A 113818-nucleotide genomic window follows, 5' to 3' on the forward strand; every position below is an offset into this window, starting at 1 on the left:
CTCGCATAGCACCGCGCACTCGCGATCATCGGTCCGTGGCGTCAGCCGCGTGTGCGCCACCGGCCGTCCCTGTCCGTCGCGTCCGCTCTGGTGGACGGTGATTTCCCTGTCGTCGTGTCCGGACATCCCGGGCTACTCCCTGTTCAACACTTTGATGACGACCTCTTCCAGCGACAACCCCTGCTGCAGTGGCAGGCGGCCATCGCCGTCGGTCGTCACCCGCATGCGCGCGCCGTCGCCGCGGGTGATCTCCACCGGCATGTTGCGCAGCGGCTCGCCGGTCCGGCGGTGCCGCAGCACGTGGCGCTGGTTGAAGTCGGTCTCGGGCCAGGTGTTCATTTCCCGGCTGAGCTGGGCCGGGCCGTCGAACCGGTAATTGGAGGCGTGCACGCGGATCTCACCCGGGCAGGCCCAGGTCATGCCACCGCCTTCGATCACAAGGCTAGCGCCGCCGGCGGTCTTGAGTACGACGCGCTTGCCGGCCGCCAGCTCGACCGCGGCCGTGGCCGAGACCAGCCTGAGCTGGTCGCGCGCGCGCAGCCGCAGCTGGCCCTGGCGGGCCTGCGCTTCCACCGGGCCCTTGCCGGCGATCAGGCGCAGACCGTCTCCCTTCGTGGCACCCGCGAGCAGGCCGATGGCCTGGCCGGTGTGCACGCGCAGGTCGCCGCTGATGGCCCAGCTGGTGTCGCCGCCGCTGGCCAGGGTCAGGGTTTCGCCGGCCAGCCACTGCAGGCTCTGTCCGGCCACCAGGCCCAGGCCGGCCTTTGCGGCAAAGCCGACGAGGGCGTCGCCGCTGTGCGGCAGGTGGCCGTCTGCCACCGCAGGGCTGCGCTGCGCGGCCGCCTCGCGGGCCGCCTCGTAGCCGTCGCCGGGAACCTGGGCCTGCATGCTGGCCAGCAGCCCCTTGACCGGTGGCGTGTCGGCCAACAGCTTCGAGCGCTGGTCGCTGCCGGTGCCGCGGTGGCTGGAATAGCCAACCGTGTGGTGCGTGGATGCCGCCTCGTCGAAGGTCTGCACCAGCTGCACGGCCTGCTTCAGCAGGGCCGTGGCGGGCGTGGGCTCTCCGGCCGGGTCGGCGGCGTCGATCGCATACGTGCTTACCCACAGCCCCGAGCGAGCGCGGAGCGCGCCATAGGCGTCGGTGCGCAGCTCCCAGCCCTGGCCACGGAAGCTGCCGCGGAAGTTGTCGGCCTGGTGCAGCAGGTGGCCGGCGTTGAACTGGCTGGCGGCGTGCGTGGTGGCGAACTGGATGCGCAGCTGGCCATCGCTGTCGTCGAATACCAGCTGGTTGCTGCCGGTGCCGCCGAATTCCCTGGATTTGACGCCGCCCAGCGCGGCGGCGTTGCGGTGCGCATCGTCACCGGCGCCCGCGCCGTGCCAAGGCGGGGCATGACCGCCGGCAAGGTTGCCCTGCGCACTGGGCACATGGTCCGAGGCCCGGGCGTAGACATCGCCGGGCGCCGGCGCGGCCTCGCCGCCGGGCGTGGGCGCGATGCCGCCTTCGCCCTGGCCATCGTAGACGCCGCCCAGGACCAGCGGACGGTCGACATCGTTGTCGATGAACACCACCACCACTTCGGTCCCGATCCTGGGCAGCCACTGCATGCCCACGCCACCGGGGCCGGCCTGGCGCTGCGCCACGCGGACCCAGGCCGTGGTCGGGACGTCGCCCTGCCAGCGCAGCCGCAGCCGCACCCGGCCAAGCCGGTCGCAGTAGAGCTCTTTGGCATCGCGGGGGCTGGTTTCGCCGTCGGGCCCGACCACGACCGCGGTCTGCGGGCCGTTCACGGTGGGGCGGGGATTCCAGCGCGCACCGGTGCCGTCGGCGAGCACCGGGCGCCACGGCAGCGAGCGCGGCAGGCCGTGGAAGCTGCAGGCATAGCCCACCGCGTCGGCGCGACGGGTGCGTTGCCGGCGGAGCAGGGGATCGTCGGACTGCTCCAGGAACGCGCACAGTCCGGGCGGCAGCAGGATCTCGTCGTCGAGCGCGTCGACCGGCTCCACCAGGTCGCCCGCAAGCCCGGCCTCGAGCGCGTCGACCAGCGCGTCGGGCAGGTTGTTCACGCCCTCGTGCCGCACCGCCGCCAGCAGCACTTCCGGTGGTCCTGCGTGGACGCCATCGTCCGGCGCATCCGTGAGCCGGAACCAGTTGCCGGAGCGGAAGCTGCGCACGCTGCCCAGGCCCAGCCAGGCCTGCTGCTGCGCCTCATGGGCCTCACCGGCCAGCGCCAGATAGCGGCGGGCCTGGGCTTCGTCGGCGAACGCATGCGGACCAGTGGGGTCGTAGAGCTCCAGCCTGACGGACTCGATCGCGTTGTCCAGCGGCGTCTGCACGCCCAGCGCCCGGTGGGACTTGTAGTCCTGGCTCAGCCACACCAGTCCGGTCGAACCCAGCGTGTACTGGGCACCGAACCCCTGCACCGCGTCGCTGGCTTCGGTGGCCGCGTCGCGATGGAAGCGGATGCCGTTGCCGGCCGCGGAACTCCGCTCCTCCGACGCCTGGCTTGAATCGGCGAACAGCACCACGTCGTGGCCTGCCGGCGCCTCCGGATTGTCTTCGATGTAGAAGCCCAGGCCTTCCTCGGCGAGCAGGCGGGTGACGAACTCCCAGTCGGACTCGCGGTACTGCGCGCAGTTGCTGCGCACGCGCGCGTCGGCCATGAAGGGACCGACCTCGCCGGTCACGCGCCAGGCGGCGAGCGGGGCGTGGCGCGCGAAGACCGCCTCCACGATCTGCAGCGCCGTCATGTCCTGGTAGAGCCGGCTTTGCCGGGACTGGGCCAGCAGGTGGATCCATGGCACCAGGCGCAGGCGGTAGCGCGCAAGGCCACCATCGGCACCGATGCATTCGGCCTCGGTGACCAGGCCGGTGCGGGTGTGCCAGTCGCCATCGGCCAGACGTGTCTTCAGGGTCACCGGCTGGCCCAGCATCTCCGCCAGCGGCAGCGAGGCATCGGTGGACAGGCAATCAAGGGTGTAACGGAAGCCGGCACCCAGCGCGTCCCAGCCGGACCAGCGCTCCACGAGCAGGCTGGAGAACGTGTTCCCGGCCGAGTCCAGCGCATACAGGCGGGTTTTGTCGTGGAACTGCGCGAGCGCGGCGTGCAGCGCGCCGGGCAGGACATCCATGGTCATGCTGCTCTCCTGGAGCCGTGCGGATCGTCCGGGTCGACCCTGCAGGCCGCTTCGATGTGCGCCGGCCAGCGCGGGATCGTGCAGCTGCGCATGGCAAGCCAGCGGGCGGAGGCCTGGAGGACGGTGAAGGGGGCGAACACGATCGCCGCCAGCGGCGCCATGGTGATTTCATCCGCGGCGATGCGCATGAAGCCTTCCCACCAGGTTTCCTTGCGCTGATCCACGGCGGCGTACATCTTCACGAGTGCGACCAGATCCTGCGGACCGTCCTCCATGTAGCGGCGCAGGAATTCCCAGTGCCGGCGCAGGATGTCCTGGTCGTTGACGTCACAGAACGCAAAGGTGTCCCTGACCGTGGTGCCGTCGCTTTCCAGCACGTGCCCCTGGATTTCCCACAGGTCGGGGCCAGGGCGGCTGTTTTCCCGCGCCAGGGTGAAGAACACCTCGTCCCACGGCACCGAGAGGATGCTCTTGTCCTGCCGGAACGCGTGCACCATCCGCTGCCTGCGGTCCAGGCGGATGGGGTAGTGGGTCAGGCGGAAGGCATCAAGGGTGAGCATCCAGACAACACAGGCTGCGGCGGGCAGGATGATGAGGCAGAGGAAGGCGGTTCCCAGGGTGGCATCCAGGCGGTTCCCTCCGCTGGCCAGTCCATCCACCGTTTCACCCGTGACGGTGTAGGCGAGTGGAGCCATGATGCACGTGACAAGCAGTGCGATCAGGGAAAGCCATCCCCTGTTCATGAAGTACTTGTCCAGGACGTCCATGCAGGCCGAGTCGAGTCTGATCACAGAGGACTGGTCGATCGGATCGACATGCAGCCGTTGCGCCTGCCGCAACTGCAGCGCACGTTCATCGGTCGTCAGTGGACGATTCGTCTTGTATTTCCATACCAGCCCGGCGTGGAACATCAGCGTCGATCCTCCAGGAGGATCCGGGGCACCACCTGATCGTGGGCATCGCGTGCCCATGCATCGTCCGGGTCGACCCTGCAGGCCGCTTCGATGTGCGCCGGCCAGCGCGGGATCGTGCAGCTGCGCATGGCAAGCCAGCGGGCGGAGGCCTGGAGGAGGGTGAAGGGGGCGAACACGATCGCCGCCAGCGGCGCCATGGTGATTTCATCCGCGGCGATGCGCATGAAGCCTTCCCACCAGGTTTCCTTGCGCTGGTCCACGGCGGCGTACATCTTCACGCGTGCGACCAGATCCTGCGGACCGTCCTCCATGTAGCGGCGCAGGAATTCCCAGTGCCGGCGCAGGATGTCCTGGTCGCTCACGCTGGAGAACGCAAAGGTTTCCCGGACCGTGCTGCCGTCGTCGTCCAGCACGTGCCCCTGGATTTCCCACATGCCGGCGCCGGGGCGGCTGTTTTCCCGGGCCAGGGTGAAGAACACCTCGTCCCACGGCACCGAGAGGATGCTCTTGTCCTGCCGGAACGCGTGCACCATCCGCTGCCTGCGGTCCAGGCGGATGGGGTAGTGGGTCAGGCGGAACATCTCGTACTTCAGCAGGAAGAGGCCGGCGGCGATCGGGAGCGAGAGCACGACCACCGCCGCGGCCAGCTCCAGGTACACCGCCCCGCGACCGCCATCGAACGCGTCGCCCGTGCTGGATAGGATCGCGTAGGCCATCGCGCCCATCAGGCCAAGGCCGATCGCGATGGCCAGCAAGCCGACCAGGCTCAGCCAGCCCTTGCTGAAGAAATATTTGTCCACCGATTCAAGGAAGGTCGAGTTCATCCGGACAAGGGCCGCTTCGTCGGCGGGCTCGACATCCAGCCGCGTCCGCTGCTCGAGGCGGAGCGCGTGCTCGTCCTCGCTCAGGGCGCGGTCGACTTTGTATTTCCAGACCAGTCCAGCATGGAACATCGGGCACTTATCCTTCGTAAGCCGCTTCAAGCGCGCGCATTTCCAGATCGAGGTTGCCGTAGCGCCGATCCACGAGCTTGCCCCACTGGAAGCAGCGCTCCAGCCAGTCCTGGAACTTGTTGTCCTTGAACAGTTCGATCAGCGTCGTGACCGCAAACAGCAGCGCAAGCAGGATGGCGCCGATGAGGATGCCGATCGGGCCGCCCAGGGCGAAGGCGATCATGACGCCGACCCCCAGCAGGGCCGAGCCGAGGTATGCCCAGGCCATCCCGACATTGCCTTCCTGGCGCTCGCGGTACGCGCGGATGCCGTCGAACACGGACATGGCCACCCCGGCGACGATCGACGCACGCGTGCCCAGCGTGACCAGCAGGCGGCCAGCCTGCGGGAGCCGTGCGTGCCTGACCGAATCGGCGAAGCGGTTCCCGATGTACTTCCCGGTCACCTCCGAGGTCGTCCCGACCGCCCCCAGGACGCCGGCGGAAAAACGTCCGATCGCCTCGTCGCTCTGGTGTGGCATCGATGTCGCCACGTCCTTCCAGAGGCTGGTCAGGCACCAGGTCTGCAGCAGGCCGCCCACCGTGCCCAGGCGCACGTCGCGGGTGATCGTGCTCTTCCAGTTCGCGATCTGGTTGGCCTCGACCTGGGTCGGGGTGCGGAGCGCGCGCGCCAGCTGGTCCGCGCGTTCGCGGCTGGCGAGACTGGTGGGCACGCTGCGTGCCTGGTCGACGTCGATCAGCAGCAGCCAGGTCTTGCGGTCGGTGCCGTCCATCGCCACGCCGTGGACTTCCAGCCGCCTCAGCTCCGCGGCCACTGCGCGCTGCATCTGGTTTTCGCCGATGTCGACACCGTGCAGGCGGATCATCTGCCGGATCAGCGACGCCCGGAACACTTTCCTGCCGCCGACTTCGGTCACCGGGATCACCGCCTTGCCCGACACCAGGCCGAGCGCGACGCCGACCGCGCGGGCCTGTCGGCTGTCCAGCATGCTGTCGAGCGCCTTCATCATCGGGCCCATGAGCTGTTCGACCAGCTTCGCCACTGCCGGGCTGCTGCCGTCGGCCATGGCCTTGAGCGATTCTTCGTACAGCGCGATCACGTCCGACCAGGGGAAGGCGCGCGGATCGAGTCCCGCGTCGAGCTGCTTCTGCACGGCGTCGATGATCACCGTCTGGTTGAACAGCAGCGCCCGCAGGAGCAGGTTGCGCTTGTCCTTGCAGTCGTTCTTGCGCAGCCACTCCAGGTAGGTGTTGAAGCAGGCCTGCTTGTCCTGGGTGCCAGACAGGCACAGCAGCACCGCTACGGTGTAGGCCATTCCCTGCTCGGGGTCGTCGGGGTCATACTGCAGCCCGAAGCAGTTCGCCATCGCCTCGCTCTTCATCCAGGCCGCGTGCGCGAGGGCCAGGGGCGCGATCCTGCTGGCATCGAACTCCTTCAGCGCCGCGTCGAACGTGGCCTGCCAGCGCGCGCGCGCGGGTTCGTCGTATTTGTCTGTGTACTTCGTCCACTCCCGGCCGAAGTGGCGATCGAGCTCGGCCGGCGTCACCGTGCGCAGGGCTTCCACGCGCTGCATGGCGCGCTCGCTCTGGTTCGTCCCGAAGGCCCAGTCGATCGCCCGGTAGGTGAGCCAGGACTCCTTGCCCATCTGTTCATTGCTCAGCTGTTCCGCCGCGGCCAGTTCGCGCAGTTCGAACTGGTTTCTCGACGCGGCCTTGATCTGCAGGATCGCGGTCGAGACCGCCAGCGGGCGCTTCACCGAAGACCGCGCCAGATGCGCGTCGTAGCGGCTCTTCATCAAGAGCGCCAGGTCGCGCGCCACCGCGGTGGGGTCGGGCAGCGCCAGCACCGCGCCCTGCACCTTGCCGCTGTCCGGCTTGCCCCTGTTCAAGCCGCGCAGCAGGCGCTCGGACGAAAATGCCAGCCCCGGTGCGCGCCAGCCGCTCTGCAGCGGCGGGACCGAACTCCAGCCCATGTGCCGGCGCGATTGCAGCGCGCTTTTTGCGTCCTGGTCGAACAGCCCGAACTCGGCCAGGTGCCGCGCCGCCTCGCCGACCTTCATCGCGCCGGGTTGGCGTTGGCTGGCCAGCCAGGCCTTCACGTCGAAGGGCACCATGCCCTTGCGGCGCACGCCGGCATCGTTCTTGTGGGCATCGCGCACCGCGCGGGTCCACTCGACTTCCGAATAGGCGATCCAGATCGGTCGGGTGGCCCGGGTCGCGTCCGGAATCGTGATGCAGGTCGCGTTGCCCAGGTGCGAGGTGAGCGTGCAGGGCTTCACGTCAACATCCACCGGCGGCTTGGGGCTGTCCAGGTGCAGGTTGAACAGCAGGGCGTTGTCATCGACCTGGTAGCCCTCCAGCGTGTTCCGGTTCTCGTCGAACACGTACACGTAGCCGGCGCGCAGCAGGCGCAGCGCATAGCGTGCGGCGCCGCCCAGGGGAATGGTCTTGACCGGGTCGGAGGCGGACGCGACCTGCTGCGGCAGCGCCGGCAGGGGCGCGTCTTCCGGCAGGATCGCGTAGCGGGCCAGGAACAGCGGGAACCCGATGCGGAAATGCGGACACTGTTCGTCGCAGGTCGGCTCGGCCTGCATTTCCTGTTCGGGCGTGGGCGCGGTCTCGTCAAGGCTCATGCAAGGGGCCTCCGGCTCCCAAGGTCATTTCGGTGCGGATCTGCTGGAAGCCGGCGCCCGCCAGGTCGCCGACGGCCACGGTGTAGGGCAGGTCGGCGTCGGTGGGCAGCGACTGCAGCCGCTGTTGCAGCAACGGATGCGTGTAGAAGCGGGGATGCACGGTCACGCCGTGCTCGAGGAACAGGGCCAGGTCGCGCAGGCGGCCCAGCCCCAGGCCGCGGCCGTGCTCGAGCAGCCGGTACAGTTCGCGCGCCCGCTGCTGGCGGGACGCGATGCCGTCGGGATCCAGCAGGGCCAGGGTTTCGTTGACCGTCTGCAGGTCTTCCAGCCGCGCGGCCTGCCCGGCTTCAAGCAGCACCGGAATGCGGGTCCGGGCGTCACCGGCCGGTGCCTGGAAACCGAGCCATTCGCCATCCAGGTACACGGTCCACTCCGTGACTGGACCGAACAGGCACAGGCGTTGTTCCGGCGTCATCAACCACGCGTACTGCACGAACAGGCGCGGGTCGAACTGGCGCAGGTACAGCGCGTCGCCGCTGTCCTGGATGCGGGCGAGCAGGGTGGCGCGCAGGTGTCCGGCGACACGCTCGAGCGGCGCCGGCGACTTCAGCATGTTCGCGAACAGCAGCGGCTGCCGCGCCCGCGCCTGGCCTTCCATCAGTTCCAGGCACTGCAGCAGCAGCGGCTCCGCCAGATCAGACAGGCACACCAGGCCTGGCATCAGCCTTGCGCTGTCGCGCAGCGCGGGCGGCACCAGTGGATGGATTTCAAGCCCTGCGGGAAGGTCTGCGGCGGCATGCTGCGCACGGTCCACCAGCGCGAAGTCATGGGCGCGCAGAAGTCCGTGGCCGATCATCCAGTGGCCCCGCCCAGCCTGACCACGCCGCCGCGCTGGGTGGCGGCACTGGTCCGCGCCGGGCACAGCGGGCCGGTGTCCACCAGGTCCGGAACGTCCGCGGTGACCGCCATCGGCCCGACCAGCGCCTTGCGGCTGGCCTTGAACTCCACCTGGCCGGGTGCACCCAGCTCGATGTTGCCGCCCTCGATCCGGATGTATGCGCCGGCCGCGGTCGCCAGCAGGCGCTGGGAGGGCGCCGACACCAGCACGTCCGCATCGGTGCTGGTGATCCGCACCTCGTCGCGTGCCTGCAGCGTGGCGATGTTGGCCTGGGCGCGCAGCTGCACGCTGCCGGACGCGGCATGCAGCGCGATGCCCAGCTCCTGGTTGGGCCGGTCGCCCTCGGCCTTGCCCAGGGTGAACAGCTGGACGCTGCGCGATGCCGCCACCGACAGCGTGTCCACGGCGGCCCAGTTCAGGTCGTGGTCCGCGGCGTGCACGGTCTGCTCCGCGCTGGCCGCGACCAGGTCGGCGGGCGTCAATGCCGCGATCCCGGCCGGACTGCTTACCACCTGCAGCGGCTTGCTCCAGGCCGGCGCGCTGCCTTCGCCGCCGCCAAAGCCGATTTCACCGGCGGCTGCGGATGTGCTTGCCGCCAGCGCCTGCCCGGCGTCGGACAGCGCCAGGCGTGCCGGCGAGCGGTCCGGGTCCGGGTCGCCCGGAAGCTCCGCCTGCAGCGCCTTGACCGTGTGCGACAGCGAATCCACGAGTTGCCCGCTGCGCTGCAGCTGCGACTCGACCAGCGGCGCGCTGAGCTGCTGCCCGCCGTCCTCCGACGTGATCAGCAGGCCCTGGCCCGCGCGGATGGCGGCCGCGGCCCGGGTGCGGAGCTCGATGCCGAAGCCGCGGTCGTTTTCGCGCAGGTTGTCGCGCTGGCGTTTCTGGTGCCCCAGGGTGAGGGCGGTCTCGGCCTGGGTGGTGGACAACTCCACGCGCGCCTGGCCGGGCGTGGCATCGAACAGCATCTGGCTGTAGCCGCCGGTGCCCTGCTGGCTGCTGGCCAGCGCCTGGGTCTTGAAGCCGCTGAACACCGCGGCGTGCCCGTTGCCATCGAACCACGCCGGTGCGTTGCCGGTGGCCCCGGCCGGACCGCCGGCCACCTGGTTGTGCGCGGCATCCGGGTTGCCGCGGCCGTCATAGGCCGCGCCGACCACCACCAGGCGGTCCGCCTGGCCCTCCAGGCAGGCCAGGTAGACCAGCTGGCCGACGCGCGGCACCCAGACCGCGCCGAAGTTGTCACCGGCCAGTGCCGTCACCACCCGCACCCAGGCGGTCGCGGCGCCGTTGCCGGGCGCGTTGTCGGCGCCGCTCCAGTGCTCCAGGCCACTGCTGGCCTGGCTGCCGCGCCGCGATACCAGCTGCACACGTACACGATGGTCGCGGTCGGTATCGACCGGGCCACCGTCGCCCACCACGATGCCTTCCAGCAGACCGCTGGCCTGCGGCCGCGGGTACAGGCGCTGGCCGTGGCCATCGGTGGTGCGCGGCCGCCAGGGCAGCTCGGCGGGGAAAGCGTCGAATGCGCCCTGGAACACGATGTCCGGCGACACGTCCAGGCCGGACATCCGCGGCAGTGACTCGCCCGGCCCGTCCCCGGGCAGCGCCGAGAGCACCGCCGGCAGGGCCGGAGTGGTGTACGCACTGGCATCGTTGCCTGCCCCGGTCCCGAGGATGTCGGCGTGCAGGTTGTTGCGGGCCTGGAAGTGGAGCTGGCGGCAGATCCAGGCCTGGTCGGCGCCCACCGCATGATGACCGCCCACTGCAAAGCGCTGGCCCACCGCCAGCCGGCGCGCGGATCCCACGCCGGCCATGGTGCGCGTGTCGCGGCGCTGGCTGTCCAGGTGCTGGCGGGCGCGGCGCTCGCCTTCGGCCTGCGTGTGCCAGGCGTAGGGTCCGGGAGTGTCGTGGTCGGCCAGCGCCACGGGTGCCTCGTCGCGGGCCGATGCCGGGCGGTCGCTGCGGCTGCGGTAGTCCCAGCTGCCGCGGCTCACCTGCGATGGCCGCAGCCGCGTGCGCAGGCGCAGCTGCTGCAGCGTGTCCAGCGGCTCGGTGGCATCGCGGCGATGGAAGGCGTAGCGCTCGGGCGCCTGCGGCCCGAAGGCCTCGTTGTGGTCGGCCAGCACCAGCGTGTGTTCGCCCAGGGTGTCGCTGTCCGCATCGCCGGCGTGCTCGTAGAACCAGAACACGCCTTCATCGGCCCAGAGCCGGCGCAGCGCATCCAGCGGCGATTCCTCGTACATCGTCCACTGGTCGTAGCGCAGGTAGGCCCCGGTATCCAGCAGGTCCAGCCGCACATCCGGCGCCAGTTCCGGATACCAGGACAGCACCTGGCGGGTGATCTGCTGCCAGTCCATGTCGCGGAACACCCAGGTGTCGCGACTGTGCCTGAGCAGCGCCAGGCCAGGCTCCAGGCACAGCCGGTAACGCGCCAGCCCGCCGTTGGCGCCGATGCGCTCGATGGCGGTGATCCGGCCGTGGAAGGGGCGGCAGGCGCCCAGGTCGGTCAGCAGTTCCAGAAGCGCCGGGGCTCCGACCAGCGCCTGCAGGTCGAGATGTGCGTCCACGGACAGTGCCGTGATCTGCAGCCGGTAGCCCGCGTCCAGCGCTTCCCAGCCCTGCACGGCTTCCGCGACCAGGGTGCCGGACGGCAGGGGAGCGGCATGCAGGCGCAGCGTACGGAGTTCCTGTCCCGGGTTCGCCAACCGGGCAAATGGCGACAACGCGGGTACATCCATGTACAGAAGACTCCCTCGGGGGCGGGACAGCACTGCAACCGCCCGAGGTTAGCAAACCTGAATGGCGGCAAGTGCAAACTGCGTCCCGTTCCGGAGATGAGCATGCGCGCCCGCTGCACCGCCGCCGGGGCTTGCCCCGTCCCCGTGGCTCGTCCATACTTTTGCGGGTTCACCCGATACGGCGTGTCGCCAAGCGCCGGTCGAGTGCCAGACCAGGCCCCGGCAACGGGGTCTTGTCGTATCACCCCGTTGGCCTCATGGCAGAGTGGTCATGCAGCGGACTGCAAATCCGCGTACGCCGGTTCGATTCCGACTGAGGCCTCCAGACAAAAGCCGCCCCCCGGGCGGCTTTTTGTTTGTAGGGCCCCTGCCTTTGTGGGAGCAGCTATAGCTGCGATTGCTGTCCGGCAGGGCCCGGCCCCTGTTCGCGGCTATAGCCGCTCTTACAAAAGAGTCTTCCCACGGGGATCACGGATCGGGGGGGTAAAATTCGGCCCCCGCCGCGACGCACACGGATTTGCACGCGTGTATGACCTGCACTGCCACCTGCTGCCCGCCATCGACGACGGTGCCACCGATCTCGCCATGTCGCTTGAAATGGCGCGCATGGCCGTGGCCGACGGCATCACACTGACCGCTTGCACCCCGCACATCTATCCCGGCCTGTACGAGAACACCGGCCCCGGCATCCGCGCCGCGATCACCGCGCTGCAGGTCGAGCTCGACCGCGAAGGCATCGCCCTCAGGCTGGTGGAGGGGGCCGACGTGCACCTTGACCACAACCTGGTCGCCGGCATCCGCAGCGGCCACATTCCGACCATCGCCGGCTCCCGCTACCTGCTGTTCGAACCGCCGCACCACGTCGCCCCCCCGCGGCTGGAAGAGACGCTGTTCGATCTCATGGCCGCCGGCTATGTGCCCGTGATCACCCATCCCGAGCGCCTGACCTGGGTCGAACAGCACTACGACACCTTCGTGCGCCTGGCGCATCGCGGCGCATGGATCCAGGTCACCGCCGGCGCCCTGACCGGCCGCCATGGCCGCCGCGCCAGGCACTGGGGCGACAGATTCGTGGGCGAGGGCCACTGCCACATCCTGGCCACCGATGCCCACCATCCCACGCGCCGGCCGCCCTTCCTGGCCGAAGCGCGCGAGGCGGCGGCGGCCCTGGTGGGGGCGGAAGAGGCTGATCACATGGTGAATACGCGGCCTGCAGGCATCGTGGCCAATGCGGCACCGGATACACTGCCACCCCTGAAAGCGCCGCCGCCCGCCGCCCCGCGCCGGGGCCTGCTGGCCCGGTTCTTGCGTCAAGCCTGATCCGCCCCGATCCGCCCCGATCCGCCCGATTCCCCGAGGTCCCCCCATGAAAAAAGCCAGCCGACTCCTGATCGCGGCCGTATTCGCTTTGCTGCTTGGCGCCTGCGCCTCGGGCGGGAAGAGCAACGTCGCCCACGGCATTGACCTGCCACCGCCTGACACCACCAGCGCATCGGGTGCCTACGAAGGCGCGACCGATTACCGCGTGGGTTCGCAGGACCTGCTTGAAATCAGCGTGTTCGGCGTTTCCGAACTCGCGCACCAGGCTCGCGTGAACTCCAACGGCATGATCAACGTGCCGCTGATCGGCGGCGTCATGGCCGGCGGCAAAACCGTGCCCGAGCTCGAGAAGGAACTCGCCGCCAAGTACGCCGATGGCTACCTGCAGAACCCGCAGGTCACCATCTTCATCAAGGAATACACCAGCCAGCGGGTCACCCTGGAAGGCGCGCTGAAGAAGCCCGGCATCTATCCGCTGACCGGCAAGACCTCGCTGCTGCAGGCGGTGGCCATGGCCGGCGGCACCGACGAGTTCGCCGACCTCGAGGGCGTGATCCTGTTCCGCCACGTCAACGGCGAGCGCATGGCCGCGGCCTATGACCTCAGTCTGGTCCGCCGCGGCGAACTCGACGATCCGCAGGTTTACGGCGATGACGTGATCGTGATCGAGCGCTCCGGCAGCAAGTCGGCCTTCCGCGAGTTCATCAGGACGGTGCCCGCACTGGGCCTGTTCCTCGCCCTGTAAGCCACGCTCAAGCCTGCGCTCCAAGCCCACGTTACGGACAACCGAGACCCATGCCAGACGACAATCTTCCGATCCGCCCGGAGGGCGACAGGGACCAGCTGCCGGCGCATCGCGCGGATGCGAACCTGCCCGCCACCACTGGTTCGCGCGCGCTTGCCATCGAGATGTTCGACGACAGGCGCGGCGGTGACGAAGACGAGATCGACCTGCTCGCGTACTGGCGCATCCTGGTCAAGCGCAAGTGGCTGGTGCTGGGCGTGCTCGGCACCGTGGTGGCGCTGGCGCTGATCGCCACGCTGATGATGCCGCCGGTGTACCGCGCCACCGCGGTGCTGCAGATCGACCGCGAGTCGGTCCAGATCCTGCAGATGGAAGGCGCGGGCAACGCCGAGGCGTCGGCGCCGGACTTCCTCACTACCCAGTACGAACTGCTGAAGAGCCGCGCCCTGGCCGAGCGCGTGGCCAACGAACTCAATATCGACGGCAGCACCGTCGAACGCCTGGACTCCACCGGCTGGTGGCAGCGTGCCACCGGTGCGCTGCGTCCGCAGCAGCAGGCGCAGCCCGGTGATGTCAGCGTCGATGTCGCGGCTGAGGGCGAGGGCGACACGGCCGACCAGCTCCTGGACCTGCGCCAGGCGGTCGGCATCGTCCGCAGCGGCCTGACGATCGAGCCGATCCGCAACTCGCGCCTGGTGCGCGTGCACTTCGATTCCACGCTGCCGGCGTTCTCGGCGCGCGTGGTGAACGCCGTGGCCGACGGCTTCATCGCCCACGCCATCGAGCGCAAGTTCGACGCCTCGTCGTACGCCAGCAAGTACATCGAAGAACAGCTGGCCCTGGCCAAGGGACGCCTGGAGGAATCCGAGCGCACGCTGGTGGCCTTCGCCACCAGGGAAAACATCGTCACCAGCGGCGAGGGCAGCCAGAGCCTGGAAAGCCAGAACCTTGGCGCGCTCAACACCGCGCTTGCCTCGGCCCAGGACGATCGCATCCGCGCACAGGCCGCGTGGAGCCAGGTGTCGGGCGGTGGCCAGCTGCCGGCCGGCGCCATCGGCAACTCCATCCTCAACACCCTGCAGCAGCAGCGCGCCACGCTCAATGCGCAGTACCAGCAGCAGCTCAAGACCTTCAAGCCCGAGTACCCGAGCATGCAGGCGCTGAAGGGCCAGATCGACGAGGTCGACCGCCAGATCTCGCAGGAGCGCGCATCCGTGCGCGCCAGCATCAAGGCCGAGTACGACGCTGCGCAGACGCGCGAGAACATGCTTGTCGCCCAGCTCGACACCTTGCGCGAGCGCACCCTGGACGTCGACAACCGCTCGATCGACTACAACATCCTGCGCCGCGAGGCCGACACCAACCGCCAGCTCTATGACAGCCTGCTGCAGCGCTACAAGGAAGTGGGCGTGGCCGCCGGTGCCGGCGTCGGCACCAACAACATCTCCATCGTCGACCGCGCCATCGCGCCCACCGGCCGCTTCAAGCCCAACCTGCCGCTCAACCTCGCCATCGGCCTGATGCTGGGCCTGATGCTGGGCGTGCTGATCGCGTTCGTGCTCGAGTTCCTGGACGACACCCTCAAGGCCCCCGAGGACATCGAGCAGCATCTGCGCCTGGCCGTGCTCGGCATCATTCCGCACCTGAAAAAGCAGAGCGTGGTCGATGCCATGGCTGATCCGCGCTCGGCCTTTGCCGAGGCCTACCGCTCGGTGCGTACCGCGCTGCAGTTCTCCACCGACCAGGGCGTGCCCAAGGTGCTGCTGGTCACCAGCCCCAGTGCGTCAGAGGGCAAGTCCACCACCGCGCAGACCCTGGCGCGCAACTTCGCCCAGCTGGGCAAGCGCGTGCTGCTGGTCGAAGCGGACCTGCGCAACCCCTCGCTGCACCGCTCGCTGGGCGTGCGTTCCGATACCGGCCTGTCCAGCCTGCTGTCCGGCGCCGCCAGCGCCAGCCAGGTGATCATGGATACCGACGACGAACGCCTGAAGGTGATCCTGGCCGGCCCGCTGCCGCCCAATCCCGCCGAGCTGCTGTCCGGCAGCCGCCTGCTGTCGATGCTGACCGTGGCCGCGGAAAAATACGACCAGGTGATCATCGACGGCCCGCCGGTGCTTGGTATCGCCGATGCGCCCATCCTGTCCAACGTCGCCGGCGGCACGCTGCTGGTGGTGCAGGCCGGCCAGACGCGCATCAAGACCGCGCAGGCCGCGCTCAAGCGCCTGGCCGCCGCGCGCGCGCGCGTGATCGGCGGACTCATGACCCACTACGACGCCAAGGTCGCCGGCTACGGCTACGATTACGCCTCTTATTACTCCTACGGTACCCAGCCGAAGCTGGCCGGGAAGTAGCGATGGGGCGGGGGCCCGCAAGGGGATGATGGCAAACGCGGGCGAAGCACTTGAACTGGCCATGGGCCTGCTGCGCGCACCTGCGCGTCGCAGCGCCCTCCGCGCCCGGCCCCTGCCGCAGGGCATGGACACGTTGCTGGCGATCGCCTCGGGTTCCGCCGAGGTTTTGCACCGCGCCGCGCAGCACACCGGCTACGACGAATCCGAATTGCTGGAGGCCAGCCGCTTCTTCGTTCAACAGGTGCTGCTGGCCGAAGACGCCGACGCCTACCGCGTACTCGGTGCCGACCGCGACGCCGAGCGTGCCACCCTGCGCGACCACCATCGCCACCTGCTGCGCTGGCTGCACCCCGACCGCAGCACCGCCGGCAGCCAGTGGGACTCCGCCCTCGCGACCCGCGTCAACCAGGCCTGGAACCACCTCCGTACCACCACCGCCCGCACCCGATACGACGCCACCCTTGCCTCGCGCGCCCCTGCAGGAGCAGCTACAGCTGCGACCTCCACCACCCCGCGCCGCGCGCCCCCTGTGGGAGCGGCTACAGCCGCGGTCCCCCCAAGCCCGCCATATTCCACCCCCTCCACGGGAGTGGCTACAGCCGCGATTCCCCCCAACCCCCGCATCTCCCTCGCACCCATCCTCGTCGGACTGCTCGGCCTCGCCTGCATCGTCCTCGCCTGGCTCGCCTTCACCCGCCAGGACAACTTCGACGACGTGCAAAGCAGCGCCACCGCGCCCGCCAGCAGCCCCGCCGCGCCCGTCCGCACCGCCGCCGCGCCCGAACCGACAAGTCCAACCGTGACTCAAGCCCTGGCCATGGTCCAACTGCCGACCCCGCCAGTTGCCCCGCCAGGTGCCCCACCTGCAAGCCCACCCGCAGCTGCACCCGCACCTGCACCTTCACCCGCACCTGCACCTGCACCTGCACCTGCACCTGCACCTGCACCTGTAGGAGCAGCTATAGCTGCGACCCAGCCCCCGCCATTCGCCCCACCTGCAACCCAAGCTGCCACCCCACCTGCAGAAGCAGCCATAGCTGCGACCTTGCCCTCGCCAGCTGCCCCACCTGTGGGAGCAGCCATGGCTGCGATTCCGACCCCCATCACGCCCGCCGCGCCGGCTGCGGCTGAAGTCGCACCCCCGTCGGGTGGGCTGGCAATCGCAGCTGAAGCTGCTCCTGCAAGGGCGGGTGCGGGGGTTGCGGCTGCGGATCCGTTGCGGCTTTTCGGGGAGGCGGAGACGGCGGTTCGGGGGGTTACGGATTACCTGGCCGGGGGCGGCGCGGAACCGGCCTGGCTTGACCTGCCCACGGGGCTGGAGGGTGCGGGTATCCGCACGCAGCTGCAGGCGCGCCATGCGCAGGGCGCGCGCACGCGGATGCTGGTCGATGCGCCCAACTGGACCCTGGATGCCATGGCCGCTTCCATGCTCGGCGCCTATCGCCTGGATGCCCGCCGCGGGACGGTGGAAACCGGGGTGCTTCGCGTTGAGCTGATCCGCATGGGCGAGGCCTGGCGCGTCGTCGGCCTGCAACTGGAGCCCGCCCAGTGAACACCGCCCGCTGGATCGCCTTCGCGGCACTGCTGGCGGCGCTGCTTGCCGCCGGCGCCAGCCTGCTCAGCACGCATGGCGAACAGGCCCGGCTTGAAGCCGACCTCGCCGCCGCCGAAGCCGCCCTTCACGAAGACGACGCCCCCCGCGCCGCCGCCATCGCCCGCAGCGTGCTCGCGCGCGAACCCGCACTCGGCCGCGCCTTCGGCGTACTCGCCCGCGCCCAGGACGGGCAGGGCGATGCCGCCGCCCACCACGCCCGCTACCAGGCCGCCGCACGCCGCGCCCCGCGCGATCCCCAGGTGCGCGGCTGGCTTGCCACCCAGGCCCTGCAGTCCGGCAATTACGCCGCCGCCGCGGACCACCTGGACGCACTGCTCACCGTGGCCCCCGCGCAGCGCAGCGACCTGCTCAAGCTCATCGCCGAACTCGCCCAGGACCCGGAATTCGCCGATGCCCTGGCGACCCATCTGGTCAAGCGACCCCAGTGGCGCAACGCGATCCTGCGCGCCGCCACCGCCAGCCGCCTGCCCACCGCCGCCGACAACCTGCACGGCGCCCTGCGTGCCCAGGGCGGCCTCAGCGCCGATGAAACCACGCGCTGGATCGACGGCATGCTTCGCGATGGCCGTTGGGGCAGCGCCTACGCACGCTGGGTCAGCGGCCTTGCCGACGCCCCCGCGCTTCTGCCGGTGCCCTGGAACGGCAGCTTCGGGCGCCCGCTGTCGTCGGCCGGCTTCGACTGGCGCGTTCGCCGCACGCCCGGCGTGCTGTTCCAGCGCATCGAACTCGACAAAAGCGTGCCGGGCGTCGGCACACCCGGCAGCACGGCCCACGCCGCCCGCCTGCGCTTCCTCGGCCGCCCAGTAGCGCGCACCGGCCTGGAAATCCCGCTGCTGCTCGCCCCCGGCCAGCATGTGTTGCGGCTCCGCGCCCGCACCAGGGACCTGCGCTCGGACCAGGGCCTGGAGTGGACCCTGACCTGCAGCGACGGCCGCACACGCATCGCCAGCGGCGCCCGTATCCGCGAATCCCGCGACTGGGCCGCGCTGGAACTGCCCTTCACCGTGCCCGAAGGCGAGGGCTGTGAAGGCCAGTGGCTGCGGCTGGTGAACCCCGCACCGCGCGGCGTGGCGCAAACCCTGCGCGGCGAGCTGGACCTGTCCGGCGTGGCCATCGTCCAACCCTGAGCCACCCTTGCCTGATCCTCGCGCCAGCCATCACTGAGGATGCGTTGGCACGCGAAGTGCAACATAATTCAGGGTTCCGTCGCCGACCGTCCGGTCGCGGGATGAACAACCAGCGGAAGGACCCCGAATGCGCCACATCGTCGCCGTTTTGAGCTTCACCACGCTTGCCCTGGCCGCCTTTGCGGCGCCTGCGCAGGATGCGCCTGAAACCGCCGTGCCGGCGGCCGATCCCGGCATCCTGCTGGGCGTGGAAAGCGGCTCGGTGCTTGTCAGCAGCGGCGGCGAGTTCACCCAGGCCGCCAGCGGCCAGGTGCTTGCCCCCGGCCAGCGCGTGCTGGTGTCAGAGGGTGGCAGCGCCAGCCTCGGCTATGCCAACGGCTGCAAGAAGACCATGAGTACCCCCGGGGTCTACACCGTGGCCGCCGACTGCGTTGCCGACAGCAGCCGGGGCGTGGACGGCCGTGTGATCGCGGGCATTGTCGGCGGCGTGGCGGTGATCGCGGCCGCCGCTGGCGGTGGCGGCGGCGGGGGCTCTCCGCCAGTCAGCCGCTGAATGCGCGCAAGCTTCACATGAACGTCGCATCTTGCTGATATTACGGACAAAATTCACAAAATCGTCACGTAAAAAGGGTTGCGCCAGCGCCCCCATGTCCGTAGTCTCTATTGCGGCGCAACATGCGCCACCCCATACGAGACACCGGAAGGACTCCATGAAAATCCATCGCCTCCTGATTGCCGCTGCGCTGGCCACGCTGTTCGCCGCACCCGCGCTCGCTCAGAGTGAGTCCGCAACGCTACGCATCGACAGCGGCAGCGCTATGGTCAGCACCGGTGGTGAGTTCACCAGCGCCGCCTCCGGCACCCAGCTTGCCCCGGGCAGCCGCGTGATGCTGACCGAAGGCAGCAGCGCCACCCTGGTCTATCCCAACGGCTGCACCCAGGCGCTCGGCGCCGCCGGCGTGCACGGCGTGCCCGCCACCTGCGTTGCCGCCGCCAGCAGCCCGGCTGCCGGCACCGCCGCCGGTTCCACCGCTGCAGGCGTGGACATGGGCGCCGTGGGCATCATCAGCGGCGCTGCCGTGCTTGGTGCCGCCGCCCTTGAAAGCATGGACGAGCAGGCCTACGTTGCGCCGCCGCCGGTCAGCCGCTGACCCGTCCGGTTTTGACATAGGGTGCACTGCGGGACGGGTTTAACCCGTCCCGTTTTCGTTTCCGGGGGCGGATCACCATGCACGGCGCAACTGCCGACGCACACCATCACCAGCATCAAGACAGGGCCGCACGCGCGGGGCTGGCCGCCGTGTGCGCGCTGTTGGTGCTGTGCGTGCTGTCCGGCGGCAGCTCGCAGGAGTCAGGCACCGGCAGCTTTGTTGCCCAACTGCTGGCGCTGCCGCTGCTGGCTTGGGCCGGCTGGCTGCTGCTGAAGCGCCCCGCCGGCGCCATCCATTTCACCTGGCTGGCCTTCGCCGCGGCGCTTGCCGCCATCCCGCTGCTGCAGGCCGTGCTGCCCGCGGCCGTGGCTGGCGGCGAGGGCAGGGCGGCGCTGGGGCAGGACCTCGCGCTGTTCGGCGTCGATGCGCCCGCGCACTGGAGCCTGGCCCCCGCCGCCACGCGCGCCGCGGGCTTCCAGCTGTTGCCGGCGCTGGCCATCTTCGCCATGGCGCTGGCCCTGCCGCCTGCGGCCCACCGCCGCCTGGCGCAGCTGATCGTGGTGCTGGCCGTGGCCAGCCTGCTGCTGGGCGTGGCCCAGATCGGCGCCCCCCAGGAAAGCCCGCTCAATCCCTACCCGCAGTGGAAGCCGGCGATGAACGGCTTCTTCGCCAATCCCAACCACCAGGCCACCCTGCTGGTGGTCGCGGCCACCCTGGCCTGCGCGCGCCTGGCGATGGTGGCCGGCGCCTGGCCGCAAGGCCGCCCGCACCGCCTGATGCACGGCACCGTCGCCGCCCTGGTCATGCTGCTTGCGGCCGTGGCCCTGCCCCTCACCGGCTCGCGCGCCGGCGTGGTGCTGATCATCCTGGCCTGCGCCCTGGTGGTGGCCGTGCACTGGCCGGCCTGGCGCGGCGGCACCCGCAGCCGGATTGCCCTGGCCGCCAGCCTTGCCGTGGCGGCGCTGGCCCTGTTCCTGGCCCTGCGCTGGATGCAGGTGGACGCCATCGATGAGCTGCGCGGCCCGCTGCGCGCGCTCACCGGCGAGATCGCCGCGCGCTTCGCACCCATGGGCGTGGGCGTGGGCAGCTACGTGCCCGTGTTCGAGCAGGAAGCCCCGCGCGACTTGCTGATGGCCAACTACGTCAACCACGCCCACAACGAATACGCGCAGTGGTGGTTCGAGGCCGGCGTGCCCGCCATGGTCACCCTGCTGCTGGGCGCCGCGGCGTTGGCACTCACCTTGCTTGGACTGCTGCGGCAGCCGGCGCAGATGCGCGGGCTGGGCATGACCGCGCTGGTGGCGCTGGGCGCGATACTGGCGCACTCGCTGGTGGACTACCCGCTGCGCACCCCGGCCATGCTGGCGGTGGCGGCGGCACTGGCAGGAATCGCCGCGGCGCAGGCCGCAGGCAGCGACAAGGGACGTTCAAGGGCTAAAGCCCCGCGCACAGCGCGGGACACGCCAATCATGCAAAAGGACAGGGTTCAATGAGTGATTTTCCTACGCCGCAGGACACCCGCATCGCCGTGGTGGGCCTGGGCTACGTGGGCCTGCCGCTGGCGGTCGAATTCGGCAAGCAGTACGCCACCGTGGGCTTCGACATCAACGCCGCGCGCGTTGAAGAGCTGCGCACCGGCCGTGACAGCACGCTTGAAGTGGAGCCGGAACTCCTGGCCAGCGCCACGCAGCTGGGCTTCACCTGCGACCTGGAAGGCATCCGCGACTGCAACGTGTACGTGGTCACCGTGCCCACGCCCATCGACAGCGCACGCCGCCCGGACCTCACCCCGCTGCGCAAGGCCAGCGAGTCGCTGGGCAAGGTGCTGCAGCCCGGCGACACCGTGGTGTACGAGTCCACCGTGTATCCCGGCTGCACGGAAGAGGTGTGCGTCCCGATCCTGGAGCGCGAGAGCGGCCTGAAGTTCAACGTCGACTTCTTCTGCGGCTATTCGCCTGAGCGCATCAATCCCGGCGACAAGCAGCACCGCGTCACCACCATCATGAAGGTGACTTCCGGCTCCACGCCGGCCGCCGCGGATTTCGTGGACGCGCTGTACGCCAGCATCATCACCGCCGGCACCCACAAGGCCAGCAGCATCAAGGTGGCCGAGGCCGCCAAGGTGATCGAGAACACGCAGCGCGACCTCAACATCGCCCTGGTCAACGATCTGGCCATCCTCTTCAACAAGCTGGGCATCGACACGCTGGAAGTGCTGGAGGCTGCCGGCACCAAGTGGAACTTCCTGCCGTTCCGCCCGGGCCTGGTGGGCGGGCACTGCATCAGCGTGGATCCGTACTACCTGACCCACAAGGCGCAGGAAGTGGGGCACCACCCGGACGTGATCCTGGCCGGGCGGCGCACCAACGACGGCATGGGTGCGTACGTGGCGGGCGAGGTGATCCGGCTGATGGTGCGTAACGGCATCAACCCGGTGCGCGCGCGCATCCTGATCCTGGGGCTGGCGTTCAAGGAGAACTGTCCGGACCTGCGGAACACGCGGGTGGTGGACATCATCGGCGCGCTGCAGGGTTACAACGCGCGCGTGGAGGTGTGCGATCCGTGGGTGGATGCGGGCGAGGCGAAGCACGAGTACGGGCTGTCGCTGTGCAAGCCGGGCGAGGGTGAGTATGACGCGATCATCGTCGCGGTGGGGCACGAGGAGTTCCGGAAGCTGGGTGCGGCGGGGATCCGCGCGCATGGCAAGCCGGGGGCGGTGCTGTATGACGTGAAGTATGTGTTGCCGCGGGAAGCGGTGGATGGGAGGCTCTGAGTAGAGAAGGGCAATGAGAATTTTGGTCAACCACACCGCAGAAGTCCTCGGTTCCGGCGTCGTCACGAGCCTGTACAAGTGTGACGACGAAGCAGTCGGCGGCGACAAATTTTCCCATGGTCGCGAGAACTGTTGAGCGTGATCGACCGATTGCGCAAATACCTGTCCGGTTCCGGACTGGGTCCCACGATGGTTAAGGCCGTGACTGGAAGCGCCGGACTGCGAATTGCCGGCATGGGGTTCGGCTTCCTGGTGGGCGTACAGCTGGCGCGCGGCCTGGGGGCGGAGGGCTACGGCATCTACGGCGTGGCGATGTCGATCATTGCGCTGCTTACGGTGCCGACCGAGTTCGGCCTGCCGCAACTGTTGACCCGGGAGGTCGCAGCGGCGCAGCTCAAGCAGGATTGGGGTCGGATGAAGGGCATTCTGCGTTGGTCGTCGCAGGTGTCTTGGCTGATCTCCGCCGTCATCGGCACCGGAGTGGCCGGTTGGCTTCTCCTGTCGGGCAATGGGCTGGCCTCGCCCCTGGGCATGACACTGTTGGCCGGGGTCCTCATGGTGCCCGTGGTAGCGCAGCTCTCGATGCGCTCGGCGGCACTGCGTGGCCTGCAACAGATCATTCGGGGGCAAGTGCCGGGCGTACTGCTGCGCCCGATGTTCTACTCACTGTTCCTGTTCCTGGTGCCGTTGTTGTTCGTACCAATGACGCCTGCACTAGCCATGGCGCTTGGCGTGCTGTCGGCGGGCATCTCGCTGGTCGCGGCGCTGTACATGTTGCATTGGGCAATGCCGGGCAGGGTAGCCACCGCTGCGCCTGTCGTTGACGCGAACAGATGGTGGTCAAGTGCATTGCCCATGGCGCTTACCGAGGGAACGCGGCTGCTGCAAGGCCATCTGCTGATTCTGCTGTTGGGTGCGATGGTGGCGATCTCCGACGTCGGCATCTACCGGATGGCCAGCTCGGTCATGCTGCTGATCGCCATGCCGATCAGCCTGTTCAACATCGTCTGCATGCCGGTAATCGCACGGCTTCATGCGAGTGGTGACCGCCAGCGTCTGAAACGAATGCTTGGATTTGTTTCGGCAGGCATGACGATCGGTGTGGTGGTCCTGTCTCTGCCGTTCCTCGTGGCAGGAGAGCAGCTTCTTTCCGCAGTGTTCGGATCGGAGTTCGGCGCAGGGAGTGGGATTTTGGTGATCTTATGTTTTGGCGTGGCCATCAATGCCTTTTTCGGAGCGGGCGCGGTTGTGCTCAACATGACCGGGCATGAGTCGCGTGTGACGCGGGCTTCACTGTTTGCATTGCTTGTTCTTGGGATCTGCGCACCCCCGCTGATCCTGTCTTTTGGCATCGTTGGTGCCGCGCTCTCCCATTTGATATCGCTCGCAGTCTGGAACGTGTTGATGTGGCGTGACTGCATGGCGCGCCTGTCCTATGACACGAGTCTGTTTGCGTTGGTCCGGTCGGGAGCCGCTCCCACATGAACCATCGTTCAATCCGCTCACTTCTGAAACAGGCGCTTCCAGGCCCTGTCCGCCGGGTGCTTCGCGCGCTACTTCACTACGCTCAACGAATAGGGCGTTGGGCGATCATTCTCTGGCAAGTACGTGGTTCTACATGGCACGACCAGCTGACCTTGTTCCGATCCGCCCTTGCCGCACCCGTGATTTCGCTTCGGAATCCGCTTGCATGGCAGGATCCGTATCTTTTGGCAGATGCAGCAGTGGAAGTGAGGGGCGTCGGACGGTTCCTGCTGCGCGGGCGATGCGACGACCTTTGGCATGTACTGCCGTGGCGGGAGCAGGGGATTCTGGATGAGATTCGAAGCCAGCTTGCGCCTGGTGATGTGTTCATCGATGCCGGCGCGAACATCGGCGTCTATACCGTGCTGGCATCGCGCCTGGTTGGTCCGTCGGGGCAGGTGATCGCTGTCGAAATGATGCCTGACACGGCGGGTCGTCTGGAGCACCACATCAAGATCAACGGCCTGCAGAACGTCACTATGGTGCGCCGCGCGCTGAGCAATATCGCGGGCCGAATTGTGACGGCCACGGTACAGTCCGGGAAATTCGGCCAGGCAACGATCGCCGAGGATGCCGATAGGTACGGCGTGGGATCGCGGGTTGACGTTACTACTACCACGCTTGATGAGATTGCCGCGGGAATTCCAAGTATCGCCCTGATGAAGATGGACCTGGAAGGCGCGGAACTGCAGGCCTTGCAGGGCGCTGAATGCACGATGGCGAACCTTCGGGCAGCGATCTACGAGAACTGGAGCCGAACGCGTAGCGAGGATGATCCGTTGGATCGTGCGTTCGTGGAGCACGGCTTTCAACTGCGGAGAGTCGATGGCAACAATTGGCTGGCAGTTCGAAATTCGGTATGAACGGTATCGGAAAGATCGCAATTCTGCTTCCCGATCTACGTCCCGGTGGCGCAGAGAACATGTGCGTGCAAATGGCTCGCGAATGGATGGCGCGTGGCTGTGAGGTCGAGTTCGTGCTGCGGCAGGCCCGGGGAGAACTGATCCCTCAGCTGCCGGATGGCGCCAGCGTTGTCGACCTTAAGGTGGATCGTGTTAGGTCGTTGCTTTGGCCCCTGGTGCGATATCTCCGGGAAATGCGTCCTGACGTGCTTCTTGCTGCCATGTGGCCATTGACCGCGATCGCTCCGTTGGCTGCGCGATTGGCGGGGTTTCGTGGGCGGGTTGTGGTCAGCGAACACTCCCCGCAATCGCGCGCCTATTGCCACAAGGGGCGGCTTCATTCGTTTGTTCTTCGTACCAGCATCTGGCTTGCCTATCGGTTTGCTGATGTGCGCATCGGCGTGTCGTCAGGCGTGGCGGACGACATGGCCAGTCTGTCCCGCATGCCCAGGGAAATGATAACGGTTCAGTACAACCCGGCAGCGCTGGGGCGGACCTATCCCAGAGTGCCAGTGCTGCCACCCGAACTGCAGGGTGTTTCCAGCCCACGGATACTGGCCGTCGGCACGCTCAAGGCAGTCAAGCGATTCGACATCGCGATCGAGGCCTTTGCGCGCTTGCCTGCGTCGCTGGGGTCAACCCTATGCATCGTTGGCGAAGGGCAGGAACGGCAGGCGTTGCAAGCGAAGATCGAGGCGCTTGGATTGGATGGTCGCGTTCTGCTGCTCGGGTACAAGGCAGACACGGCGCCTTGGTACGCGAACGCGGACTTGTTCGTACTCTCGTCCGACTACGAGGGGTTCGGCAACGTGATCGTCGAGGCGCTGGAGCAAGGTGTTCCCGTGGTCAGCACAGACTGCCCATCGGGCCCGGGCGAAATCCTCGAACACGGCAAGTACGGCCGGCTGGTGCCAGTGGGTGATGCGGATGCGTTGGCCCGGGCGATGCTGGAATCACTCCAGTCGCAGCACGATCATGCCGTGCTTAAAGTGCGTGCACAGGACTTTGCTGTGGACAAAGTGGCTGACCGGTACTTGGACCTGCTGCTGCCGGCTTGGCGCGAGACGGGTGGCAGAGCATGAAGCAAGGGGTTCTTTACATCACATATACCGGCCTGCTGGAACCCTTGGGGCAATCCCAGGTGCTGGCTTACCAGGAGCGCTTGGCGGTGGATCGCGCGATCCACCTGATCAGCTTCGAGCGCAGGGAAGACTGGGCGCGCACCCTGGAGCGGGAGGCGGTTGCCGAGCGTATGCGGTGTGCCGGTATCCATTGGTATCCGCTGCGTTACCACAAGCGACCGTCGGCCATCGCCACGCTCTGGGACATCTTGTGCGGCGGCGTCCTCGGCGTGTGGCTGGTGCTGCGGAATCGCATCGGAATTTTGCATGCCCGCAGCTACGTATCAGGGGTCATGGCGTTGGCGATCAAGCGGCTGATGGGCGCAAAATTCGTGTTCGACATGCGCGGCTTCTGGGCCGATGAGCGGGTGGATGGCGGCTTGTGGCCACGAGGCGGGCGCATGTACCGCGTGGGCAAGTGGTTCGAGCGGCGACTTTTGCTGGGGGCTGATCATGTGGTGTCGTTGACTCATGCAGCAGTGCGAGAGATGGAGGACTTCGAGTATCTTCAGGACCGGATGCCGCCAGTTACGGTGATCCCTACGTGCGCGGATCTTGCAAGATTTAAGCCGCAGGGAGAGCCGGATCCGGGGTTGGTGCTCGGCTATGTTGGGTCTGCCGGCACCTGGTACCTGTTCGATGCGGTCGTGAAGAGCTTCGGGCTGCTGCTCAAGCGCCGGCCGGACGCGCGCCTCCTTGTGCTCAATCGCAACGAGCACGAGTACGTCCGGCAGCGTCTCGAAGCAGGAGGCGTCCCGTCGGAGACGGTTGAGTTGCGTTCTGCCTCGCATGCGGAAGTGCCTGCACAGATGGCACGGATGCATGCAGGCATCTTCTTTATAAAGCCGGTGTTTTCCAAACAAGCGTCTGCTCCGACCAAGCTGGGTGAGTTCCTGGGCTGTGGGATCCCGTGTCTTTCAAACTCGGGGGTTGGCGACATGGCCGAAATTCTGGAGGGGGAACGGGTCGGGGTGGCTGTCTCTGAGTTCGACGAATCGGCGCTGCAGAATGGCGTTATTAGGTTGCTTGCGCTGCTGGATGATCCGGAAGTTTCTGACCGCTGCGTGCATGCCGCGCAACGCCACTTCTCCCTCGCCGTCGGTGTGGAGCGCTACCGTGCCGTGTACTCGTCATTGAGCATGTCTGAGGGAGCGCCGTCTTGACCCTCGTCTTCGAGAAGTTGCCTCGTGCGCTTCGACAGGCGGCGGTTACAGTGGTTGGCGGGCGCAATAGGAAACTCCGCTTCGGCGAGGAGTATCGGAAGTGGTTGGACTTCCTTGCCGAAAGCCAGGCATGGTCGGAGCAGCGTCGGGAGCAATGGCAACTTGATGCGCTGAAGCGCCTGGTCCAACAGGCATCCAAGGGCACCGAATACTATGCCGCCGCCATCAGGCCCCAGGCGCTGGACGGGTTGCAGTCAGTGCGGGACGCGCTTGACGCATTGCCACTTCTAGAAAAGTCTGCCCTCAGGGGGAGCGCCAATAGTCTTCGCAACACCTTGGTGAAATCGGTAAGCACGTCGTCGACGAGTGGCTCCACTGGCATGCCGATGCGCATCGAGCATGACCGTAAGTCCATCCAGCGGCGCTTCGCGTTTCTTGCCGACCACCTGCGGCTTGCAGGCATGGAGATGCGCGATCCGTCCGTTCGACTTTCCGGTCGGATTTTGTGCCCTGTAGGAGTGGATCAGCGCTCTCCGTGGCTCTACAACCCGGCCGAGAAGCAGCTGTTCTTGTCCTCCTATCATCTTGACGATGCGCATGCGCAAAGAATCTCCGGAAAGCTGCAATCGTTCCGCCCCATGCTGATTGACGGCTACCCTTCCGGAGTGCTGCAGACGTTGCGCGTCCTTGATCGGTGCCAGACCCGACTTCCGTCGCTAAAGGCCGTCATCACCACTGCGGAGACGCTGCTACCGGACATGCGAGAGGAGATGGAAGCCCTGGCCGGCGTGCCGGTGATGGATTACTACGCTGCCAGCGAAGGCGTTCCCTTTATCCAGCAATGCCCCCATGGGACATATCACGTGCGCTGGCAGTCCGGAATTTTTGAGGTGGCGACTGACGCCGGCGTCGGGTTCGAAGGGGATGGCGAGCTGATTGTCACCAGCTTCGTCCAGGACCGCACCCCGCTTATCCGTTACCGCACCGGCGACCTGGTGGCGGGACTGCGCCTGCGGAAGGAAGGCGGCTGCGCCTGCGGATTGGAGTCGCCAGTGGTGGATCGCGTGGTGGGCCGGGTCGAGGATCTGATTCACACCAGCGACGGCAGGTCGCTTGGCATGTTCACCTACAGGACCCTGAAGTTTGTCGAGGGCCTGGTGGAGACACAGGTTGTGCAGCACGGATACGATCGCTTCGAGGTGAACTGTGTGCTTGAAAATCCGACGCAGAGGGATGAGGTAGCGAGCCGCATCAAGGAAAGCTTTGAGCGGGCCTTGGGATATCCGATCGTCCTTGAGATGAACGTGCTCCAGAGTCTCCCCAAGGGGGCGAACGGCAAGGTCAGGCTGGTGATCTCCAAGGTCCAGAAGAAGGGTTGACCGCATGCGCGCGACGTTCATCTGCGGTGGCACCCACGTTCCGGCATCCCGCTTTCGCGTGCATCCCATCGAGCGAGGCCTGAGGGAGAAAGGGTGGGACACAGGGTTGGTTCACGGATACGGCGACCTGGATGGGCGAATCGGGATTCCTGTTGTCCAGCGCGCCTATCGCGCCGCCTGTCGTCTGCGACGGGCAGTACGGACAGCGACGATGCGTCCGCACGGGCCGGTAATGGTCCAAAGACTGGCCTGGCCCTGGGATTCGCGCCCGGAGGTGAAGCTCAGCGCCCGCTGCTCTGGTCTTGTCTTTGATTTCGATGACGCGGTGTTCCTGGGGGAAGGCGGTGCCCCCAGCCCACGCCGAAGAAGGGCGTTGTCCGGGGTGTTCGCGGCCGCAAGCCACGTGGTGGCGGGAAACGAATGGCTGGCACAGGCGGTGGACGCGGACGTGCCGGTCAGTGTGATTCCCACCTGCATCGACACCGGGCTGTATCGCCCGGGGCCAGGGGTCGAGCCGGAGGGGGAGGTCAAGATTGGATGGATCGGCACGAGCGGGAATTTCCCCTATCTGCGCCATCTGGTTGAAGGATTGGCCGCCCTCCGGTCTTCGGGCCGGAAGTACAGGTTTCTTGTCTGCAGCGACGTCGATCCCGGCAGCCTCGGTGTAGAGCTGGCCGCCGAGTTCACGAAATGGACTCCCACCGGGGAGCTGGCGTTCCTGCAGTCGCTTGATATCGGCTTGATGCCGTTGGACGACACGGATTGGTGCAAGGGCAAGTGCTCGTTCAAACTGATCCAGTACATGGCGACCGGCTGTCCCGTTGTGGCTTCCGCGGTCGGCTTCAATATTGATGTGGTGGCCGACGGTGAAGTCGGATATCTGGTGGATGACGCCGACTGGTACTCCCGTCTCGCCACCCTGATCGACTCTGCAGAACTTCGGAAAACGATGGGGGCCAGTGCGCGGAAACGGGCCGTGGCCCTGTATGACATCCAAAGGGCGGTTGTTGCCTACGAAGACATTCTTGGACGGTTGCAGTGATGCCGTGCCGTGATCTCAAACCGGGGAACCGATGCTCCCGTTCTGGCTGATGTTCTTGGTTCCCATGTGGGCCGTGCTTGCCAGGTATCGCCTGCCTGAGCGACAGCAGCCCATTGCATGGGCTGCTGTCGGGATGCTGTTCGCCCTTATGATCGGACTTCGCCACGAAGTGGGCGGGGACTGGTTCAACTATCTCAACCATTTCGAGATGGTGAGGCCGCTGTCATTCATGGAGGCGCTTCGCAGGGGAGACCCGGGGCACTACGCGCTGAACTGGTTGACGTTACGGCTGGGCGGCAACATTTACTGGGTCAACCTGGTTTACGGCAGCATCATGATGTGGGGTGTCGTCGTTTTCTGTCGGCGCCAACCTTGGCCTTGGCTGGCGCTGCTGGTGGCGGTGCCGTACATGCTGGTCGTGGTGGGCATGGGTTACAGCCGTCAAGCGGTGGCGCTGGGATTTGCACTGGCGGGTTTCGCCGCACTCGGTGATCATCGCGTACGCAAGTTCGTCATCTGCATTGCGTTGGGCGCGCTCTTTCACAAATCGGCCGTCCTGTTGCTACCGATCGCCGTCCTGGCAGCAAGTCGTAACCGCATTCTGAGCGCAAGCATGGTCGTGGTGGTTTCTGCGCTGCTGTACTGGGTGTTGCTCCTGGACCATACCGATCGTCTCTGGTCCAGCTACGTGGAATACCAGATGCAATCGCAGGGCGCGAAGATCCGCGTGCTGATGAACGCCGTTCCGGCAGGGCTGCTCCTCCTCTGGCGGCGACGGCTGGAACCCGATCCACAACAACAGAAGCTGTGGACGTGGATTGCTTTGCTGGCACTGTTGTGCCTGCCAATGGTACTTCTGGCTTCCACGGCGGTGGATCGCGTGGCGCTGTACCTGATCCCACTGCAGTTGTTCGTGTTCTGCCGGATTCCACGCTTGGCCGGTAACAATGTCCGCCTGCGCACGCTACTGGTACTCGGCGTGATCGGCTATTACGCGATGGTTCTGTTTGTCTGGCTGAACTTCGCTAACCACGCAGAGTACTGGTTGCCGTATCAGTTCGGGCCGTTTGTTTGAGCGGAATCGGCTGAGGAAACTTTGGCGAGGCGGGTACGCTGCCGGGAGACGGCTTGGGCCTCGGCCGCCGTTGAACCAAGAGCACGCCTGGCCGAGATCGCATACCCTAACCTTGGACTCCAAAGCCGACCGCCTGCTCAACAAGGAGTGGGGAACTGTCTCCGTCGATTCTTGTGGCAGGAACAATCAATATGGGCACCCGAAAGCCTCTGTTATCAAGCAGATTCCCGGAGCCGGGGGGGACCTACATGTTGTCAATGAAAACTACCATCTCGGGCTTCATGAGCACTTGTCCTTCGAGGCATGACGGCGTTGGCCTATCTCACAAAAGTCGGAGCGCGTGACAAAGTGGAAAGTGAGTCCAATCGGTCTCGAATGAAACTTGTTCTCTTTGCCAACACCGACTGGTACCTCTACAACTTCCGCCGCTCGCTGGCGCTTGCGTTGCAGGCGCACGGCTACGACCTTCTGCTGATCTCGCCACCCGGCCCCTACGGCGAAAAGTTGCGCGCCCTCGGCCTGCGCTGGGAGCCGGTGCCGATGGACCGCCGCAGCCTCAATCCGCTGCGCGAAGCGCGGCTGCTGGCATGGCTGGTGTCGCTGTTCCGTAGGGAGCGCCCGGCGCTGGTGCACGGCTTCACCATCAAGTGCGCCGTGTATGGATCGCTCGCCGCGCGCCTGGCCGGCGTGCCGGCGCGGGTCAACGCCGTGGCTGGCATGGGCTACGTGTTCACCAGCAACGACACCAAGGCCCGCGTACTGCGCCCGCTGGTGCGCGCGTTGCTGCGTACCGCATTGGATGGCGACAACGCGCGCTTGATACTGCAGAACCCCGATGACGTTGCGCTGTTTGAAGCCGCGGGGCTTGTCGATCGCGATCACGTTCGCCTGATCCCCGGCTCCGGCGTCGACTGCTCGCGCTTCGTGGCGCGCGACGGCGCGCGTGATCCCGCGCGTCCGTTGCGCGTGCTGTTGGCTGCGCGCCTGCTCTGGGACAAGGGCCTGGCGGAGTTCGTGGAGGCCGCGCGACAGCTGCAGGGCGAGGGCAGGGCGATCGAGTTCCTGCTGGCCGGCGACCCGGATCCGGGCAATCCCGCGGCGGTGCCGGAAGCCACCGTGCGCGGATGGGCAGAGGAGGGTGTGGTGCAGTGGCTGGGACACGTCGATGACATGGCTGGGCTATTCGCATCGGTCGACGTGGTGGTGCTGCCCAGCTATCGCGAAGGCCTGCCGAAGGGATTGATCGAGGCCGCCGCCTGCGCGCTGCCGCTGGTGACCACCGACGTGCCGGGCTGCCGGGAAGTGGTGAGCGACGGGGTCGATGGCCTGCTGGTGCCGGTGCGCGATGCCGGGGCGCTGGCCGCGGCCATTGCGCGGCTGCACGATGATCCCGAGTTGGCCGCGCGCCTCGGCACGGCCGCGCGCGGCAAGGCGTTGGCGGAATTCGATGAAAAAATCGTCATCGAACGCACCATGGCCGTGTATCGCGAATTGCTGCCCACGCCATGACCGGCGCCGACGTCCTGCTGGCGGTCCTCGCGCTGGGCGTGGCGATGCTGCTGGCCCGTGGCAGCCATCCGGTGGTGGCGGTGTTGCTGGTCGTGTCCGCTCTTGCAGTGTCAGCAATGTTGTTCCTCCCCACCGCGATGCTGGGCGACTGGTTCGGTATGGACCGTGTGCATCGCCTGTACGGCCTGACACGCTCGACGCCGCTGGATCCCCCGGAATGGATACACCTCTTCGCCTTCGCCTGGCTGGGCCTGCTGATCTGGCTGGCACGCCGGGATGTGCGCAACTGGCGTGGCGTGGTGTTGGTAGCGGCGTTGGGCGTGGCCGCGGAACTGTCGCAATGGCTGACCGATGGGCGGCAGCCGAAGCTCGAGGATGCGGCGTTGAATGTTCTTGGCGGGCTAGCAGGGGTTCTGTTCGCGTGGATAGGCAGTTGGCTGGTGGCAGCCTGGGCCCCTCGAAGGGGTCGCTGAAGCAGCTCGGGATGCAGCGCCCACCGGTATGATCCGGGTCCCCGCACCGCTGGAGCACACCCGTGTCATCGAAAGCATTCAAGGCCTACGACATCCGCGGCCGCGTGCCCGACGAACTCGATGAGGCCCTGGCCATGCGCATCGGCGCCGCCACCGCCGAGCTGCTCGGCCCCGGCGCGGTCGTCATTGGCCACGACATCCGCCTGAGCAGCCCGTCGCTGCAGGCCGCGCTGGCGCAGGGCCTGCGCGAAGCCGGCCGCGAGGTCATCGACATCGGCCTCTGCGGCACCGAAGAGGTCTATTTCCAGACCGATCACCTTGGTGCGGCCGGTGGCGTGATGGTCACCGCCAGCCACAACCCGATGGACTACAACGGCCTGAAGCTGGTGCGCGAGAACGCGCGGCCGATCAGCGCCGACACCGGCCTGTTCACCATCCGCGACCGCGCGCTGTCGGATGGCTTCACGCCGGGGCAGGGCACGGGCGGCAGCCGCGCGATGACCGACAAGTCGGCCTACATCGAGCACCTGCTCGGCTACGTCGCGGGTGTCGAGCTCAAGCCGTTGAAGATCGTCAGCAACCCCGGCAACGGCGGCGCGGGCATGATCATCGACCTGCTGGCGCCGCACCTGCCGTTCGAGTTCGTTCGCGTGCAGCACGAGCCGGATGGCAACTTCCCGAACGGCATCCCGAACCCGCTGCTGCCCGACGCGCGGGCCGCCACCGCAGATGCGGTAAAGCAGCACGGCGCCGACTTCGGAATCGCCTGGGACGGCGACTTCGACCGCTGCTTCTTCTTCGACGGCGGCGGCCGCTTCATCGAGGGCTATTACCTGGTCGGGCTGCTGGCCAAGGCGCTGCTGGCGCGCAGCCCGGGTGGCAAGGTGGTGCACGACCCGCGGCTGCTGTGGAACACGGTGGAGATGGTGCGCGAGGCCGGCGGCGAGCCTGTGCTGTGCAAGAGCGGCCACGCCTTCATCAAGGAGAAGATGCGCGCCGAAGACGCGATCTATGGCGGCGAGATGAGCGCGCACCATTATTTCCGCGAATTCGCCTATGCCGACTCCGGGATGATCCCGTGGCTGCTGATCGCGGCCCTGGTGTCGACCAGCGGACTGTCGCTGGCGGAGCTGGTGGAAGACCGGATGGCGAAGTTTCCGTGCAGCGGCGAGATCAATTTCACCGTGGCGGATGCACCGGCATCGATCGCGGCGGTGCTGGCGCACTTCAGTGCGCTGCATCCGGAGCTGGACGACACCGACGGGCTGTCGGCGGACTTCGGCGCGTGGCGCTTCAACCTGCGCAGTTCGAACACCGAGCCGCTGATCCGGTTGAACATCGAGACGCGGGGGGATGCGGCGTTGCTGCAGGAGAAGGTGGGAGAGATCAGCGGGATCTTGATGGCGTGAGGGTGGGGGGCTCGCTGGGGCGGGAGCCGTGTAGCGAGTCCGCCGGTCGAGGCCTTCATCGAGCGGACCAGGAGGGAGCGGCTTCTGTGGGAGCAGCTATAGCTGCGAATGCTCCCCGCGATGACGATCGCGGCTATAGCCGCTCCCACGAAAGAAAGGCGATTTATGGAACGATGAGTGGCTGGAATGCCACTTTGTTCCAGTGTGGTGGTCTCCATGTTGTGGGCATCAGTCAACAACGCAGGAGTTCCACCATGAACACCACGAAGATCCTTGCCGGTACCGTCCTTGCCGCCGCGCTGGGTGCCGCCTCCTTTGGTGCCGCGCACGCGGCGGAGCCCGTCGGCTGGTATGCCGGCGCCGGCGTCGGTCAGTCGATGATCGATGAGGGCTGGCTGGACGAGGAGGACACCGGATTCCAGGCCTTCGGCGGCTACCAGATGCATCCGAACTGGGGCGTCGAGCTGGGCTATACCGACTTCGGTGACATCGACATCAGCGGCGTTGCATCGCTGGAGGCCGACACGGTCTCGCTGGTGGCGGTGGGCACGCTGCCGTTCACCGAGAAGTTCTCGGGCTACGCCAAGGGCGGCTTCCACAGCTGGGACGCCGACCTCAGGGCCCCGGGCATCGGCCGTGCGAGCGACGACGGCACCGACCCGACCTACGGCCTGGGCCTGCAGTACCGCTTCACCGACACCTTCGCGCTGCGCGGCGAGTACAGCCGCTTCGAGATGGACGACGCCGACGTGGACCTGGCGCAGGTGCAGGTGCGCTTCGACTTCTGATCCTCGCGGATCGTGGTGAAAGGGCAGGCCGGGGACATCCCCGGCCTGTTTCGTTCTGGACAGGAAGGCTTTTGTGGGAGCAGCTATAGCTGCGATTGCTCGCTGCGACAGAAGGATGCGGGTCGCAGCTATAGCTGCTCCTACAGGAGGGGGGGGCGCATTGCTTGCTGGATCTTTGCGGCGCGGCTTTCCGGCACGCCGGCCTGGTTGGCGAAGTTCATCCAGTCTTCGACCTGCGTGCGAACCTCGGCTACAAGCTCGCGCGCCTTCGCGGACTTCATGCCGCAGAACGCCCCGAACTCGATCAGGTCCGCGGCTTTGAAATGATCACGCTTGCCGTTGAGGCTCATCTGATGCTGGTGCGTCCAGCTCCCGGCCGGGTTGTACGCATAGCTCACATCGAACGCCGGCGACAGGCGCCACTCGCCTTGGCGGTTCATCAGGAATGCGATGTTCTTGACGTGGTCGTCCTGGTTGCGGATCAGCACGTTCAGCACCGCGCGGCGGAACTGCTGTTCGATATCCAGCGCGGGGAGGCCAAGCTGGCGGATGGTTTCCACGGCCTGTTCGTAGGAATATGCGCCGGCGGCGTTGAAGTCGAAGTGGCGCAGGGCGGCGAGCGACTGCATGTGCAGCTTGCTGCCATCGGCACCGCGGTCGAAGCGGCGGGTCATGAAGTGCGCGCGCCCGCCTTCGCGATGGATACGGCATTCGCTCATGTCGATGCCGGCGGCGACCGCGAGCAGGTGGAAGCCGTACTCGATCAGGCCGAAGCCCTGTGGGTCGGCCAGTTCCTTGTCGCGGTTGTTCGAGATGCCGTCGAACTTCATCAGCCAGGCGCTGAAGCCTTCGCCGGCTTTCACCTGGCCGGAGCGGAACTCGCCGGTCTGCGGGTTCCATGCCAGCACCGCCTTCGCGCGCGCGCCGCCGGCGGAGGTGCCCACGCGCAGGATGTCCTCGAGTTCGCGGCGGTCGTCTTCGCCCATCAGCACGCCGGCCAGCTGTTCGCGCTGGTTGAGGACATCGTTGGCCAAGCGGGTCAGGGCGTCGATCTCGACCCTGCGTGATTGCCGCGGGCTGCCTGACAGGCTGGGGTGGAATTCCAGTGCACCCATGCCGCGGGTGCCGATGTAGCACAGGCGTTCGACCGGGTTGAAACTCTCGGCGGGGCGACCCTGTGCGACCAGCCAGGCATCGATCAGCGCGTTGCCGAACTTGTCGGGCAGGGAGTCGGCGAGCATGCCGGGCAGGCCCTTGAAGGCGTCCCTGGGCAGGCCGGGAAACTCGAAGGGTGCGGGGCCGGCCGGCATCATGACCGGCGCCAGCTGGATGCCGCTGGCGGCGAAGTCGGGCATGTACTGGAAGACCCCGATTGCGCGATCGGCCAGCCAGCTCACGGCGCCGATGTCGCGGCCCCAGAGGCGGACGGTGGCGTCGCTCAAGATTCGGCGTCCTCGCCCCAGGCCCAATCGGTTGCCTTGGGGGTGTCCGGCGTCCCGCTGGCACGGCGGCGTTCGCGGCCGCCGAGTTTGACGCGTTCGATGGGGCGGACGCCGGGGTCGGGCAGGGCGTCGAGCAGGCGGTCGCCCAGGCCCAGGGCCCCGAGCACGCGCAGCAGTGTGTCCAGCGAGGTGTTTCCCCCGGCCTCCAGCCGCTTGATGCTGCTGACGGACGCGCCGGACTCCCGCGACAGGCTGGCCTGGGTCATATTCCGGCTCAGGCGCAGTTGCGCCACGCGCGCCCCGAAGGCGCGGAGGGACGCTTCGACGTTGGTCGCCGTTTGATCGAATGAGCTCATATATAGACCGCTACTTGCTCGCTCAGGAGTAATGGCTCGTATATTGAACCTTCAATTTGTCCAGGTCAAAGTTTCGTATATGGGCCTTATCTGCTTCAGAGCGGTGCAATGGTTCGTATTTGATCGCTTGGTCTTCCCATTACGCGCGCATCACCAGACCAAATCGTCGGGCACCTGGAACTGCGCGTAGTAGGCGTCGTCCTCGGAACTTGAGGTGGCGGGCTCGGCGTCGGCGGCCTGGCCGTGATCGAGCACGATCGCGGCGGGGTCGCGTTCGTGGACCTTGTCGGCTGCGGCGCGCGGCAGGAGTTCATGGCGCTCGCCCAGGCGGGCGATCACCAGTGCGCCGGAGGCCAGCAGGCGGCGCTGTTCGTCGTTGATCAGCAGGGTGCGGATGGCGCCGTCGGCGTTGAAGCGGTATTCGCTGTCGCCGGCGCGCGGCACTTTCTTGTCTTCGATGATCTGCCGGGCCTGGGCGCGCAGCTCGGCGGTGCGGGCCTGGGCTTTGCGCTCGGCGGCAAGGGCGCGGTCGCGGTCGGCCTTTTCGGCACGGGTGCGTTCGGCGTCCAGCGCGGCGTCACTGGGCGCGGCCGCCGCGGCGGCCCTGGTGTGGCGGGCCACGTGCTGCTCGCGCGCCACTTCGGCGACCTTGGATTTTTTGACCAGGCCTGCCTTCAGCAACTGTTCCTGCAGTGGATTCGCCTTTGCCATGTCGTCTCGCCCGGTGTGGATGCCTGGCCATGATAGTGGGCCGGGGTCGGGCTGTGCCCGCTGGCCGGGCGCGTGGGGGCGGCACACACGATGCCGACGCGGCGTTTTGTGTAATGGCTCGATGCAACACGCCATTCGGCCAATGACAGATCCCGACGCCGGTCCTGGCCCCACGGTCTGGACCGCGGGTCACTCCACTCGCACGTGGGAGGACTTCCTGGCCATGCTCGCGGCCCAGGGCATCGGCGCGATTGCCGACGTGCGCCGCTTCCCCGGCTCCCGCCGCTATCCGTGGTTTGCCAGCGAGGAGATGGCCAAAGCCCTGCCGGCCGCCGGATTGCAATACCAGTGGGTTCCGCAGCTGGGTGGCCGGCGCAAGGTCCAGCCCGGTTCGCCCAACGGTGCGTGGCGCAACGCGTCGTTCCAGGGCTATGCCGATCACCTGGCCAGCGCGGAGTTCGCCGAAGGCCTGGCGCTGGCGCTGGACCTTGCGGCGCGCACGCCCACCGCGCTGATGTGTGCCGAAGCGGTGTGGTGGCGCTGCCACCGGCGGCTGGTGTCGGATGTGCTGACGCATCGCGGGACCGAGGTGCTGCACATCATGGACGCGAAGCATGTGCAGCCGCACCCGATGCACCCCGACGCCCGCCCCAGCGGCGACCTGCTGATCTACCCGCCCGCCCAAGGCGGCCTGTTCGATCCGCCATGACCGCATTTGTAGGAGCAGCTACAGCTGCGACCAACGTCGCCCGGCATCTGCTGATTGGCCCGCATCTGCTGACCAGGTCGTGTCTGCACGCTGGATCGCAGCTATAGCTGCTCCCACAGGGAAGGCTGCGACAGGGGTGGGTCCTTGGCACAATGGGTCGGTGGACGACTCCTGGAAGACACTCGCGCGGGACTTCTATCGGCGGCATCCGGCGCTGGTGGCGCCGGAGCTGCTGAACAAGATCCTGGTGCGGGCCGACGGGCGTGCGGGGCGCATCGTGGAGGTGGAGGCCTACGCCGGCAGCGAGGACGCGGCGGCGCATTCGTTCCGCGGGCAGACGGCGCGCAATGCGACGATGTTTGGCGAGCCGGGGCATCTGTATGTCTACTTCACCTACGGCATGCACTGGGGTTCGAACGCGGTCTGCGGCGAGCCGGGCGTGGGCTGGGGCGTGCTGCTGCGGGGCATGGAGCCGCTGCGCGGGCTGGATGCGATGCGCGTGCTGCGCCCGGCGGCGCGCCGTGATCGCGACCTGGCCAGCGGGCCGGGCAAGCTCTCCCAAGCCATGGGCCTGACCCGCGAGCACGACGGCGCCGACCTGGTCACGGGCGCGCAGGGCGTGGCGATCGTGGACGACGGCACCCCGCCGCCGTTGAAGCCGGCCACCGGGCCGCGCGTGGGGATCAGCCGCGCCGTTGAACTCCCGTGGCGCTTCCATGTCCCCGGCAACCTGCACGTCTCGGCGCGACGGATCGCGTAGTTCCTGCGCGACCGGATCCTGTGCATCGCCCTTGTGGGAGCGGCTATAGCCGCGATGCTGCTGCAAATCGCGGCTATAGCCGCTCCTACAAAAAGCTGCTCCCACAGAAGCGACCTCCTCGTCACTCTGCGCTTTCGCTCCAGCGCGCGAGGTTCTGCTTGATCGCTTCGATCCCGGCCCACGGATCCTTGCGCCGCCGCTTCAGCATCGCCGGCACGTCGCGGATGGTGAACGCATCGGGGCGCTCGAGCTTGCCGAGTGCGCTCCACATGATCGGCATCGCCACCGGCGCGCGGGGGCGGGCGCGCAGGGAGTACGAGGCCACGGCGGTCGCGCCACGGCCGTTGCGCAGGTAGTCGACGAAGATGCGCTTGTTGCGCTTGCTCTTGGTGGCGGTGGCGACGAAACGGTCGGGTTCGCTCTGCGCCAGCGCCTGCGCGAAGCCTTGGGCGAAGCGCTTGGTCAGGTCCCAGTCGCAGCCGGGATTCAGCGGCACCACCACGTGCAGGCCCTTGCCGCCGGACACGCGCAGGAAGGACTCGAGATCCATCTGCTGCAGCAGCTTGCGGATCTGGGTGGCGGCGGATTTGATCTCCGGGAATGACACGCCGGGGCCGGGGTCGAGGTCGAACACGACGCGGTCGGCGGTGTCGGGGTTGTCTGCGAAGGCGCCCCAGGGGTGGAATTCGATCGCGTTGAACTGCACGAGTTCGAGCAGGCCGGCGGCGTCTTCGATGACCAGGTAGTCGGCGTTGTTGCCGCTTTCTTCCTTCAGGCGCTGGGTGGAGACGAGTTCGAGGCCGGCGGTGAGGTGCTTCTGGAAGAAGCAGGTCTTGTCGGTGCCGGCGGGGCAGCGGATCACGGAGACCGGGCGGCCGGCGACTTCGGGAAGGATGTGGTCCATCACGGCGGTGTAGTAGTCCCAGACATCCTGTTTGGTGGCGCGGATGTCGGAGTAGATGATCTTGGTGGGGCTGGAGAGGGTGGGGGGGCTGCGGGACGCCGGGATCGCGGCTGTAGCCGCTCCCACAGGGGAGGGTTTGGCCTTCTTGGCGGCTTTGGCGGCTTTCGTGGTTTTGGCTGCCTTTCCACGGTCGCTGCCGGCCAGGTCTTCGATGTCCTTGTCCATGCGTACCGCCTTGAGTGAGGGTTGGCGCAGCAGCCTTTGGCGGCCGATGCCGCGGTAGAAGACTTCCACCACGAAGCGGGGGGCGAACCAGGTGGCGCTGCGCAGGTCGGTGTCGGTGGTGCCGACGTGGGCGGTCGGTTCCTTGCTGCCGCGCTTGGGCAGCTTTGCGGTCACGTCGGCCATCAGGGCGTCGTTGAAGCCGCTGCCGACGCGGCCCACGTACAGCCAGCCGTGCTCGGCATCGGGCCTGGCCAGCAGCAGCGAGCCGAAGCCGGTGCGGCTGCCCTTGGGCTGGGTGTAGCCGACCACGGCGAACTCGTCGCTTTCCAGGCGCTTGGTCTTGCGCCATTCGTCGCTGCGCCCGGGGTGATGCGGCCGGTCGGCGCGCTTGGAGATGATGCCTTCGAAATCGTTGTTGCCGGCGAGCTCAAACGCGCGCTCGCCGTCGCCCACGGTGTGCGAGCTGTAGGCGAGGTGGCCGGTGGCGCCCTGCAGCAGCTCTTTCAGCAACGTCTTGCGCTCGAGCAGTGGTGCCGCGGAGACATCCACGCCGTCCAGGTGCAGCAGGTCGAAGAGGGCATAGGCGAGGCTGCCCTGGCGCTCGCCGGACAGCGTGGCCTGCAGCAGGTTGAAGTCGTCCTTGGTGCCGCCGCCGGCGATGAGTTCGCCATCGAGCGCGCCGGACTCCAGGCGCAGGGATTCGATGGCCGCGCGGATCTCGGGCAGCTTCTGCGTCCACTCCAGCGCATTGCGCGACCACAGGCGCACCTCACCGCCGGCGATCGTGGCCAGGATCCGGTAGCCGTCCCACTTGATCTCGTGGATCCACTGCTCGCCCTCGGGCGGTGATTCGTGCAGCTTCGCGAGCTGCGGTTCGAACGGCGCGTCGGGTGCCTTGCCGCGCCTTGCACCGGTCAGAGCGAGCGCCTTCTTCGCCCAGTCCTTGCGGCGGCCCTTGCGCGCCGCGGGCACGGCGGCGAGCTTCCTCTTCGCGGGCTTGCCGGCGCCGGCGCGCTTGATGTCCGCCGCCGGCGCGGCGGTGACATCGGCCAGCAGGTCGTCGGCTTCAAGCTCGCCGGCCCAAGCGTCCTTGTCCTTGAACAGCAGCCACTGCGGCTGGCGCGCGGGCTTGCCGGAGCGCACCAGGTGCCAGCCGCCCTTGAGCTTGTCGCCGAAGAGTTCGAAGCGCAGGTGGCCCTTGGCGAGCTGGGCTTCGGGATCGCCCTCGGTGGACCAGACGCCATGGTCGAAGCGGGCGACGTGGCCGCCGCCGTATTCGCCCTTGGGGATCTCGCCCTCGAAACCGGCGTAGTCCACTGGATGGTCTTCCACCTCCACCGCCATGCGCTTGACCGCGGGGTCGTAGCTGGGGCCCTTGGGAACGGCCCAGCTTTTCAGCGCATCGCCGACCTGCAGCCGGAAGTCGTAGTGACGCCGGCTGGCATGGTGCAGCTGCACCACGAAGATCGCCCGCTTGCCGCGCGGCAGCGGCTTCCCGGGTTCGGGTTCGCGGGTCTTGTCGAAGCTGCGCTTGCGGCGGTAGTCGACCAGGCTCATGCCGGCCGGCGGTACAGCGCGGCGCTGATGCAGGAGAACAGGCTGACCACGAACCAGCCGAACGGAAACAGGCTGAAGGTCAGCAGCCACGTGATGGCCCCGGCAATGCAGCCGGCGATGAACCAGACGATCGCCGACAGCACGCGGCCCTGCACCAGTTGGCCGAGGCCCGGCACGATGAGGCTGCAGATCGCCGCGATGACGTTGCCGACAGACCCTTGTCCATTTGCCATGAGATTGCTCCATCAATTGAGTGATGCCGCGAATGGTGCGGCTGGAAGGTTCAGGATGTGGTGAATGCGCGCTGCCTTCCAATCCGGATGGAGCCGGCGGGCGATGTGGGCGATGGCGTGCGCGGGTATCATTTCGGCTTTCCGTCCCCGGGTATTCGGCATGAAAGTCCTCGTCACCGGCACTGCCGGCTTCATCGGCAGCCATGTCGCCCAGGTGCTGCTGGCGCGCGGCGACGAGGTCATCGGCTACGACAACCTCAACGACTACTACGACGTCACCCTGAAGCAGGCGCGGCTGGCGCGCTTCATGGACCACCCGCGCTATACCCACGTACAGGCCGACCTGGCCGACCGCGCGGCGGTGGAAGACACCTTCGCCCGGCACAAGCCCGACCGGGTGGTGCACCTGGCGGCGCAGGCGGGCGTGCGCTACGCGGCGGAAAACCCGCACGTGTATGTGTCGAGCAACGTCACCGGCACCCTGCACATCCTTGAAGGCTGCCGGCACCACGGGGTGGAGCACCTGGTGTTCGCGTCCACCAGTTCGGTCTATGGCGCCAACCTGGACATGCCCTTCAACGAGCACCAGGGTACCGAGCACCCGCTGACGCTGTACGCGGCCACCAAGAAGGCCAACGAGTCGATGGCGCATTCGTATGCGCACCTGTACGGCGTGCCCTGCACGGGGCTGCGCTTCTTCACCGTGTACGGCCCGTGGGGCCGGCCGGACATGGCGCTGTTCCTGTTCACCAAGGCGATCCTGGCCGGCGAGCCGATCAAGGTCTTCAACCACGGCCACCACCGCCGCAGCTTCACCTATGTCGACGACATCGTGGAAGGCGTGGTGCGCGTGCTGGACCGCCCGGCCGCAGCCGATCCGGCATGGAACGGCAAGGCGCCCGATCCGGGCACCAGCGGCGTGGCGCCGTACCGGATCTACAACATCGGCAACGAACAGCCGGTGGAACTCCTGCGCTACATCGAAGTGCTGGAAGAGTGCCTGGGCAAGAAGGCGGTGATGGAGATGCTGCCGCTGCAGGCCGGCGACGTGCCGGACACCGAGGCCGACGTGTCGGCCCTGGTGGATGGCGTGGGCTATCGCCCCGCGGTCAGCGTGGAAGAGGGCGTGGCCAACTTCGTGCGCTGGTATCGCGAGTATTACTGAGCGCTTTCGGCGCAGGCCCGCTGCAGGGCCCGGATACCGGGCCTGACGCCTCCCGCGATCTCGAACGCTGCCGATTTTTGCTCCGTGGGCGCCCCTGGCGGCACTGGGTGCCCGTTCGCGGTGGCCGACTTTGCTGCGACGCAGCAGAATTGTAAGATGAAGCGCTTGCCGCGCTTTCTCACGTCCCGTGCATTACGGGGATGGCATGTTCGGCACGTTTCCCGGCTTCGTGCGCCTTCCCGTTGGCGCTGGCTGGAGCAGTTGGCCCGCTTCTTGTGCCCGACTGGCCCGGCGCGCTGCATGCGCGTGATCAGGGGCGATCAATCTATGGAGTCAGGGATGAATTGGGTGTTCGAGATCGGACTGGGCTATGCACTGCTTGCCGCGGCGATCTCCTGGAGTGTCCTCAAGCTCCTGCACCCGCTGGCGTCGCGCTTGAACCTGCTCGACTTCCCGCTGGGCCGCAAGGACCACGCGCACCCCACGCCGATCATCGGCGGCCTGGCGATGGCGGTCGGCTGCCTGGTGGTGATGCTGCTGTTCCTGCCCGGATACGCCCCCGCGACCACGCTCTCGTTCTTCGCCGCCTCGGTGCTGATGGTGGGCGTGGGGCTGTACGACGACCGCCGCGACCTGCGCTGGTACTGGCGCGTGCTGGCCCAGGTGGTGGTCGCGCTGATCATGATCTACGGCGCCGGCGTGCGGGTGGAGAACGTCGGCGGCTTCCTCGGCATGGACCAGCTCGGATGGCTTTCGGTGCCCTTCACCGTGTTTGCCACGGTGGGCATCATCAACGCGATCAACATGGTCGACGGCGCCGACGGCTTGGCCGGTTCACTGGTCGCGGTCTGCCTGATCATGCTGGCCGCCGCGGCGATGTACGCGGGCAACCCGTCGCTGGCGCAAATCGCACTGGTGATCGCCGGCGTGGTGTTCGCGTTCCTGGTCTACAACATGCGCTTTCCCTGGCAGCCGCGGGCCAAGACCTTCATGGGCAACGCCGGCAGCGCCTGGCTTGGACTGGTGGTGGCGTGGGTGGTGTTCCGCCTGACCCAGAACACCGGCCACCCCGTGAACCCGGTGCTGGCGCTGTGGCTGATCCCGATCCCGGTGATGGACTGCCTGGTGCTGACCGTGCGCCGGACCCGCGAAGGGCGCTCGCCGTTCTCGGCCGGTCGCGACCATATCCACCACTTCATGCAGGACGCAGGCTTCGGCCCCAGCCAGGCGGCCGTGGCCCTGGCGGCGTTCAGCCTGGCCACCGGCCTGGTAGCGGGCCAGATGATGCGCCTGGACGTGCCCAACTCCGTGATCCTGGCCGGCTTCCTCGTCCTGACCCTGGGCTGGTATGCGCTGAGCAGCAACCGCGCCCGGACCCTGCGCTTCTTCGGCGCGATCCGCCGGTTGCCGGTGTTCGGACCGCTGCCGGCGCCGCGGACCTCGGGACCTGTCCCGGGGGCCGGGGCCCGCCGCGGCGACGACGGCTTGTCCGAGGCCGAAGCACGTGCCGCCGCCCGCGAACGCAAGCGGCGCTTACGCGACGCCGCCTGACTTCGGGGGCACACTGGCCCCCACACCTGCCCGGGTGGTGGAATCGGTAGACGCAGGGGACTTAAAATCCCCGGGCCTTGCGGCCATTGTGGGTTCGAGTCCCACCCCGGGCACCATCATCGAAGGCCGCTCACGCGGCCTTCCTGCGTTTGACGGTTTGCGTGCCGCGATCACTGCGGCCGCCACTGCCCGGGTGGCGAAACCAGGTAAACGCAGGAGACTTAAAATCTTCCGGTCGAAAGACCATGTGGGTTCGATTCCCACCCCGGGCACACCGTTCGATTTCCGTCTTTGGCCGAGCCACGCCCGTGAACCGCTCTATGTGATGATTGGCCCGCGCCGCGCCGGCGCGCATCCGTTGTCGCCAATGACCTACCGCTACACCGCCTGGTTCGCCTGCATCGCCCTCGCCATCGCCGGGATCATCCTTGCCGTCACTTGGTCGCCCAACTGGTGGTGGCTTGTGGCCGTGGCCGGAGCGCTTTCGCTGCTCGGGCTGGCCGACGTGATGCAGCGCACCAGCACGCTGCGCCAGCTGTATCCGGTGCTGGCGCACTTCCGCTACGGGCTGGAGTCGGTGGGGCCGGAGATCCGGCAATACTTCATCGAGCGCGACACCGAGGAGGTGCCGTTCTCGCGCGAGCAGCGGGCGCTGGTCTACCAGCGTGCCAAGCAGGTGCAGGACACGGTGCCCTTCGGCACGATCCACGATGTCTACGGGCAGGACTACGAGTGGATCAACCATTCGCTGGTGCCGACGCATCTGGCTGATCATGATTTCCGCGTGCGCGTGGGCGACGAGTCGCAGGCGCCCTACGAGGCGAGCCTGTTCAACATTTCGGCGATGAGTTTCGGCTCGCTGTCGGCCAACGCCATCCGCGCGCTCAACCTGGGTGCGAAGCACGGCGGGTTCTACCACGACACGGGTGAGGGCTCCATTTCGCCCTACCACCGCGAGTACGGCGGTGACCTGGTGTGGGAGATCGGGTCGGGCTACTTCGGCTGTCGCGATGCGGAGGGGCGCTTCGATCCGGAGCGCTTCGCGGCCAACGCGGCGGATCCGCAGGTCAAGATGATCGAGATCAAGCTGTCGCAGGGCGCGAAGCCCGGCCACGGCGGCATGCTGCCGGGGATCAAGGTGACGCCGGAGATCGCGCTCACGCGCGGGGTGCCGGTGGGCATGGACTGCGTGTCGCCGGCGCAGCATTCGGCCTTCGGTTCGCCGGTCGGACTGCTGGAGTTCGTGGCCGGACTGCGCGAGTTGGCGGGTGGAAAGCCGGTGGGCTTCAAGCTTGCGATCGGGCATCCGTGGGAATGGTTCGGCGTGGCCAAGGCCATGCACGAGACCGGGATCCTGCCGGACTTCATCGTGGTGGACGGCGCCGAGGGCGGGACCGGCGCGTCGCCGGTGGAGTTCATGAACCACATCGGCGTGCCCATGCACGAAGCGCTGATGCTGGTCCACAACACCCTGGTGGGCGTGGACCTGCGCGACCGCGTGCGCATCGCGGCGGCCGGCAAGATCACTTCGGCCTTCGACATCGCGCGCACGCTGGCGATGGGCGCGGACTGGTGCAATGCGGGCCGGGCCTTCATGTTCTCGCTGGGCTGCATCCAGGCGCGCAGCTGCCACAACGATCTCTGCCCCACGGGCATCGCGACCCAGGATCCGAGGCGCTGGTCGCACCTGGACGTGCAGGGCAAGGCCGAGCGCGTGGCCCACTTCCATCGCAATACGCTGCTGGCGGTGCGCGACCTGCTGTGCGCGGCCGGGCTTTCGTCACCGGCCGAGCTGGGCCCGGAGCACATCGTGCGTCGGATCTCGTCGATGCACGTGGGCTCGCTGGCCAACATCTACCAGTTCCTGCAGCCCGGCGAGCTGCTGTCCGGCGTGCCCGAGCGGCACGCCGTGTTCAAGACCTTCTGGCAGACCGCGCGCCCCGACACCTTCGCGCCGCCGCCGCGCGTCCTCGAAATGCGCGCATCGAAGTCGCATTAGGCAAGCCTTTGTAGGAGCAGCTATAGCTGCGAATGCTGCTCCGGTCGCTCCGGTAGCCTCGATCGCTTCGGTTGTTTCGGCTTCGATCGGGGCTCTAGGGGCTCTTCTGTAGTGGGCGTGTCGCGGCTATAGCCGCTCCTACTGGGGGAGTTCCCCGGCGTCCATCCGGTTCACGATGGCGGTGGCGGTCATGTCGGCGCTGACGTTGCCCACGGTCGAGAACATGTCGGGGATGTTGTCCACGGCAAGCAGCAGGCCCAGTGGCTCCACCGGCAAGCCCATGGCCTGGGTCACGGGCAGGTTGTTGGTCATGAAGCTGACCTGGCCGGGCAGGCCCACCGAGCCCATGCTGATCAGCGCCGAGAGCGCGATGGCGGTGACCACCTGCACGCCGCCGAGTTCGATGCCGTACATCCAGGCGATGAAGGTGACCACGCCGATGTACTGCACGGGGCTGGTGATGCGGAACAGCGAGACCGCCATCGGCAGCACCAGCGCGGTGACGTGCAGCGGGTAGCCAAGGCGGGTGCGCGCGCAGTCGATCATCGCCGGCAGCGATGCCAGCGACGACTGGGTGCTGCCGGCGATCACCTGCGCCGGGAAGATGCCGACCATGAAGCGCCGCACGGGCTCGTTGGCGGCCATGCGCGCCACGCCGTACAGCAGCACGGTCACGCTGATGTACAGCACGCACAGCAGCAGCACGTACCAGCCCAGCGCGCCCAGCACCGCGAGTCCAACGCGGGCGCAGACCGCCAGCACCAGGGCGAACACGCCGATCGGCGCCGCCCACAGCACCCAGCGCACGACCTGGATCATGGTGTCGGCGATCGACTGCACCAGTTCCAGCAGGCGTGCGCGACGCTCGGGATCGATGCGCGAGGCGGCGAAGCCGAAGAACAGCGAGAACACCACCAGTGGCAGCATGGCGTTGGCCGCGGCCGCCGCCAGCGCGTTACTGGGGATGACCGTGGTGATCCATTCGCCGAAGGCGGGCGCGCGGCCGATCGCGGTGTCGTCGGCGCCGATGGCGAGGCGGAAGCCGTCGACCAGCGCCTGGTCGCGCGGCACCAGCGACAGCAGGCCCGGCGCCATGAAGGCGGTATAGGTGCCGGATGCGATCAGCAGCACGGCGAACACCGCCATTGCCCGGCGCGCGGTGCGGCCGGAGGCAGCCGCATCGGCGGCGGCGTTGACGCCAAGGACCACCAGCGCCGCCACCAGCGGCACCACGGTCATCTGCAGCGCGTTGAGCCAGAGCCGGCCGATGGGCTGCACGAGGTCGGCGATGCCGGCGCCGAGTGCCGGGTCGCTGTATGAAAGGGACAGGCCGACGACGGCGCCGAGCCCGAGGGCGAGCAGCACGCGCGCAGCGTGGGAGACCCGCGGCACCCTCATCAATTTCGGCCCCATGATGTGCCATTCGCCGCTATAGCTGCGATCCCCGCCAGCCATGCGGGTGCCAACGGCATTCGCAGCTGTAGCTGCTCCAACAAAAGCGGCTGCTCCAACACTGGCTGCATCTGCTCGTTCTTCATTCCCACATCATCACTCGATCGGCGCCGCGTTTTCCACCAGCATGCGCAGGTGGGCTTCGTCTTCGCACAGCAGCAGGAATACCAGGTCGAGCAGGTGCTGCAGCGCGGCCTGGTACAGCAGCAGCTCCACCTGCGGCCTGGGGTCATGGGCACTGACCAGCAGCGCGATGTCGGCGTGTGCGCGCAGCGCATTCGCGGTGTGGCGGGTGATGGTGACCACCCTGCCGCCACGCTTCCGGAACAGGCGCGCGGTGTGGCACAGGGCGGCCTCCTGGCCGTGCTCGCAAAGCACCAGCAGGACGTCGCCGGGCGCGGCGGACGAAGTCCCCATGGCCATCAGCGACGGATCGAACAGATGGATGGCGGTACACCCGATCAGCGCCAGCTTGATCGCGATCGCGCGCGAGTAGAGACCGTCACTGCCGATGCCGATCGCATAGACCTTGCCGGCGCCGCGGATGGCCTCGGCGACCGCGGCCACGTCGGCATGCGCGTTGAGCGCGCGGGTGACGTTCACCGCTTCGGCCTTGGCACGCCACAGCGACTCGGCGAGCAGTGCGCCCGGGTCGTCGTTGCGTTCGGCAGCTTCGGCCACGTCATCACGGCCATTGGCTGATTCGCGCCGCGCCAGCGATTCGCCGATCGAGAACTTGAGGTCGGGATAGCCCTTGAAACCGAGCTTCTGGCTGAACTTCACCACGCTGGACTGGCTGATGCCCAGCGCGTTGGCCAGCTGCTGCGAGGAGTAGTCGCGCAGCAGGTGGGCGTTGTCGAGCATGTAGTCGGCGATGCGGCGCTCGATGGCCGACATCCGGTCGCGCTCGCCGCGGATCTTCGCCAGTGGCGCCATGCCGCGCTCAGGCTGCCGCAAGCGGTTCGAGGCCGCGCACCGAGCGGATGCCGAGGCCCGGCGCGTCGCTGATGGCGATCTCGGACTCGTTGAACTCGACGCCGCCCTCGACCGGATCGAAGGTGCACAGCGAAGGCCCGTCGAGGTCGACTTTGGTGATCGCGCCGGCCTTGGCCACCGCCAGGTGCACCGCGGCTGCGACGCTGATCGCGGACTCGATCATGCAGCCGATCATGCACTCCACGCCGTGCACTTCTGCAATGTCGGCGATGCGTATGGCGTTCGAGATGCCGCCGGTCTTCATCAACTTGATGTTGATGATGTCGGCGGCGCGGCGCTGGATCAGGTCGATCACCTCGGACGGGCCGAACACGCTTTCATCGGCCATCACCGGCGTATGCACACGCTCGGTGACGTATTTCAGGCCCTCAATGTCGCGCGCGGGCACCGGCTGCTCCAGAAGCTCCAGGTGGATGCCGGCGTCTTCCAGCGCGTGGATCGCGAACACCGCCTGCTTTGGCGTCCAGCCCTGGTTGGCGTCAAGGCGCAGCAGGGCGCGGCCGTCGACCGCGGCGTGGATCGCCTTGACCCGTTCGATGTCCAGGCCGATGTCCTTGCCGACCTTGATCTTCAGCGACTCGAAGCCGCGCTCCACAGCGGCCAGCGAGTCGGCGACCATCTTGTCGATGTAGTCGACGCTGATGGTGAGGTCGGTGGTGACCACCGGATCGCCGCCGCCGCCGAGCATGCGGTAGAGCGGGGCGCCGTACAGCTGCGCCCAGAGGTCGTACAGCGCGATCTCGACCGCGGCCTTGGCGCTGGTGTTGCGCTCCATGGCGGTCTGCACCAGCTGCACGTTGCGGTTCAAGTCGGCGACGTCGCGGCCAATCAGGCGCGGGCCGATGACCATGTTGATCGCCGCGATGATGGAGCCGTGCGTATCGCCGGTGATCACCGCGGTGGGCGCGGCCTCGCCGTAGCCGATGCGGCCGTCGTCGGTGTGGATCATGACCACGATGTCTTCGACCGTGTCGACGGTGCGCAGCGCGGTCTTGAACGGAGTCTTCAGCGGAACCCGCAGCATTGCGAGCCGGATGTCGGTGATCTTCATGTGTGCGTGGTTCCCGTCAGGGCCTGATGCGCTGGATGCTGGTGATGCGGTCGACCGTGGGCGTGGTCGCGTTGGACATCATCGGCAGGACCGGCGTCACCACCACGCCGTTGAGGTGCAGGCGGGTGAGCTCCGTGCCGCCCTCGGGCAGCCAGCTCATGCCGCTGGTGTCGTGGATGACGAAGGGCGCGCCGTCGACGTGGCCGATCACCATCATCACGTGGCCGGGGATGTAGACCAGGTCGCCGGGGCGCGCGTCGCGCAGTGCTTCGACGCGGGCCTCGTGGTTGTCTTCGGCGGTGAAGGGCAGGCGGTTGAGCGCGGGGCTCACGGCCTGCGCGCTGGTGTTGCGCGGAATGAGCACGCCGAAGCTGCGATAGATCTCCGACGCGAAGCCGCTGCAGTCGCGGGTGTTGTACGAATGCCCCCAGCCGTAGCGCTCGCCAAGGAACTTGAAGGACTGGCGGATGAGGTTGGCTTCGGTCAGCGGCAGGTAGTCGCCGGCGACATCATTCGAGCGCGGCAGCAGCGCCGGTTCGAACGACAGCGCGCCGTCTTCGCCGCGCACCGGCAGTTCGACCACGTGCGCCGCGGCCGGGAGCTGGCCGTTGACCTCGTCGGAGCCGGACCAGTCGGCCAGCACCGGCACGCGCACGCCCATTTCAAGCTGCACGTCGGAGACGCCCGGGTTTTCCGGGGTGTACGCGGTGCGCGCGGTGGCGCCGGTCACCACCAGGAACGGCGCGCGCCGACCCCAGGCGTGGATCGCCGCCTTGTCGCCTTCGGCCACGTACTGCTTCTCGATCCACGCGGCATAGCGCTGGCTGGCCACGAAGTACCAGTCGCCGTCGCGGCTCTGGTGGACGATGGCCACCGGATCGCCGGGGAACAGCGCGCTTTCCTGGAAGCGGTCGATGTCGCTGTCGCCGGCGCTGCTGAACACGCGCATGCGGGTGGGGAAGGCGCGCAGGTCGGCGCGGCGCACCACCATGCCGTGGCGCGTGGCCTGGCTGGCCGGCACCGCGTCCAGCGCCAGGTTGGCCTGGATGCGTTCGAGGTCGCCGCGCACGACGACTTGGCCGTGCACGTCGTAGAGCGTGCGCTCCGGAAGCACGGACAGGGCTTCGATCCAGCCGCGTACCTGCTTGCCGTCAAGTTGTGCAGGCAGCGCCTCGATGTCGTGGATCGACGCGTCTTCGGCCTGCATGCGTGCGTTCTGCGCCGCGATCTGCGTTGGCGTCAGGATCACCCGGTCCGGCTGCGCGAGTGCGGAAATCCAGTGCCCGGGCGACAGGTGCGCCTCGGCCAGGCCGGGCACCGCGAGTGGAGGCGAAGGCGTGTGAGCGGGCGTTTGCAACGGCTCGCGCGCGGCCAGCGTGGCTGGCATGGCGAGCAGCAGGCCCAGGAGCAGTGCCGTGATGCGCATGATCATCCCCTTCCCGGCGAACCGGTTCGAAGATCCATCATGGAATACATCATTCGAAGAAATCAATTAGAAAGAATAAATTATTGACGACCTGTGACCGCCATGTTACACAGCCAAGGCAGTACCCCGAATGGACGAGGAGAGGCGTTCAGTGCAGGCGGCATGCAGGTTGAATCCCCCGACGCAACGCGCATCCCTGGCCCGCAGCCTGGCCAGCACCACCGCCGTGGCCGTAACCGTGGCTTTCGTAGGAGCAGCTATAGCTGCGACAACCGCCCCGACCGGAGCCATTCCGGGCTTCGACGGGGTCGCAGCTATAGCTGCTCCTACAAAAGCGGCGCCTTTGGCGATGGACTCGACTGACCCGCAGGCCGACATCGGCGCGCGCCTTGCAGCGCCAGCGGCCATTGTGACCCTGGTGGACGCCGGCGATTTCGCCGGCGCGGAGACCGCGATCAGCGCCGCGCTTGCGGATGCATCGATCGACCAGTACCAGCGCACCGCGCTTGAATTCCAGCGCGAACGCATGCGCCGCATCCTGATGGACTTCAGCCTGGACGAGGCCGCCGCGAAGGCGCGCCTGCGCCGCGACATCCCCGACATGAGCGATGAAGAATTCACGCGCTGGGATGCGGCGGGGCTGGTCGAGGCACGCGTGATCGACGGCCAGCGCCGCTGGTTCAGCCGCGGACCGTCCAATCTTTACCGCCTGAGCGAAGAGGCGCGCCAGCGCCGCGCCACGCCGCCGAAGTTCTACGACAGTCCATTGGAAACCGCGCACCCGCACCATGCCGAAGTGCGCGATGCCGCGCTGGCCACAGGCGACAGCTCGGTCGCAGCGCGCCGGGTGCGCGTGACCCAGTCGCTGACGGTCAAGCCCGATGCCGTGCCCGTCGGCGAGACCGTGCGCGCCTGGCTGCCGTACCCGCGCGCGATCCCCGGGCAGCAGGAGGGGATCGAACTGGTTTCAACCACGCCGGCCAGCCACAGGCTGTCGCCGGAGCCGACGCTGCAGCGCACCGTTTACATGGAAGCGCCGGCGGTTGCCGGCGAACCGACCAGGTTCTCGGTCAGCTACGAGCTCACCATCCACGCGCAGTACGTCGATATAGATCCGGACAAGGTGGTGCCCGCGGAGATCACGCCGGAGCTCGCGCCCTTTGTCGCCGAACGCGCGCCGCACGTGCTTTTCAGCGACGCCATGCGGCTGAAGTCCGCGCAGGTGGTGGGTGACGAGACCAACCCGTACCGCATCGCGCAGAAGCTGTTCGCAGCGGTCGATTCGATCCCCTGGGCCGGCGCCCGCGAATATTCCACGATCACCAACATCGGCCAGCACGCGCTGGAACAGGGCCACGCCGACTGCGGTCAGCAAACCCTGCTGCTGATCACCCTGCTGCGCATGAACGGCATTCCCGCGCGCTGGCAGTCGGGCTGGATCTTCTCCGACGACAGCTACAACAACATGCACGACTGGGGCTGGATGTACCTGGCCCCGTACGGCTGGGTGCCGATGGACGTCACCTTCGGCCGCCTGCCGGGCGCCGATGCCGGACTCGCCGACTTCTATCTCGGCGGCCTGGACGCGTATCGCATCGCGTTCAATGACGATTACTCGCGCGAGTTCGTGCCTGCCAAGCAACATCCGCGTTCGGAAACGGTCGACCTGCAGCGCGGGGAAGCCGAATGGGACGGGGGGAACCTGTACTTCGATCAATGGAGTTATGACTTCGAGTGGCAGCTGCTGCCACCGGTCAGGGACGAGAACACCTGAGCCAAACCATACGTAGCCAATATCTGTTCCGGGGAGTATCACAATGAAGCGCAGCCATACCAAGTTTCGCAGAGCCGCACTCTGCATCGCACTGGGCGCGTGCCTGACCACGCTGGCGCCGGCGGTGATGGCGCAGAGTGCGACGGGTGCCGTGGCCGGGCACGCCACCGCCGGCGACCAGGTGGTGATCACCCGTGAGTCCACCGGGCTGACCCGCACGGTCACCGTGAGCGGAGACGGCAGCTACCGCGTTGGCCAGCTTCCGGTGGGTGACTACACGGTGCAGGTCACGCGTGGTGGGCAGCCCCTGGGGGAACTGGTCACCATCAACGTGTCACTGGGTGGCACCACCACGGTCAACCTGGGCAGCACGGGCGGGATCGCCGACCTGGCCGCGGTGACCGTGGTCGGCGCGCGCGTGGTGAATCGCGTGGACGTGCGCTCGACGGAGTCCGCGACCAACATCAGGCGCGATGAACTGTCGCGCCTGCCCGTGGACCAGAGCCTGAGTTCCGTCGCGCTGCTGGCGCCGGGCGTGGTGTCCTCGGGCGCCAGCTTCGGCGGCCTCAGCTTCGGTGGCTCGTCGGTGGCCGAGAACGTCGCCTACATCAACGGCCTGAACGTGACCGACCCGTATCGCCGGCAGGGCTTCTCGTCGGTGCCGTTCGGCTTCTACGAGGAGTTCCAGGTCAAGACCGGTGGTTACTCCGCGGAGTTCGGACGCAGCACCGGTGGCGTCATCAACGCCGTGACGCGTTCCGGCGGCAACGAATTCCGCGCCGGCGCGGAGATCACGCTGGAGCCATCGGCCTGGACATCCTCGCCCGACGATCACTTCCACCGCGACGGCACCATCGACGAGCGCGACCGCAGGAGCCGTGACGACAGCTCGTTCTACAAGACCAACGTCTGGGCATCCGGCGCGATCGTGCAGGACAGGCTGTTCTTCTTCGCCATGTATGAAATGCGCGACAGCAATCCGCGCGACATCGATACTACCGAGGCCTGGTACACCGACAGCAACAACGATTTCTGGGGTGCCAAGCTCGACTGGCGGATCACCGATAACCACCTGCTGGAGCTGCTCGCCTTTTCCGACAAGGCGGAGTCGGAGACCACCAAGTACGACTACGAATGGGAAGCCGGCACGCGCGCCGACAGCACCGGCCGGAGCTATGACGGTTCCGGTGGCGACAACTGGTCGCTCACCTACACCGGCCACTTCAGCGACAACTTCACCGCCAAGGCGATGTTTGGCGTGAACGAGCGCAGCGCCACCGCCGGCAGCCCGTGGGACGCCGACTGCAGCATCGTGGGCCGTTCATCGAGCTACACCGAGATTTTCGGTGAAAAGACCCTGCAGGAAGGCTGCCACCCGAGCAACAGCAGCGTCAGCAGCCGGTACGACAAGCGTGAAGCGGCGCGCCTCGACTTCGAATGGACGCTTGGCGATCACCTGCTGCGCTTTGGCGTCGATCAGGAGGTGATGGATTCCAACAGCTCCCGGGTGTATCCCGGTGACGGCGTGAGCTATACCGCGATCGGCATCGCCCCGGACGAGGACGATCGCCAGCTCCCCAACGGTGCATCGATTCCCGACGGTGTGTCGGCCTACATCGACGCCCGCCACTACATCACCGGTGCCCCGGTTTCGACCGAGGCGCAGGCGATCTACATCGAAGACAGTTGGAGCGTGACTCCGAACGTGCTCGTGAACATCGGGGTCCGCGCCGACAAGTTCCACAACAAGCTGGCTTCGGGCGCGACCTTCGCCAAGGCCGACTTCGGCGACATGATCGCCCCGCGCCTCGGCTTCAGCTGGGACGTGAAGGGCGATGGCACGACCAAGGTCTTCGGCAACGCGGGTCGTTACTACACGCCGCTGACCAACAAGCTCACCGACTATTTCGGTGGCGGCAGCACGGATGAGCACACCTACTACGTGCTTGACGGCTGGGTTGAAAGTATCGATCCCGTCACCGGCCGCACCTACCTGATGCCGAACCTCGGCGCGCAGATCGGCCCGGTCAACACCGAGGGCAACGTGCCCGCTCCCGATGACGTCCGTACCGCGGTCGATCGCGACCTGAAGCAGGTGTTCCAGGACGAGTTCATCCTTGGCTTCCAGCAGGCGATCAACCAGGAATGGTCGTACGGCGTCAGCGCCACTTACCGCGAGATGACCCGCGCGGTGGAAGATGCGCGCATCAACCATGTCGAAGGTTGCGACTGGTACTCGGGTGACTGGCCGATCATCAACCCGGGTGAAAGCACGACCTTGTGGTGTCCCGACACGAACGACTGGGTCGAGTTCGACTCTTCCAAGGACGGCTACCAGGCCCTGGGCAGCGGCGCTGTCATGGGCTACAAGAAGCCCAAGCGCGTCTACAAGGCGGTGGAGTTCCAGCTCGACCGCGCATGGGACGACAAGTGGGCGTTCAACGCCAGCTACCTCTGGTCCAAGTCCGACGGCAACATGGAAGGCCCGGTGAACTCGGATACCGGCTACAACGACACCAACCTGGTGCAGTACTACGACCATCCGGCGGTCAATGAGCGCTACGGCCCGACGTTCAACGACTCCCGCCACCAGATCAAGCTGCGCGGCAGCTACAAGTTGAATGAAATGTGGAGCTTCGGCGCCACGGCGTCGGCACGCTCCGGCGGCCCGATCACCGCATTCGGCGTGCGCTGGCCCAATGATGACCGCAGCGCGGGTGGACCCGGCGAGTTCAGCGGCGGTGGCTCCGGCTGGCTGTGCGTGGCGAACTGTTCCGACTGGGAGACCCGCGAGCTGGTCTACTCGGAGCGTGGTGCGTTCGGCCGCATGTCGTGGGTCACCAACCTGGGTGCCAACGTGACCTGGACCTTGCCGGTTGAAGGCGTCGACCTGAAGGCGCGCTTCTCGGTGTACAACCTGTTGAACAAGCAGACCGCGGTCAATGTGCATTCCCGCTACGAAAGCACGCCGGGCAACATGATGCCGTACTTCGGCGAAGCCACCGGCTGGCAGTCGCCGCGCTACATGCAGCTGGTCGTGACCTACAACTACTGAGTCCATGCAACGCAATCCGCCTTGCTCCGTATCGGCGGCCCCTCACCGGGCCGCCGGTTTTTTGCCGGCCGCGTCGCGGGCCGGCCGATCGCTGCTGGTCGCGGGCTGCCTGGCGGTCGCGGCCCTCGGCCAGGCCGCGGATGTGCATGCCGCGCCGCGGGAGGATCAGGTCGATGCCGCGGTACGCGCAGTCATCGAGCGCTACCGGTTGCCGGGGATCGCGGTCGGCGTGGTCGAAGGCGGTGACGTGGTGTTCGCGCGCGGCTACGGCGAGATCGAGGCCGGCAGCGGGGACATGGTCGAGCGCAACACGATCTTCAAGGTCGCATCCAACACCAAGGCCATGACCGCGGCCCTGCTGGCGCGGCTGGTCGATGCCGGAAAGCTGGCCTGGGACGATCCGGTGGTGAAGCACCTTCCCGGCTTCCGGATGCACGAGGACTGGGTGACGCGCGAGATCCAGGTGCGCGACCTGCTGGTCCATAACAGCGGCCTTGGCCCGGGTGCGGGCGACCTGATGCTGTGGCCCGAACCCAACTCCTTTACCCGCGACGAAGTCATCGCCGGGCTTGCCCACCTCAAGCCGCGATGGAGCTTCCGTTCGCGCTATGCCTACGACAACACGCTGTACATCGTGGCCGGTGAAGTGGCCGCGGCGGCGGGCGGCGCGCCCTACGAGGTGCTGATGCGGCGCGAGGTGTTCGAGCCGCTGGGCATGGACGGCTGCAAGGTCGGCGAATGGCGCGTGGACGAGGCCGGCAGCATCGCCGCGCCGCACGGGTGGCGCGATGGCGCGTGGGTGGCGCGGCCCGATGGCGACGTGGTCGCGGACATGCCAATGGCGGCCGCCGGCGGCGTGCGCTGCGGGCTGGACGACATGCTGCGCTGGACGCGCGCCTGGCTGGATCCGGACACGACGGACGGGGCGGGCAGCACCGCGGGTGCCGGCGCCGGGCGCGGGCACGGCCCGTGGCTGTCAGCCGAGCAGCGCAAGGCCGCCTGGACGGCGCACATGTCCATGCCGCTGACGCAGCGGATGCGCGACTGGAACCGCAGCCACTATTCGGCCTACGGCCACGGCTGGCGCCTGAGCGACGTCGACGGTACCCAGAAGGTCGCGCATACCGGCACGCTGTCGGGCATGTATTCCGCGGTCACCCTGCTGCCCGAGCTTGGCGTCGGATTCGTGATCCTGATCAACAGCGACGCGGGCGAGGCGCGGACGGTGCTGGAGCAGGCGCTGTCGAAGCACTTCACCTGCGCGGCGTCGGACTGCGGGCCGGTGCTCCCCGGGGCCTCCGGTGCGGGCCTGGTGGATCATTACGCGCGACTGCTTGCCGCCGGGCGTTCCGCGGCGGCCACCGGTCGCGCGGACGATGCGCCGCCGCAGCCTGCCGTTCGCCAGCCCGTTCGCACGGGCGAACTGGCGCACTGGCTTGGCCGCTACCGCGATCCCTGGTTCGGCGAGGCGTCGGTGTGCGTGGCCGGCGAAGGCGTGCGCTTCGAGTCGCTGAAGTCGCCGCGGCTGGCAGGCCCGGTGCTGCGGGCAGGGGAGCGCCTGCTGGTCGACTTCGACACGCTCGGGCCCGATGCCGATGCCTGGCTGGAATTCCGGGGCGGCGTTGGCGGTGGACCGCCACACCTGGCCATGGCCAAGGTCGATCCGGAGGCGGATTTCAGCTACGACTACGAGGACCTCGCTTTCGAGCGAATCGGCGCTTGCCCCTGATCCGGCTGGCGTTTGCCGCCTGCTCCTCTGGGACGCTGTCCGGTCTGTGACGCAGGGCACAGGTCCCGTCGCGCCCTGGCGGTAGCCTGCTGCAAAGCAGCAATATGGATTCCGCTGCGTCCGGGGAGGGGGGCATGAGGAACGATCCGGGCGCTGACCGGCACATCCTTGTGGTTGAGGACGAGGCCGTGAACCGCAGCGTGCTCTCGCGGCAGTTGGGTCGAAGGCCAGGTCACCTTCAACAGGTCGTCCGTGATGGCAGTTCCAATCCACTCATCGCCTTGTCCATATCTGCTGCCTCATTGGGGTTGTTCAATGTCGAATACCAGCAGCGTCGACGTGGCCGTCGCGCACAAGCGGCCGTCACCGTCATGCAGCGTCGCCTCGGCGAACGCGACGCGTCGCCCCATCGAGATAACGCGACCGACGGCGCGCACCGTCCCACTGTTGTCCGTCAGCGGTCGCAGATACGACACCTTCAGTTCGAGCGTGGTGTGCCCGCGCCCGGCGTCGAGCTGGCTGTGGACGGCAATGCCGCAGGCGCTGTCGAGCAGTGTCGCGGCGTAGCCGCCGTGCACCGAGCCAAGCGGGTTGTAGACGGTGCGGTCGGGCGCGCCTTCGAACACGGCATGGCCGTGATCGACCTCGACCAAGGTGAAGCCGAGCGTTTCGCCCATCGGCGGCTGCCCAGGCCCCGCCGCCATCAGGGCGCGAAGCTGCTCGAGGCCGTTGAGCGTGCCGCCTCCCCACATATCCACGGCGCTCACCATGGCTCGTGGAAGGGGCGGACCTCGGCGAGGAACGACCAGGCGTCGCGCGGCTGGTGCGCCAGGTGAAAGACCTCGCCCGCGATCGAGGCGGGGGAGATGAAGAAATCGTCCGCCGCGTCGGGCAACCGTTCGCGCTGCCACGGCACGTCGATCACCGCATCGATGATCAGATAGGCCACGTGCACGCCCTTCGGCCCCAGGTCGCGGGCCAGTGATTCAGCCAGGATCCGCTGTGCCGCCTTGGTCGGCGCGAACCCGGCAAAACCCGCCTTGCCGCGCTGGGCGGACGTGTTGCCGGTCACGATCAGCGCGCCCTCGCCAGCCTCCACCATCGCCGGGGCTGTCAGCCGCGCGAGGTTGAACAGCGCCATCGTGTTGATGTCGAAGTTCTTCTGCAGCGTCTCCGCCTCGATCTCCATGAACGTGCCGAACGCGCCGCCCACGGCGTTGTGGACGACCACCTTCGGCATGCCGACGCGGGCGATGGCATGTTCGAGCGCGGCCACGTCGGTCACGTCGCACGGCACGGCGATGGTGTCGGGTATCTCGCGTTCCAGCGCCGCGAGGCGATCGGCGTCGCGCGCCAGCATCGCCACGCGGTAGCCGCCCTCGGCGAAGCGCCGCACCAGGGCAGCGCCGGTGCCGGGGCCGACCCCGGTCACGAGGGCGAGCGGTTTGGTGGTCTTGCTGGTCATGCTGATTCCTCCAGGAGCGCGATGTGTTCGCGCACAAAGTCGAGACGGTCGTTGCCGAAGAACATCGCGTCGGCGACGAACACGGTCGGCGAACCGAACACGCCGCGTTCGGCGGCTTCGCGGGTGTTGGCGTCCAGTTGCGCAATCGTTTCGGGCGCGTCGATCCGTTTGGCGATCGTTTCGGCGTCAATCCCGGTCGCGGCGATGACTGCGAGGATGTCGTCCTTCGCGGCGAGTGTCTTGCCCTCGCTCCAGCACGCGCGGTACAGCGCCAGCGTTATCTCGATTGCCTCCGTCGGCGACACCGCCGCCAGCACCGCACGCGAACAGGCATCACCATCGTTCGCGCGCATGTCGGATGGATTCAACGCGATACCGTAGCGCTGCGCCCAGCGCACCAGGTCGGCGCGGGCGTAGCGCCCCTTGGCTGCGCAGGTGAGCGTGGTCGGCACGTTGCCGACCGCCTCCATCAGCTTCAGGACCATCATCGGCCTGAGTGCGATGTCGACGCCCATCTCGTGTAGCTGCGTAAAGGCAAGGTAGCTATACGGGCTGCGGAAGTCGTAGAAGAGTTCAATCGATTGGGTCATTGGGCTGCTCCTGTGGCGAGATTGGCGAGAAGGTGGCGAACGCGGTCGTCGGCACCGGGGCCGGGGCGAAGCTGGGCGCGGTCGCGAGGGACCACAGTGCCGGTCTCGGGATCGACCAGCGCCAGGACGAGCGGTCGCCCGGTTTCGCGATCGATCGTCTCCACGGTCGGCGCGTCAAACCCGCTCGCATTCCAGCAATCACCCCATTCGCGCAAGGCGATGCTGACCTTCCACAGATCGCGGCCCTTGGCCGTCAGCTGGTATTCGACGCGTGGTGGTCGCTCCTGGTACTGCGACGGTTCGACGATGCCGTGCTGCGTCAGATGCTTGAGGCGCGCCGCCAGCGTGGCGGTGGGAATGCCCGTGCTCTCGCGTAGCTCGTCATGGCGGCGAAGTCCGAGCGACAGGTCGCGGATCAGCAGCAGCGTCCAGCGATCCCCGATCAGCTCAAGCGCGCCCGCGATGGAGCACCGCATTCCCGCGAAGGATTTCACTTTCACTTTGCCGATACCTAGTAACTTCAGTTATTGAAGTTTAGGTGTTTCGAGGCTTTTGTCGAGCACACCACCGCTTTGGCAACCGTTCCCTCCCAGTGCGGCAGATCATCCGAGGAACTTCAACGCCGCGCTCCTGCAGTTCCTGGGCTGAGCCGCGCACCGGGCGCAGTGCCACGCCCGCACGGCAAAAGCGGCTGAACCCCCGGCGCGTGGATGGAGGGCGCGGGGTCAATGACCGCTTCTGGCGGGAAGCGGGCGTCGCTGGAAAACGGAAAATGACGAAGCACTATCGTCGAGTCGGAAAGTCGAGCAGAGAGCGTCGATATGCAACTCGGGAGGGAGCGGGCAGGGCGGTGCTACTCGGCCAGCCCGCCCGCCTCGTTGCTGCGAAGCACGCGGTTGAACGCGCGCCAGTGCAGGCCGCCGTTGGAGATGGGCGTCAGGTGAAATGACCAGTACGTCGGCTTTTCCGGCAAAGTCAGCATCAGCGAGTTGCCGCCAGGGGCGCGCGCGATGACAAGCGGGCCGAAGTCCGGGTGCCGGTGTTCGCCAACGAGTTCAAGATGCTCATCAGCGAGCGGCACGGGTGCCGGCCGGGGTGCGAGCGGTGCGGCTGCCTGCAGGCGGATGACGCTGTCTTGCATTCCGGCCGGTACCAGCACGCGCTGCCTCGCAGCGTCGGCGAATGGCGAACTGGAGGCAGCCTGGACCACCGCCGCAAGCAGCGCGAGTGCCAGAGCCAATGTCAGGGGAGACGCTTCGCCCGCGGCCAAATGTAGCCCGACTGGGGCGGGATGTAGCCCGACTGGGGCGGGCACCGGGGGTGGTGAGGGTCCTTCTGTGAGGAACTAGACGCACGCATTTTCATGCGAACAGGATTCTGACTCAGGCGCGCCGTCGCACAAGCTCCCGCTCTCTTCTACTGCACGCTCGAAGCACTCTGAAAGTCGGCTTGGCAATGGCCTGTTGACATCTACGAAAGATGTAGTACTAATTGCGGCGTACTTACCGAGCGCACCCAGATGGCAACTCCCAATCCCACCGAAGGCGAACTGGCGATCCTGCGCGTGCTGTGGTCACGCCGCGAGCCGATGACCGTCCGCGACGTGCATACCGAGCTGTCCAAGGGCAAGGACACGGCCTACACCACGGTACTGAAGATGCTCACGATCATGGCCGACAAGGGCTTGGTGCACCGCGACGAATCCGAGCGCAGCCATACATACCTCGCGGTGCTGCCCGAGCCGGTGGTGCAGACCAACCTGCTTCAGGACCTGATGCGCCGCGCGTTCGCGGGCTCGGCGCTGACGCTGGTGCAGCGCGCGATCGACGACGACACCGCCACGCCCGAGGAGCTCGACCAGATGGCGAAGCTCATCGCGCAGGCGAAGGCGCGGCGGAAAGGTTGATGGACGCGCTCGCCGCGCTGCAGGTGGGATTCGCACCGGCGCTGGCCTCGGCGCTGCTGCATTCGCTGTGGCAATGCACGCTGCTGGCCGGCGCGGCGTGGCTGGCGCTGGCGGCGCTGTCGCGTTCGAGCGCGGCGCTGCGGCACACGGTGGCGATGGGCTTCCTGCTGGCGATGGTGGCGGCACCGGCGAGCACGCTGCTGTGCTTCTGGACGCTCCCCGCGGCGCGGATCAACACGGGCTGGCTGCCGGTGATCAGCGCGCCGCAGGCCGATGCGGTCGGCGGCTTCGTGCAGCAGTCGAGCCACGTGGCGGCGCTGGTGACGCTGTTCTGGCTGGCGGGCGTCGGCGTGATGTTGCTGCGCCGCTTCGGCGGGCTGCGCATGGTGCGTTCGCTGGAGGAGCGCCCATGCGAGCGGCTGCCGGCCGAGTGGCAGCAGCGCATGGACGCGATGCGACGCGCGCTCGGTATCGGGCGCACGGTGGTGGTGCACCTGTCAGCGGACGTCGTGGGCCCGTTCACCGCACGGCTGTTCCGGCCGGTGATCTGGCTGCCAGTGTCACTGCTCACGCAGCTGCCGCGCGAGCAGGTCGAAGCGCTGCTGGCGCACGAACTGGCGCATGTCGCGCGGATGGACTGGCTGTGGAACGGGCTGCAGTGCGTGGTCGAAGCGCTGCTGTTCTTCCACCCGGCGGCGTGGTGGCTGGGCCGGCGCATCCGCGCCGAGCGGGAGCACGCCTGTGACGATCTGGCGGTGGCGGCCTGCGGGGACGCCATTGCTCTGGCCGAGGCACTCGAGCAGCTCGAGCGTCGCCGGCCCGCATCCCCGCACCTGGTTCTTGCAGCCCACGGAGGCTCACTCATGAAACGCATCGCCCGCCTGCTTTCCGATCCGCCCACGCGCGGCCGTTGGGGCGCACGTACCGGCCTCGTCGTCCTGATCGCGGCGGGGGCCCTGCTCGTCTCACAGATCGGCATCTCCGGCCAGGGGCGACCGGGCATCCGCATCACGTCGACCACCGACGGCGTGCTCCGCACGGGCGATTCCCGCGAGATCGTGGATGTCGGCGTGGCTGGCAAGCGCGTGTACCGCAGCAGCATCGATGCACAGGGGCGTCTGGTCGAGACCTACACGGTGGATGGGAATGTGCGGCCGATCGACGGCGGCGTGCGCCGCTGGGTCGCGGAAGTCGCGCGACTGAGCGTGCCGCCCCCGCCGCCCCCGCCGCCAGCACCGCCAGCCCCGCCAGCCCCGCCCTCGCTTGATGCGCCGCCTGCTCCACCGGCCCCGACCGCGCCGCCTCCGATCACCGATGACGCGATGTTCCAGCGCCTGCTGCAGCTCACCGCGACTGATCGCACCGTGGTCGCGAAGCTCGGCAGCCCCGTCGTGCTCGCATCGAACGACGTGGGCGGACGCATCGACATCGGCGGCGGCACGCGGCCCGATGACGCCGCCGACGTGCGCATGCGCCTCAGCGGCCCCAAGGGGCGGATGGACGTGCTCGTGGATGCGCGACTGGACCGGGGCGAATGGTCGATCGACACGATCAACTTCGAAGGCGTATCCAGCTGAGTTTTTTTGCCCCCGCTTACTAGCTGATTAGTAGACCGCCCGCGGCGATGCCGCCCTGACCGAATGGATGTCCAAATGCGCCTCAATACCCTCGCTTTCACCCTCATCCTGACTCTGGCCCTTCCTGCCGGCGCGCAGCAAACCCCCACGACTCCGATCGCCGCCGCCGAGCGGCAGGCCGTCGTCACCACGCTCGCCTCGAAACTGCAGGCGAACTATGTCTTCCCCGATGTCGCCAACACGCTTGTTGCTACGCTGCGCGAGCGCGCCCGGGCCGGTGCGTATGCCGACGCGAAGGACAGCGCGGCGTTCGCCACGCTGCTGTCGAAGGACTTGCGCGAGTTCGGACGCGATGGCCACTTCGGCGTGCGCGTGCGGCCGGACTTTCGCGAGCGTCCCGCCGGCCCGCGCCAGATCCCCGGCGCGCAGGACGTCGTGGACGCCCGCGAGGAGGCGGCGCGCAACGGGTACGGCATCGAGAGCGTGGAGCGTATGTCCGGCAACGTGGGCTATCTCGACCTGCGCGGCTTCTGGCCGGCGGAGTTCGCCGCCGACGGCTTCGCCGCGGCCATGACGCTGCTATCGGGAACCGACGCGCTGATCCTGGACCTGCGCCGCAACGGCGGCGGCGACCCGGCGGGAGTCGCGCAACTGATGAGTCACTTCTTCGCGGTCACCGACGTGCGCCACCTCAATGACATCTACAAGCGCGCGGACGATACGACCCGCCAGTACTGGACCGACCCAACCGCGGCGCCGCGCTACTCGAAGCCCGTGTACGTGCTGACATCAGGACGCACGTTCTCCGGCGGCGAGGAGGCGGCGTACAACTTCCAGACGCAGAAGCGCGGCACGCTGGTGGGCGAGACGACAGGCGGAGGCGCGAACCCGGGGGAGCTCTATGCGATTGGCCACGACCTCGTGGCGTTCATCCCGAACGGGCGTGCGATCAACCCGGTCACGAAGACGAACTGGGAGCACGTGGGGGTCAAGCCCGATGTGGAGGTGCCGGCGGGCGAAGCAAAGAAGACGGCGCATGTCGCGAGCCTGCGCCTGCTGATCGCTCAGGCGGATGATGCGGCGCGCAAGGCGACGCTGGAGAAGGCGCTCGCGCAGGTGGAGTCGGGCGCTGCGGAGACGGTCGACTACGCGCGGCGGCGGTGAGAGATGGCCAGAAGAACCGAGTCTCCACTTAGGGAGTCCGCCCGGATCGTCTCGTCTTGGGTCACGTCTGTTGGACTCGACCGACACGCGTACGGAACTCACGGCATGCGCCGAACGAAGGCCTCGTTGATCTACCGTCGGACCAAGAACATCCGCGCCGTCCAGATCCTACTCGGTCATACCAAGCTCGAAAGCACGCTCCGCTACTTCGGCATTGAGGTCGAGGATGCCTTGGAGATGGCAGAGCAGACTGAGGCGTAGGCGCCCGATAGCGGACACGTCGCCGAAGGCAGGTAATAAGGGCAGATGTCGGCTTCCGACCCGTGCCGAAGCCGGCCTCGGTGGCGATCTGCTCGGCGAGTCCTATACCTTCTGAAGAGGTAACGCCTATCTGGCTTGATTATCGGGATTTGGCGCGCATGTCTGCTATCGACGCGGCAACTCGTGGCAACTGCGGCGAAACATCACATCGAAGAGGAACCCATCATGCGCAAGGTCTTCATCATCGGCGGCTCGGGCAAGGTTGCGCGCCGCCTCGCGCAACAGCTCGCGGCGCGCGGCCATGAACCGCGCTCGCTGTACCGCAAGCCGGAGCAGGCCGACGAACTCGAAGCCCTGGGCGCCGTCCCGGTCGAGGGCAACCTGCTGGAACTCGACGCCGACGGACTGGCGCAGCGCATGGCCGGCAGCGACGTGGTCGTGTTCTCGGCCGGCGCCGGCGGCAAGGGCGGAGCGGAGATGATCGACGCCATCGACGGCCGCGGGCTGGAGCTGGCAGTCGCGGCGGCGCGGCAGGCGGGCATCCAGCGCTTCGTGCTGGTCTCGGCCTTCCCCGAGGCCTCCCGCGGCAAGCAAGTGTCGGAGACGTTCGAGCACTACATGGCGGTGAAGAAACTCGCCGATGTGCATCTGGCCGAGTCCGACCTGGACTGGGTGATCCTGCGCCCCGGCACGCTGCTGGACGCGCCCGGTACCGGCAAGGTGCACACGGGCCTGGCCATTCCCTACGGCGACGTGTCACGTGATGATGTGGCCGCGACGCTGCTGGAAATCATCGAACACCCGGCGGTGAGCCGCATCATCATCGAGTTGACCGAAGGCGAGGCGCCGGTTGCCGAGTCCGTGGCGCGCCTGGCACGCGCCTGAGTCGCAGGCTTTCCTCGGCTACCTGAGTTGCCGAAGCAGGCAGAGCGCGTCCTCACGCTTGGCGTCCATCAGGCGGATCGCAGGTGGCAGGCGGAAACCCGCGCCGGCAACGGCGGCCTCAATGTTTTCCCAGGTCCGCGCATCCAGCGCAATGGCGCGGAGCACGCGGACGAGCCCAGCAAGTTCTCCGCTCCCCAATCCGCTCGACCAAAGGCCGGCCACCACGTTGATCAGCGGCACCGTGAGCGGCCTGAACTCCAACTCGTCGCGCACATACAGTGCCTGGACCAGATCCTCCCGATCGCCATCCAGCGTCCGCAGTATCTGGAACACCTGCCCGGCACCTTTCATGCCCAGGGGTTCCAGCCGCGCCGCCAACACCGCGCCCATGCTCGCGGCCCCGTGGAGGTCGAGGCCGCGAGCGAGCGCCCGGGCGGCTTCCTCCGGGTCCAGCCGCAGATCAGGGTCAAGCAGGCCATCGACGATCACGATCTGCGCCGGTGCAGCGATGGCATCCAGGTCGCCGCGGACGATGGGTGCGCGGTACTCCGCATCCAGGACAGCGCGCGCTTCCGGTCCGGTGAGGCTCAGGCCCAGGAATACGATTGGCCTCACGTGTTCCCTCGTGACGCGGGACCGTGGATCAATTCGGTGGATCAATTCGGCCAGGCGGAACCGAGGATGATGGAACAGAAGTCGGTCCGCCGGTATCCGGGCACCTTCAGCGCCAGCACGTCCGCCTTCACGTTGCCGAATGCGGTTTCCGGCTTCTTCCTGATGCCATCGGCGAAGTGGTCGATGATGCCTTCCTTGAAGTTCGCCTCGCGGGGATGACAGGCACAGACCTCGTGGCGCTGCTCCTGGCTGAACTCGTCGTAGGCGATGCCGAGCACGTCCATCTCGACGCCAGCGGTCACCAAAGCCACGGTCGGCCGCATGTGTCCGGGGATGCCGGGCGTCGTATGCAGTGCGATGGCCGTCCAGACGTCCTCGACGTCGCGCTCGGGCACGTCATAGCCGTTCATGAAGTCGCGCGCCGCGTTGGCGCCGTCGACCTCGAAGCGCAAGTCGGCGCTCGAGTACCGCTCCGTCAGGCCCATGTCGTGGAACATGGCACCCAGGTAAAGCAATTCCGGATCGTATCGGAGGCCGCGCCGGTTGCCGGAAAGTGCCCCCCAGAAAAATACGCGCCGGCTGTGGTTGTAGAGCAGGTCGTCTTCGGTGTCGCGCACAAGCTGCGTGGCGGCGCGCACCAGCGGGCTGTCGGGCACCCGGATGCCTGCGATGGTCTCGGTCATGGAAATCCACTCCAGGAAAATACTGCCCTCAAGTGTCGGCAGTTGCGCGCCTGGCCACAATCGAACGCTTGCGCCGGATCATGACAATACAGCGCGATTTCATGACACCGGGGGTGTTTCTTGGTGCCGGAACCGGGCGCGGTATTGCGCGGGAGTCACGCCGAGGCGTTCCCTGAAGACGATCCGCATGCGGTCCGCGGTCCCGAAACCGCAGTCGTATGCCACGGTCTTCAGTGGCAGGTCGCTGCTTTCCAGGACCTTGCGGGCCGCGTCGATCCGTGCCCGCAGGACGAACTCGTGCGGGGTGATTCCGGTTTCCTGGACGAAATGGCGGATCAGGTTGCGCGGACTCATGTCTGCCACGCCGGCAAGCGACTTGAGTGCGTGCCGCTGGGCTGGATGCGCCGCGATGTGTTGCTGGACGAGCGCCACCGATGACGTGGGATCGACGGGAGGCGTGAGATAGGGGCTGAACTGGGATTGGCCGCCCTGGCGCTGCGCCACCACGACGAGCCGCTTGGCGACGGCCACCGCCACCTCCGGCCCATGACGCTGACCGACCAGCGCCAAGGCAAGGTCGATCCCGGCCGTGACACCGGCAGACGTGATGAGTCGGCCGTCGCGGACATAAATCGAATCGGCTTCGACTTTCGCTTCGGGGAACATGCGTGCCAGCTGCGCGGCACTCTGCCAGTGGGTCGTGACCCTCCGGCCATCGAGCAGGCCGGCATGGCCGAGCACGAACGCGCCCGTGCAGATCGAACCGTAGGTCATCGACCTGCGCGGCGCTTCCCCCACCCACTCCAGCAGTCCGGCATCGGGCAACGTGTCCGGCAGCTCCGGCCCGCCAGCCACCAGGATGATGTCGAAGCCGCGTCGCGCCTCCTCGAACGTCATGTCGGCCACCACCAGCATGCCGCCGGATGTCCGCAGCGGCTTGCGATCCGCTGCAACCAGGAGCGTCCTGTAATGATCCCCGGCCGGAACATGGCCGTTTGCCTCGGCAAACACGTCGACCGGCCCGGCGACGTCCAGCGCCTGCACATGCTCGTGTATTGCGATCGCGATCGTAAGTATCGCCACGTGGCCTCCGCTTCCCGGTAAAGGGATCAGGCTCATTTGCCTGTAAATGAGCCTGACCCATTTACACCTGCAAGGACAGGTTGATCAGATACTTCTCGCCGGCGATCCGTAGCGGCTGTAGCAGGCCGGCGTGGAGATGATCGATGCCATCGACGGCCGCGACGCTGGCGACCCGGGCCGGAGAGAGCCAAGGCCGGCGGTGGGAGGATGACGGCGGTCATCCAGTTGGCCATCGTCCCGGTTCCACCGTTCGGGAAGGCAACAAAAAGCCCCTGAAAACAGGGGCTTTTCGACTACCGATCTGGTGGGCGGTGCAGGGATCGAACCTGCGACCCTTGCCGTGTGAAGGCAATGCTCTACCGCTGAGCTAACCGCCCCGAACAGGGCGCGAAGTATACGATATTGCACCCGGGATGTGGCAAGGCCCCCGCGGGTTCAGGCCGTTGCTCGCGGAACGCGCCGTTCCCCGGTCCGGGGCCAAGCGTGCCGCAGCTCTTCCACCGTGCGGGCATGGTCGCGCAGCGTGGACAGCGCTTCCGATGCCAGGCTGGCACCCGGGCCACCGGCGTCGGCCGTGCGCTGGTACAGGCGGATCGCGCTGGCGTGGCTGCGCGCCATGTGGCGCAGCCAGGCGCGGTCATAGGCCGCTCCCTGGTGGCCGTCGAGTGCACGCAGGGTCTTGCGCTGCTGGTCGTCGGGTTCGGGGACGTCGAAGCCACCGGCTTCGGCCAGGCGCCGGTTGAGCTCGCCGTGGTCGTGCTCCAGCTCCTGTGCGAAGCGTCGCAGCTCCGCCGATGCGCCGCGCAGCTGCGCGGAACGGGCGGCCTCAACCTCACCGGTGCCGCTTTGCAGCGCCTGCTCGAAGAATGAGCCCGATGCACGCTTGCCGGTCGGGCGATTGTTGAACGCTTTCCAAGCCGCGACGCCGGCGCCGGCGAGCATGGCGAGTCGGATGGCTTTGAAGATCATGGGGGACTCCTTCGGGGGTGGGGGCGTGGCGGCAGCACAGCAATCCCCGGGTTGGGCAGGCGTGAAGACGGTCGGGCTTCACCGCTGTCTCACCGCGCCACGCCTAACGTCGACCACCCGCCCTCACTGCTGCGAGGCCACCATGGCGCGACCGATCTGGACCGGCACCCTGAGCTTTGGCCTGCTGAACGTGCCGGTGTCGCTGATGTCCGGCGAGCGGCGCGTGGACCTCAGCTTCCGCATGCTGGATTCGCGCGACAACCGGCCTGTGCGCTACGAACGGGTGAACGCCGACACCGGCGAAGAGGTGCCCTGGAAAGACGTGGTCAAGGCCTTCGAATACGACAAGGGCAGCTACGTGGTGCTGGAGAAGGACGACATCCGCTCGGCGGCCTCGGAGAGCCACGAGACGGTGGAGGTGGAGAGCTTCATCGACGCCTCGGAGATCCCGCCGGCGTTCTTCGAGAAGCCCTACATCCTGGTACCCGCGAAAAAGGCCGAGAAGGGCTACGTGCTGCTGCGCGAAACCCTGCGCGACACCGGCAAGGCCGGGATCGCGCGGGTGGTGGTGCGCACCCGCGAATACCTGTGCGCGGTACTGCCGCAGGGCGATGCCCTGATCCTGATGCTGCTGCGCTATCCGCAGGAGATCGTGGATCCCGCGGATCACAGGCTGCCGGAAGGCACCACCGGTGATTACCGGATCAGCGAGAAGGAGCGGGAAATGGCCAAGCAGCTCATCGAGTCGATGAGCGGCGAGTGGGATCCGTCCGGCTACAAGGACGAGTTCCGCGAGCGCCTGGAAAAGGTCATCCGCGACCGGATGAAGTCGCAGGGCGTGGTGTCGAAGCCCGACGACGAAGAGCGCGACGTCCCGGAGGACGCGACCACCAACGTGGTCGACTTCATGGCGCTGCTGGAGAAGAGCATCGGCAGCAAGCGGCGGACGCCGGCCAAGAAGGCTGCGAAGGCGGCGAAGAAGGCGGCCGGCAAGGGGGATGCCAGGCCATCGGCCAAGGCTGCGAAGAAATCCTCGGCGAAGACCGCAAAAAAGACGACGAAGAAAGCCGCGAAGAAGACCGCGAAGAGCGCATGACGTGACCTGCACGCGACGATGACGTTGTGGCAACGACGGCGGCGCTAGCGTCGCCAGCGAAGAGCCAGTCCGGCGGAGGATTCGATGGCGACGAAGAAAGCAGCGAAGAAGACGGCAAAGAACGCCGCGAAGGGCGGCGGCGCGGAGCGCACCGTTGAACGCCAGCGCGACATCCAGCAACAGGCGGACCAGGCCGCGAAGCGCGCGAAGAAAAAGGCGCCGGCGAAGAGTCGCTTGCCAGCAATCTGCTCGGCCGCGGCATCCGCGTGAACTGCGTGGCCCCGGGGGCGGTGTGGACGCCGCTCAATCCCGCCGACAAGGCGGCGCCGGACGTCGCCGACTTCGGCAAGGACAGCGACATGGGACGCCCCGCGCAGCCGGAAGAGCTGTCGCCGGCCTATGTGTTCCTGGCCTCGCCGGTGATGTCCTCGTACGTGAACGGCGCGATCCTGCCGGTGATGGGCGGGCCGCGCGGTTGAACCCGCCGGTCGACGCCCGGCCCCGTGCCGCGGACTCAGACCAGCCGTTGGATGCCGTGGACCAGGACGTACAGGATGCCGCCAATCAGCGCGCCCACCGCAGTGCCGTTGTAGCGGATGAACTGCAGGTCCGAGCCGACGGCAAGCTCCAGTTCGCGAGTGAGTTCGTCAGCGCTCCACTGGCGCACGCGTTCGACGATGAACCCGCGGATGCCTTCGCGATAGCGCTCCACCTCGGGCAGGATCAGGTCGACGATGCCGCCGTTGATCCACGCCCGCATGTCGTCGTCGGCCGCCAGCCGGGCGCCGATCTCGGCGCCAACGCTGGCGGTGCGCGCCGCGATGGCCGAATCCTCGCGCTGCACGTCTTCGCGGATCCAGGTGCCCAGGTCCTGCCACAGGCTGCGCAGGTAGCGTGAGAGGTCGGAGTCCTGGATCAGCTGGTCGCGGAACCGGTTCACGCGCTCCTGCAGGCCCGGGTCGTCTTCCAGGCGCAGGATCAGGCGCTCGAATTCGACGCCGATGCGCTGGCGCATTTCATGGTCGCGATCGGTGGCCATGTCGTTGAGCATCCCGCTCATGCCGGCGACCAGCTTGTCGGCGACCTTGTCGGCCACCACGCCCTCCAGCTTCAGGTAGCGCAGCACGTTCCACAGCTCGCGCGAGGCCATTTCGGAAATGCGCTCGTGGGTGCCGGGCGCGGCCAGCACTTCGCCCGCATACGCGAGGCCCGCATCGACCAGCGCCTGATGGCGCCCCTCGTCGGTCAGCTGGCGAAGCACCACCGCGACCACGCCCGACAGGTCGACCTGGCGCAGGCGGGCTTCTGCGATGCGGTGCAGGAAGCGGTGCAGTTCTTCGCTGTCGAGGGCATCGAGGATCCGGGGCAGGGCGTTGGCCACCGCACGCCCCATGGTCTGCGAGAACGCGGAGTCCGCGAGCTTGGTCGCGATGGAGCCCGCGAGGTCCATCGTCTGCAGCTTGTCCGCCACCTGGCGGGTGCCGAGGAAGTTGTCGCTGATGAAGTCTGCAAGGCTGGCGCCCAGCGCGTCCTTCTTCGAAGGGATGATCGCGGTGTGCGGGATCCAGCCCATGCCCAGCGGATGGCGGAACAGCGCGACCACCGCGAACCAATCGGCCAGCCCGCCCACCAGCGCCGCCTCGAACACCGCGGCCATGAAGCCGAAGGCCCAGTGCGGATGCGTGCGTTCCAGCACCGAGACCACCGCAAGCGCGAGCCCGGCGAACACCAGCAGGCCCAGTGCGATGGCCTTGCGCCGGCGCAGTGCGGCTTCGCGGGGGTCGAGGACGGGGGGCGGCATCGGCACAGATTAGCGCGGGTGGCGGACCCCCGGGTCGGCCCTCATTGCGGCGTCGGTCCGGCGGGGGATATCGTGGCCCGAAGCCGGTCCGGAGTCATCCATGAAGGCATTCCACGCGATCCTCCTTGGCGCCCTGCTGGCCGGCTGCTCGACGACCAGCGTCGTGCACCAGCCCTACACCGCCGCCGACAACCAGAAGTACTCGTTCGAAATCAAGAACAACGGCGACGCGGACGCCGAGGGCCTGGGGACGCTTGAGCGGCACCTGGGGCAGAAGCTCAGGGAACGCGGCCTGTTCGCCGACGGTGGCGACGCCGTGCGGGTCGAGGTGACCCTGACGCACTTCCGCCTCCGTTCGGACGGCGCGCGGCTCTGGGCCGGCATCATGGCGGGGCGCGACAAGGTCGCCAGCACGGTTCGCCTGCTGGCGCCGGACGGGCGCGTCGTGGGCCATTTCGACGTTGAAACCTTCAACGCCTCGGCATGGCTGACATCGGCCGGGCTGCTGGAGAACCACGCCACCGAGATCGTCGACCGGCTGCAATGAAGCAGGAAAAAGGCCTGTGTTTTACCCCCGTGTCGTCGCGCAGGCCATCCGGTTCAGTCAGCAGCCACCGCCTCCACCAATCGACCTGATGGTCCAGCGGCCGCTCGCCTGCTCGACCAGGACATAGTTCCACTGCTCGTAGGCGATGCCTTCCAGCAGGAACTCCGGCGTGCCATCCCCGTTAAAATCCCCGGCGGCGCGAAACGTGTAGTGGGTAGGCATGCTGTCGCAATCGGCGCATGCGGTCTGGAAGTCGAGCAGCCGTGTCTGCCAGGGCGCTTCTCGCTCACGCCCTACAACGGCAAGCAGGCTGCTGAGCAATTCGCCCGAAGTATCGGTTGACGATGACGCCAGCAACGCGATCTCGCGCCCGGTGTCATCGGCGAAGACATGCACGCCTTCGCCGTGCGCCATCATGCGGGCAAGGCGGTGGCGGGACTGGGCTCCCGCGCCAGGACTGTCCGCCAATGCCTGCCGCAGCGCGGTAAGTACTTGGTCCGAAACGGTGCGCGGGAGGAGGCGCGAGTTGGCATTGACGTCGATATTGGCAAGCACGGCACCGTGCTCTCCGATCCCGGCGAGGTCGCCAGTGAGCGTGAGTCGAGGAGGTTCGGTACATCCAGCGGTGTTGTCGTTGGGAATGTGTCCCGCGACCTCGATGTCACCGATGGGTTGCCCGTCCACGTAGGCACGCAAGCGTCCCTTGGGAACAACCTCCTCGTTGTCGCGTGCCCGGGAAATCCATGCGTAGCTGTACTCGCCTTCGACCTGCGAGGGCACGACAAACATCGCCGCGGGTATCTGCTGCTCATGCAGGGACGCCGGCGCCTTCGCCGCACCGCAGGCCGTGGCCAGCAATGCAGCAAGAAAAGAAAGAGCTCTCATGATCCGCTCCGGTCCGGGATTGCCGCGGTGCTGGCGCAGTCGAACGATGCCGCACCGATGGCCGCGTAGAGGCAGGATGGAACCTGCGAACGGCAAACCAACGGCAAACGATCCGGCCGTCGGATAAAGAAAAAGGGCCTGCACTGCTGCAAGCCCTTCGATTCGCAATGGTGGCCGGGGAGGGAATCGAACCCCCGACACGGGGATTTTCAATCCCCTGCTCTACCAACTGAGCTACCCGGCCACTGGCGAGCCCGGAATGATACGGCAGCGGCTGCAGGTGAGGCAAGACCGTATCGGGGCTGAACGCTGCTTGCGATCGTGGCGGTGGCGGCATCCGGCAGGGTTCATGATCGGAGCGGTAAAAACATGCCGCGCGGCGGCAGGAGGACATCATGCAAGGCAGGATCTTCGCGGCAGCCGCCGTGCTGGGCGGGCTGCTGGCACTGGGTGGCTGCGCCACCGGCTCGGGAATGAGCGACGCTGAAAAGCTTGCCAGCTACGAAGCCGCCGCCGGGGAACCGGTGAAAAGCTTCACCTACCTCGGCCGCATCAGCGGCTGGACGCCCTTGGACGAACACAATATCGCCGTGTGGACCCGGCCGAAGGAAGCCTGGCTACTCGGTTTCAGCGGCCCATGCCTCGACATCGAGTACACCCCGGCCATCAGCCTCACCAACCAGACCGGGCGCGTCTACGCGGGCTTCGACAAAGTGATCGTGCACAACCGGTCCTCGATGCAGATGCCGTGCCGGATCACCCGGATCCGCCCGCTTGATACGGCACGGATCAAGGCTGCCGAAAAGGCCGCGCGGGACGAGGCTCAGGCCGCGCCTTCGGGAACGTAGCCGGCCGGCTTGTCGGCGCCGCCGCCGAACAGGAACTTTTCCATCTCGCGCTCGAGGAACGCGCGGTGCTCGGGATCCATCGGCGACAGGCGGTTCTCGTTGATCAGCATCGTCTGGTGCGCAAGCCAGGCCGCCCAGGCGGTCTGGCCGATGCCGGCGAACACACGCTTGCCGAGTTCGCCCGGCCATGGCACGAAGGCCAGGGCCTGGACCTCGCGCTTCTCGTATTCGCAGTAAACGGTGCGGCTCACGGTTGATTCTCCTGGTCGGGGGCGAACTGCGCCTGGAGCAGCGTCCTGACCGGTGCCGGGATACCGAGCCCGGCAAGTGCGTCGCGGGACACCCAGCGCAGGTCGTCATTGTCGCGCACCCGGCTTGAAGGGGCGACCGCGGACCAGCGGCGGGGATGCATGTTGAAGCGGTAGTGGCTGAAGGCGTGCGCGATCGTGGCCAGGGTTTCGCCGCGGCCGTGGTCGCCGTCGAAATTCGCCCGCAGCCAGTCGTGCGCGCCGGCTTCGTCCGTGGCTTCGGGAAGCGACCACAGCTGCGCCCAGACGCCGGCGGGGGGGCGGCGCTGGAGCAGGATGCGACCTTCGGCGTCGCGCACGAGCAGCAGCAGGGCCTCGCGGGTGGGCAAGGGCTTGCCGGGCTTCGGCGTGGGCAGTTCGTCGCTGCGCCCCTGCGCGTGAGCCGTGCATCCGGGGTGCAGCGGGCAGGCGCCGCATGCCGGGGAGTGGCGGGTGCAGAGCGTGGCGCCCAGATCCATCTGGGCCTGGGTGTAATCGGCCAGGCGGGTGTCGGGCAGGTGCTCCTGCGCCAGCTGCCAAAGTCGCCTTTCGATGGCGGTCAGGCCCGGCCAGCCGTCGACACCGTGGTAGCGGGCAAGGACGCGCTTTACGTTGCCGTCGAGGATGGCGAAACGGTCGCCCCAGGCCTGGGCGAGGATGGCGCCCGCGGTGCTGCGGCCGATGCCCGGCAGGGCGAGCAGGGCGTCGAAGCTGCGAGGCAGTTCGCCGCCGTGCTGTTCCGCACAGCTGCGTGCGGCGTCATGCAGATTGCGGGCGCGTGCGTAGTAGCCGAGCCCCGACCAGAGGGCGAGGACGTCGTCGCGCGGCGCGGCGGCGAGTGCCGACACCGTCGGCAGTGCGGCGATGAAGCGTTCGAAATACGGCAGCACCACGCGCACCTGGGTCTGCTGCAGCATGATCTCCGACAGCCAGACGCGGTAGGGCGTGCGCGGATGCTGCCAGGGCAGGTCATGGCGCCCGTGGACATCGAACCAGTCAAGCAGGGGCGCGGCGAAGGCGTCGCAGGCATCGGTCCCGGCATGCGCGTTCATTGCGCGTCACCCGGATCGATGCTGATTTCAACGCCACGCAGCGTGCCGCCGGGGACCTCGATCCGCGGCGCGCTGGCGCGGGCACGGAGCGGTGGCAGCGGGGATCCGGCAGCCGCGGCATCCATCCACTCGAGGACGTCGAACGTGCGCGCGTCTATTTCGGCGCGTGCCTCGTCGCGCGAAAGTCGCAGGTTGGCTGGATCGGCCAGGTCCATCGCGCCGGCGTAGTCGAGCGAGAAGGCGAGCGGCGAGGTCGACGTGCCCAGCGGCGCCGGCAACGCCGGCCATGCTTCGGGCCACTCGGCCATCGCACCCTCGAGTTCCAGCAGCAGTGCCCGCCCGAGGGCGGCGCGGCCGTGGGCATGGAAGGTTGGCACGACGCCATCGCCACGCAGGGCAACGCCGAGTGGAACCAGTGTCCAGCTGCCGTTGCGCAGGCGCAGGGGGCCGTGTGCGCCAAGGGCGAAGACAAACGGTTCGCCGTCGCCGCGGAATTCCGCGTGGGCGCCAAGGCGCAGGGGCGTGACGTGCACGCGACCGTCCGTGATCCGCAGCGGCCCGGAGGCGATGACGAATGCGGGCAGCGACCAGTCCGCGTGCTCCACGCGCACCCGTCCGCGCACGCCGATGCCGACGCCGTTCGCGGGTTTGCTTGCGGCCAGGTGCAGGTTGAAGTGGATCCGCGCGGGCGACGCGATGGCGAGGCTGCCGCGGGCGTGGGCGGCCAGCGGCGCATCGGCGCGGAAGCCGGGCAGTCGCAGCTGCAGGCCCTGTAGTTCCCAGCCGTCGGCGAACACGCGGCCGTCGCGCACGGTCACGCCATCGGACAGCGAAGGCAGGCCACCTTCGCCCGGCGGGCGCGAGGCCAGCCACGCCTGCAGTCGTGGCAGGTCGAGGACGGGAGCGTCGAGTTCGATGCGTTCAAGCGCCAGCGGCGCGCCGCGCGTGCGCACGGTTGACCACGGCAGCGCGACAAGGACGCGCGACGCACGCAGCAGCGGTTCGGCGTCGCCGGGCTGGCGAACCACGACACCGTGTACTTCCAGCATCGGCGTGCCGCGCAGGCGGTAGCGCGCTTCGCCTTCGAAGCTGATGTCCAGGCCAAGGCCGTCGCCCACGCCGCCGAGTACCAGGCGTGCCAGGCGCTGCGGCTGCATCACAAGCGCCGCCGCCAGTACGACGAGCAGCAGCGCGATCCCGGCGATGCCTGCGGCGAGCGCGAGCCCGCGACGCAGCCTCACGCCCCCAGCGCCTCCGGCAGCAAGGCGTCGACGAAAGCCTCGGCGTCGAACACGCGCAGGTCTTCGGGGCGCTCGCCGATGCCGGCGAAGCGGATCGGGATGTTGAACTCGCGTGCCAGTGCGAACACCACGCCGCCCTTGGCAGTGCCGTCGAGCTTGGTCACCACCAGGCCGGTGACCCCGGCGGCGGCATGGAAGTGACGCAACTGGCTGATCGCGTTCTGGCCGGTGGTGCCGTCGATCACCATCAGCACTTCATGCGGTGCGCCGCCGTCGGGCTTGCCCAGCACGCGCTTGATCTTCGACAGTTCGGCCATCAGGCCCTGCTGCGTATGCAGGCGGCCGGCGGTGTCGGCGATCAGGATGTCGGTGCCGCGCGCGCGCGCGGCCTGCAGGGCGTCGAAGGCCACCGAGGCGGCATCGGCGTCCTGGCCCTGGGCGATCACGGTCACGCCGTTGCGTTCGCCCCAGGCCTGGAGCTGGGCCACAGCGGCGGCGCGGAAGGTGTCGCCGGCGGCCAGCATCACCCCGCGGCCCTCGTCCTTGAAGCGCTTGGCGAGCTTGCCGATGGTGGTGGTCTTGCCAACGCCGTTGACGCCGACGGTCAGGATCACGAAGGGCCTGTTGGCGGGGTCGATGACCAGGGGACGCGCGACCGGCTCGAGGAGTGCGATGAGGTCGGCGCGCAGGGCGGTGCGCAGCGCAGGGACGTCCGCGAACTCGCGTGCCTTCATGCGCTTGCGCAGGGATTCGACCAGGCCGGTGGTCGCGGCGACGCCGACATCGGCGGTGATCAGCGCGGTTTCGATTTCGTCGAGGAGGTCGTCGTCCAGGCGCGGGTTGCGCGCGAACAGGCCGCCGAGGCCACGGGCGATGCCGCTGCCGCTGAGGCGCTCGCGCCAGCCGGTTTTTCCGGGGGCGGCGGCGGGCTTTTCCTGCGTGGTCGACGAGGTATCGGTTCCGGAGGAGGGTTCCACGAGGGCCGGAGGGGCATTCGCCGCCATAGCGGCTCCCACGAGGGCGGTGGTGGGGGCGGGGTCCGGCATTGGAGTCGGCGGGAGGGGCTGCGACATCGGCGGCGGCGGCACCGGGGCCGGGTCGGCGGCGGCGCCCATGGCCCTCGCGGCTTCGATGGCCTCTGCGGCGGCGCTTGATGCGCTTGACGCAGCGCCGTCGTCTTTCCCCTGCTTGGCCTTGTCGGCGTCGGGTTTCCAGCGGCGGAAGAAGCTGACCATCGCGAATCGGACCAGGCAAGAAAGGGGGAGGGTGCGCGTCGACGCGCAAGCGCGGACAATGCCGCGTCATGATATCACCGGCCTCCCGAACTCCCAGGCGCGCCGCGCCCTCCGGCAGCGTGCGCATCATCGGCGGCCGCTGGCGTGGATCGAAGCTGCCGGTGGCGTCCGCGCCTGGGCTCCGGCCGACGTCCGACCGCGCCCGGGAGACCCTGTTCAACTGGCTGCAGCCGATGCTCGCCGGCGTGCGCGTGCTGGACCTGTTCGCCGGCAGCGGTGCCTTGGGACTTGAGGCGCTGTCGCGTGGCGCGGGCGAGGCATTGCTGGTCGAGCGTGACCCGGCGCTGGCGGAGTCGCTGCGCGAAACCTGTGCGCGCCTTGGCACGGGCGGGGCCGCGATGGTGCTGCGGGCCGATGCGCTGGAGCTGCTGCGCGCGCCGCTGCACGGCCGCTTCGACCTGGTGTTCATCGACCCGCCATTCGCCGATGGTCCGTGGGATGGAGTGATGGCGGGCCTGGAGCCGTGGCTGGCCCCCGATGCGTGGCTCTACCTGGAGTCGCCGCCAGGCATGCAGGTCGCGCCGGGAGCGGGCTGGCGCCTGCACCGTGAATCCGGGACCCGCGACGCCCGCCACGCACTTTTCCGCCGCGGGGCCACGGGCTGAACCGGCACTGCGTGGCGCTGATACACTCCGGCTGGCCCCAGCATCCCAACCACGGCACAGCCACGGCATGAGCACAGCCAGAAACAGGATCGCGGTCTATCCAGGCACGTTCGATCCGATCACCAACGGCCACGTGGACCTGGTCGACCGCGCCGCGCCGCTGTTCGAGAGGCTGATCGTGGGCGTTGCCGAAAGCCCGGCCAAGGGCCCGGCGCTGTCGCTCGACCTGCGGGTCGAGCTTGCACGCGGGGCGCTGGCCTCGCACCGCAACGTCGAAGTCATGGGCTTCAATTCGCTGCTCGCCCATTTCGTGGCCGAAGTCGGCGGCGGCGTGCTGCTGCGCGGCCTGCGCGCGGTGTCGGACTTCGAGTACGAATTCCAGCTTGCGAGCATGAACCGCCACCTGATACCCGAGGTGGAGACGCTGTTCCTGACGCCGGCGGAGCAGTACGGCTTCATTTCCTCCTCGCTGGTGCGGGAGATCTCCCGCCTTGGCGGCGATATCTCGGGATTCGTACCCGCGGCGGTGGCCCAAGCGCTGCAGGCCGAATGGCGACGCGAGCTAGACTGATCACAACCACCATCACCGAATACCTGGGGACACAGAAATGAAGACCATCACCCGACTCGTGCTGACCGCCTGCCTTGCCCTGCCGCTGCTTGCCGCCTGCAAAAAGGAAGAGGCCGTGGTCGCGACCGTGGCAGCGCCGCTGACCGCCCCCGCCACCGCCGACGACAGCGCCTGGCGCGACTACGTGTCCGACGTGGTGACCCGGAACATGGACGGCATCGCCAACCAGCCCTATGTGTACTACCTGCCTGCGAGCACCGGTGATGAAGATGCCGACGCGGGTTCCTACGGCCGGTTGCAGGAGAAGGCCAGCTCGGACGTGGCGCGCGGCATCGTGCGCGGCAACATGCTTGCCTACGCGTCCTCGGACTCGTCGAAGATGGCCGACATCATCGTGCAGGCGTTCGCGGACGTCTCGCCCGACACCATGAAGGGCGTGCGCGTGGTGTTCATCGGCGCCGCCGCCGACCGCGACCGCGTGGCCACGGCCGTGGCTCACTCGGGCGTGGAATTCGTGTTCGTCGAAGCCAGGTAAGGCGTCGCCGCGCTGCCGCCGCCGGCCGTCCAGGCCCGGCGGCGGACCGCGCGTGCAGGGTCTACAATGGCCCGATGGCACTGCGCATCAACGAGCTCTGCATCAACTGCGACGTCTGCGAACCGGCCTGCCCGAACGACGCGATTTCGCAGGGCGAAACCATCTATGTGATCGACCCCGCGCGCTGCACCGAGTGCGTGGGGCATTTCGATGAAGCGCAGTGCGTGGTGGTGTGCCCGGTCGAATGCATCGATCCGGACCCCGACATCCCCGAATCCCACGACCAGCTGCTTGCGAAACTGATGCGGCTGAAGGAGCAGGCCGCATGAACACCACCACATTGCTGCGTCACGCGGCGCTGTTGCTTGCGTTCGCGCTGGCGCCGGCCGTTGCACTGGCCGGCGGCGACTCGTCGGCCGCGACCGCTCCCGCATCCACGGCTCCGGCCGCGCATCCGCCAGGGGCCGCGATCGCGTCCGCGCACGCGCTGGCCACCGACGCCGGGATGGCGGTGCTGGCCGACGGCGGCAACGCCTTCGACGCCGCGATCGCGGTGTCCGCGGTGCTTTCGGTGGTCGAGCCGATCAGCTCGGGCATCGGCGGCGGCGGCTTCTTCCTGCTGCACGATGCCGCGGCCGGCCGCGATGTGTTCCTTGATGCGCGCGAGACGTCGCCGGCGGCGGCGACGCCCGAGCGCTATCTCGATGCCGAGGGCGGCTTCGACCGCGACCGGGCCACCAACGGCGCCTGGTCGGCCGGCATCCCCGGCCTACCGGCCGCCTTCGTGCACCTGCAGCGGAACTACGGCAGGCTGCCGCTTTCGCGCACGCTGGCGCCGGCGATCCGCATCGCGCGCGAGGGTTTCCCGGTGTACGCGCGCATGGCCCGCGGCTATGTGGCGCGCAGCGCGGTGATGGAGCGTTATCCCGGCACGCGCGAGGTCTACCTGGCTGCCGGCCGCCCGATCGCGGAGGGCGACGTCTTCCGCCAGCCAGACCTGGCGCGGACGCTTGAACTGCTGGCCGAAAAGGGCTTCGACGGCTTCTACCGCGGCGACGTGGGCGCGAAGCTGGTGGCGGGCGTCAACGCCGAAGGCGGCGCCTGGACCGCCGACGAGCTTGCCGCGTATCGCGTGCTTGAACGTGACCCGGTCCGCTTCCGCTACCACGACTGGGACATCGTGACCGCGCCGCCGCCGTCGTCGGGCGGGATCGCACTGGCGCAGATGCTGCAGATCCTGGCGCCGTATGACCTGGACGCGCTGCCGGAATCCGAGCGTACCCACCTGGTGGTGGAGTCGATGCGCCGCGCCTACCGCGACCGCACTTTCTACCTCGGCGACCCGGACTTCGTGGAAGTGCCGCAGCGCCTGCTCACCAGCGCCGACTACGCCGCCGGCCTCCGCTCCACGATCCATCCCGGCAAGGCCACGCCCAGCGAGCTGCTGTCCGGCGCGCCGACGCCGCTCGAGGATGACGAAACCACGCATTTCTCGATCATCGACGCCGAGGGCAACCGGGTCGGCGCCACGCAGACCGTGAACCTGCTGTACGGCTCGGGCCTGGTGGCGCCGGGAACCGGCGTGCTGCTCAACAACGAGATGGACGACTTCGCGCTCAAGCCGGGCACGCCCAACGCCTTCGGCGTGATGGGCTACGACGCCAACGCGCCGGAGCCGGGCAAGCGCATGCTGAGCTCGATGACGCCGACCTTCATGGTCTCCGACGACAAGGTCGCCGTGCTCGGCACGCCCGGCGGCAGCCGCATCATCACCATGGTGCTGCTGGGGGTGCTGGGCTATGACGCGGGCCTGTCGGCGGCCGACGTCGCCGCGCTGCCGCGCTACCACCACCAGTGGATGCCCGACGCGATCCAGGCCGAGGGCGGCACCTTCGACGCCGCCACCGCGCAGGCCCTGCGCGCCATGGGCCACGTGGTCCAGCGCCCCGAGGACGAAGCGACCGACGGCCGCCGCTCCAGCGACGTCTGGGGCAACTTCCAGACCGTGGCCTGGGACATCGCCAACAGCCGCCTCGAAGCCGGCACCGACCCCCGCAACCCCGTAGGCAAAGCCCAGGTCCAGCCTAACGAAGCACCCCCACAGTAGGAGCAGCTAGCTGCTCCTACAAAAGCCGGGTTGCGTCGCGGATGGCCGGGTCGCAGCCGCACAAGGAGTCCTGACGTGAAACTCTGGTCGATCGAAGGCAATACCCAGCGCCTGGACGGTGGTTCCATGTTCGGCAACGCGCCGCGGGCGATGTGGTCGAAGTGGATGACGCCGGACGACGCCAATCGCATCCCGCTGGCCACGCGCGCGCTGCTCGCGACGCCGCTCAACGGCCGCACGGTGCTGTTCGAGACCGGCATCGGCGCCTTCTTCGAGCCGAAGCTGCGCGAGCGCTACGGCATCGGCGGCGAGGGCCACGTGCTGCTGGACTCCCTGCGCGAGGCGGGCTTCAGCCATGAGGACATCGACGTGGTGGTGCTCAGCCACCTGCACTTCGACCATGCCGGCGGCCTGCTGTCGGCCTGGAAGGAAGGCGCGGAGCCGGAGCTGCTGTTCCCCAACGCCACCTTCGTCATCGGCGGCGAGCAGTGGCAGCGCGCACATGATCCGCATCCGCGCGACCGCGCCAGCTACATCCCCGGACTGCTGCCGCTGCTTGAGGCAAGCGGCCGCGTGGAGTTGGTCGACGGCGATCGCACGCCGGCGCTGGGCGACGCGGTGCGCTTCCACTGGAGCCACGGCCATACCCCGGGAATGATGCTGGCCGAGGTGCTGGGCCCCGAGTTGCGCGATGACGGCCACCACGGCGGCGTGGTGTTCTGCGCCGACCTGGTGCCCGGGATGCCCTGGGTGCACGTGCCGATCACCATGGGTTACGACCGCTGTGCGGAGACCCTGATCGACGAAAAGCAGGCCTTCCTGGAAGACAAGCTGGCGCGCAACGTGCACCTGTTCTTTACCCATGATCCGACCCATGCGATGGCTCAGCTTGGACGCGATGAGCGCGGGCGCTTTGTCGGCGCGCATCAGATCGCGCGACTGCAGGCGAGGAGCCTCGGCGCCGCGGGCTGAGCTTCAGCCGCCGCCGCCCCGTCGCAGCAGCAGCCAGGCGAGGCGCAGGGCGACCAGGGTCGTGGTCGCGGCAATGAGCCAGGGCAGCCAGACCCGCCATGCGTCGCGCACGCGCCCCGTAGCCGTGGGCGGCCCCGGCGCGGATGGTGGCTCCGCCGGACTGGCTGCGGCCCTGGCGTGTGCCGGGGGTGTTCGCCGGGAGGCAGGCTCCGGCGGCCGGGGAGGGGCCGGACCCAGCTGCACGGCCGGAAGTGCCAGGCGATAGCCCTCGCCGTAGATCGTCTGCAGCACGTGCGCCGAGCTGTCACCCAGCGCGGTGCGCAGCCGCCGCATCACTTTCGAGACCGCGCTGTCGAGTACCGCATCCGCGTCCGGCCATGCCTCCGCGGTCAGCGTCGCGCGCGGCACCACGTGCTCCGCGTGGCGCAGCAGGCATTCCAGCACCACCAGCGCACGGGCATCGAGCTCGCGCGTGCGGCCGTCGGCGTGCAGGCGCCTGAGCGCGGGTTCCAGCCGGTAGCGGCCGAACAGCCAGGTCCCAGCCATCTGCGCGGGCCCTGGTGCGGGCCCGCCGCCAATCGGCGGAACGTTCGACGTCAGCGATGGAGTGGCCACACCGCAGGGCAACGCGGGGAACAGTGCGGTGCGGACACCCGCGGCCGGCAGTGCCGGACGTGCCGACGGCTGGAATCAGGCGCGGGTGCCGAAGATCTTGTCGCCAGCGTCGCCGAGGCCGGGGAGGATGTAGCCGAGATCGTTGAGGCGTTCGTCGACGGAGGCGGTATAGACCTCGACGTCCGGATGGCGGGCTTCGAGTGCGCGCAGGCCTTCGGGCGCGGCCACCAGGAACAGGCCCTTGATCCGGGTGCAGCCGGCGGCCTTGAGCATGTCGACGGTGGCGATGAGGGTGCCGCCGGTGGCGAGCATCGGATCGAGCACCAGTGCGGTGCGGTCGGCCATGTCGCCGACCAGGTTCTCGTAATAGGGCACGGCGTCCAGCGTGCTTTCGTCGCGCTTGATGCCGACCACGCCGACCTTGGCGGCCGGGATCAGCTCCAGCACGCCGTGCAGCATGCCAAGGCCCGCGCGCAGGATCGGCACCAGGGTGACCTTGCGGCCCTTGATGCGGCGTACGCGCACCGGCCCGGCCCAGCCCTCGACCTCGGCGTCTTCGCATTCGAGGTCGGCCGTGGCCTCGTAGGTCAGCAGCGCGGCGACCTCGCCGGTGAGCTCGCGGAAGGTCTTGGTGCTGTTGTCGGCACGGCGCATCAGGCCGAGTTTGTGCTGGACCAGCGGGTGGCGGACTTCGACGATTTTCATGGGGAAGAGTCTAGCGCGTGGCGGGCATGTGACTGCGGTAACCGGATTGAAACAAGCCGGTAATACCGTGTGCACCCATCGATCACACCTTGAGTCTTCCCGCCGTGACCAAGCGCCATCCGCTGCACCTTGCCATCGCCACCACCCTGGCCCTGAGCGCCTCCGGCGCAGCCATGGGCCAGGAGGCACCATCCGCCCCGGCGCCCGCCGAAAGCCCCACCGCGGCCGCGCTTGATGCAGTGAACTTTGAAGCCATCGAGGTCCGCGGCCAGTTCGAGTCGCAGATGCGTGCCATCGACTTCAAGCGTGCGTCGGACGCCATCCAGGACACGGTGTCCGCCGACTCCATGGGCCAGTACCCGGACCAGAACGTCGGCGAGTCGCTGTCGCGCCTGCCCGGCATCAGCGTCACCCGCGACCAGGGCGAGGGCCGCTACGTGGTGATCCGCGGCCTGGATGCGGCGCAGAACTCGGTGATGGTGGACGGCATCGGCATGGGTACGCCAGAGGACAGCAGCCGCGCCGCGCCGCTGGACGTGATCCCCTCGGACTCGACCGAGCGCCTGACCGTGGTCAAGGCCCCGACCCCGGACATGCCGGGCGATTCGCTGGGCGGCATGATCCTGGTCGAGTCGGCGTCGGCCTTCGACCGCAACGGTCGCGACATGCGCCTGAAGGCCGAGGCCAGCCACCAGAACCTCAGCGGCGAGACCAGCCCCAAGGCTGCGTTCAATTTCAGCGACGTCTACAACGACACCTTCGGCGTGGCCTTCGGCCTGAGCTGGCAGGACCGCGATTACGAGAGTGACAACATCGAGGTCGAATACGACGACCAGTTCGAGGACGTCACCGGCGACCGCCTGACCCCGGTCGAGATCCAGCAGCGCAAGTACACGATCAACCGCGAGCGCACCGGCGTGAACCTCAACCTGGACTGGCGCCCGGACCATGACAACCAGTACTACCTGCGCACGCTGTATACCGACTTCACCGATGCCGAGACCCGCCAGAACCACATCATCCCGGTGGGCGAGGGCGACATTGCCGGTTACGACGGCGAAAGCTGGACGGTGGAGGGCATTTCCGCCGACGACTTCGGCCGCCGCCTGCGCTACCGCACCAAGGAAGAAGACACCTTCACCACCAGCGTGGGCGGCATGAACCGCCGCGGCAACGCGCAGTTCGACTACCAGCTCGGCTATACCAAGGCCCGCGAGCGCGTGGACGACGAGGTCGAGATGCGCTTCGAGTACCTGGGCGAGGACGACATGTCGGTCCGCGTAGGCCCGGGCCGGCTGCCGTCGTTCGACGTCATCGACCCGGCCGGTGGCGATGCATGGCTGCGCAACGCCAACTACGGCCTGGACCGCCTGGTGGTGGCGCCCAAGCAGGTGGACGACGAGTCGCTGAGCGCGAAGTTCGACTTCACCTGGACCGGCGAGGCGGTGACGCTCAAGAGCGGCTTCCTGGGACGCTGGCGCGATCGTGACGTCAACGTCGACGAGGCCGAGTACCGCATCGGGCCGGACATCGACCTCGGCGGCTGGACCACGGGCTCGCCCGGCTACCGCCACGGTGACATGGGCGACGGCCTGTCCTCGGGCGCCATGCGCCGCTTCCTGCGCGACAACCGCGGCGCGTTCTCCGCGCGCCCCGGCGACGTGGGCGAGAACACCATGATCTCGCTGGTCGAGGACTACACCGCGAGCGAAGACGTGCTCGCCGCCTACCTGATGGGCACGATGGACTTCGGCAACCTGCGGGTGATCGCCGGTGCGCGCGTTGAGCGCACCGAGTTCGACGCCACTGGCTGGATGGTCGACCTGGACGAAGACGGCGAACTCACCGCCAGCCCGACCTCGGCCTCGAGTTCCTACACCAGCGTGCTGCCGGGCCTGCACCTGCGCTACGACACCGGCAACGACTGGGTGCTGCGCGGCGCGGTCACCAAGACCGTCGCCCGCCCGACCTTCGGTGACATCTCGCCGCGCGCAAGCATCAACCGCGACGACGAAGAGGTCAGCCTGGGCAATCCGCAGCTCGATCCATACGAGTCGCTGAACTTCGACCTGTCGTTCGAGCGCTACATCGGTGAATCGGGCATCTTCTCCGCGGGCATCTTCCACAAGTCGATCGACGGCTACATCGTCGAGACCTGGACCGACAGCGACCCCGCGTTCCCGGGCTTCGACGTCACCACCCCGATCAACGGCGAGGATGCCGAGGTGTTCGGCGTCGAACTCAACTGGCAGCAGAAGCTCGACTTCCTGCCGGGTGCCTGGAGTGGCCTGCTGGTCGGCCTGAGCGGTACGTGGCTTGACACCGAATTCGTCGCCGGCACCGAAAAGTACGCGCTGCCGCTGTCGTCAGAGCGCCTGTATAGCGCCCACATCGGCTGGGAGAACGAGCGCATCAGCACGCGACTGGCAGCGGTGCACCGCAGCGAATACCTGGACGAAATCGGTGACGACGCCCGCTACGATCTCTGGGTCGCGCCCAACACCCAGCTCGACTTCAGCCTGGACTACAAGGTCGCGGACAACTGGGGCCTGTACTTCGAGGCGTCCAACCTGCTTGACGAACCGCTGGAGCTCTACCAGGGCTCGAGCGACTTCACGCTGCAGAACGAGCTTTACGGACGCAGCTACACGCTTGGCGTCAAGGTCAACTTCTGAGGATGCACGCAATGCATGACGTCACCAACCGCCGCGCCGGCTGGCGCGTACTGGCCGCCGGCACCCTGGCGCTTTCGCTCGCTGCCTGCGGTGCCGGACAGGAGCCGGCCGATGCCGCGGGCACAGGCACCCCGGCCGAGGACGCGGAGGACCGCGCCGACCGCGCCCGCGAGGCCGCGCGCACCGATGGCGTGACCGAAGCGGCGGCCGTGCCCGAAGCCTTCGCCACGCCGATGACGCCGGAGGACAACATCGATTCGGTCGCGAGCTGGACCGGGCCCGATGGCCAGGTGCTGCTGCTCGCCACCGCCAAGTCCACCCACCGGCTGGTGGTGTATGACGGCGCCACCGGTGCGCTGGTACGCCACGTTGGCGAGCGCGGCGCGGGCGCGGGGCAGTTCGACCGCCCCAACGGCATCGCCGTGGCCGACGACCTGGCCTTCGTGGTCGAACGCGACAACCACCGCGTGCAGGTGCTGCGCCTGCCCGGCATGGAGACCGTCGCCGAGTTCGGCGCCGACGTGCTGCAGCTGCCCTACGGCCTGTGGGTGAACCAGGTGGACGGTGGCTACGAGGTCTACGTCACCGACGCCTACATGGCCGGGGAAGACGCCGAGGGCGAGGACATCCTGCCGCCGCTGGCCGAGCTCGATCGGCGCGTCCACCGCTTCGCGTTCGCAGCCGCGGCTGATGGCGGCGGCTACCGCGCGAGTCACATCGCGGCCTTCGGCGACACCACGCCCGACGGTGCCCTGCGCGTGGTCGAATCGCTGTGGGGTGACCCCGCCAACGACCGCCTGCTGGTGGCCGAGGAGGACGAGACCTACGCCAACGAATTCAAGGTCTACGACCTGGCCGGCAGCTTCAGCGGCCGCACCATCGGCGGCGAATTCCTGCAGGCCCAGGCCGAGGGCATCATGCTCAAGACCTGTGCCGATGGCGGCGGCTGGTGGATCACCACCGAGCAGGGCAAGGGCCGCACCGCGTTCCATCTGTTCGAACGCGATTCGCTGGCGCACGCCGGCGCCGTCGCTGGCCCGACGGTGGCCAATACCGACGGCATCTGGCTGCACGACGTGCCGACCGCGCAATTCCCCGATGGCGTGCTGTACGCGGTGCATGACGACCAGGGCGCGGTGGCGATCAGCTGGAGCGACATCGCTTCGGCGCTGGCACTGCCTGCGTGCGCGCGCTGATGGCGGCGCGCGTCGCGACTTCATCACGGAGCTCCGCCAGGTCGTCAGTGGCGATGACGGACGGCCTGCGCGCGCTGTTGCTGTCGGCGCTGGTCGCGCTACCGCTGGCATTGCCCGCCGCTGCGATCGCGCGCGACGTGGCCGACGGCGCGCGCACGCTCGAGCCCAACACCCTGGTGCCGGCGGGCGACGCCCGCTACGCGCCCGCGGCCCGCCCCGACCGGATCGTGGCCTCGCCGGCAGCGGATCCTTCGCGTGGATTCCAGGTGTCGTGGCGCACCGCGGCGGGCGTGGACGCGCCCCTGCTCGAGCTCGCTGTCGCCGGCGACACGCCGGACATGGGCGAGGCCAGGCGTCTGCCCGCCGCCACGCGCGCGCTCGACATCGAACAGCGCCTGTCGCACCAGCACCAGGTCGAAGTCACCGGCCTTCAGCCCGATACGCTCTACGCCTTCCGCGTGCAGGGTGCCAAGGGCTGGTGGAGCCCCTGGCGGCAGATGCGCACCGCGGCGGCGCCGGGCAGCGCGCTTGAGTTCCTCTATTTCGGCGACACCCAGAACAAGAACGCGAGCCATTCCACGCGCGTGGTCCTGGAAGCCCTGCGCCATGCGCCGGACGCACGCCTTGCGCTGTTCACCGGCGACCAGGTCAGCGGCGGCGACGGCGAAGACGACAACGAATGGGGCGAGTGGTTCGACGCGGTCGCGCCGGTGGCATCGACCATGCTGGTCGCGCCGGTGACCGGCAACCACGAGTATTTCGAAGAGTTCGAAGACACCCCGCAGGAGCGGCGCGTACTCGGCCACCACTGGCCGCACGTCTACGACCTGCCGGACAACGGCGCGCCGGGTGCTGCGGCCACGACCTACTGGTTCGACATGCACGACGCACGCTTCGTGGTGCTCGATGGCACTTCGGCGCTGGACCTGGGTACCGCCGAAGCGCAGGCCGCCTGGCTTGACGGCGTGCTGCGCGACAGCACGCAGGCATGGTCGATCGTCGCCATCCACCAGCCGATGTTCTCGCCGCGGCAGGATCGCGACAACGTCCTGCTGCGCGAGCACATCCTGCCGGTGCTGGAGCGCCATCGCGTCGACCTGGTGCTGCAGGGCCACGACCATGTCTACGGCCGTCGCGGCGGCCTGGTCGAAGGGCAGGGCACGCCCCAGTACGTGGTCAGCGTGGTCGGTGCAAAGCAGTACCGGCTGTCGCCGGAGGCGCGCGAAACCATGGATCCGGTGGCCGAGGACACCCAACTGTTCCAGGTGGTGCGCATCGATGGCGACACCCTGCGCTATGAAGCGCGCACCGCCACCGGCCGCCTGTACGACGCCTTCTCGCTGCTTGGCGACCGCGAGTCCGGACGCAGCTTGATCGAGCATCGCGAGGGCCGGATCGATCAGCGTGATTGCGCGCGCGAGGCGACCCTCAAGGGACGTCGTGATCGCTGCTGGGAGTAGCGACGTGACGGCGCGCGCCGGACAGTTCGTGCGGCGAGCCGCGGCGATCCTGGCGCTCTGCGCCGCGGCGGTGCCAACGATTGCGCTTTGCGCCGTGGCCATGCCAACACTCGCCTTGGGCGTGCAGTCGGGCGCGTTGCCCGGCCATTCCGAGGGCGCCCCGCAAGCGCCCGCGGCCCGCGATCCCCTCTCGGTCGCCCAGCCGGCGCCTGGAAGTGGCGAAGCCGTCCTCCTGGTCGAGATTCCGGCTGGCAGCGCCACCAAGTTCGAGACCGCTTCCGGTGGCCTGGTCTTCGTCGACCGCTTTCTCGTGATGCCGGTCGTTTATCCGGCCAACTACGGCGCGCTGCCTTCCACGCTCGCAGGCGACGGCGATCCGCTCGACGCCCTCGTTCTTACCCGCGCTCCACTGCCACCCGGCGTGCTGCTGCGCTTCCGGCCGGTGGCGGTGCTGCGGATGGTCGATGGCGGCGCAATGGACCACAAGCTGGTCGGCGTGCCGGCCGATGATGTCGATCCGGCCTATGCCGACATCCGCGACCTCGCCGACCTTCCGGTCTCCGATCGCGAGCGCATCGAAGCCTTCTTCCGTGTCTACAAGCAGTTGCCCGCGCCAGAGGCCGGCGACGTCGTCAGCCTGGAAGGCTGGGGCGATGCCGCGGAGGCGCGCGTGATCCTGGAAGACGCAAGGCGGCGCTATTCCGGTGACCGAGCTCCGGATCGCAGCTATAGCTGCTCCCACTAAGGCCTCGCCCCTGGAAGCTGCGACATCCGGGCCGCCACTCGCGGCGGCCCGGAGTGAGCGGCCTCAGGCCGTGGCTTTGACCCGCGGGCCTTCCTGCAGCGCGCGCTTCACCATCGACACCACGAGGTCCAGCTCGTCTTCGCCCATCTCGAAGCGCGGAGTGAAGCGCAGCGAATTCTCGCCGCCATGGATCACCCCCAGACCGTTCTCGCGCAGCCACTCCTCGGTGGAGCCCGCACCGTAACCCTTGAAGCCCGACGCCAGCTCGCAGGAGAACAGCAGCCCCGTGCCCTGGACCTTGGTGATCAGCCCGCCCAGCTCCGCCTTCAGCGCCTCGAGCTTCTCCAGCGCCTGCGTGCCGCGCGTGCGGATGTTGGCGCGAACCTCCGGCGTCACCATGCCCAGCACCGCCACGCCGACATCGGCCGCGCGCGGATTGGCGGTCATCGTGTTGCCGTAGGTGCCGCGCTTGTAGATGCCCGCGGCGCGCGCGTTCACCGCAAGCACCGACAGCGGGAACTGGCCCGCGTTGAGCGCCTTGGAATAGGTCTCCATGTCCGGCGCCTCCTGGCCCTCGAAGCCGGGGTAGTCGACGATCGACAGCGCACCGGTGGCGCGCAGGCCGGCCTGGATGGAGTCGACCAGCAGCAGCGAACCGTGCGCCTTCGTGAGCTCGCGCGCGGCGGCGTAGTAATCGACCGGCACGCTGCGGCCCGGGTCGCCTTCGCCCATCACCGGCTCCAGGAACATCGCCTCGATGAACCAGCCCTTGGCGTCGGCGTCGGCGAAGGCCTGCTTCAGCGCGTCCATATCGTACGGAGCCACCACGATCACGCTGTCCTCGTTGCGGTAGCTGGCCAGCGCGCCCTGGTAGGCCTTGCGGGTGGAATCGGAGTACAGCGCCGGGGCCTCGGTGCGGCCGTGGAAGGCGCCCTTGACCACCAGGCGCTTGATCGCGCGGCCGGCGTGGCGGGCGCCGGCGTCGGTCATCGTCTTGGCGTTGGTGTCGGCGATGCGCGCCGCCAGCGACACCGACTCGGAGCCGGAATTGAGGCACATGATGGCGGCGTACGGGAACTCTCCGCGCGTCTGCCCGATCTCCTTGCGCAGCGCGCGATCCAGCCGCAGCTGCGACAGGTTGGGGGTCATGACGTTGGCCAGCGCCTGCGGCTTGGCCATGGCGTCGATCACCGGCTGCGGCGCGTGGCCGAAGCCGAGCATGCCGTAGCCGCCGGTGTCGTACAGCACCGCGCCCTTCAGGGTCACGATCCAGGGGCCGCGCGCGGTGAGCGCGACGTAGGGGTTCACGCCGTCCTGCGGATAGAAGTTGACGTAGCCGGCCTGCACGGCCTGGACCTGCGCGTCCTCGTCGAGGTCGAGGAGGTCGGCGGCTTCGGACTCGATGCGCGCGAATTCGGCCGCGGCGGCGTCGATCGCGGCGACCAGGTCCGGATGCCCGGCGGCGAAGCGCGCGACGGTGGCGTCGTCCAGGCCGGGGCTGCGGCGCTGGCCCTTGCGGGCGCGGAGCGGGGCGAGGGCTGCGGTCACGTGGTCGGTCATGGCGATATCTCCTGTGCGTCTGCCGGCCGGTTTGGCGGGCGATGCTTCTATTATCGACATGCGTTCGTCGCTTGGTAGGTACGATCTGCGCGCAAATGCTGCTGTTTTCGTCGAATCGACGATAGAATCCCGGCATGAAGCTCAGTCCCGCCGACGAAGCCCTGCTCTCGCTGCTGCGCGAGGATGCCCGCGCCCCGACCGCGGCCATCGCCCGCCGCCTGCAGCTGTCGCGGACCACGGTGCAAAGCCGGATCGAGCGCCTGGAGCGCATGGGCGTGATCGCCGGCTATACGGTGCGCATCAGCGACGACCACGAGCGCGAGCGCGTCCGCGCGGTGATCATGATCACCGTGTTCCCCAAGCAGGCACCCGGCGTGGTGGAGGCCCTGCGGCTGATGCCCGGGGTGCGCGCGTTGCATTCGGTCAACGGCGCCTGGGACCTGGTGGCGATGGCGGTGGTGCAGACCATCGGCGACATGGACGAGCTCACCGATGTCATCGGCGCGCTGGACGGCGTCGAGCGCACCACCTCGACCCTGCTGCTGTCGACCAAGTTCCAACGCTGAGGCCTCCGCGTGAAGAAGTCCGATTTCAACTTCGACCTGCCGCAATCCCTGATTGCGCAGGCGCCCCTGGCCGAGCGTTCCGCCAGCCGCATGCTGGTGGTGCCCCCCGGCGACGCCGGCCTGGACGATCGCCACGTGCATGAACTGCCCGGTTTCCTGCGCCCCGGCGACCTGCTGGTGTTCAACGACACCCGGGTGATTCCGGCGCGGCTGTTCGGCAACAAGCAGGGCAGCGGCGGGCGCGTGGAGATCCTGATCGAGCGCCTGCTGCCGGGCAACGAGGCCCGCGCCCAGGTGGGGGCGAGCAAGACGCCCAAGCCCGGCAACCTGATCGAACTCGACGGCGGCGGGGTGGCTGAGGTCGTGGCCCGCGACGGCGGCTTCCACCACCTGCGCTTCCACGTCGAGGGCGGGCTGGAGCCCTGGCTGGCCAGGGCGGGGCGGATGCCGCTGCCGCCCTATATCCAGCGCGAGCCGGGTGCCGACGACGCCGAGCGCTACCAGACCGTGTTCGCGCGCGCGTCGGGAGCGGTGGCGGCGCCGACCGCCGGCCTGCACTTCGACCAGGCGCTGCTTGATGCACTGCGCGCACGCGGAATCGACAGCGGCCACGTCACGCTGCACGTCGGCGCCGGCACCTTCCAGCCGATGCGCGTGGACGACGTGCGCGAGCACCGCATGCACAGCGAGTGGATCAACGTCGGCGCGGGCCTGGTGGAGCAGGTGCGGCGCACGCGCGCGGCCGGGGGCAGGGTGGTCGCGGTCGGCACCACGGTGGTGCGCGCGATGGAGTCGGCGACCGTCGAGGGCGAGATGCATCCCTTCGTGGGCGAGACCGCGATCTTCATCGTGCCGGGCTATCGCATCACGTCGGCCGACATCCTGCTCACCAATTTCCACCTGCCCGAATCGACCCTGCTGATGCTGGTGTCGGCGTTTGCCGGGCGCGAGCGCGTGCTGGCGGCCTATGCGCACGCGGTGCGCGAGCGCTACCGGTTCTTCTCCTACGGGGACGCAATGTTGCTGTTCCGAAACGGGTGAGAATTCGCCGTGTCGAGTATCATTCTCATTTGCGCCGGCTCGTCCGGCCCGATCCAATGACCAGGAGATGCCCGTGAATATCCGCTTCCGCGCGCCCCGCGCCGCCCTTGCCGTCGCCTGCACGGCGCTGCTGCTCACCGCCTGCGGTGCCGATCCGGCGCCTGCGACGACGGCTGGCGAACAGGCGGCGAGCGACACGCCCGCCACCGCCGCGCCCTCGGACGCCGGCGAGGTCAACCTCTACACCACCCGCGAGCCCGGCCTGATCCAGCCGCTGCTTGATGCCTTCACCGCCAGCTCCGGCATCAAGGTCAACACCGTGCTGCTCAAGGACGGCCTGTCCGAGCGCCTGGGCGCCGAAGGCGAGCGCTCCACCGCCGACGTGCTGATGGTGGTCGATACCGGCAACATGCTCGATCTGGTCGAAGCCGGCCACACCCAGCCGCTGCAGTCCGACGTGCTTGAAGCCGCGATCCCGGCCCATCTGCGCGGCGCCGACGACCAGTGGTTCGCGATGTCGCTGCGCGACCGCGTGCTGTACGCGCACAAGGACCTAGAGCTTGAATCGTTCCATTACGAGGACCTGTCCGATCCGCAGTGGAAGGGCAAGGTCTGCATCCGCTCCGGCCAGCACCCGTACAACACCAGCCTGTTCGCGGCGATGATCGCCCACCACGGCGCCGAGGCCACCGAAGCCTGGCTCGGTGGTGTCAAGGACAACCTTGCGCGCAAGGCCGCCGGCGGCGACCGCGACGTGGCCCGCGACATCCTCGCCGGCATCTGCGACATCGGCATCGCCAACGCCTATTACGTCGGCCGCATGAAGAACGCCGAGCCGGGCTCCGAGCAGCACCAGTGGGGCGAGGCGATCAAGGTCATCCGCCCGACCTTCAACGTCGACGGTGGCGGCACCCACGTCAACATCAGCGGCGCCGCGCTGGCGGCGCATTCGCCCAACCGCGACAACGCCGTGGCGCTGATGGAGTACCTGGTCTCCGACGAGGCGCAGAGCCTGTACGCCCGCGCCAACTACGAGTACCCGGTGAAGGCCGGGGTCGAACTCGACCCGGTGGTCGCAAGCTTCGGCGAGCTCACCGTCGACCCGCTGCCGCTGACCGAGGTGGTCGCAAACCGCCGCGAGGCGAGCGCGCTGGTCGACAAGGTCGGCTTCGACAACTGACGCGCTGACGCCAGGGCGGAGCGGAATGGCAGCGGCTGGAGCATCCGCGGATGCGCTGCATCCGCCGGCCCGCGGGCCGGCCGGTCGCGGCCTGCGCAGGCGGCTGCCCGAAGGGCCGTGGCAGTGGGCCGCGGTCGCGATCGCCGCGGTCGTGGTCGCGCCGCTGCTGGCCCTGGCCTGGACCGCGCTGCAGGGTGGACAGGACGGGCTCTGGAGCCACGTCGCCCGCTATGTGCTGCCGGTCGCCGCGCGCAATACCCTGGCGCTGCTGGCCGGCGTCGGCGCGCTGGTGGTGGCGATCGGCACCGGCGCCGCCTGGCTGGTCACGGCCTACGAGTTCCCGGGCCGGCGCACGCTGGCCTGGGCACTGCTGCTGCCGCTGGCGGTGCCGACCTATATCGTCGCCTTCGCCTACCTGGACCTGCTGCACCCGCTCGGTCCGGTGCAGGGCCTGGTGCGCGACATCCTCGGCTACGACAGCCCGCGCGATTTCCGCCTGCCCGACATCCGCGGCCTGGCTGGCTGCATCGTGCTGCTGGGCTTCGTGCTCTATCCCTACGTCTACCTGACCACGCGCGCGATGTTCATGACCCAGGCCGCGGGCCTGATGGACGCCGCGCGCGTGCTCGGCGCCACGCCCATGCAGGTGTTCCGGCGCGTGGCCCTGCCGCTGGCGCGGCCGGCGATCGCGATCGGCACCGCGCTTGCGCTGATGGAAGTCCTCAACGACATCGGTGCCTCCGAATTCCTCGGCGTGCAGACCATGACGGTGGCCGTCTACACCACCTGGGTCACGCGCAGCGACCTGCCGGGCGCGGCGCAGATCGCGCTGGCGATGCTGGCGATCGTGATCGCGCTGCTGGCGCTGGAGCGCCATGCGCGCCGCCGCCAGCGCTACGCGGTGGGCGACCGGCCGCGGCCGATGCGTCCGCAGCCACTGCGCGGCGGCGCTGCGGCGCTGGCGATCGCGCTCGGTGTGTTCCCGGTGCTGGTCGGCTTCGTGCTGCCGGCGGGCTACCTGGCCTGGGAGGCGGTCGAACGCATCGGCCAGCACGGGATTTCGCCGCAACTCATGGCGAGCGTCCGCAATACCGTGGGCGTGGCGCTGGCGGCGACCGTGGTCACCCTGGCCGCCGGCCTGGTGCTGGGCTGGTCGATGCGCCTGGCGCAGGGGCGGCGGCGTACCACCGGCGCGCTGCTGGCCCTGCGCAGCGGCAGCCTCGGCTATGCCGTGCCGGGGACCGTGCTGGCCATCGGCCTGCTGCTGCCGCTGGCCTGGTTCGACAACGGCGCCAACGTGCTGCTCGGCGCCTTCGGCATGGAGCCGCGCATGTTGCTGATGGGCTCCGCTGCAGCATTGGTGCTGGCCTACATGGCGCGCTTCCTGGCGATTTCCGCCGGTGGCGTGGAAGCGGGGCTGGCACGCATCCCGCCCAGCCTGGACCAGGCCGCGGCCAGCCTCGGCCACGCGCCGGGCGCGACGCTGCGCCGGATCCACCTGCCGCTGCTGCGCCCGGCGCTGGCCGCGGCCGCGCTGCTGGTGTTCGTGGACGCGATGAAGGAGCTGCCGGCGACGCTTTTGCTGCGCCCGCTGAATTTCGAGACCCTGGCGACCTGGCTGTATGCCGAGGCCTCGCGCGGGACCTATGAGGAAGGCGCGGTGGCGGCGCTGCTGATCGTCGCCGTCGGCCTGCTGCCGGTGGTGCTGCTGGCGCGCACCGGCGTGCGCTATGGACGGGAGAAGATGTCGTGAGCGATGCGCTGCTGCAGATCGCGGGCATCCGCGTCGGCTATCCGGTGGCGGGCGCCGCCGCGCGGGTGGTGGTCGACGAGCTGTCGATGTCGCTGGCTCCCGGCGACATCGGCTGCCTGCTGGGCGCGTCGGGCTGCGGCAAGACCACGGTGCTGCGCGCGATCGCCGGCTTCGAGCCGGTGCAGGGCGGCAGCATCGACGTGGACGGCGTGCGGGTCGCCTCGGCGGGCGTCTCGCTGCCGCCCGAGAAGCGCAGCGTGGGCATGATGTTCCAGGACTACGCGCTGTTTCCGCACCTGGACGTGGACGCCAACGTCGCCTTCGGCCTGCGCGGCCAGGCGCGCGAAGAGCGGCGCGCGCGGGTGGCGGAGATGCTGGCCCTGGTCGGCCTGTCGGACCGCGGCGGCGCCTATCCGCATGAACTCTCCGGTGGCCAGCAGCAGCGCGTCGCCCTGGCCCGCGCGCTGGCGCCCGGCCCTGCGCTGCTGCTGCTCGACGAGCCGTTCTCCAACCTCGACACCGACACCCGCCAGCAGCTCGCGATCGAGCTGCGCGAGCTGCTCAAGGCGTCGGGCGCCACGGTGCTGATGGTGACCCACGACCAGGCCGAGGCCTTCGCCATGGCCGACCACATCGGGGTCATGGACCGCGGCCGGATCATGCAGTGGGACAGCGCCGAGGCCCTGTACCGGCGGCCGCTGGACCGCTTCGTCGCCGGCTTCATCGGCCGCGGCGCGCTGGTGCCGGCGGCGGCGCTCGGCCTGGCGCGCGGCGGCGAGGTGCTGCTGCGGCCGCACGCGCTGCAGCCCGATCCCGAGGGCGCCGTGCGCGCGGAGCTTGTGGCGCTGGCCTTCCGCGGGCCGGGGCACGTGGCCAGCCTGCGCCTGTCGGGCGGCACGATGGTCGAGGTCGACCTGGACGATGTCTCCGGCGTGCTGGGCCTGGCCGCCGGCGACCCGGTGCGCCTGCGGCTTGCGGAGGACGGGATGGTCGCCTTCGACTGAGGAGAGCAGGAGCTTTTGCCACGGATTTACGCGGATTACGCCGCGGATTTACGCGGATAGAGCGAAAAGAGCGAAAAGAGCTGGAAAAGCATTCTTTAGCCACGGATTTGCGCGGATGAACGCGGATCAAGCCAAAGCAGGAATTTGAGGTGCTGAGGTATGCATGGCGAGCCCGGTCGACTGATTGCATCGCCCCTTCCACCGCTTCTGCTCTATCCGCGTTCATCCGCGCAAATCCGTGGCAAAAAGCTCTTCCTTCTTTTTCGGCACTTCCTGCTCTATCCGTGTAAATCCGGCCGTTTCCGCGTAAATCCGTGGCAAAGGCCTTTCCGGTCGCGGCTATAGCCGCCCCTACAAGTGGGGGCGGCGCCCCTACAAGTGGCGGGCCGGTCCTACAAGTGGCGGGCGGGTTCCGCGACAATGGGCGGCCCGATTGGAGCCTGGTATTCGATGTCCCGCATGAAGTTCGACCTGCTTGCCAGCGACGGCGCCGCGCGCCGCGGGCGACTGACGTTTCCCCGCGGCACCGTGGAGACGCCGGCCTTCATGCCGGTGGGCACCTACGGCACGGTCAAGGGCATGCTGCCGGGGCAGGTGCGCGACCTTGGCGCGGAGATCATCCTCGGCAACACCTTCCACCTGTTCCTGCGGCCCGGGCTGGAGGTGATCGAAGCGCATGGCGGCCTGCACGGTTTCGCGCGCTGGGACGGGCCGATCCTCACCGACTCCGGCGGCTTCCAGGTGTTCTCGCTGGCGCATCGCCGCAAGATCACCGAGCAGGGCGTGACCTTCTCGGCGCCGACCGACGGCTCGAAGGTGTTCCTCGGGCCCGAGGAGTCGATGCACATCCAGAAGGTGCTGGGCTCGGACATCGTGATGATCTTCGACGAGTGCCCGCCGGTGCAGATCGACGGCAAGCCGGTGGACCCGCGCGTGATCGAGCGCTCGATGGAGCTGTCGCTGCGCTGGGCCGAGCGCTCGAAGCGCGCGCACGAGGGCAACGATGCGGCGCTGTTCGGCATCGTCCAGGGCGGGGTGCACCAGGACCTGCGCACGCGCTCGGCGGCGGGGTTGAAGGACATCGGCTTCGACGGCTACGCCATCGGCGGCCTGGCCGTGGGCGAGACCGAGGCCGAACGCAACGCCATGCTCGAGCACACCTGCCCGCAGCTGCCCGATGACCGTCCGCGCTACCTCATGGGCGTGGGCCGGCCCGAGGACCTGGTCGACGGCGTCGCCCGCGGCGTGGACATGTTCGACTGCGTGATGCCAACGCGGAACGCGCGCAACGGGCACTACTTCACCTCCACCGGAACGGTGCGCATCCGCAATTCGCGATACGAACGCGATACCAGGCCGATCGAGGAGGGCTGCGGTTGCCCGGCCTGCAGCGGCGGCTACACCCGCGCCTACCTGCGCCACCTGGACCGATGCAACGAGATGCTGGGCCCGATCCTGGGCACCCTGCACAACCTCTGGTACTACCAGAAGCTGATGGCTGGCATGCGCGACGCAATCGCCTCGGGAACCTTCGATGCCTTCCGGCGGTCTTTCCTTGCAGCACGGACGCCCTGAGCCGCAGCCGGACCGCAACCCGAACCCCGATCCCCTCGAATCCCGTTATCCACCCGCAGGAGCAGCTATAGCTGCGACCACACTCCTGTCGCAGCTATAGCTGCTCCTGAAGGGTCGCGGGGACCGCCTCCCACGCTGCCGTGGCATACTTGCCAGCTGATTTCCGAACGGACCGCCCTGAATGAACCTGCTCGACTTCCTGATCGCCCCCGCCTATGCCCAGGCCGCAGCACCCGCCGCGCCCAACCCCTGGCAGTTCCCGATCATGATGGTCGTGCTGTTCGCGATCATGTACTTCCTGATGATCCGCCCGCAGATGAAGCGGCAGAAGGAGCACCGCGCCATGGTCGAGAAGCTGGCCGTGGGCGACGAAGTGCTGATCGGCGGCGGCATCGCCGGCGTGGTGCGCCGCGTGGGCGACAGCTTCGTCAACGTGGAGATCGCCGACAAGGTCGAAATCCGCGTGCAGAAGACCGCCATCGGCAACGTGCTGCCCAAGGGCTCGCTGAAGTCCATCTGACACCCGCCGGAAGCACCGCGGCCGGCGCCTGCGCCGTGCCGCGACCGGCGCCTGCAATCGAATCCGTCACTCCCGCCCGCGGGACGACCTCGCGCAAGAACCGACCATGCTCGAATTTCCCCGCTGGAAGTACATTGTCATCCTGTTGGTGGTGCTGCTGAGCGCGCTGTATGCGCTGCCCAACATCTACCCGCAGGACCCGTCCGTGCAGATCACGTCCAACCGCGGCGCCGCCGCCGGCGTCGAACTGGACGGAAAGATCGAGGCGGCGCTGGCTGGCGCCGGCGTCACCGTGAAGTCGATCGACACCCCGGAAGAGGGCGAGCGCCTGGTCCGGCTGCTCGATCTCGACGACCAGACGCGCGCCGCGGACGCGCTGCGCCCGGAACTGGGCGACGACTACGTGGTCGCGCTCAACCTTGCCGACACCGTGCCCGACTGGCTGTCGTGGTTCGGCGCAAAGCCGATGCTGCTCGGCCTCGACCTGCAGGGCGGCGTGCACTTCGTGCTCCAGGTAGACCAGAAGGCGGCGCTGGACAAGCGCCTTGACGCCTACGCCGACGAAGTCCGCGCGATCCTGCGCGACAACCGTATCCGCTACGACTCGGTGGAGCGCAACGCCACCGGCACGACCGTGGCCCAGCTTGCCGATGCGGCAGATGCCGACCGGGCGATGACGCTGCTTGCCACTGCCCAGCCGACCCTGCTGCGCCAGGCCGTGGGCAGCCGCATCACCATCCGCGTGCCGGAAACCGAACTCAACCAGATCTCGGCCGACGCCATCGACCAGAACATCACCACGCTGCGCAACCGCGTCGACGAAGTCGGCGTCGGCGAGCCGGTGATCACCCGCCAGGGCAACGACCGCGTGGTCGTGCAGCTGCCTGGCGTGCAGGACACGGCCGAGGCCAAGCGCATGATCGGCGCCACGGCCACGCTCGAGTACCGCGCGGTGATCGACGGTGACCCGTATGACGCAGTGGCCAGCGGCAACGTTCCGCCCGAAGCCCGCGTGTATTACCGCCGCGAGACCGGAATGGATGGAAAGCCGATGCCGGTGCTGCTGTCCAAGCGCGTCATCGCATCGGGCGAGCAGATGGTCATGGCCCAGTCCACGCTGGACGAGAACGGGATGCCGGCCGTGAGCGTGACGCTCAACAACCTCGGCGGCCAGCGCATGTTCGACTTCACCTCGGTCAGCGTGGGCAAGCCCATGGCCGTGGTCTACATCGAGCGCGTCCCGCAGGTCACCACCAACGCCGCCGGTGAAGAGGTGCGCAGCTTCCGCGTCAACGAGGAAGTGATCTCGGTCGCCAACATCAACGGTGTGTTTGGCAAGCAGTTCCAGACCACGGGCCTGGAGAAGGCCGAGGCCGACGGCCTGGCGCGCCTGCTGCGCTCCGGCTCGCTGGCGGCGCCCATGGACTTCATCGAGGAACGCATCGTCGGCCCGAGCCTGGGCAAGGAGAACGTCGAACGTGGCACCCAGGCAGTGCTGTACGCCTTCGTGTTCACGCTGCTGTTCTTCGGCGTCTACTACCGGATGTTCGGCCTGTTCACCTGCATCGCGCTGCTGCTCAACCTGCTGATGGTGGTCGCGGTGATGAGCGTCTTCGGCGCTACCATGTCGCTGCCCGGGTTCGCCGGCCTGGCGCTGTCGATCGGCATGTCGGTGGACGCCAACGTGCTGATCAACGAACGCATACGCGAGGAGCTGCGGGCGGGAATGCCTCCACGAGGGGCCATTGCCAACGGCTACGACAAGGCTTCCGGCACGATCTTCGACTCCAACATGACTGCGCTGCTCGCCGGCGTCGCGCTGTTCGCCTTCGGCACCGGCCCGCTCAAGGGCTTCGCGGTGACGATGGTGATTGGCATCATGACCTCGGTGTTCACCGCGGTGACCGTCTCGCGCGGCGTCGCCACCCTGGTCTATGGCGGCAAGCGCAAGCTCAAGTCCCTGGCCATCTGACGCGGGCATACCACACATGAACATTTTTCCCCTGCGCCTGATCCCGGCCACCCCCAATATCAACTTCATGCGCCTGCGCTGGGTGTCGGTGGCGGTGTTCGCGCTGCTCACCGTCGCCACGATCGCTGCGATCGCCGGCAAGGGCTTCAACTACGCGCTCGACTTCACCGGCGGCACGGTGGTCGAGCTGCGCTTCGAACAGCCGGCCGATGTCGACGGCGTGCGCGAGCGCCTGGCCGATGCCGGCTACGCCGGTGCCCAGGTGCAGACCTTCGGCAGCGGCAGCGACCTGCTGGTGCGGCTGCAGCCGCGGGATGGCGAGAACAGCGCAGACGGTACGGCGCGCACCGCGGATGAAGTGCTGGAAGCGGCGTCGGCCGGCGGCAATCCCGCAACCATCCAGAGCAGCGCCTTCGTCGGTCCGCAGGTGGGTCGCGACCTGGCCTGGAACGGCCTGTACGCGATCCTGTTCGTGGTTGTCGGCTTCCTGATCTACATCGGCTTCCGCTTCGAGTGGAAGTTCGCGGTCGCGGCCATCGTCACCACCCTCAACGACGTGCTGATCGTGGCAGGCTGGTTCGCGATCAGCGGCCAGGAATTCGACCTGACCGTGCTCGCCGGCCTGCTGTCGGTGATGGGCTTCTCGATCAACGACACCATCGTGGTCTTCGACCGCGTGCGCGAGAACTTCCGCAGCATGCGCGCGCCGCCGATGGAGGTGCTGAACGCGTCGATCAACCAGACGCTGTCGCGCACGATCATCACCTCGGTGGTGGCCTTCCTGACCGTGCTGGCGCTGTTCCTCTACGGCGGCGGTTCGCTGGAAGGCATGTCGCTGGCGATGATGTTCGGCATCGTGATCGGGACCCTGTCGTCGATCCTGGTCGCCTGTCCGCTGCTGAGCATGGGCTTCCTCAAGGTCACCAAGCAGGACCTGCTGCCCAAGGCGCGCGACGACGCGGAGCTCGCGCGCCGGCCCTGATGCCGGCGTGCCGCGCCCGCTCAGCAACAACCAGACACCTGTAGGAGCAGCTATAGCTGCTCCTGCAGGGTGAGGCGAGGCGGGTCGCAGCTGTAGCTGCTGCTCAGGGCAAAGTCGGGGCCGCTGGCGCGGCGATCAGAACGCCGCGGCGTAGCCCGAGGCGACGACGGTTTTTTGCAGGGCTTCGGCCACGCGGATGTTGCCGGCCACTACCTGGCGGCTGTTCATCGCGATGTGCAACGGCCCCATCGCGGCACCCTTGTAGTCGGTGACCTTGCCGCCGGCCTCGCGCACCAGCAGGACGCCCGCGGCGATGTCCCAGGCCTGCACGCCGGCTTCGAAATAGCCGTCAGTGCGACCTGCGGCCACGTAGGCCAGGTCGAGCGCGGCCGAACCCGTGCGGCGCACGTCTTCCGCCACCGACAGCACCTGGCGCATGCAGTCGAACTGCGCCGCCGTGCGCGAACGCTCGCGCGGATGGAAACCGGTGGTGATGAGGCTGCCGGGGAGGTCCTTGCGGTCGGCCACCCGGATGCGCTTTTCATTGAGCTGCGCACCGCCGCCGCGGCTGGCGGTGAAGAGTTCGTTGCGCAGCGGATCGAAGATCACCCCATGCAGCGGCTCGGGGCCTTCGCACAGCGCGATCGAGACGCACCAGTGCGGGAAGCCGCGCAGGTAGTTGCTGGTTCCATCCAGCGGATCGATCACCCAGGTGTAGCGGCTGGCGCCCTGGCTGCCCTTCTGCTCGCCGCCTTCCTCGCCAAGCACGGCGTATTCGGGATAGGCGCGGCGCAGCTCCTTGACCACGGCGACCTCGGCCAGGCGGTCGACCTCGCTGGCGTAATCCATGCGGTCCTTCTCGACGACGTTGATCGCATCGAGCTTGTGCATGTGCCGCAGGAGGATGTTGCCACCGGCGCGGGCCGCCTTGACCATGATGTTGACGGCAGGTTGTAGCATCGCAGGCGGACTCCGGCGTTGGTGTGGGCGGCAGGGGGAAAGAACAGTCGGCTCGAGGCCGTCGCACAGTTTACCATTTGCGCCCATGAACACCGCGCACATCGCGAACACCACGCAGCCGACCGGCGGGATCCGCATCGTCCTGGTCGGCACCCAGCATCCGGGCAACATCGGTTCGGCTGCCCGCGCCATCAAGACCATGGGGCTGCAGCGGCTTGTCCTGGTTGCGCCGGAGCGCTATCCGCATGCCGACGCGGTGGCCATGGCCGCCGGTGCCGACGATGTGCTTGACGCTGCGCCCATCGTCGGCAGTCTGGCCGAGGCCGTGGCCGACTGCAGCCTGGTGCTGGGGTGTACCGCGCGCAGTCGCCGCATCCAGCTTGAAGAGCTCGCGCCGCGTGCCGGGGCCGCGCGCCTGCTCGAGGCCACGGATCGTGGGGCGAACGTGGCGCTGGTGTTCGGCCGCGAGCGCACCGGCCTGGACAACGACGAGCTGCAGCTGTGCCACGCCGCGGTGCATATCCCCGCCAACCCGGACTACAGCTCGCTGAACCTGGCCGCGGCCGTGCAAGTCCTGGCCTACGAACTGCGGGTGGCAGCCCTGGAGCGCGGTTCGCCGTCCGGCGGGGACGGCGAGGGCGACGGTGCCAGGCGCGATCCCCCGGCCAGCCATGCCCAGCTCGAAGGCTTCTTCGGCCAGCTTGGCGATACGCTTGATGCGATCGACTTCCACAAGGGCCGCGCGCCGCACTCGGCGCTGCGCAAGCTGCGGCGGATCTTCCTGCGCTGCGACATGGACGAACGCGAGCTGCGTCTGCTGCGTGGAGTACTTGCCGATGCCCAGCGCATGGCGCGGCTGGCGGGCGGAGCAGGCGGCGGGGACGCGTGAAAGTGTGCCGGCGATCATGTTTTCCGCTACGCTGCGGCATCTTCTGCAAGCGGGGTCCTACCCGAATCGCGATGTCCCGCCGCCTTCGCCAGCTGTTGGCCGCGCTGGCCGCATCGCTCGCGCTGTGTGCTCCCGTTGCCGCCACCGAACCCGGTGTGCTCGTGCTTGGGCGCATCAGCGACGACCCGGCCGCGCACTATGACCAGCTCAAGCCGATGCTCGACTACGTCGTGGAGAGGATGGGCGATGTCGGTATCCGCGAGGGTCGGATACTCATGGCGCGCGATGCCAGGCAGATGGAAAGCTACCTGCGCCGGGGCCGCGTCGACTGGGTCACCGAGACCTCGGCCGGGGCGATGGCGCTCGAAGCGCGCGCCGGCGCGAAGGCGATCCTGTTGACCGAGCGCGGCGGTATCGGCGCCTACCACACGGTCTTCTTCGCCCGCCGCGACAGCGGGATCGAAAGCCTCGGCGACCTGCACGGGCGCAGCCTCGCATTCCAGAACCCGAGCTCCACCAGTGCCTACTACGTGCCGGCGATGGAGGTGATCGCGCTCGGCATGCCGATGGAGATCCTGCTGTCGCCGTTCGACCGTGCGGCAGAGGGTTCCGTGGGCTACCTGTTCGCGCGCTCCGAGTTCAACATCTCGAGCTGGGTGCACAAGGGCCTGGTGGATGCGGGCGCCTTCAGCAACGTCGATTTCCAGAACATGCCCGAAAGCTACCGCCGCGACCTGGTGGGCTTCCACGCCAGCAAGGACTACCCGCGGGCGCTGGAGGTGGTGCGCGGAGACCTCGATCCGGCGGTCGCCGGACGCCTGCGCGAAGTGCTGGCCGGCGCCGCCAACGACCCCGCCGCAAGCGAAGCCCTGCAACGCTTCTTCGGCACCACGCGCTTCATGCCGGTCGACGGACAGACGCGCCGGTCGCTGGACGCGCTCCGGGCTGGCGTCGCCCGCGTCGCCGAGGTGCTTGAATGAAGCCCGCAAGCGGGCTGTACGCACGCTTCCTGGCCGCCCTGGTGATGGCGCTGCTGGTTGTGCTTGCCGTGGTCGCGATGCTGCTGCACCGCCAGGACGTGATGCGCAACGAAGTGCTGCAGCTGGGCAAGGAGTCCATGCATGCGCTGGCCTTCGACCGCCTGGCGGAGCGCTCCGAGGCGGTCGGGGTCGAGCTCGCCACCGGGCTGGTCAACCCGCTTTACTACTTCGACCTGGACGAGATCGGAGTGCTGCTGCGGGCCGTGCTCAAGCAGCCCGATGTCGCCTATGCCGTGGTCTACGACAACGACGGTACGGTCGTCCACGATGGCTCGCGCGACATCCGCAGCTACGGGCAGGTGATGGATGACGCCATGGCGTTCGAGGCGGTGACCGCGCGCGCACCGCATATCCAGGCCAGCGACACGGTGCTCGATGTCGCGGTCCCGCTGTATATCGGCGATGTCCGCCTGGGCGGCCTGCGGGTGGGCTACTCGCTGGCGTCGGTGAAGGCCGACGAGCAGCGCGCCGTCACCGGCATGGCCGAGCGACTGGCCGTCATCGGCCAGCGCCATGCCGGCTGGATCGCGGCCCTCATGGCCGGGCTGGTACTGCTGGCCGTGGGCCTGGGTGCCCTGGTCCAACGCACGCTGGTCCGCCCGGTGCGGCAGCTGGCGGACGCCGCGCGTGAGATCGAAGGCGGGAATTTCGTCGCCGAGCTGCCCGACAGCAAGCGTGCGGACGAGGTCGGTGACCTGGTTCGGGCCTTCGGCCACATGCGCGAAAGCATCGCCCGCCACGACCGCGACATGCGGCGCATGGCGTACACCGATGCGCTCACCGGCCTCGCCAACCGGCTTGCCTTCCGCGAGTCGCTGGACCGCCGGTTGATGGAACTGCACGGAGCCGGCCACCAGCTGGCGCTGCTGTTCGCCGACATCGACGACTTCAAGCGCATCAACGACACCCTTGGCCACGACGCCGGCGATGAAGTGCTGGTGCAGTTCGCCAACCGCATCCGCGAGACGGTCGACCGCCTGGGCGGCGACGGCGCGGTGCTGGCGCGCTTTGGCGGCGACGAGTTCGTGATCCTGGTCGAGTCCGCGGGCAGCGATGCCGCGGGCATGCGCGAAAAAGCGAGTCGCCTGGCCGATACCCTGGTGGCGGAGCTCAGCCGGCCTATCGTGGTCGGCGGGCGCCAGGTGTTCCTCGGCACCTCGATCGGGATCACCCTGTTCCCGGACGATGCCGCCGGCGCGACCATGCTGATGAAGAATGGCGACATCGCCATGTACCAGGCCAAGGTCGCGGGCAAGAACTGCCACCGCTTCTACAGCCGTGCCATGGACCAGGCCGTGGAGCGCCGGGTGAGCATGGAGCAGGACCTGCGCGGGGCCTGGGAGCGCGGCGAACTCAGCCTGGCGTACCAGCCGGTCTACCGGCTGGAGGACCGGCGCCTGGTCGGCGCCGAGGCGCTGCTGCGCTGGCACCATCCCGAGAGCGGCACGATCGCGCCTTCGGTGTTCATAGACGTTGCCGAACAGAGCGGCCTGATCGAAACCATCGGCCCGCAGGTGCTGCGCATGGCCTGCAGGGACGCGATGCAATGGCGCCGCGACTTCCCGGACTCGGGCCTGTTCGTCTCGGTGAACGTTTCGCCGCGACAGCTGCGCAACGGCGACCTCGCGGCCCAGGTGGAGCAGACGCTGGCCGAGACCGGGCTGCCGGCCGACGGCCTGCACGTGGAGCTGACCGAGACCGCGGTGATCGGCGACGAACTGCGCGTCAGCAGCCTGCTTGCGCGCCTGCGCGATGCGGGGGTCAAGGTCTGGCTGGACGACTTCGGCACCGGCTTCTCGGGGCTGAGCCACCTGCGCCGGGTGCCGGTGGACGGCGTCAAGATCGACCGCAGCTTCATCGCCGACGTGCTCCGCGATCCGGACGACCTGGCGCTGACCACGGCGATCATCGCCATGGCGCATTCGCTCGGCATTACCGTGGTCGCCGAGGGCGTGGAGAAGGAAGGCCAGTACGAAGTGCTTCGCGAACGCGGCTGCGACCTTGCGCAGGGCTATTGGCTTGGCTATCCGATGAACGTGCACGACTTCCGCGGCCTGTTGTCCTGAGCCCGGCGGAGCGCGTGCCCGCAGGTCGCGCTACAGCAGGCGATCGACCCATTCGGTGGCCAGTGCCGCAAGCGTGCCGCCGGTGATCCCGAAGAACGTGACCGCGGCAAGGCCCGCGCCCCAGGCGACCAGCATCAGTGCGCCGTCGCGTTCGAGCAGGGCCAGCGCATAGGCCAAGAGAAGTACGCCGAACACATAGTTGGTGAACGGGATCGGCAGCGCCAGCAGCACTCCGAGCAGGAGCAGCAGCAGGCCGGTGACCATGTTCGCCGCGGGATGGTCGATCATCCCGGGCAGGCGCGGGCGGATGACGCGCTCCAGCCGCCTCAGCCACGGCGAGACGCGATGCTCGAAGCGCGCCAGCGTGCCGCGCTTCGGGCCGCGCTCGGCGATCATGCGCGGCAGCCAGGGACGGCGCATGCACACCAGAAGCTGCAGCCCGATCACGCTCACCAGCGGGCCGCTGAGCGCACCGGCGACGCCGGGGATCGGCAGGAAGGCGGGCAGGGTGGCGATGAACAGCAGCATGCCGAACAGGCTGCCGCCCAGGCCTTCGGTCACCGAGCGCAGGGTGACCACGTCGTCGGCGGGGCCGGCGGCCAGGGCCGCCAGCACCGCGCGCGCGGTGGCACGCGGCGGATCCGGCTCAGCCATCGCCCGGCGGGTTGCCCGCGACCCGCTGGAGCAGCAGCTTGTCGATGCGCGGGCCGTCCAGGTCGACCACCTCGATGCGCCAGCCGGCCCATTCGAAGTGCTCGCCTGCGCTGGGAATGCGTCCGAAATGGGCGATGGTCATGCCGGCGGCGGTGTTGTAGTCGTGCTCGTCGGCGTGGGGCAGGGGCTTGCCATCGAACAGTTCGCGCAGCGAATCGGCGCCCAGCGCGCCGTCGACCAGCAGCGAGCCGTCCTCGCGCGCCACCACCAGTGGATGCGAATCCGCGCCTTCGCCGCTGGAGGTGCGGCCGATGACCGCCTCGAGCACGTCGTTGACGCTGATGATGCCGGTGACGTCGCCGTATTCGTCGACCACCAGGGCCAGCGATTGCTGCTCTTCGCGCAGGATCTCGATCAGCTTCATCGCCGGCGTCGATTCCGACACGAACAGCGGCTCGCGCAGCTGCTCGAACAGGTCGAACTCGCCCTCCTGGAAGCGGTCGATCAGCGATTTGACTTCGAGGATCCCGGCCACTTGGTCGTCGCTGCCCAGGTACACGGGATAGCGCGAGAACGGCGTTTCGCGCATGGTCGCGAGGTTGTCCTCGAAGCTCTCCGAGACGTCGAGCCAGGCGATGCGCGTGCGTGGCGTCATCAGGCTGTGCGCGTCGCGGTCGCCCAGGTGCAGTACCCGGTTCATCATGTTGCGCTCGTCGGCATCGATCACGCCCTGGGCGTGGCCTTCGCTGACCAGCATCCGGATTTCCTCTTCGGAGATCGCGTTGCGCTCGTCGTCCTTGATGCCGAGCAGGCGCAGCACGGCGCGGTTGATCGAACCCAGGGCGAACACCACGGGCTTGGCGACGGTGGCCAGCGCTTCCAGCGGCAGCGCCACCGCGCTGGCGATGGTCTCGGCATTGGTCAGGGCCAGGCGCTTGGGGATCAGCTCGCCGAAGATCACGGTACCGGCGGTGATCATGCCGACCGCGGTGCTGATGCCGATCGGGCGCGCGTACTCGGCTGCCGAAGGCACCAGGCCGCGGACCCAGTCGGCGACCTGCAGGCCGATGGCCTCGCCGCCGAAGAGACCGGTGAGCACGCCGATCAGGGTGATGCCGATCTGCACGGTGGAGAGCAGGTTGTCCGGGTGCTCGGCCAGTTTCAGGGCGGCGCGCGCACCGCGGCTGGTCTCGGCCAGCTGGCGCAGGCGGGACGTCCGCGCGGTCACCAGCGCCATCTCCGACATCGCGAAGAAGCCGTTGAGCACGATCAGCGCGGCGACGATGAGCAGCTCGATCATTGCGCCACCCCCGCGGTTCCGGGGCGGTGGCGATCGGCGGTGCGGGGGCTTGGCAGCGCGGCGGGGCAGGGGCGCGGGCAGCGCTGCGGTGATCTAGGGTCGTCGTCCATGGTGGTCCGTGAAACAGGGTGCGCCGGGCGGCGCGGGGCGATCATAGCAGGCAGCCCACGGGCGACTGGAGCATCCGGGGTGGGCGGATTGTCACGATGCGGTCATAATTCCGCGTCCGCCGGCCACGCGCGGACCCCGCATTCCCGACGAGGCGACGCGCCCATGTTTTCCCTGCAGACCATGTTCGGCCAAGGCAAGCAGTTCTACACGCTGCTCGAGGAGGCCGCCCAGGCCGCACAGGACGCCGCCGTGGCGCTCCACCAGATGCTGCGCGAGGCCGACCGCCAACCGGCGCTGGACGCCTTCAAGCTGGCCCGCCTGCGCGAGCGCGAGGCATCCAACAAGATCAGCCAGGCGCTGGTGGACAGCTTCATCACCCCGATCGAGCGCGAGGACATCGAGGCCCTGGGCTCGGCGCTTTACAAGATCCCCAAGCAGATCGAGAAGTTCGCCGACCGCTACGCGCTGGCCACGCAACACCTGGAGCACATCGATTTCGCGCCGCGCGCGGCGATGCTGGAGCAGGCCGCCGGCGTGGTGCTGAAGATGGTGAAGCAGCTGCGCCAGCTGAAGCTCGAGCCGATGAAGGCGCTCAACGACGAACTGCGCGCGCTCGAGAACGAGGCCGACCGGCTGATGCTCGAGCTTTACCGCGACCTCTATTCCGGCCGGCTCGACGCCCAGCAGATGTTCCTGCTCAAGGAGTTCTTCGAGATCCTCGAGAAGGCCATCGACCGCTGCCGCGAGGCGGGCGTGGTGGCCTACGAAATCGTGCTCAAGAACAGCTGAGGCCAGCCCATGCTCACCCTGGTGCTGATCGTCATCCTGGTCGCGCTCGCGTTCGAATACATCAACGGGTTCCACGACACGGCGAACTCCATCGCCACCGTGGTCGCGACCAAGGTCCTGACGCCGATGCAGGCGGTGGGCCTGGCGGCAAGCATGAACCTGATCGGTGCGCTGGCCGGCACCGCGGTGGCGAAGACGATCGCCTCGGGGCTGATCGACGCCGGCGTGGTCGAGGTGGGCTCGCAGCTGATCCTGTGCGCGCTGCTGGGCGGCATCACCTGGAACCTGATCACCTGGTGGTTCGGGTTGCCGTCATCGTCCTCGCACGCCCTGATCGGTGGCCTGATCGGCGCGGCGCTCGCGGCCACGTCCAACAACTGGGACGCGATCATCTGGTCGCAGCCCGCGGAGCCCGCCTGGCAGAGCGCCGGCGTGCTGTGGAAGGTGGTCGTGCCGATGGTCAGTTCGCCGGTGCTGGGCTTCGCCGCCGGCTTCCTGATGATGGGCGTCCTGTTTTTCGTGATCTCGATGATGGCGCGCAGCGGCGGCTGGCTGGCGCGCATCGCGCGGCCGCGCTGGGTGAACGGTTTCTTCGGCAAGGCGCAGATCGTCAGCGCCGCCGGCATGGGCTTCGCCCACGGCATGAACGATGCGCAGAAGACCATGGGCATCATTGCCCTGGCGCTGGTGAGCGCGCAGTCGGCGGGCACGCTCGACGCGCTTCCGAGCTGGCTGGCCTTCCTGCATCCGTCCGAAGGCGCGCTGGCCGAGGGCGACATCGACCTCTGGATCAAGTTCACCTGCGCGCTGGTGATGGCCGCGGGCACCGCCGCCGGCGGCTGGCGGATCATCAAGACCCTGGGCCACAAGCTGGTCAAGCTGCATCCGATCCACGGCTTCGCGGCGGAAACCAGCGCGGCGTCGGTAATCCTGGCGGCCTCGTCGCTGGGCATCCCGGTGTCCACGACGCACAACATCTCGACCGCGATCATGGGCGTGGGCACGGCCAAGCGGCTCAATGCCATCAAGTGGACCGTGGTCGAGAAGATGATCGGCGCCTGGATCCTGACGATCCCGATGTCGGGCGGCATCGCCTACGGGCTCTATCGGCTGCTCGGTTGGCTGGGCTGGCTGTGAGCCGGGCTCAGAGCAGGTCGCCGTCGGCGCTGAGCAGGCGTTCCAGGCGGTCGCCCATGCCGCCGATCTCCAGCACCAGCCGGCCGAGTTCGGCCGCGTCCAGGCCCTCGTAGGGGCGGTTCTCGCACAGCTGAAGGTAGGGCACGTCGTCGAGCTTGCCGATGGCGAGGTAGCCCACGCGGCTGTCCCAGTTGAACGCGAGCGCGCGCCGCGCGTCGACGCCGGTGATCGGCGCCACCGCCGTGCTCACGCGCAGGTAGCAGCGCCGGTCGTCGTCGTGGAGTTCGGAAAGGAAGATCGCCTGGTGGCGGCGGCCATCGTCGAGGCTGAGTTCGACGCCGATCACGAAGGCTTCGTCGACGGTGGTCCGGAAGCCGTCCACTGCCAGCTGGCGGCGGACCTGATCGAAGTTCTGCATGCGGGCTCCCGCGGGGGCGGACGGGATGGCTATCCTAGCGCAATGGCGCTTCCGGACCCCGCCCAACGCATCCTCGCCGCCGTCCGCGCGATCCCGCGCGGCGAGGTCGCCGGCTACGGCGAGGTCGCGCGCCGCGCAGGGCTTCCCGGGCGTGCGCGCTGGGTGGCGAAGCTCCTTGCCGGCAGCGACGATCCCGCGCTGCCGTGGCACAGGGTGCTGCGCAGCGACGGGCGGATCGCGTTCCCGCAGGGCTCGGCGGCGTGGGACGAGCAGGTGCGGCGCCTGCGGGCCGAAGGCGTGGCGGTCACCGCCGGGCGCGCCTGCGCGTCCGCGCGCAGGGCGACTTCGCTGGACGCGCAGGTCTGGGGGCCGGGCTAGCGGCTTCCGGCGGCCGGGCCGCGCGATGTAAACGCTATCATTGCCGGTGCACGCGCAAGGACCCCGAATGCTCACCAACCTGCCGCCCGTCACCAAGGGCCTGCTGATCGCCAACGCCGGCGTCTTCCTGCTCCAGAGCCTGCTCGGAAGTGCGGCCTTCGCGTCGCTGATGCTGTGGCCGCCCGGGGTGGACGCGTTCATGAGGATGGCCGGCGTGCCGGGCTTCTGGCCGTGGCAGCTGGTCACTTACGGTTTCCTGCACGGCGACCTGGCGCACCTGCTGTTCAACATGCTGGCGCTGGTGATGTTCGGGGCGCAGCTTGAATACACTTGGGGCCCCAGGCGCTTCCTCACCTATTTCCTGGTCTGCGTGGTCGGCGCGGGGCTGTGCCAGCTCGGCATCGTGAGCTGGACGCTGGCCCAGGGCGGCCAGCCCTACCCGACGCTGGGTGCCTCGGGCGGCGTGTTCGGCCTGCTCCTGGCCTACGGCATGCTGTTCCCGCACCAGCGGGTGATGCTGCTGATCCCGCCGATCCCGATGAAGGCGCGCACGCTCGCCATCGTCTTCGGCGTGATCACGCTGGTGATGGGCATCACCGGCCGGCAGCCGAACGTGGCCCACTTCGCACACCTGGGCGGCATGCTGTTCGGCTGGCTGCTGATCCGCTACTGGCGCGGCCAGCCGCCCTTCGGCCGCGGCTCGCGCCGCAGGCCCCCGGCGCGGCGTTTCTGAGCCACCTCCGCGCCGCGCCCATGGGCCGCGGCGCGCCGTGAGGCAGGCCGGCGTCAGCGCCAGACGCCGACGCGGTCTTCCTCTTTGCGGACCATGGCGTTGCCTGCCTTGCAGCCCCAGGTCGTGGCGAACGCGGGCAGATTGGACAGGGGGCCGTTGATGCGCCACTTGCCGGGCGCCTGCACGGCGGTGCCGGCGCGCTGCTCGGCGACCGCGGGTGACACCTGCTCGCTCCACACACCGGCCCATGCGTTGGAGAAGGCCTTCTTCCCGTCCTCGCCGGCCTCGGGCATGGCGTGGCTGAAGGCGTCCCAGGCGATCTCGACCGCGGCGACGTCGGCGGCGTTCTCGTCGGCGGTCCTGGTGCCGTCGAGCTTGCGCCCGGACAGCCCCGGATAGTCGTAGTTCCCGTACTGCGCCGCGAGCGCGTTGAGGCGGTCGGTCCAGGCCGTCGCCGTTCCCGGCGTCCACCAGTCGCGGATCTCGCCGCGGGAATCGACGTGCCGGCCCTTGCCGTCCACGGCGTGGCCGAGTTCGTGCGCGACCAGGGCCCCGAACGCGCCGTAATGCGCGGCGCCGTCCAGCGACATGTCCAGCACCGGGGGCTGCAGCATCGCGGCCGACACCAGCAGGCGGTTGTGGGCGGCGTCGTAGGCCAGCGCCGGCTCCTGCGGCAGCACCGGCCAACGGCGCTGGGCATTGCCGCGGCCGATGCGCCGCATCTCCTCGCGGTGGTGCCAGGTGGAGGCGATCAGCATGTTGCCGCCGAAGCTGCCGCGGCCCATGGGCTGCACGGTGTAGTCGATGTTGCGCACCGGCGCGCCGATCTCGATGCCCAGGCCCTTGACCTTGGCGACCGCCTCGGCGCGGGTGGCATCGTCCATCCACGGCGCGCGTTCTACCGCGCGCATGAGGGCGTCGCGGA

General features: G+C 68.2%; 101 protein-coding genes, 5 tRNA genes and 3 pseudogenes (2 of these 109 only partly in view). 68 read left to right on the forward strand and 41 right to left on the reverse strand.

Translation table 11 applies throughout. The features are described 5' to 3' along the window. The 7 genes in view from ACW7G5_RS04620 to ACW7G5_RS04650 are tightly spaced (at most 7 nt apart) and all read right to left on the reverse strand, a layout consistent with a single transcriptional unit that may run on beyond the window. Positions 1 to 126, reverse strand: partial view of an esterase/lipase family protein gene (locus ACW7G5_RS04620; protein ID WP_457002207.1) — the 5' end (the start) only. It extends 1575 nt beyond the left edge of the window; the window shows 126 of its 1701 coding nt (coding positions 1-126); its start codon is at positions 124 to 126; the stop codon falls past the left edge of the window. A gap of 6 nt (positions 127 to 132) precedes the next feature. Then, the gene (locus tag ACW7G5_RS04625; RefSeq protein WP_457002208.1) at positions 133 to 3135 is read right to left on the reverse strand and encodes a type VI secretion system Vgr family protein; all 3003 of its coding nucleotides are present in this window, start codon (positions 3133 to 3135) and stop codon (positions 133 to 135) included. Further along, positions 3132 to 4046, reverse strand: a complete 915-nt coding sequence (locus ACW7G5_RS04630; protein WP_457002210.1) for a DUF6708 domain-containing protein — start codon at positions 4044 to 4046, stop codon at positions 3132 to 3134. Before ACW7G5_RS04630 ends, ACW7G5_RS04625 begins: the two co-directional genes overlap by 4 nt. Beyond that, on the reverse strand, positions 4046 to 5002 hold the full coding sequence (locus tag ACW7G5_RS04635; protein ID WP_457002212.1) for a DUF6708 domain-containing protein: 957 nt from the start codon (positions 5000 to 5002) through the stop codon (positions 4046 to 4048). The genes ACW7G5_RS04630 and ACW7G5_RS04635 overlap by 1 nt, the downstream gene beginning before the upstream one ends. 7 nt (positions 5003 to 5009) lie before the next feature. Then, on the reverse strand, positions 5010 to 7634 hold the full coding sequence (locus ACW7G5_RS04640) for a T6SS effector BTH_I2691 family protein (RefSeq protein ID WP_457002214.1): 2625 nt from the start codon (positions 7632 to 7634) through the stop codon (positions 5010 to 5012). Further along, a complete protein-coding gene (locus ACW7G5_RS04645) occupies positions 7624 to 8490 on the reverse strand; it encodes a DUF4123 domain-containing protein (protein ID WP_457002215.1) in 867 nt (288 codons plus the stop codon). The genes ACW7G5_RS04640 and ACW7G5_RS04645 overlap by 11 nt, the downstream gene beginning before the upstream one ends. Beyond that, a complete protein-coding gene (locus tag ACW7G5_RS04650; RefSeq protein ID WP_457002216.1) occupies positions 8487 to 11267 on the reverse strand; it encodes a type VI secretion system Vgr family protein in 2781 nt (926 codons plus the stop codon). The genes ACW7G5_RS04645 and ACW7G5_RS04650 overlap by 4 nt, the downstream gene beginning before the upstream one ends. A gap of 251 nt (positions 11268 to 11518) precedes the next feature. Here ACW7G5_RS04650 and ACW7G5_RS04655 point away from each other — a divergent pair. The 21 genes from ACW7G5_RS04655 (at position 11519) to ACW7G5_RS04755 (ending at position 34734) form a co-directional block, all read left to right on the forward strand. Beyond that, positions 11519 to 11592: transfer RNA gene (locus ACW7G5_RS04655), tRNA-Cys, on the forward strand. A 200-nt stretch (positions 11593 to 11792) separates the two neighbouring features. Next, complete coding sequence (locus tag ACW7G5_RS04660; RefSeq protein WP_457002218.1) at positions 11793 to 12587, forward strand: tyrosine-protein phosphatase; 795 nt, start codon at positions 11793 to 11795, stop codon at positions 12585 to 12587. A 46-nt stretch (positions 12588 to 12633) separates the two neighbouring features. Next, positions 12634 to 13332 carry a polysaccharide biosynthesis/export family protein gene (locus tag ACW7G5_RS04665; protein ID WP_457002220.1) on the forward strand — a complete coding sequence of 233 codons (699 nt, stop codon included), beginning with the start codon at positions 12634 to 12636 and terminating at the stop codon, positions 13330 to 13332. 50 nt (positions 13333 to 13382) lie between these two features. Next, positions 13383 to 15683: a GumC family protein gene (locus tag ACW7G5_RS04670; RefSeq protein ID WP_457002222.1), complete on the forward strand. Its 2301-nt coding sequence runs from the start codon at positions 13383 to 13385 to the stop codon at positions 15681 to 15683. Positions 15684 to 15711: 28 nt separating this feature from the next. Next, positions 15712 to 17235 carry a J domain-containing protein gene (locus tag ACW7G5_RS04675; protein ID WP_457002224.1) on the forward strand — a complete coding sequence of 508 codons (1524 nt, stop codon included), beginning with the start codon at positions 15712 to 15714 and terminating at the stop codon, positions 17233 to 17235. Next, positions 17232 to 18425: a hypothetical protein gene (locus ACW7G5_RS04680; RefSeq protein ID WP_457002226.1), complete on the forward strand. Its 1194-nt coding sequence runs from the start codon at positions 17232 to 17234 to the stop codon at positions 18423 to 18425. Before ACW7G5_RS04675 ends, ACW7G5_RS04680 begins: the two co-directional genes overlap by 4 nt. A gap of 127 nt (positions 18426 to 18552) precedes the next feature. Beyond that, positions 18553 to 18978, forward strand: a complete 426-nt coding sequence (locus tag ACW7G5_RS04685) for a hypothetical protein (protein WP_457002227.1) — start codon at positions 18553 to 18555, stop codon at positions 18976 to 18978. A 157-nt stretch (positions 18979 to 19135) separates the two neighbouring features. Continuing rightward, entirely contained in the window at positions 19136 to 19576 is a 441-nt protein-coding gene (locus tag ACW7G5_RS04690; RefSeq protein WP_457002229.1) for a hypothetical protein, read from the forward strand. Positions 19577 to 19653: 77 nt separating this feature from the next. Further along, complete coding sequence (locus ACW7G5_RS04695; protein ID WP_457002231.1) at positions 19654 to 21069, forward strand: O-antigen ligase family protein; 1416 nt, start codon at positions 19654 to 19656, stop codon at positions 21067 to 21069. Next, entirely contained in the window at positions 21066 to 22349 is a 1284-nt protein-coding gene (tviB, locus tag ACW7G5_RS04700) for a Vi polysaccharide biosynthesis UDP-N-acetylglucosamine C-6 dehydrogenase TviB (RefSeq protein ID WP_457002233.1), read from the forward strand. The genes ACW7G5_RS04695 and tviB overlap by 4 nt, the downstream gene beginning before the upstream one ends. Before the next feature lie 138 nt (positions 22350 to 22487). Continuing rightward, entirely contained in the window at positions 22488 to 23834 is a 1347-nt protein-coding gene (locus ACW7G5_RS04705; protein WP_457002875.1) for an oligosaccharide flippase family protein, read from the forward strand. Then, positions 23831 to 24736 carry an FkbM family methyltransferase gene (locus tag ACW7G5_RS04710; protein WP_457002235.1) on the forward strand — a complete coding sequence of 302 codons (906 nt, stop codon included), beginning with the start codon at positions 23831 to 23833 and terminating at the stop codon, positions 24734 to 24736. The genes ACW7G5_RS04705 and ACW7G5_RS04710 overlap by 4 nt, the downstream gene beginning before the upstream one ends. Next, entirely contained in the window at positions 24733 to 25857 is a 1125-nt protein-coding gene (locus tag ACW7G5_RS04715) for a glycosyltransferase (RefSeq protein WP_457002237.1), read from the forward strand. The genes ACW7G5_RS04710 and ACW7G5_RS04715 overlap by 4 nt, the downstream gene beginning before the upstream one ends. After that, the gene (locus ACW7G5_RS04720) at positions 25854 to 27059 is read left to right on the forward strand and encodes a glycosyltransferase (protein ID WP_457002238.1); all 1206 of its coding nucleotides are present in this window, start codon (positions 25854 to 25856) and stop codon (positions 27057 to 27059) included. The genes ACW7G5_RS04715 and ACW7G5_RS04720 overlap by 4 nt, the downstream gene beginning before the upstream one ends. Next, a complete protein-coding gene (locus tag ACW7G5_RS04725) occupies positions 27056 to 28438 on the forward strand; it encodes a hypothetical protein (protein WP_457002240.1) in 1383 nt (460 codons plus the stop codon). Before ACW7G5_RS04720 ends, ACW7G5_RS04725 begins: the two co-directional genes overlap by 4 nt. 4 nt (positions 28439 to 28442) lie before the next feature. Beyond that, positions 28443 to 29480 carry a glycosyltransferase family 4 protein gene (locus ACW7G5_RS04730; RefSeq protein ID WP_457002242.1) on the forward strand — a complete coding sequence of 346 codons (1038 nt, stop codon included), beginning with the start codon at positions 28443 to 28445 and terminating at the stop codon, positions 29478 to 29480. Positions 29481 to 29511: 31 nt separating this feature from the next. Further along, complete coding sequence (locus tag ACW7G5_RS04735) at positions 29512 to 30555, forward strand: EpsG family protein (RefSeq protein ID WP_457002244.1); 1044 nt, start codon at positions 29512 to 29514, stop codon at positions 30553 to 30555. A gap of 375 nt (positions 30556 to 30930) precedes the next feature. Next, on the forward strand, positions 30931 to 32064 hold the full coding sequence (locus ACW7G5_RS04740; protein ID WP_457002245.1) for a glycosyltransferase family 4 protein: 1134 nt from the start codon (positions 30931 to 30933) through the stop codon (positions 32062 to 32064). Next, entirely contained in the window at positions 32061 to 32537 is a 477-nt protein-coding gene (locus ACW7G5_RS04745) for a VanZ family protein (protein WP_457002247.1), read from the forward strand. The genes ACW7G5_RS04740 and ACW7G5_RS04745 overlap by 4 nt, the downstream gene beginning before the upstream one ends. Before the next feature lie 62 nt (positions 32538 to 32599). After that, positions 32600 to 33946, forward strand: a complete 1347-nt coding sequence (locus ACW7G5_RS04750; RefSeq protein ID WP_457002249.1) for a phosphomannomutase — start codon at positions 32600 to 32602, stop codon at positions 33944 to 33946. Between the two features lie 254 nt (positions 33947 to 34200). Then, positions 34201 to 34734 (forward strand): outer membrane beta-barrel protein, encoded by a 534-nt coding sequence (locus ACW7G5_RS04755; RefSeq protein ID WP_457002251.1) that lies wholly within the window; start codon positions 34201 to 34203, stop codon positions 34732 to 34734. A gap of 140 nt (positions 34735 to 34874) precedes the next feature. On the opposite strand, the gene ACW7G5_RS04760 is transcribed toward ACW7G5_RS04755, so the two are convergent. From ACW7G5_RS04760 to ACW7G5_RS04770, 3 genes are all read right to left on the reverse strand, one after another. After that, a complete protein-coding gene (locus ACW7G5_RS04760; protein ID WP_457002253.1) occupies positions 34875 to 36176 on the reverse strand; it encodes a type II toxin-antitoxin system HipA family toxin in 1302 nt (433 codons plus the stop codon). Beyond that, on the reverse strand, positions 36173 to 36532 hold the full coding sequence (locus ACW7G5_RS04765) for a helix-turn-helix domain-containing protein (protein ID WP_457002255.1): 360 nt from the start codon (positions 36530 to 36532) through the stop codon (positions 36173 to 36175). The genes ACW7G5_RS04760 and ACW7G5_RS04765 overlap by 4 nt, the downstream gene beginning before the upstream one ends. Before the next feature lie 150 nt (positions 36533 to 36682). Beyond that, positions 36683 to 37243, reverse strand: a complete 561-nt coding sequence (locus ACW7G5_RS04770) for a DUF2058 domain-containing protein (RefSeq protein WP_457002257.1) — start codon at positions 37241 to 37243, stop codon at positions 36683 to 36685. A 121-nt stretch (positions 37244 to 37364) separates the two neighbouring features. On the opposite strand from ACW7G5_RS04770, the gene ACW7G5_RS04775 reads away from it, so the two are divergent. Together ACW7G5_RS04775 and ACW7G5_RS04780 are read left to right on the forward strand one after the other, a co-directional pair. After that, positions 37365 to 37952 (forward strand): DUF488 domain-containing protein, encoded by a 588-nt coding sequence (locus ACW7G5_RS04775; protein WP_457002258.1) that lies wholly within the window; start codon positions 37365 to 37367, stop codon positions 37950 to 37952. A gap of 160 nt (positions 37953 to 38112) precedes the next feature. Continuing rightward, a complete protein-coding gene (locus tag ACW7G5_RS04780; protein WP_457002260.1) occupies positions 38113 to 38712 on the forward strand; it encodes a DNA-3-methyladenine glycosylase in 600 nt (199 codons plus the stop codon). Between the two features lie 121 nt (positions 38713 to 38833). Here ACW7G5_RS04780 and ligD read toward each other — a convergent pair whose 3' ends face one another. Together ligD and ACW7G5_RS04790 are read right to left on the reverse strand one after the other, a co-directional pair. Beyond that, positions 38834 to 41398 (reverse strand): DNA ligase D, encoded by a 2565-nt coding sequence (ligD, locus tag ACW7G5_RS04785; protein WP_457002262.1) that lies wholly within the window; start codon positions 41396 to 41398, stop codon positions 38834 to 38836. Continuing rightward, positions 41395 to 41631: a hypothetical protein gene (locus ACW7G5_RS04790; protein WP_457002264.1), complete on the reverse strand. Its 237-nt coding sequence runs from the start codon at positions 41629 to 41631 to the stop codon at positions 41395 to 41397. Before ACW7G5_RS04790 ends, ligD begins: the two co-directional genes overlap by 4 nt. Positions 41632 to 41791: 160 nt before the next feature. Between ACW7G5_RS04790 and ACW7G5_RS04795 the strand changes: the two genes are divergently transcribed. The 5 genes from ACW7G5_RS04795 (at position 41792) to ACW7G5_RS04815 (ending at position 46346) form a co-directional block, all read left to right on the forward strand. Continuing rightward, positions 41792 to 42796 carry an NAD-dependent epimerase gene (locus ACW7G5_RS04795; RefSeq protein ID WP_457002266.1) on the forward strand — a complete coding sequence of 335 codons (1005 nt, stop codon included), beginning with the start codon at positions 41792 to 41794 and terminating at the stop codon, positions 42794 to 42796. A gap of 339 nt (positions 42797 to 43135) precedes the next feature. Next, complete coding sequence (locus ACW7G5_RS04800; RefSeq protein WP_457002268.1) at positions 43136 to 44347, forward strand: MraY family glycosyltransferase; 1212 nt, start codon at positions 43136 to 43138, stop codon at positions 44345 to 44347. 28 nt (positions 44348 to 44375) lie between these two features. Beyond that, positions 44376 to 44463: transfer RNA gene (locus tag ACW7G5_RS04805), tRNA-Leu, on the forward strand. A 71-nt stretch (positions 44464 to 44534) separates the two neighbouring features. Continuing rightward, positions 44535 to 44619, forward strand: a tRNA-Leu gene (locus tag ACW7G5_RS04810). A gap of 95 nt (positions 44620 to 44714) precedes the next feature. Further along, entirely contained in the window at positions 44715 to 46346 is a 1632-nt protein-coding gene (locus ACW7G5_RS04815; protein ID WP_457002270.1) for an FMN-binding glutamate synthase family protein, read from the forward strand. Between the two features lie 138 nt (positions 46347 to 46484). On the opposite strand, the gene ACW7G5_RS04820 is transcribed toward ACW7G5_RS04815, so the two are convergent. From ACW7G5_RS04820 to ACW7G5_RS04835, 4 genes are all read right to left on the reverse strand, one after another. Continuing rightward, entirely contained in the window at positions 46485 to 47744 is a 1260-nt protein-coding gene (locus tag ACW7G5_RS04820; protein WP_457002272.1) for a dicarboxylate/amino acid:cation symporter, read from the reverse strand. A 150-nt stretch (positions 47745 to 47894) separates the two neighbouring features. Continuing rightward, positions 47895 to 48734 carry a MurR/RpiR family transcriptional regulator gene (locus tag ACW7G5_RS04825; protein WP_457002274.1) on the reverse strand — a complete coding sequence of 280 codons (840 nt, stop codon included), beginning with the start codon at positions 48732 to 48734 and terminating at the stop codon, positions 47895 to 47897. A 7-nt stretch (positions 48735 to 48741) separates the two neighbouring features. Continuing rightward, on the reverse strand, positions 48742 to 49845 hold the full coding sequence (locus ACW7G5_RS04830) for a dipeptide epimerase (RefSeq protein ID WP_457002276.1): 1104 nt from the start codon (positions 49843 to 49845) through the stop codon (positions 48742 to 48744). Between the two features lie 16 nt (positions 49846 to 49861). Continuing rightward, complete coding sequence (locus ACW7G5_RS04835; RefSeq protein ID WP_457002277.1) at positions 49862 to 51271, reverse strand: C40 family peptidase; 1410 nt, start codon at positions 51269 to 51271, stop codon at positions 49862 to 49864. 349 nt (positions 51272 to 51620) lie between these two features. Here ACW7G5_RS04835 and ACW7G5_RS04840 point away from each other — a divergent pair, with 349 nt between their 5' ends. From ACW7G5_RS04840 to ACW7G5_RS04850, 3 genes are all read left to right on the forward strand, one after another. After that, entirely contained in the window at positions 51621 to 53045 is a 1425-nt protein-coding gene (locus tag ACW7G5_RS04840) for a transglutaminase domain-containing protein (protein ID WP_457002279.1), read from the forward strand. 43 nt (positions 53046 to 53088) lie between these two features. Beyond that, a complete protein-coding gene (locus ACW7G5_RS04845) occupies positions 53089 to 56100 on the forward strand; it encodes a TonB-dependent receptor (protein WP_457002281.1) in 3012 nt (1003 codons plus the stop codon). Between the two features lie 61 nt (positions 56101 to 56161). Continuing rightward, a complete protein-coding gene (locus ACW7G5_RS04850; RefSeq protein ID WP_457002283.1) occupies positions 56162 to 57829 on the forward strand; it encodes a serine hydrolase in 1668 nt (555 codons plus the stop codon). Positions 57830 to 58128: 299 nt separating this feature from the next. On the opposite strand, the gene ACW7G5_RS04855 is transcribed toward ACW7G5_RS04850, so the two are convergent. The 5 genes from ACW7G5_RS04855 to ACW7G5_RS04875 form a co-directional block, all read right to left on the reverse strand. Further along, positions 58129 to 58596, reverse strand: a complete 468-nt coding sequence (locus ACW7G5_RS04855) for a PaaI family thioesterase (protein WP_457002285.1) — start codon at positions 58594 to 58596, stop codon at positions 58129 to 58131. Next, positions 58593 to 59294 carry an SDR family NAD(P)-dependent oxidoreductase gene (locus tag ACW7G5_RS04860; protein ID WP_457002286.1) on the reverse strand — a complete coding sequence of 234 codons (702 nt, stop codon included), beginning with the start codon at positions 59292 to 59294 and terminating at the stop codon, positions 58593 to 58595. The genes ACW7G5_RS04855 and ACW7G5_RS04860 overlap by 4 nt, the downstream gene beginning before the upstream one ends. Next, positions 59291 to 59884: a DsbA family protein gene (locus ACW7G5_RS04865; protein ID WP_457002288.1), complete on the reverse strand. Its 594-nt coding sequence runs from the start codon at positions 59882 to 59884 to the stop codon at positions 59291 to 59293. The genes ACW7G5_RS04860 and ACW7G5_RS04865 overlap by 4 nt, the downstream gene beginning before the upstream one ends. Then, entirely contained in the window at positions 59881 to 60384 is a 504-nt protein-coding gene (locus ACW7G5_RS04870; RefSeq protein ID WP_457002290.1) for a winged helix-turn-helix transcriptional regulator, read from the reverse strand. Before ACW7G5_RS04870 ends, ACW7G5_RS04865 begins: the two co-directional genes overlap by 4 nt. 353 nt (positions 60385 to 60737) lie before the next feature. Further along, a complete protein-coding gene (locus ACW7G5_RS04875; protein ID WP_457002291.1) occupies positions 60738 to 61154 on the reverse strand; it encodes a hypothetical protein in 417 nt (138 codons plus the stop codon). Positions 61155 to 61403: 249 nt separating this feature from the next. Here ACW7G5_RS04875 and ACW7G5_RS04880 point away from each other — a divergent pair, with 249 nt between their 5' ends. From ACW7G5_RS04880 to ACW7G5_RS04900, 5 genes are all read left to right on the forward strand, one after another. After that, positions 61404 to 61790, forward strand: a complete 387-nt coding sequence (locus ACW7G5_RS04880) for a BlaI/MecI/CopY family transcriptional regulator (protein WP_457002293.1) — start codon at positions 61404 to 61406, stop codon at positions 61788 to 61790. Continuing rightward, on the forward strand, positions 61790 to 63367 hold the full coding sequence (locus ACW7G5_RS04885; protein ID WP_457002295.1) for a M56 family metallopeptidase: 1578 nt from the start codon (positions 61790 to 61792) through the stop codon (positions 63365 to 63367). The genes ACW7G5_RS04880 and ACW7G5_RS04885 overlap by 1 nt, the downstream gene beginning before the upstream one ends. 75 nt (positions 63368 to 63442) lie before the next feature. After that, complete coding sequence (locus ACW7G5_RS04890; protein WP_457002297.1) at positions 63443 to 64531, forward strand: S41 family peptidase; 1089 nt, start codon at positions 63443 to 63445, stop codon at positions 64529 to 64531. 3 nt (positions 64532 to 64534) lie between these two features. Continuing rightward, entirely contained in the window at positions 64535 to 64792 is a 258-nt protein-coding gene (locus ACW7G5_RS04895) for a tyrosine-type recombinase/integrase (RefSeq protein WP_457002299.1), read from the forward strand. A 225-nt stretch (positions 64793 to 65017) separates the two neighbouring features. After that, positions 65018 to 65677: an NAD(P)-binding oxidoreductase gene (locus ACW7G5_RS04900; RefSeq protein WP_457002301.1), complete on the forward strand. Its 660-nt coding sequence runs from the start codon at positions 65018 to 65020 to the stop codon at positions 65675 to 65677. 18 nt (positions 65678 to 65695) lie between these two features. Here the strand turns inward: ACW7G5_RS04900 and ACW7G5_RS04905 are convergent, their stop codons facing one another. The 5 genes from ACW7G5_RS04905 to ACW7G5_RS04925 all read right to left on the reverse strand — a co-directional run bounded on the left by ACW7G5_RS04905 (position 65696) and on the right by ACW7G5_RS04925 (position 69027). Beyond that, positions 65696 to 66292 carry a TfuA-like protein gene (locus ACW7G5_RS04905; protein ID WP_457002303.1) on the reverse strand — a complete coding sequence of 199 codons (597 nt, stop codon included), beginning with the start codon at positions 66290 to 66292 and terminating at the stop codon, positions 65696 to 65698. A 41-nt stretch (positions 66293 to 66333) separates the two neighbouring features. Next, positions 66334 to 66975, reverse strand: a complete 642-nt coding sequence (locus tag ACW7G5_RS04910; protein ID WP_457002305.1) for an HD domain-containing protein — start codon at positions 66973 to 66975, stop codon at positions 66334 to 66336. A 99-nt stretch (positions 66976 to 67074) separates the two neighbouring features. After that, positions 67075 to 68094, reverse strand: coding sequence for a GlxA family transcriptional regulator (locus ACW7G5_RS04915; protein ID WP_457002307.1), 1020 nt, complete (start codon positions 68092 to 68094; stop codon positions 67075 to 67077). Between the two features lie 266 nt (positions 68095 to 68360). Further along, positions 68361 to 68435 (reverse strand) — tRNA-Val (locus ACW7G5_RS04920). Between the two features lie 58 nt (positions 68436 to 68493). Further along, on the reverse strand, positions 68494 to 69027 hold the full coding sequence (locus tag ACW7G5_RS04925) for a DUF4142 domain-containing protein (protein WP_457002309.1): 534 nt from the start codon (positions 69025 to 69027) through the stop codon (positions 68494 to 68496). Positions 69028 to 69169: 142 nt separating this feature from the next. Between ACW7G5_RS04925 and ku the strand changes: the two genes are divergently transcribed. The 3 genes and pseudogenes from ku to ACW7G5_RS04940 all read left to right on the forward strand — a co-directional run. After that, entirely contained in the window at positions 69170 to 70123 is a 954-nt protein-coding gene (ku, locus tag ACW7G5_RS04930; protein ID WP_457002311.1) for a non-homologous end joining protein Ku, read from the forward strand. A gap of 84 nt (positions 70124 to 70207) precedes the next feature. Next, entirely contained in the window at positions 70208 to 70393 is a 186-nt protein-coding gene (locus tag ACW7G5_RS04935) for a hypothetical protein (protein WP_457002313.1), read from the forward strand. Continuing rightward, positions 70351 to 70602 (forward strand): annotated as a pseudogene (locus tag ACW7G5_RS04940) (SDR family oxidoreductase); the annotation flags it as partial. The gene ACW7G5_RS04935 and the pseudogene ACW7G5_RS04940, both read left to right, overlap by 43 nt. Positions 70603 to 70637: 35 nt before the next feature. On the opposite strand, the gene ACW7G5_RS04945 reads toward ACW7G5_RS04940, so the two are convergent. After that, the gene (locus ACW7G5_RS04945) at positions 70638 to 71924 is read right to left on the reverse strand and encodes a DUF445 domain-containing protein (RefSeq protein ID WP_457002315.1); all 1287 of its coding nucleotides are present in this window, start codon (positions 71922 to 71924) and stop codon (positions 70638 to 70640) included. 100 nt (positions 71925 to 72024) lie between these two features. Between ACW7G5_RS04945 and ACW7G5_RS04950 the strand changes: the two genes are divergently transcribed. After that, entirely contained in the window at positions 72025 to 72471 is a 447-nt protein-coding gene (locus tag ACW7G5_RS04950) for a DUF4410 domain-containing protein (protein ID WP_457002317.1), read from the forward strand. Between the two features lie 57 nt (positions 72472 to 72528). On the opposite strand, the gene ACW7G5_RS04955 is transcribed toward ACW7G5_RS04950, so the two are convergent. After that, the gene (locus tag ACW7G5_RS04955) at positions 72529 to 73500 is read right to left on the reverse strand and encodes a hypothetical protein (RefSeq protein WP_457002319.1); all 972 of its coding nucleotides are present in this window, start codon (positions 73498 to 73500) and stop codon (positions 72529 to 72531) included. A gap of 24 nt (positions 73501 to 73524) precedes the next feature. Further along, a tRNA-Phe gene (locus tag ACW7G5_RS04960) sits at positions 73525 to 73600 on the reverse strand. Positions 73601 to 73751: 151 nt separating this feature from the next. Here ACW7G5_RS04960 and ACW7G5_RS04965 point away from each other — a divergent pair. After that, positions 73752 to 74204 carry a DUF6491 family protein gene (locus ACW7G5_RS04965; RefSeq protein WP_457002321.1) on the forward strand — a complete coding sequence of 151 codons (453 nt, stop codon included), beginning with the start codon at positions 73752 to 73754 and terminating at the stop codon, positions 74202 to 74204. On the opposite strand, the gene ACW7G5_RS04970 is transcribed toward ACW7G5_RS04965, so the two are convergent. From ACW7G5_RS04970 to ftsY, 4 genes are read right to left on the reverse strand one after another with little or no spacing between them, the layout of a single operon-like run. After that, positions 74180 to 74455 carry an oxidative damage protection protein gene (locus tag ACW7G5_RS04970; RefSeq protein WP_457002323.1) on the reverse strand — a complete coding sequence of 92 codons (276 nt, stop codon included), beginning with the start codon at positions 74453 to 74455 and terminating at the stop codon, positions 74180 to 74182. The two genes, ACW7G5_RS04965 and ACW7G5_RS04970, sit on opposite strands and share 25 nt — an antisense overlap. Further along, positions 74452 to 75543, reverse strand: coding sequence for an A/G-specific adenine glycosylase (gene mutY / locus ACW7G5_RS04975; protein ID WP_457002325.1), 1092 nt, complete (start codon positions 75541 to 75543; stop codon positions 74452 to 74454). The genes ACW7G5_RS04970 and mutY overlap by 4 nt, the downstream gene beginning before the upstream one ends. Beyond that, positions 75540 to 76784, reverse strand: a complete 1245-nt coding sequence (locus ACW7G5_RS04980; protein WP_457002327.1) for a hypothetical protein — start codon at positions 76782 to 76784, stop codon at positions 75540 to 75542. Before ACW7G5_RS04980 ends, mutY begins: the two co-directional genes overlap by 4 nt. Continuing rightward, on the reverse strand, positions 76781 to 78019 hold the full coding sequence (gene ftsY, locus ACW7G5_RS04985; RefSeq protein WP_457002329.1) for a signal recognition particle-docking protein FtsY: 1239 nt from the start codon (positions 78017 to 78019) through the stop codon (positions 76781 to 76783). Before ftsY ends, ACW7G5_RS04980 begins: the two co-directional genes overlap by 4 nt. 71 nt (positions 78020 to 78090) lie before the next feature. Here ftsY and rsmD point away from each other — a divergent pair, with 71 nt between their 5' ends. The 6 genes from rsmD (at position 78091) to ACW7G5_RS05015 (ending at position 82869) form a co-directional block, all read left to right on the forward strand. Beyond that, complete coding sequence (rsmD, locus tag ACW7G5_RS04990; RefSeq protein WP_457002877.1) at positions 78091 to 78684, forward strand: 16S rRNA (guanine(966)-N(2))-methyltransferase RsmD; 594 nt, start codon at positions 78091 to 78093, stop codon at positions 78682 to 78684. 67 nt (positions 78685 to 78751) lie between these two features. Next, positions 78752 to 79255 (forward strand): pantetheine-phosphate adenylyltransferase, encoded by a 504-nt coding sequence (coaD, locus tag ACW7G5_RS04995; protein ID WP_457002330.1) that lies wholly within the window; start codon positions 78752 to 78754, stop codon positions 79253 to 79255. 37 nt (positions 79256 to 79292) lie between these two features. After that, a complete protein-coding gene (locus tag ACW7G5_RS05000) occupies positions 79293 to 79790 on the forward strand; it encodes a hypothetical protein (RefSeq protein ID WP_457002332.1) in 498 nt (165 codons plus the stop codon). Between the two features lie 74 nt (positions 79791 to 79864). Next, complete coding sequence (locus ACW7G5_RS05005) at positions 79865 to 80119, forward strand: YfhL family 4Fe-4S dicluster ferredoxin (RefSeq protein ID WP_343255359.1); 255 nt, start codon at positions 79865 to 79867, stop codon at positions 80117 to 80119. Next, a complete protein-coding gene (gene ggt, locus ACW7G5_RS05010) occupies positions 80116 to 81897 on the forward strand; it encodes a gamma-glutamyltransferase (protein WP_457002334.1) in 1782 nt (593 codons plus the stop codon). Before ACW7G5_RS05005 ends, ggt begins: the two co-directional genes overlap by 4 nt. A 75-nt stretch (positions 81898 to 81972) precedes the next feature. Then, positions 81973 to 82869, forward strand: coding sequence for an MBL fold metallo-hydrolase (locus ACW7G5_RS05015; RefSeq protein ID WP_457002336.1), 897 nt, complete (start codon positions 81973 to 81975; stop codon positions 82867 to 82869). A 3-nt stretch (positions 82870 to 82872) separates the two neighbouring features. Here the strand turns inward: ACW7G5_RS05015 and ACW7G5_RS05020 are convergent, their stop codons facing one another. Together ACW7G5_RS05020 and upp are read right to left on the reverse strand one after the other, a co-directional pair. Next, positions 82873 to 83415, reverse strand: a complete 543-nt coding sequence (locus tag ACW7G5_RS05020) for a winged helix-turn-helix domain-containing protein (protein WP_457002338.1) — start codon at positions 83413 to 83415, stop codon at positions 82873 to 82875. Between the two features lie 144 nt (positions 83416 to 83559). Further along, positions 83560 to 84189 (reverse strand): uracil phosphoribosyltransferase, encoded by a 630-nt coding sequence (gene upp, locus ACW7G5_RS05025; RefSeq protein ID WP_457002340.1) that lies wholly within the window; start codon positions 84187 to 84189, stop codon positions 83560 to 83562. A 104-nt stretch (positions 84190 to 84293) separates the two neighbouring features. On the opposite strand from upp, the gene ACW7G5_RS05030 reads away from it, so the two are divergent. The 4 genes from ACW7G5_RS05030 to ACW7G5_RS05045 all read left to right on the forward strand — a co-directional run bounded on the left by ACW7G5_RS05030 (position 84294) and on the right by ACW7G5_RS05045 (position 90265). Next, on the forward strand, positions 84294 to 86864 hold the full coding sequence (locus tag ACW7G5_RS05030; RefSeq protein ID WP_457002879.1) for a TonB-dependent receptor: 2571 nt from the start codon (positions 84294 to 84296) through the stop codon (positions 86862 to 86864). Between the two features lie 11 nt (positions 86865 to 86875). Further along, positions 86876 to 88060 (forward strand): phytase, encoded by a 1185-nt coding sequence (locus tag ACW7G5_RS05035; protein WP_457002342.1) that lies wholly within the window; start codon positions 86876 to 86878, stop codon positions 88058 to 88060. Between the two features lie 53 nt (positions 88061 to 88113). Beyond that, positions 88114 to 89520: a metallophosphoesterase gene (locus ACW7G5_RS05040; RefSeq protein WP_457002344.1), complete on the forward strand. Its 1407-nt coding sequence runs from the start codon at positions 88114 to 88116 to the stop codon at positions 89518 to 89520. 100 nt (positions 89521 to 89620) lie between these two features. After that, complete coding sequence (locus ACW7G5_RS05045) at positions 89621 to 90265, forward strand: inorganic diphosphatase (protein ID WP_457002881.1); 645 nt, start codon at positions 89621 to 89623, stop codon at positions 90263 to 90265. 63 nt (positions 90266 to 90328) lie between these two features. Here the strand turns inward: ACW7G5_RS05045 and ACW7G5_RS05050 are convergent, their stop codons facing one another. Further along, entirely contained in the window at positions 90329 to 91825 is a 1497-nt protein-coding gene (locus ACW7G5_RS05050) for an aminotransferase class III-fold pyridoxal phosphate-dependent enzyme (RefSeq protein WP_457002345.1), read from the reverse strand. Positions 91826 to 91959: 134 nt separating this feature from the next. On the opposite strand from ACW7G5_RS05050, the gene ACW7G5_RS05055 reads away from it, so the two are divergent. The 9 genes from ACW7G5_RS05055 (at position 91960) to secF (ending at position 102418) form a co-directional block, all read left to right on the forward strand. Beyond that, the gene (locus ACW7G5_RS05055; RefSeq protein ID WP_457002347.1) at positions 91960 to 92391 is read left to right on the forward strand and encodes an Lrp/AsnC family transcriptional regulator; all 432 of its coding nucleotides are present in this window, start codon (positions 91960 to 91962) and stop codon (positions 92389 to 92391) included. A 9-nt stretch (positions 92392 to 92400) separates the two neighbouring features. Next, positions 92401 to 93432, forward strand: coding sequence for a tRNA preQ1(34) S-adenosylmethionine ribosyltransferase-isomerase QueA (gene queA, locus ACW7G5_RS05060; RefSeq protein ID WP_457002349.1), 1032 nt, complete (start codon positions 92401 to 92403; stop codon positions 93430 to 93432). Between the two features lie 73 nt (positions 93433 to 93505). Further along, positions 93506 to 94612: a Fe(3+) ABC transporter substrate-binding protein gene (locus ACW7G5_RS05065; RefSeq protein WP_457002351.1), complete on the forward strand. Its 1107-nt coding sequence runs from the start codon at positions 93506 to 93508 to the stop codon at positions 94610 to 94612. A gap of 25 nt (positions 94613 to 94637) precedes the next feature. Then, positions 94638 to 96365 (forward strand): ABC transporter permease, encoded by a 1728-nt coding sequence (locus ACW7G5_RS05070; protein ID WP_457002353.1) that lies wholly within the window; start codon positions 94638 to 94640, stop codon positions 96363 to 96365. Continuing rightward, complete coding sequence (locus ACW7G5_RS05075; RefSeq protein WP_457002355.1) at positions 96362 to 97369, forward strand: ABC transporter ATP-binding protein; 1008 nt, start codon at positions 96362 to 96364, stop codon at positions 97367 to 97369. Before ACW7G5_RS05070 ends, ACW7G5_RS05075 begins: the two co-directional genes overlap by 4 nt. A 450-nt stretch (positions 97370 to 97819) precedes the next feature. Continuing rightward, positions 97820 to 98944: a tRNA guanosine(34) transglycosylase Tgt gene (gene tgt / locus ACW7G5_RS05080; protein ID WP_457002356.1), complete on the forward strand. Its 1125-nt coding sequence runs from the start codon at positions 97820 to 97822 to the stop codon at positions 98942 to 98944. 181 nt (positions 98945 to 99125) lie between these two features. Beyond that, on the forward strand, positions 99126 to 99464 hold the full coding sequence (gene yajC / locus ACW7G5_RS05085) for a preprotein translocase subunit YajC (protein WP_343255374.1): 339 nt from the start codon (positions 99126 to 99128) through the stop codon (positions 99462 to 99464). Between the two features lie 106 nt (positions 99465 to 99570). Continuing rightward, complete coding sequence (gene secD / locus ACW7G5_RS05090) at positions 99571 to 101436, forward strand: protein translocase subunit SecD (protein WP_457002358.1); 1866 nt, start codon at positions 99571 to 99573, stop codon at positions 101434 to 101436. 16 nt (positions 101437 to 101452) lie between these two features. Further along, positions 101453 to 102418 (forward strand): protein translocase subunit SecF, encoded by a 966-nt coding sequence (gene secF / locus ACW7G5_RS05095; protein ID WP_457002360.1) that lies wholly within the window; start codon positions 101453 to 101455, stop codon positions 102416 to 102418. 135 nt (positions 102419 to 102553) lie between these two features. Here the strand turns inward: secF and ACW7G5_RS05100 are convergent, their stop codons facing one another. Beyond that, positions 102554 to 103378: an inositol monophosphatase family protein gene (locus tag ACW7G5_RS05100; protein ID WP_457002362.1), complete on the reverse strand. Its 825-nt coding sequence runs from the start codon at positions 103376 to 103378 to the stop codon at positions 102554 to 102556. 85 nt (positions 103379 to 103463) lie between these two features. Here ACW7G5_RS05100 and ACW7G5_RS05105 point away from each other — a divergent pair, with 85 nt between their 5' ends. The 4 genes and pseudogenes from ACW7G5_RS05105 to ACW7G5_RS05120 all read left to right on the forward strand — a co-directional run. Beyond that, a complete protein-coding gene (locus ACW7G5_RS05105; RefSeq protein WP_457002364.1) occupies positions 103464 to 104267 on the forward strand; it encodes an RNA methyltransferase in 804 nt (267 codons plus the stop codon). 71 nt (positions 104268 to 104338) lie between these two features. Beyond that, on the forward strand, positions 104339 to 105247 hold the full coding sequence (locus ACW7G5_RS05110) for a phosphate/phosphite/phosphonate ABC transporter substrate-binding protein (RefSeq protein WP_457002366.1): 909 nt from the start codon (positions 104339 to 104341) through the stop codon (positions 105245 to 105247). A 596-nt stretch (positions 105248 to 105843) separates the two neighbouring features. Further along, a pseudogene (locus tag ACW7G5_RS05115) lies at positions 105844 to 106557 on the forward strand (diguanylate cyclase domain-containing protein); the annotation flags it as partial. A gap of 75 nt (positions 106558 to 106632) precedes the next feature. Next, a pseudogene (locus ACW7G5_RS05120) lies at positions 106633 to 107373 on the forward strand (putative bifunctional diguanylate cyclase/phosphodiesterase); the annotation flags it as partial. Positions 107374 to 107403: 30 nt separating this feature from the next. Here the strand turns inward: ACW7G5_RS05120 and ACW7G5_RS05125 are convergent. Further along, positions 107404 to 108027, reverse strand: a complete 624-nt coding sequence (locus ACW7G5_RS05125) for an exopolysaccharide biosynthesis protein (protein ID WP_457002368.1) — start codon at positions 108025 to 108027, stop codon at positions 107404 to 107406. After that, entirely contained in the window at positions 108020 to 109327 is a 1308-nt protein-coding gene (locus ACW7G5_RS05130; protein WP_457002370.1) for a hemolysin family protein, read from the reverse strand. The genes ACW7G5_RS05125 and ACW7G5_RS05130 overlap by 8 nt, the downstream gene beginning before the upstream one ends. 273 nt (positions 109328 to 109600) lie before the next feature. Here ACW7G5_RS05130 and ACW7G5_RS05135 point away from each other — a divergent pair, with 273 nt between their 5' ends. Beyond that, positions 109601 to 110227 (forward strand): DUF47 domain-containing protein, encoded by a 627-nt coding sequence (locus tag ACW7G5_RS05135; protein ID WP_457002372.1) that lies wholly within the window; start codon positions 109601 to 109603, stop codon positions 110225 to 110227. A 9-nt stretch (positions 110228 to 110236) separates the two neighbouring features. Continuing rightward, entirely contained in the window at positions 110237 to 111364 is a 1128-nt protein-coding gene (locus tag ACW7G5_RS05140) for an anion permease (RefSeq protein ID WP_457002373.1), read from the forward strand. Positions 111365 to 111371: 7 nt separating this feature from the next. On the opposite strand, the gene ACW7G5_RS05145 is transcribed toward ACW7G5_RS05140, so the two are convergent. Beyond that, on the reverse strand, positions 111372 to 111782 hold the full coding sequence (locus ACW7G5_RS05145) for a hypothetical protein (protein ID WP_457002375.1): 411 nt from the start codon (positions 111780 to 111782) through the stop codon (positions 111372 to 111374). A gap of 42 nt (positions 111783 to 111824) precedes the next feature. Here ACW7G5_RS05145 and ACW7G5_RS05150 point away from each other — a divergent pair, with 42 nt between their 5' ends. Continuing rightward, on the forward strand, positions 111825 to 112160 hold the full coding sequence (locus ACW7G5_RS05150; RefSeq protein WP_457002377.1) for an MGMT family protein: 336 nt from the start codon (positions 111825 to 111827) through the stop codon (positions 112158 to 112160). Between the two features lie 67 nt (positions 112161 to 112227). After that, on the forward strand, positions 112228 to 112893 hold the full coding sequence (locus ACW7G5_RS05155; RefSeq protein ID WP_457002379.1) for a rhomboid family intramembrane serine protease: 666 nt from the start codon (positions 112228 to 112230) through the stop codon (positions 112891 to 112893). A 53-nt stretch (positions 112894 to 112946) separates the two neighbouring features. Here ACW7G5_RS05155 and ACW7G5_RS05160 read toward each other — a convergent pair whose 3' ends face one another. Next, a protein-coding gene (locus ACW7G5_RS05160; protein ID WP_457002381.1) for a M13 family metallopeptidase crosses the window boundary here: on the reverse strand, positions 112947 to 113818 show its 3' end. 1132 nt of this gene lie beyond the right edge of the window; the window shows 872 of its 2004 coding nt (coding positions 1133-2004); the start codon falls outside the window, past its right edge — the gene reads right to left on this strand; the stop codon is at positions 112947 to 112949.

It is taken from the genome of Luteimonas sp. A501 (genome assembly GCF_054052085.1).

Coding starts and splice junctions, on each gene's coding strand:
- upp (WP_457002340.1), bottom strand. CDS start 84,189: ATGAAAATCGTCGAAGTCCGCCACCCGCTGGTCCAGCACAAACTCGGC.
- ACW7G5_RS04635 (WP_457002212.1), bottom strand. CDS start 5,002: ATGTTCCATGCTGGACTGGTCTGGAAATACAAAGTCGACCGCGCCCTG.
- ACW7G5_RS04730 (WP_457002242.1), top strand. CDS start 28,443: ATGCGCGCGACGTTCATCTGCGGTGGCACCCACGTTCCGGCATCCCGC.
- ACW7G5_RS05070 (WP_457002353.1), top strand. CDS start 94,638: ATGGCAGCGGCTGGAGCATCCGCGGATGCGCTGCATCCGCCGGCCCGC.
- ACW7G5_RS05135 (WP_457002372.1), top strand. CDS start 109,601: ATGTTTTCCCTGCAGACCATGTTCGGCCAAGGCAAGCAGTTCTACACG.
- ACW7G5_RS04775 (WP_457002258.1), top strand. CDS start 37,365: ATGCAACACGCCATTCGGCCAATGACAGATCCCGACGCCGGTCCTGGC.
- ACW7G5_RS05105 (WP_457002364.1), top strand. CDS start 103,464: ATGAACACCGCGCACATCGCGAACACCACGCAGCCGACCGGCGGGATC.
- ACW7G5_RS04755 (WP_457002251.1), top strand. CDS start 34,201: ATGAACACCACGAAGATCCTTGCCGGTACCGTCCTTGCCGCCGCGCTG.
- ACW7G5_RS05150 (WP_457002377.1), top strand. CDS start 111,825: ATGGCGCTTCCGGACCCCGCCCAACGCATCCTCGCCGCCGTCCGCGCG.
- yajC (WP_343255374.1), top strand. CDS start 99,126: ATGAACCTGCTCGACTTCCTGATCGCCCCCGCCTATGCCCAGGCCGCA.
- ACW7G5_RS04795 (WP_457002266.1), top strand. CDS start 41,792: ATGAAAGTCCTCGTCACCGGCACTGCCGGCTTCATCGGCAGCCATGTC.
- ACW7G5_RS05125 (WP_457002368.1), bottom strand. CDS start 108,027: ATGGCTGAGCCGGATCCGCCGCGTGCCACCGCGCGCGCGGTGCTGGCG.
- ACW7G5_RS04895 (WP_457002299.1), top strand. CDS start 64,535: ATGGCCAGAAGAACCGAGTCTCCACTTAGGGAGTCCGCCCGGATCGTC.
- ACW7G5_RS05045 (WP_457002881.1), top strand. CDS start 89,621: ATGCCAACACTCGCCTTGGGCGTGCAGTCGGGCGCGTTGCCCGGCCAT.
- ACW7G5_RS04675 (WP_457002224.1), top strand. CDS start 15,712: ATGGCAAACGCGGGCGAAGCACTTGAACTGGCCATGGGCCTGCTGCGC.
- ACW7G5_RS04935 (WP_457002313.1), top strand. CDS start 70,208: ATGGCGACGAAGAAAGCAGCGAAGAAGACGGCAAAGAACGCCGCGAAG.
- ACW7G5_RS04800 (WP_457002268.1), top strand. CDS start 43,136: ATGAATTGGGTGTTCGAGATCGGACTGGGCTATGCACTGCTTGCCGCG.
- ACW7G5_RS05100 (WP_457002362.1), bottom strand. CDS start 103,378: ATGCTACAACCTGCCGTCAACATCATGGTCAAGGCGGCCCGCGCCGGT.
- ACW7G5_RS05005 (WP_343255359.1), top strand. CDS start 79,865: ATGGCACTGCGCATCAACGAGCTCTGCATCAACTGCGACGTCTGCGAA.
- tgt (WP_457002356.1), top strand. CDS start 97,820: ATGTCCCGCATGAAGTTCGACCTGCTTGCCAGCGACGGCGCCGCGCGC.
- ACW7G5_RS04915 (WP_457002307.1), bottom strand. CDS start 68,094: ATGAGCCTGATCCCTTTACCGGGAAGCGGAGGCCACGTGGCGATACTT.
- ACW7G5_RS04665 (WP_457002220.1), top strand. CDS start 12,634: ATGAAAAAAGCCAGCCGACTCCTGATCGCGGCCGTATTCGCTTTGCTG.
- ACW7G5_RS04740 (WP_457002245.1), top strand. CDS start 30,931: ATGAAACTTGTTCTCTTTGCCAACACCGACTGGTACCTCTACAACTTC.
- ACW7G5_RS05040 (WP_457002344.1), top strand. CDS start 88,114: ATGACGGACGGCCTGCGCGCGCTGTTGCTGTCGGCGCTGGTCGCGCTA.
- ACW7G5_RS04840 (WP_457002279.1), top strand. CDS start 51,621: ATGGACTCGACTGACCCGCAGGCCGACATCGGCGCGCGCCTTGCAGCG.
- ACW7G5_RS05000 (WP_457002332.1), top strand. CDS start 79,293: ATGAAGACCATCACCCGACTCGTGCTGACCGCCTGCCTTGCCCTGCCG.
- ACW7G5_RS04715 (WP_457002237.1), top strand. CDS start 24,733: ATGAACGGTATCGGAAAGATCGCAATTCTGCTTCCCGATCTACGTCCC.
- ACW7G5_RS04770 (WP_457002257.1), bottom strand. CDS start 37,243: ATGGCAAAGGCGAATCCACTGCAGGAACAGTTGCTGAAGGCAGGCCTG.
- ACW7G5_RS04650 (WP_457002216.1), bottom strand. CDS start 11,267: ATGGATGTACCCGCGTTGTCGCCATTTGCCCGGTTGGCGAACCCGGGA.
- ACW7G5_RS04790 (WP_457002264.1), bottom strand. CDS start 41,631: ATGGCAAATGGACAAGGGTCTGTCGGCAACGTCATCGCGGCGATCTGC.
- ACW7G5_RS04685 (WP_457002227.1), top strand. CDS start 18,553: ATGCGCCACATCGTCGCCGTTTTGAGCTTCACCACGCTTGCCCTGGCC.
- ACW7G5_RS04950 (WP_457002317.1), top strand. CDS start 72,025: ATGAAGGCATTCCACGCGATCCTCCTTGGCGCCCTGCTGGCCGGCTGC.
- ACW7G5_RS04645 (WP_457002215.1), bottom strand. CDS start 8,490: ATGATCGGCCACGGACTTCTGCGCGCCCATGACTTCGCGCTGGTGGAC.
- ACW7G5_RS04640 (WP_457002214.1), bottom strand. CDS start 7,634: ATGAGCCTTGACGAGACCGCGCCCACGCCCGAACAGGAAATGCAGGCC.
- ACW7G5_RS04720 (WP_457002238.1), top strand. CDS start 25,854: ATGAAGCAAGGGGTTCTTTACATCACATATACCGGCCTGCTGGAACCC.
- ACW7G5_RS05145 (WP_457002375.1), bottom strand. CDS start 111,782: ATGCAGAACTTCGATCAGGTCCGCCGCCAGCTGGCAGTGGACGGCTTC.
- ACW7G5_RS04690 (WP_457002229.1), top strand. CDS start 19,136: ATGAAAATCCATCGCCTCCTGATTGCCGCTGCGCTGGCCACGCTGTTC.
- ACW7G5_RS04695 (WP_457002231.1), top strand. CDS start 19,654: ATGCACGGCGCAACTGCCGACGCACACCATCACCAGCATCAAGACAGG.
- ACW7G5_RS05140 (WP_457002373.1), top strand. CDS start 110,237: ATGCTCACCCTGGTGCTGATCGTCATCCTGGTCGCGCTCGCGTTCGAA.
- ACW7G5_RS04845 (WP_457002281.1), top strand. CDS start 53,089: ATGAAGCGCAGCCATACCAAGTTTCGCAGAGCCGCACTCTGCATCGCA.
- ACW7G5_RS04890 (WP_457002297.1), top strand. CDS start 63,443: ATGCGCCTCAATACCCTCGCTTTCACCCTCATCCTGACTCTGGCCCTT.
- ACW7G5_RS04965 (WP_457002321.1), top strand. CDS start 73,752: ATGCAAGGCAGGATCTTCGCGGCAGCCGCCGTGCTGGGCGGGCTGCTG.
- ACW7G5_RS04765 (WP_457002255.1), bottom strand. CDS start 36,532: ATGAGCTCATTCGATCAAACGGCGACCAACGTCGAAGCGTCCCTCCGC.
- ACW7G5_RS04630 (WP_457002210.1), bottom strand. CDS start 4,046: ATGTTCCACGCCGGGCTGGTATGGAAATACAAGACGAATCGTCCACTG.
- ACW7G5_RS05130 (WP_457002370.1), bottom strand. CDS start 109,327: ATGATCGAGCTGCTCATCGTCGCCGCGCTGATCGTGCTCAACGGCTTC.
- ACW7G5_RS04815 (WP_457002270.1), top strand. CDS start 44,715: ATGACCTACCGCTACACCGCCTGGTTCGCCTGCATCGCCCTCGCCATC.
- ACW7G5_RS05110 (WP_457002366.1), top strand. CDS start 104,339: ATGTCCCGCCGCCTTCGCCAGCTGTTGGCCGCGCTGGCCGCATCGCTC.
- ku (WP_457002311.1), top strand. CDS start 69,170: ATGGCGCGACCGATCTGGACCGGCACCCTGAGCTTTGGCCTGCTGAAC.
- secD (WP_457002358.1), top strand. CDS start 99,571: ATGCTCGAATTTCCCCGCTGGAAGTACATTGTCATCCTGTTGGTGGTG.
- ACW7G5_RS04670 (WP_457002222.1), top strand. CDS start 13,383: ATGCCAGACGACAATCTTCCGATCCGCCCGGAGGGCGACAGGGACCAG.
- ligD (WP_457002262.1), bottom strand. CDS start 41,398: ATGAGCCTGGTCGACTACCGCCGCAAGCGCAGCTTCGACAAGACCCGC.
- ACW7G5_RS04945 (WP_457002315.1), bottom strand. CDS start 71,924: ATGCCGCCCCCCGTCCTCGACCCCCGCGAAGCCGCACTGCGCCGGCGC.
- ACW7G5_RS04745 (WP_457002247.1), top strand. CDS start 32,061: ATGACCGGCGCCGACGTCCTGCTGGCGGTCCTCGCGCTGGGCGTGGCG.
- ACW7G5_RS04820 (WP_457002272.1), bottom strand. CDS start 47,744: ATGAGGGTGCCGCGGGTCTCCCACGCTGCGCGCGTGCTGCTCGCCCTC.
- tviB (WP_457002233.1), top strand. CDS start 21,066: ATGAGTGATTTTCCTACGCCGCAGGACACCCGCATCGCCGTGGTGGGC.
- ACW7G5_RS04880 (WP_457002293.1), top strand. CDS start 61,404: ATGGCAACTCCCAATCCCACCGAAGGCGAACTGGCGATCCTGCGCGTG.
- ggt (WP_457002334.1), top strand. CDS start 80,116: ATGAACACCACCACATTGCTGCGTCACGCGGCGCTGTTGCTTGCGTTC.
- ACW7G5_RS04710 (WP_457002235.1), top strand. CDS start 23,831: ATGAACCATCGTTCAATCCGCTCACTTCTGAAACAGGCGCTTCCAGGC.
- ACW7G5_RS04900 (WP_457002301.1), top strand. CDS start 65,018: ATGCGCAAGGTCTTCATCATCGGCGGCTCGGGCAAGGTTGCGCGCCGC.
- ACW7G5_RS05035 (WP_457002342.1), top strand. CDS start 86,876: ATGCATGACGTCACCAACCGCCGCGCCGGCTGGCGCGTACTGGCCGCC.
- ftsY (WP_457002329.1), bottom strand. CDS start 78,019: ATGGTCAGCTTCTTCCGCCGCTGGAAACCCGACGCCGACAAGGCCAAG.
- secF (WP_457002360.1), top strand. CDS start 101,453: ATGAACATTTTTCCCCTGCGCCTGATCCCGGCCACCCCCAATATCAAC.
- ACW7G5_RS05020 (WP_457002338.1), bottom strand. CDS start 83,415: ATGGCTGGGACCTGGCTGTTCGGCCGCTACCGGCTGGAACCCGCGCTC.
- ACW7G5_RS05155 (WP_457002379.1), top strand. CDS start 112,228: ATGCTCACCAACCTGCCGCCCGTCACCAAGGGCCTGCTGATCGCCAAC.
- ACW7G5_RS04865 (WP_457002288.1), bottom strand. CDS start 59,884: ATGACCCAATCGATTGAACTCTTCTACGACTTCCGCAGCCCGTATAGC.
- ACW7G5_RS04735 (WP_457002244.1), top strand. CDS start 29,512: ATGCTCCCGTTCTGGCTGATGTTCTTGGTTCCCATGTGGGCCGTGCTT.
- ACW7G5_RS04860 (WP_457002286.1), bottom strand. CDS start 59,294: ATGACCAGCAAGACCACCAAACCGCTCGCCCTCGTGACCGGGGTCGGC.
- ACW7G5_RS04925 (WP_457002309.1), bottom strand. CDS start 69,027: ATGATCTTCAAAGCCATCCGACTCGCCATGCTCGCCGGCGCCGGCGTC.
- ACW7G5_RS04625 (WP_457002208.1), bottom strand. CDS start 3,135: ATGACCATGGATGTCCTGCCCGGCGCGCTGCACGCCGCGCTCGCGCAG.
- coaD (WP_457002330.1), top strand. CDS start 78,752: ATGAGCACAGCCAGAAACAGGATCGCGGTCTATCCAGGCACGTTCGAT.
- ACW7G5_RS04825 (WP_457002274.1), bottom strand. CDS start 48,734: ATGGCGCCACTGGCGAAGATCCGCGGCGAGCGCGACCGGATGTCGGCC.
- ACW7G5_RS04830 (WP_457002276.1), bottom strand. CDS start 49,845: ATGAAGATCACCGACATCCGGCTCGCAATGCTGCGGGTTCCGCTGAAG.
- ACW7G5_RS04910 (WP_457002305.1), bottom strand. CDS start 66,975: ATGACCGAGACCATCGCAGGCATCCGGGTGCCCGACAGCCCGCTGGTG.
- mutY (WP_457002325.1), bottom strand. CDS start 75,543: ATGAACGCGCATGCCGGGACCGATGCCTGCGACGCCTTCGCCGCGCCC.
- ACW7G5_RS04835 (WP_457002277.1), bottom strand. CDS start 51,271: ATGCGCATCACGGCACTGCTCCTGGGCCTGCTGCTCGCCATGCCAGCC.
- ACW7G5_RS04885 (WP_457002295.1), top strand. CDS start 61,790: ATGGACGCGCTCGCCGCGCTGCAGGTGGGATTCGCACCGGCGCTGGCC.
- ACW7G5_RS05055 (WP_457002347.1), top strand. CDS start 91,960: ATGAAGCTCAGTCCCGCCGACGAAGCCCTGCTCTCGCTGCTGCGCGAG.
- ACW7G5_RS05050 (WP_457002345.1), bottom strand. CDS start 91,825: ATGACCGACCACGTGACCGCAGCCCTCGCCCCGCTCCGCGCCCGCAAG.